This window comes from Microcoleus sp. N9_B4 (assembly GCF_036701635.1).
In the GTDB taxonomy this organism is placed as follows: Bacteria; Cyanobacteriota; Cyanobacteriia; order Cyanobacteriales; family Microcoleaceae; genus Microcoleus.
Genome location: NZ_JAUBRC010000005.1, coordinates 1 through 115,343, shown reverse-complemented (window position 1 = coordinate 115,343; position 115,343 = coordinate 1). Strand labels below are relative to the sequence as shown.

Sequence of the window (115,343 nt, the reverse complement as noted above, 5' to 3'; positions counted from 1 at the left end):
AACAATGAGTGGGGAGTAGGGGTTGGGCGTCCCGCCCACCTCGAATATGCAATTTAAATGCGCGACAGCTTAAATGAAATTTTAAATAAAATTGAAAAAAGTCAAAAGTAAGAAAGCTTTCAGTAAAAACAAGTTTTTTTACTTTTGGCTTTGGACTTTTGACTTTTAGCACATAGAGTATTCAACTCAAAACTCAAAACTCTTAAGGCGCTGCTGCCGCCCTGCGGTTGGCAACAATCAGATTAGCCTGATACTCTGCTGCTTTTTGCTGAGCCTTTTGATAGTTCGGGCTGGTTGACGGTACGGCTCTCATGAGCTTAACTGCTTGCTGCCACTCGCTTGCTACTGCGATCCACTCATTTTGAGACTGAGCCGTCTGGGCGGAAATAGCTGCTTTCTGAGCTGTGTTAACGGCTTCCCTCCAAGAGTCAGGCTTAGGCGCGGCGGCTTTTGGTGCCGGAGAGGCTGCCTTGGGTGTCGGAGATGCTGGTGCAGCTTTGGGTGGTGGAGATGTCGGAGCTGGGCTTGCGGGCGCAACAGCACTGGGAGCGACTTTTGGTGTAGGAGAGGCTGCCTGTGGTGCGCCTGGAGATGCGGCGGTCGAGGATGCAGCGGCTTTAGACGCGGGAGATGCGGGTTTCGGGGAGGGGGAAGTAGCTACGGGGGCGATGGGTTCTGGGTTCGAGTCGCCGAAGGGGAAAGTTTTAGTAAAGAAAAGCCCTGCGATCGCCGCCAGAGGTACTAAGATACCCACAGGTATTACCCATTTGGGAAATTGTTTTTTCGGAGGCGGGGCTTCATCTTCGTATTCGTCTTCGTCTTCCTCGCCGTCATCTCGATCGAATTCTCCTTCTTGATAATAGTCTTCGCCTCCGGGTTCGACATCATCTAAACCTACAGAGTCGTCAGGCATTCCACTATCTACGGGGTAAGGCATTGAATCCGCAGGCATCAGATCAATTTCATCTTCCCACGTAGGCGATCCGTCACCTGTTCGACGCCCGTAAACCTTTACAGTGTGAATTGATTCAAGTCCCAGCTTCGTCATGCCGGTGCGGATGAAATCGACCAATACCATTTGATCCGGTACTTTGTCTGCCTCCAGAATTATGTGGAGGCAGCCGTTGTCCCGCGTCACATCGGCGTTGATGCCTTTGGGTTTGAGTGTACGGTTGATGCTAGATGCGATCGCTTTTGGATCGCCTTGCTTGAGCAGTTCCCGCGGGTTCTGTTGTGTCATGGGTAGCGCTCTTTTTTTTGGGGGGGTGGAGAGCCGGCAAATAATATTAACCGATCGGCATTCGGCGGACAATATTTATTTACCACATTAACTTCTACTTTGGCATTCTAAGAGTATTTCTAGTATCTATTGACCTTTTGCCCCGCGATCGGGCATCAAGCACATAGCCACTATCGAAATTTGTTATAAAAATTTACAGTAAAGTGTCGCTCCTGTGCTCTGTCGCGCATCAGCGAAACAAGCTAGAAAGTTCTATAACTTTGGTTTGCAGGGTTGAGATTTCTTCTCGGCCCCGTTTTAAAGAAGCTTCTAACTCTAGGAGCAAAGGCAAACTTTTTTGCAGTTTTTCTAAGCTGGCATTCTTGACTTCTTGCCGAAAATAGTATACTCGTTTCGGATTGCCGAGATCTAGAGCTTGAGCAATTTTATCATCGCGATCGCCCGCTTGGATCATCGCCTTTACCCACAGCCAAATCCGAAACTTACCAGTCAAGCCAGCCACAATTCTCAAACCAGGCTCGCTGCGGCCAGTTAATCCTGCCAATAAATCCAAGGCGGCGGAGGTATTGCCCTCCCGAATCGCATCGGCTAGCTGGAACGTATTTTGGGCGTGACAGTGTACCAGTGCTGCCACTTCCTCCGGGTTCAGAGGTTGGCTGCGGTTGCCCGCAAACAGTCGCAATTTTTCCAGTTCGCTGTATAGCCCGCGGGTATCGCTGCCAATGGATTCGGCCAAAAGTTCGATCGCTGTGGCTGTCAATTTTACGTTCATTTCGCCCGCGACTTGGCGCACCCGCTGGGCTAATTCTTTGTCATTCCAAGGCGGAATCGGTGAAAATTCCCGCACTTGGGCGGCGGACTGGGAAATTAACTTGGTAGATTTGAGCCGGCTGTCGGGTTTTTTGACGGATGTCAGCAGCAGCACGGTGGTAGGGGGAATCACCGGCAGCGTCCGTTCAAATTGTGCTAACAGTTCTGGAGAGCACTGCTGCGTTACAGTCGTATTTGCCAGCCAGACAAAACGGCTGCCGGTACCGAAGGGTGGGGTTAAGGCTCGATCGAGTCCTTCGACCACAGCGTCGGCTCGATCGGCAATAATCTTGTCATAGTTAAAACTAGCCCAGTTGGGGTCGAGGACTGTTTGGCGCAAACTTGTCACAGCCTGCGCCATCGCAAAGTCGTCTTCCCCCCAAAACAGGTAAATTTGCATGAAAAACGCTCAGTAGCCCAAAAAATCAAAGTTGCAGGTTCCGCAAGTCCAACATATCCTGAATAGGGCTGTTGGAAGCCCGCACCATAATATAAAATTTGGTGTGGGAGTATGTCACCGCGAGGAAATCAAGATTGGATGATACTTATCAAGCTTACGTAAATCGGGTGGCGCGAATGACGCTGCTGGACTCCTACAAGTCCCAGGTGGAACACATTCAGGAATCTCCAAAATTTAAGCCCGACGAAGCAGGCCGGAGAGATCCTGTACCTTTTCCAGGTTATTCAGTGATTACGCCGCCTGCGGGGGAAGATGCAGAAAATGCTGCATTTTATAGTAATTTGCAGTCGAGCCAACAACGGCTATTGCAGGAAATAGGGGAGGGTGCGCTCGTGGCACTGCCTCCTGATAGCTTCCATTTAACCGTAGCCGATTTGATTTGGAACAGCGCTTTTCGAGATGCCTCTGATAAAAATCCAGAATTTGAGGAGCAACTGCGCTCGCGCATGGCCGATCGTTTTGCAGCCTGCAAACCCTTGGCGGGCGGAGCTCCCATTCGCTGGATAGTGCTGGGGTTGATGGTGATGACTAGAGCTGTGGGTGTTTGTTTGGCACCGACGGACGAAAACTCTTACAAGCAAATTCTGGAGTTTCGCCGATCGATCTATCAAAATCCCGATTTAATGGCTTTGGGAATTGAACAGCAATATCATTTTACGGCACACATTACTCTGGCTTATTTTGGGGACACCGGGCCGAACCTTGACCGCGATCGCTTGTGCGCTTTGCTGTCAGAGTTGAACGAGCAATGGCTGGACACGCCGCAAGAACTGTCCGTACACCGAGTGGAACTACGGAAGTTTGAGGACATGGCTACCTACCTCCGACAACCTGACTGGCCTGTTTTTGAGTTTTAACGAAAGAAGAGGGAAGAAGGAACAAGGAAGAAGGAAGAAGGAAGAGGATCGATGTGAAGATTTTTTCCATCTCCCCCTCTCCCCATCTCCCACTCTCCCAGTCTCTCTCCCCCTCTCCCCCTCTCCCCTGTGGCAATAGTCAGGATATTGCCTATTAAATGCTTTAATTATTTTTGTTTGACAGTAAAGTCAAGGGAAAAATTTGTCACTAACCCCACCCTAAAGGGATGGGGCTTGTAAGGAAACCAAGCCATAGGTAGAAAACAAGCGCAAGTAGGACTAGACAACGGTTGAGAAACCAATTTGAACTAACTGAAGGTGGCACTTTCATTGGACGTTACAGGCGCTATTCCTAACCCGTAACCACTCCGTTAGTCAAAGTCGAAGGAAATTAAACAGTTAGGCTTATCGCCAAACAAAAACCATGCAATACGTTCCTGTAGTGGACTTTGAGCAACGTCCTTTAATGCCAACAACACCCGCAAGGGCAGAGCGTTGGATTAAATCTGGAAAAGCAACACCATTTTTCCGTAAAGGGATATTTTGTGTTCGCTTAAACGTTGAACCTTCAAATCGTCATACTCAACCTGTAGCAGTTGGAATCGATCCGGGTTCTAAACGTGAGGGGTACACAGTCAAATCAAAAGCTCATACCTACTTAAATCAGCAGTTTCATGCTGTTGATTGGGTTAAAGAGGCTGAGGAGACAAGTACAAACGCCAGACGTGGAAGGCGCAATCGAAAAACACCTTGTCGCCAACCTCGTAAAAACCGTAAGCGTGGCGGGATTCCTCCAAGCACTAAGGCGCGTTGGCAATTCAAAATCCGAGTAGTCAAAGTTTTTGATACCATCTTTCCTATCTCAGACATTGGAATTGAGGATGTAAAAGCATTGACCAAAAAAGGTTGTCGCAAATGGAATAAGTCATTTTCGCCCTTAGAAGTTGGCAAAAAATGGTGTTATTCCGAGTTGGAAAGAATTGCACCTGTCACCCAATTTGATGGCTATACCGACACCTACTTAACTCGTCAAAAATTATGTCTCAAAAAATCTAAGGTCAAGTTATCCAATGTTTTTGATGCCCATTGTGTCGATTCTTGGGTGCTAGCTTACCTGTTGGTAGGTGGCGATATATCACCAAAAAATATGGTGGTGATGGAATGTAAGCCCATCCGCATTTATCGCAGACAATTGCACGTTTTTAACCCTGGGAAAAACGGATATCGCCGTCCTTACGGTGGCTCCATGTCGCAAGGATTGAAGCGCGGGGGGATTGTCAAGCATCCTAAGTATGGAAAGTGTTACGTAGGTGGCGAAGATTCTAAAAAATCTCGCATTAGCCTCCACAGTCTTGGTACAGGAAAACGCCTGTGTCAAAACGCAAAGCCCACAGATTGTAAGTTTCTGGCTTACAACTCATGGCGAACTGTAAAGCCGTCCTAAAAGGACGGGGTTTCAAACCCATTTTTCTGATGAAAAACCAGGAAAAATCAGTAATTCTGGTTTTTTACTTTTTGCTTAAAAAGTGACAGTACACGTTGTTGGTATAGGTTTAGATGGAGCTGCTGGGCTGAGCGAATCGGCGCGGCAGGTTGTAGAAATGGCCGCTCTGCTAATAGGGAGCGATCGACATTTGAGCTATTTTCCCCAGCACGAGGGAGAGCGCTGGGCGTTGGAAGATTTGACCGAAGCAATTCTGGAAATTCGGCGCTGGTGGGCGACTGAACCCGAATTAGAACCCTCTGCGGGGACGGTGGAACACCGCGATCGACCGATCGTAATTTTAGTGGCCGGCGACCCGCTGTTCTACGGCTGGGGAAAGTTGTTAATTGCCCAATTGCCGCCAGAAAAATTGACTTTTCACCCCCATGTCAGTTCTGTGCAGTTGGCTTTTAATCGCTTGAGAATCCCTTGGCAAGATGCTCATTGTGTAGGATCTCAAGGACGCTATTTTGAGGAGCTGACGGCGAAGCTGAAGCTCGGTGTGGAGAAGATTGCGGTGCTGGCGGACGAAGCTCACACTCCGGCTGCCCTGGCAAGTTTGGTGAAAGCTCTAGATTTGCCGACACGCTACGAGTTTTGGGTTTGCGAAAATTTGGGGGCGGCCGAGGAACGGGTAAGCCACAAGTCTCTGGAAGCTTTGCTGAGAGAGTCTTTTGCACCGCTGAGCGTGGTTGTGATGCTGCGGGAACCCCCGCCGAGGGCAGAACCTTTGGATTTGGAAAAGTTGCCTTTGTTGGGAATACCGGATGCAGCTTTTATCGGTTGTGGCGATAAGCCGGGTTTGACGGTGGAACGGGAAGTGCGGGTGTTGGTGCTGGCACAATTGGCTTTGCAACCGGGACAAGTTGTCTGGGATGTGGGTGCTGGTAATGGTTCTGTGTCGATCGAAATTGCTCGTTTATTCCCGCAATCTGAGGTTTACGCGATCGAACAAACGGTTTCTGGTACTTCTGCGATCGAGTTTAACTATGGCCGTTTTGGGTTGCAAAATGTGTTTTCGATTTACGGAACCGCCCCGGAAATCTTGCACCGCTTGCGTCCTCCGCACCGGATTTTTATTGGCGGTAGTGGCGGAGGGTTGACTAAAATTTTGGGTGTTTGCGCGCTGCGGCTGCTTCCTGGAGGGTCGATCGTGCTGGCTTTGGATGCTTTTGAGGATATTGCTACTGTTTTGAGCTGGATGGGCGATCGGGTGCGCCGGGAACCGCACTGGAGTTACCAAATCGTGCAAGTGCAGTTATCGCGTTCTGTGGCTGGGGGGAATTCAACTCGTTTTGATGCGTTGCGGCCAGTTTCGATTGTGACGATCGATCGACACTTGAATTAATGTCTGAATTTTTACCGCTGATTTAAGCTGATTAGGGCTGATTAACGTTAATTTGAGTTAGGAAGAGTTAGGAAGAGTAAGGTTGCGGTTGCTAGTAGCAATAAAATGCCGGCTGCACCTGCTAGCGGTTTGGTGGCAATTCCTGTAATCCATTCTGGTACGGTAGAAGTAGGTTTAATTGCGCCTTCTGTATCTACGGTAGTTATACCCCAAATCCAAGCTGCGTGAATGCCGATCGCCAATCCTAAACTGCCATTGTCGGCGATGCGGGCTAATGTTAAAACCATCCCCATCAGCCACAATCCGGGTAGTTGCGGTAGAGTTTCTTTGGCGGCCCAAATTAGATGGGCGATCGCAAAAATGAAACTGGCGATCGCTGCTGCGATTAGCATTGAGTAATCTTGCTGGAGTATTGTTTGCAAGCAGCCGCGAAAGATTAACTCTTCTGTGGCGCTAATCCACAGTCCTAATAACAGAGTCAGCAGACTAGCAGGGTTAAAAATTAAAGTCCAAAAGTTAATTTTTTTTTCGCCTGTTTCGGTGGAAATTTCCCCGCTTTTTAGCTCAAGCCAGCCTGCGGTTAATTGCAGACCGAATAAAATTACTAAGCTGATTATTCCTAATCCTAATCCCCACAGTAATGACATAAAAACTGCGGGTTGCCAATCCCAACCCCAGTTAATAAAAGATGTATTTTCGATCCAACTTGTCGCCCATAAAATGAAGGGGACAATCACGTAGAGGGAAGCTAGTAAAGGTAGTTTTTTGTTTCCCAGGGGTTGAGGTGGATGCCATTTGAGGGCGATCGCCAGCACGATCGCTGCGGGAAGCCACACGACAATCCAAGTTGAGAAAAACAAGATTATTTTGACAATTGCTGGTATTGACGGCGACAGCAGTCGCAGGTTGTTTAGGTGATTCCACATTTTAATAGCTATAGTCCTGGACGCCTCAACTCTATTGCAATGACTAATTGAGTCCTAGCTTTTATCTGACGAGATATTACTCCTTTAACGATCGGAAACCCGCGAGCTTTTTATGGTGGAGGACTGTGATGGGACAAGCTTCTAATCTGCTTGCATCCATCCCTCAATAATTGCTACCAAAACATTAACTAGCGGGTTATCTACCGCCTCTTTAAATGCTTCAGTACCTCCTGATTTGAGGGCGCCAATCACTCGTGCTTTCAAGGTGGGATTATTCTTTATTTCATCAGCAGCCTTTGCGGCAATTATCATTTTTTCTGTCTCTGTTTTAGTAGGATTAGTTTCTTCTAGTTGCTTCAAAAGCTGTTGAATTTCTGCTGCTGCTTCATCCAGACTTTGCTTAGATGAGTAGTCATTTAGAATTCCACCTATCTGTGTTCCTCTATCTCCAGCGAAGCCACCACCGAACTGTGAACCACGAAGATCGTATTTAGGAGTTTCTGCCATGAGTTTTTGTACCTCTGTTTGCTTTTGAAGTATGTTATGTAGATTATTAATATTTTCTCTTAAAGTTTGAGTTTCCTGCTGATACTGTAAGATTTGAGTTTCTTTAACAGAAATCTCGGTTCTATATTTTTCTTGTATAGCTTCGCGAATCAATTCATGAACTTTCATAAATTCACCATGAATTTCCTCCCGATCTACATCAGGAGACATACTCACCTTAACTACATGAATATCCTCCCCTTTCTCTTCTGTACTCTGGATATCTATTCTAGCGTCTTCGTATTCAGCTTGTATGGCTTTAAATGAGTAAACAAAAGCTTCTAGATCAATGGCATTGCAAATAACTATATCAATTGTTTCAAAAGTTTTTTGAAAAACTTTGGTAAATTCTCCGGGAGTAAATCTTCTTCCTACGGGATAGGGTTCTCGCCTGTTAGAATCCGAATAAACAAACTCACAAATTACTCCATTGAAATTCGTAGCAATATTATATTGCCAACCTTCTATACAGGCTCCAGTAAACTTGGCAAAAGCGAATTGAGCATTTGCTGCTTGAGTTTTTGAAAGATTAGCCCTGATCAGATTAGCTCCATAGAATTCAGTCCCGCTAAGATTAGCTCCAGTAAGGTTAGCTCCATGTAGATCGGCCCCACTGAGATTACTCTTAATCACATTAGTATTAATTCCCTCAAAATCATACCCATTGTACCCCAGATCTGCCTTACGGAGGTTAGCCCTGCTGAAGTCAGTTCCGCTGAGGTTAGCTCCATTAAGGTAAGCTCCACTAAGATTAGCCCCACTAAGATTAGCCTCGATAACCTCAGCAGATTTGAGGTTAGCCTTACCGAGGTTAGCTTCACCAAGGTCAGTCCCAAGAAGGTAAGCTTCACTGAGGTTAGCCCCACTGAGATCGGCATCACGGAAGTTAGCATTACCTAGATGAGCCTTTGTAAGGTTAGCTCCCACGAGGTTAGCACCACAGAGATTAGCATCGGTAAGGTAAGCTTCGCTAAGGTTAGCCTTGCTGAGATCAGCTTCGCCGAAGTCAGTATCAATGAGTTGAGCTTCGCTAAGGTTAGCTCCGCTGAGGTTAGCACCATTGAAGTTAGCCCTGCTGATATCTAGCTGGCTCAAGTCAGAGCCACTCAGGTTAACCCCACTAAAGTTAATTCCGCTCAAGTCTGTATTGAAGATAAGCTGGGTGATATCTACCTCTACATCAAGATTTTTTTCTCGCCAAAAGTTCCAGCTATCTACACCTTGCTTAAGGAGGTCGATAAATTCCTGTTTTTCCATCTAGAGCTAGACCCATAGTTCCAGTACATATCATAGCTCAGCTTTTTCTTTAGTTGTAGGGAGTTCTACAACTGAGGGACAATTAGCGAGCATTCATCACAGCTTGATCGGCGGCGTAAACGCACGGGGTTTCTCCGAGGTTTCTGAGGACAACTGACTACTGCCACCTGCCAATTGACTACCGATCGAGCTTGCGCTGAATTTGCCTCAAAGATTGGTACATTTCGGGCAAGCGGTTGTAGACGGCTGCGGCTTTAAGAAATAGTTTGTGGGGAATTGCTGGAACGCCCGTCACGATCGCCCCTGCGGGCACGTCGCTGTGAATTCCGGCTTTAGCAGTGGCGATCGCCCCATCTCCGATTTTGGCTTGATTAGCAATTCCCACTTGACCTGCCAAAATTACATTGTTGCCAATTTTTACCCCGCCTGCCATGCCAACGTGAGCGGCAAACGCGCAATTTTTTCCTACTTGACAGCCATGACCTACGTGTACTAAATTGTCGATTTTTGTATTTTGGCCGATGCGGGTTTCTCCGACAGCGGGCCTGTCGATCGTGCTATTGCAGCCAACCTCAACGCCCTCTTCCAATACAGTGCACCCAGACTGCTCCATTTTCACCCATCCTGTGGCTGTCGGCACGAACCCAAAACCTTCGGAACCAATAGCCGCACCGCTGTGAATCACGCAATTTGCCCCGATGCGAGTACGTTCGTGAATGACACAATTAGCGTGTAAAACAGTGCCTTCGCCTATTTCCGCATCTGGGTAAATTACGACATTTGGGTGAATGCAAACGTTGCTGCCAATTTTGACTTTTGCTTGAATAACGACGTGGGGGCCGATATAGACATTTTCACCAATTTCTGCTGAGGGGTGAACGACGGCTGAGGGATGAATTTCGGATGCTGGGCGAAACGGTTGATAGAAAATGGCGATCGTTTCAGCAAACAGCAATCGCGGATCTGCTGCGGCAATCCAAGCAATGTTGCGATCGTCACATTGAGCTTGGAGGCTTTCATCTGAGGGTAAAATTAAAGCCGAAGCATTTGTAGTGGCTGTATAAGCGGCAAATTTAGCACCTTCTATGTAACTGATTGTGCCCGATGCAGCTTCATCAACAGGGGCCACGCCTGTAATTTCCGGATCGGTAGCAACCGACGCTGTGAGGGTGCGACTGGTGGCTAAGTTAAGTTTTTCTACTATTTCGCTAAACTTCATCTATAAAAAAAATTTTTTGTTAACACAGATGGATCATAGTTAAAATTACCAGCTTTGGAGCACGATCTGAGCAGTTGCCATTTAAAAAACAAGAACCCCGATTTCTGGAAGAAGTCGGGGCTGTAGCGATCGATTATTTTTGGCAATTATTGTACAGAAACTGCATCTACGTCAACTGTGCTGCCTTTGGCTTCAGAAGGGCTGCCGGTGGCTTCGGATGCTGAAGCTGTCTCTGTTTGGCGAGATTTAAAGTAGTCGATCGCCATTTGGGACACTTCGGAAATCAGCAACACAGCAATTGCCACATCGTCAATTTGTCCGATGACGGGGAGAAAGTCTGGGGCTATGTCGATCGGGCTTACCAGATATGCCAGGGTTCCCAGAATAATCCACCAGCGGTATTTGGGGTTGCGGAGGGTGTCGCGGTACCAGTTGTAAACAGATTGTATAGAAAAGTTCATGGGGTTGTCCTCTACTTATATTTTCAATCTTGACAAATTATCGCTCGAAATGCTTGTGGAGATATCCCCCCTAGGGTTGGCAAGAGACTTCTACCTGGGAGTATAGGGAATTGGGCCGGAGGGATTTGTCAAGCTGTGTCGGAAGGGCGGGGACTCTTGACAACGCCCCTACAGAAACCTGACTGATGAAAGGCGATGGAATTAATCTGTGTTTATCTGCGTTGATTTGCAGTTTAAAAAAACATTCATATTAGACCTCTTGCAAAAGTCAAATTTACCCCCCTTAGTCCCCCCTTATTAAGGGGAGAAACAAGAATAATCTTGCTCCCTCCCCTTAATAAGGGGAGGGTTGGGGTGGGGTGCTTTGGATTTTTGCAAGAGTTCTATTGTTGACGGTAGATTCGGCATCTATTACTTGTATATCGTGATTAAAGCAAGTTACTTAAATTGGGATTTTTTAACCGCAGATGTCAGCAGATAAACACAGATGAACGCCGATGGGATTCCTCTGTCTTTATCTGCTGTTTAAAAAAATCTTCATTTCTCTCACTCACGAATCTTGAAAGATCCATTTTTGGTCGCCGATCGCAATTTCGCAACCATTTGGCAGCCAAAAAGGCTCGTTAGCAGCCAGCCTCTGCCCCCCTACAAAAGTGCCGTTGGAACTGCCGCTATCGACAAGCTGATACCGCTGTTTGCCAATTTCGTCGGTGGCGCGGCGGATTTGAGCGTGGTAGCGCGAACTTTGCGGGTCTTGTAATACTAAAGTGTTGGTTGGTTCGCGTCCAATTGTAAAAGGATTGGCTGTTAGGGCGATCGCTTCTCCAGAAAGTTTGTAGATTAAATATGCGGTTGTTTTGCGATCGCTGCTTGCGAGTACGGTTGGTGCAAGTTGGGGAGGATTTCTCCCGGGAGGGAGGCTGTTTTGAGCAAGTTGTTGTGTTAGTTGTTGTAAATCGCGATCGAACCCTGCTGTTGTGTCTGAAGCTGGAAGACTCGCAGGAGAATTACCTGAAATTAAGTTTAACTGCTGTACGGGAGATTGAGGAACAATCGGACGGCCTGCTTCGGCAATTCTCATTTGCAGGGCGGCGGCATTTTCTGCTTCCTGTCGGGCACTCATTCCCTCAACTTGGCGAATAACTCCGTTGGTTTCGGGAAAGCTGACATCGCCAATTCGCACGTCTTCTAAGTTAAAACCTAGAGTATAAAAATCTTGGACGCGATCGAGCAAATTTTGGCGCAGCAACAGCCGTCCTTGACTGATAAGCTGTTGTAGGGGTATTTGCCCGATCGCTAATCCCATACAATCCTTAACTGCACTTGCTAAAACAGCGAGAGGATCGGACAATTCCAAAGCTACTCGTTTCGGATCTATAACTTGATAAATAACAGTCAGGGTGGCATCAATTAAAAATCGATCCTTAGATAAAAAATCTCCGTGCGACTGTACCTCCAAATTGCGGAGTTTGGTGTCTACGATGACAATTTGACACTGTTCCAGCAGGGGAAGGGCGAAGCTGAAATGCCGCCCGGATTTCAGGGTACGCACGGCGCGGCCGTTTTTGACCAACAAACCCGTGTAACCCGCCCCTATAAAGTCCATACTAAACCCGGCCCAGCGTTCTGGAGTTATCGTTTGAATCAGGGGAGAAGCGTTGTTCATGGGAGGGAGTTGAGGGAGGGGAGATTCTATTTTTAGGGTAACAAATTGCTGGGGACGAGCGATCGGGCGGTGTGCCGGTTCCGCAACCTCTATTCTATACTTCTGAACTCCCCCCGATTCAGGTCGGACTGGATCTAGTTTTTATCTAGTTGGTAGTGAGGGCGATCGAAATACTGTTCGTAGGGTGCGTCTGATCCGAAAAACTTGTTGAAATCGAAATAATTAATGTCTAACGCACCCTACTATTTCCTGTAACTGTGACTATTTGTGCTAATATTAAAGAGCTTAAAAATTACCAATTAATAGCCTTTAACTATAATGTCTAAGGAATCAGTCATCACAGAACATATCGAAATTACGCCTGGGGTACTTGGTGGTAAGCCACGCATTGCTGGCCATCGAATTGCTGTAGCACACATCGCCGAAATGTATCTCAAAATGGGAATTTCTATTGAAGAAATTGCCGGCAAGTATGATTTGCCACTGGCCTCAGTTCATGCAGCAATGACCTATTATTACGATCGTAGAGAAGAAATCGATCGTCGCACGGCTGAAAGTCGAGCTATTGTGGAAAAATTAAAGCGTAATAGTCCACCATCTCGGTTACAAGAAAAATTGAGGGCAATTAGAGGTGAGTGAGCAAATTCGTTTTCATTGAGACGAACATATTGACTCTAACATTATGGGCGGTTTGCGTCGTTACGGGATAGATGTGACGACAACAGTTGATGCGGGGTTGCGTACTAAAAGCGATGAGTCACACCTGGCATTTATTCGCGAACAGCAGTTTGCTTTTAATTTATGAAGTGTATGCGCCTGAAGAAATGATCGGAAGGATTGAATATATTTGACATGATTATAAGGCGATCGCACTTTCGGAAAATAAGGGCGATCGCACTTTGAAAAAGCAACAATTGCTACACCCAAAACATTAGGAAACTGCTTTGAGGTATTGCGTTACAGGCTTCAAATCGATGTCATCGTTGTCAGTCAGTATTTTAAATAAATGACGCGGGATGCCGGCTGCAATCAAAATTTCCAAATCGCGATCGAGCTTTGAGAAGTCTTCATAGATACCCACAAACTGACTTACGCAAGCTAAAGATGAATCTTTCGGGTCATTGACTCCCGTGTATTTGTACTGAATATCAAAACCTGCTTTTTCGCCAATTTCTTCGATATCCCAGTCTACAAGTGCCATATCCGTCGCTTCAACGGCTAGGGCAATATGACCGGGCGGTATGGGGTCAAGAGGCTCGCAGCACCAACCCTCAGAATGGTTCCAGACACTCTTACCTTGAGATTCTCGAATTTTCATGTATTTTCCCTCACTGAAAGTAGCAGCGCAACCAGGCTTTGCGGCCGGGGCGAAGGCATTTTTTACCGGTCACTGAAGAGTCTGTACATCAGGATAGGCCAGAATTTTTGCATCAGCAGTTAGTAAGGGACACCCGCAAATCCTCGCAGTTGCCACAATGATTTGATCTGCTGGATCGCGGTGAAAACCCGTGAGTTTAGTTGACTCGACAATGATGGGAATGGTGAGTTCGAGTAGCTGCACTCCGGGATAAGCCAAAGCTTGTTTTAACCACTCATCAACTGTAACGGACAAAGTAAGTCTTCCCATTTCTACTAATTTAGCAACCTCCCAACAAGAAATGATGCTGATTCCTAAACCTTGAGATTGATATTGTTGTATCCAGTCCCGATGTTTCTGAGTCAGTCGTGTGTTATCGTCAACCCACCAAACCCATATATCAGTATCTAGTACAATCATTGTAGCACTTCCCAATCTTCCAAGGAAACCGCAGGTTCAAACGGCTCATCATAGCCAATGACAGTGCCTCGCAAAGGATATAGAAAAGTATTTTTCATGGTTTCATTTACCAAATTTAGATAGCTAATGAATTCTCGATATCCATCCAATTCTGTTTGTTCTTCGGAAGTTAGATTTGATGCTTGTTGTTGAGCTGTTAAAGTTTGAATTCGTTCCTGGGTTTGAATAGAAGCGCTAAATATTAAGAGTCCGTTGACTAACTCAATGCGGACAGAACCTTCGCTGGGCAAGCTGTTGGGTAAGTGAGGCAGCTTGATGGGAAAATTAGCAATCATGGCATTAATTGACTGTATTTGATGTTGATTTTTTCATTATACCGATCGCTCTGTTGAATTTGACAGTGGTTGCCATGCTGAAATTATAGGGCGATCGCACTTTGGGAAGGAAAGGGCGATCGTACTTTCTCTAACTTTACTTAACGGGCTGCCAACTATTGAGAGATTCCCGAATCGAACTTAATTGACTGAGGTACTCAATAAGCTTGGCTTTTTGATCCTCAAGACGAGCTAGAATTTCCGGCGCTTCTGCTTCTTTCGTTTCCCGTTCCTTCAACACGCGATCGAAGTCATTCTGAAACCTGTTGATATAATCATTAATTTGCCGTTCAGCACTTTTAAAATCAGTAGAAACTTGTTGCTCAATCACCTGCTCTAGAAGAAGCTGGCTTCCCGATACATTGTCATCAATTTTTTGTTTGATTTGTTCTACAGTTTGGCGCAAATCAACTTGATAAATAGTACGCTGATCTTGAACTTCTATTGTTTTTTCAATAGGAACGTCTACCGTGTAAGTTTTATCGCCCTTACATAAACTATTTGATTTTTTTGTCCTGCTTTTCTTTTTAACCTCAGTTATCTTTTCAGTCCGGGTAAATACCTCTACTTGACGTTGAATCCCTGCATCAATTCCGGGAAAATCAAAATTCGGAAACTGAATCGGGTTAATATTCAGTCTCACCTGTAAAGTATCACCCAAATAATTAGACAACTCATCAGATATTTTTTGAATATCTTCTTGAATCTTCTCGGCTAACTGCTCTCGGATGCTAGTACCCTCTCGAACTAACTGATCTTGAGTATCTATCCACCAACTTTCAATACTTGGCGCACAAACATCATTAATAGTTTTTAGGATTTTTTGAGCTTCAGTCTGAGTCTTACAACGGATAATGTATGGATCGAACTTTTCAGGCTTATCATCTTGTTCAGAGACAGAACCATTGAAAGTGTCAGGAACAGTTTCACTCAGTTTATCCCATAGAGATGTGCTCAATTTGAATGCTTTGCCTAATCCCTGACCAAAAACAGGGATCAACCCTAATAGTGCTTCTCCAAATTCTCCCACTATTTGTCCGACGAAGCCCATTTTTTCAACTTTTTGCAGTTGTTGGGAAAGAAATTCACTTTTTTTTGGGTTTGGAGAGTTAGCGGAACGTGATCCTGCAATCTTATCTATCTCACTGGTTATCTGAGCTTTAGCTTCATCACGAAATGTGTTAATGCCTTGACTAAATCCTGAAATTAGTATTTGTTTTTGTTGCTCGACAGCTTTTTCTACAGATTTAACTTTGTACCTCGCATTCTCTGAGCGTCTCCTGTAGTCTTCTACTTTTTCCTTGAGGGCTTCAATCCCCATTTCCCAACCCCGGATCTCTGTATTGAGAGTATCCTCAATAGCCTTAGCAGCTTTATCAATTTCTGCCACCACCTCACTCAATAAATTCCATCCAGAATTTTGCATAATCCTTTGAATGACGGTTTCTTGAATGGTTAGGATACCGCTATCTGCTAGTGCTTGCAGTGCTATTTTTTTGGGTGCAGGAATAATCTGGTTTCCTTCCTCATCTTCCGTGGCATACCTAGCACTAAAGAATTTTTTAAAATCTTTTATTTCGCTTTCAGTTGCTTTTCCTTGCTGAATCAGTTTCGCTAGAAGTCCTTGTCGAGAACTAGCAGGGTAAATAACTGGATTGCAAAAGCCAAAACCAACTAACTCTCGCTCTAAATCTTTAATGACATCAGCAATTTCTTTGTCTCTCTCTGTTTTTTGGTCAACTTTATTCAAAATAAAGTAAATTTTTCCCGTGTTTTCGGCTATAAAATCCTTACGATTTTCAACAACATCCTTAAACAAATCAGCAACTGCATTATCTTTGTAGGAAGCGTAGTTTAAAATAAACAGAATGGCATTGCAGGTTCGTAGTGCTTCTAGTGCTGTCTGCTTCAGTGCATTTATGTTGAAGTTTGCAGACTCCCACTCATTAGGGCCGGGAGTATCAACTAAGGTAAAGCCTGTGAGAGAAGATAATTGGCTAATTGCTTCAATCGGATGCTCTATCTCAAAGCGTGTAGTGTTATCAGGATTGCCTTGTTCTCTGATTTCACGGGTACGCTGCAGGAATTTTTGCTGAATTTCGCCAGCGTCACCCTCAACAAGAATGACTGGTTTTCTTTGTCCTTCTCGATACTCTAAAAGTTTAGGAATTTCGCCCGGTTTAATGTGTCGGACATCTGTACGGCAGATAGTACAGGCTGCCGTTTCACTCGCCAGCACATCAGCACCGATGATAGAATTTAAGAAGGTGCTTTTGCCAGCTTTCATTGCTGCAATGACAGCTACTTGATACTTCTGATCTTGCAAAGCCTTTAAAGCTTTTTTAATTTCATCTTCAATGCTTTGTAGCCCTTGACTTTCATCTCCCTGAATGCCGAGCCCCTCTCGAAATTCTGTAAGATATTGTAAGAGGCGATAACCTGTGTCCTTGATGCTGTTGTAGGCTGCTTGGAATTCTTGAGAAGACATAAATTAATAATGGTGAAAAAAAATGACACAAAGATAATTGCCCGCTCATTTCAGTCGGTTTCAACCGACTTTAGTTATTAGCCAGGGACTTAAGTCCCTGGCGCGATTCAAGCTTTAATCAGAAAAAGCCTTGCTGATCCCGTAAAATGCCAAACCAGCCAACGCACCTACGGCTACACCAACGGGCCCAGCTGCAGCACCAATACCAGCACCTCCGCCAACGGCACCAACTGCCGTCAAACCTGTAGCAGCTACCACACCAGCACCCACAGCACCACCCGCAGCAGCGGAACCTGCCGCTTTCGCTATTTCATCACCTTTAGCCATTGAAATACCTCAGTGTAAGGAACAAAAACTAACTGTTTGACTAACGAAAGTTAATTAAACAGGCAAAATTTGAAAGATCGCGATCGCACTTTCCCGCTTTTCTAAGTATTTGCACTTAGACAAGGAGTGGGTAATTTAATACTAAACTACCTATTGTTAGCATACAACTAACAAACGCTAGCAATTTCGGTTATGCTATCGTTAGCCACATCTCACCACACCCGAAAATGGCCTCAAAGGAAGATTTATTTGCCGAAGCCGCGAAACACTGGGACTTAGAAAGGCTGTACCAAGCTTTTGCAGAAGCTAAACGGCAAATTTCTCCTCGATCGCGCAGGGGACTAACAGAAACAGAAAAACTTTACCTCCGAGGATTGCTTTCCGGTTGCAGCCCCGCCGAAATCGCCCGCCAACTGTTTCAGACTTCCAAAAGTGCAGAGGTTTATTTATGTAAAACTTTATACCAATATGTTAAAAAAATCGCTGATGTACCTAACGAACCTGTAGGAAATTGGCGCAATATTTGCGATCGGCTACAGGAAGCCGGATATAAAACTCAGTCTTCTCCTGAATTTAAAATAAATAATTCTGTACCTACAGAAGCATTAGTAAAAATAGTTAATATAGGTTTTGATTCTAATACAGGAACAATTGATATTAACATCCGGGTTTCAATCCCCTCAACTTCAGAAACTCCGAAAACAGAAGACTTGGAGCAAAAAGATTAGATGGGCGATGCCTCTATACTAACTAATCTAACTAAAGTGCGATCGGCCCTAACCCAAACCACAAATACCTAATCTTCATCCCCTATGTTACAGTTATTACAGTATTTGATTCTCAACAAACCCGATGACAATCAAACCGATTCGGTGGGTTGGTGCTGCCCGCGAAGAAATCCAATCTCTTCCTGAAGAAGCCCGAAAAGATGCTGGTTTTGCACTTTGGACGATCCAGCAAGGCATACCACCATCAGACTTTAAACCCATGTCGATAGTAGGCAAAGGCGTTGAAGAAATTCGGATTCGGACAGAAGATGCCTATCGGGTATTCTATATTGCTAGATTTGAAGAAGCTATTTACGTTCTCCATGCGTTCCAAAAGAAAACCCAGAAGACAGCCCAGAAAAATCTCGAAGTTGGACAGAAACGCTACCAACAACTTTTACAAAATCGTTTGAATTTAAGAGAGTCTGAACAATGAGCGAAAATACCATTACCCAAGCGGCTGATAATATCTTTCTCGACCTCGGATTTTCAGCCCAAGAAGCTGATAACTTACTAATCCGATCGCAACTAATGCTAGCCCTGCAAAATCAGATTAAACATCACGGTTGGACAATCGACCAAACGGCTCAACATCTCAAACAGTCAAGCGACGAAATCAAAGCTTTGACTCAAGGTAAAATTGGGCAGTTCTCCGTTGATACTCTGATTGTAATGCTCAACCAAGTAGGGATGACTGTCAAAATCGAAATTTGCCCCAAGGTAGCTTAGGGCGATCGCCTACAATAGAATCAACACCCCTCATCTCAAACACCATGCAAATTGTTTTGCCACCTGAAGCCGAAGCCCTCATACAGCGCCAACTCACCAGCGGCAAATACAACAGCGCGATCGACGTTATCCTTGCAGCGATTAAACTACTCGAACAACAGCAAGATATTTATCAAGGACGACTGCCAGAACTCCAACAAGACGCACTGATTGGCCACCAAGCATCCCAACGCGGTGAAGTCGTAGACGGTGCAACCGCAATGGCACAAATTCGAGCTAATTTGCGATCGCGCGATCGACAGTAAAACAGAATTTCCTAAACAGCCTAAGCAACACCATAGCTCGTAAACTGCCTTGCATAGGGAGGCTGAAGCCCCAAAACAATATCCTCCCGCGCCACACCCATCAGCACTAACTCCTCAGCAATCAGTTCATCGGTTTGATTGCGTTGAATCCAGACTTTCCCATCTCTGATGTCTAAGTGAATCGGGCAACTATAAATCCGATTGTGACCGTCCCAACCTAAATCTAATATCTGATAATGGTCATGTTCGGTGTCAAATACTACCTGGATTTCAATGTCGTCATTGATAGGTTTACTTTTGCTATATTCCATCAGGAAATTGCGAACAATCTGCCGATATTTAGTTAATCTATCCATTCCACAATCACCTCATTAGTAGGGTCGTATACTAACAACTTTAGATCGTACTCAGCTATCGCCGCTTGGGGCAAAGCACGAGAGAAAAATGAATTATAGGCAGCGATGGGAACTGCCAAATAGAGCGATCGATCTGGCTCCAAATTTCTGAGTGCTAGTCGATAATTCAAAAATTGACCGAGGGCTAGGTGGAAATCAAACATAGCTGATTCACTCAGAAAGCTTTTAACCTCCACCGCAATCTTCTGCACACCTCGCTCTGCGGCTAAAAGCTGTTCCGCCCCCAAGTCAATCCTGAGCCGATCGTCTTCGCTAAACTTTAGCTTCAGCGGATCGTGGGTAATTACCCAATTATCCTTCAGGAGAGCGGATTTCACAGACTCATGGAAAACATCCCTAGCCGACATAGACTTTACTCAAAGACCTAGTTTCCATTCTATCCAAACCCACGCACTTAAGAACTTAGCACTAATAGTATTATAACACTCAACCAAAATGCCAAGAATCAAATAAGCGCGATCGCCCTTTCATTCCCAAAAACCGATCGCCCTTTCATTCACCTGACCAAAAAAGCCGCACACTCAACATGAGAAGTCTGAGGAAAGAAATCCGCCGGCTGCACTCGCGCTAACTTATAATCCCCATTTTCGCACAAAATCTTCAGGTCGCGAGCCAAAGTAGCAGGCTTGCAGCTAACATAAACAATGCGATTTGGTTTGATTTCTTTGATAGCTTCCAAAACCGCGCGATCGCACCCTTTCCTCGGCGGATCTAGCAGCACAATATCCGGTGTCAATCCCAATGAAGGCAGCAAACTCTCTACAGTTCCCGCCTGAAAATCGACATTTCTCACGTCATTTAACTCAGCATTTAATTTGGCTTGTTCGATCGCCGCCGATTGCACTTCTAAACCTATCGCTATTTTTACTTGTTTTGCCAGGGGTAAAGTAAAAGTTCCAATTCCGCAGTAAGCGTCAACCAAAACCTCGTTTCCCTGCAAATTCAATTCCCCTACAATCACCTCTAACAAACCTTCAGCCGCCTCTGTATTGACCTGGAAAAAAGTATCGGCTCTTAGCTGAAAATTCATCCCAGCAAAGCTTTCTCGCAGATAAGATCGGCCGGCAATGCAGCGAGTTTCTGTACCAAAAATTACATTGGTTTGAGCGGGATTTATATTCAAACAAACCCCTGCCAGTTGAGGGTATTGTTTCAGCCACTCTGATGCTTGCTCTTCGATTCCCGGCAACTCTCCAGTGCGAACTATTAAAGTTAGAAGCATCTCGCCAGTGCGCCGTCCGATTCGCAAGGACAAGTGACGCAATTCTCCTGTATGTTTCTTTTCGTCGTAGACTGGCCAATCCCGCCAGTGGATGTCTTCTTTGACCTCTTTTAACAAAGGATTGAGGCGCGGGTCTTGCACCGGACACTGATTGAGATTGACTAATTTGTGCGTGCTTTTTTGATAGTAACCTGCTTGGACTTGACCTGTTGCAGATATTGCCACGGGATAAGTCGCTTTGTTGCGGTATCCCAAAAATTGAGGAAATCCCTCGATTTTTCCAGTTAAAATTTCATCAACTTGCAGATTGCTAAATCCGCCAATCCTTTCTAAGGCTTGAATGATTTGATTTTGCTTGGCTGCAAGCTGATATTGATAGTCTACGTGCTGCCACTGACAGCCACCGCACTTGTCGGCCACAATGCAGTTAGCTCGAATGCGGTGTTGGGAGGCTTCCAGAAGTGTGTCCAGCTTGCCTGTAGCATAGGTGGATTTGACTTGCACGAGGCGCACAAGGACTCGATCGCCCGTCACGGTATCGGGCACAAACACTACTAACTCACCAAAACGACCAACTCCGTCGCCGGTGTCTGTCAAGTCGGTAATCTCTATCTCAATCAGTTGACCTTGCTGGCAAGGGTTTGCCAATTTCGTCGAGTTTGGGGTGGGGAATTTAGATTTGGTCACAAGTAGTCGTGGTAGGATTTAATATGGTAATGCAATATCGCTCTCTCTTTCCTGAGATAAGTCGTAGCGAAGAAGCGGGGCGTAAGCCATCGCACTCAAGCTCAATTGCAGGCTGTCTTCCTGCTGCTGAACGTCTTGCTGCTAAAGCCAAGCTTCAACCGGGGAGTCGAGCTTGCCGCGAGTTGCCTCGATCCCGTCGGTGCGATCGGCTGTTGGGGCGATGTAGCAAAAACTCGTTAAACAGTCAAAGTGTCTGCCGACATCCAAACTCTCACTCGCAGTTTTTGAGATTTTCCCGCAGTTCCCTGGAACACAAGGAAACTTGCTTGAACATCAAGCATAACGCTTGGGGAGATTTACCCTCTACTTCTAGGATTGATAAATGTTAGGAGCAAGGCGAGTCTGCGAACCAAGAATCCCGTCGCCAACAGATGGGAATGTTTATTAATGTTATCCTCAAATTTGAATAACAGTCAACGACCCAGGTCTAAAGACACTGGGCTTCTAGCCTAAGACTTAAACCACAGTTGACCAGACTAAGTACCTTGTGTACTACGTTAACGGTAAGAGTTTAAGACCTACCAAGGAATACGAAGCTAGTTCCTTGCTCTAGAAATTTAGGATTAAACAGATTTATTGGGTTAAGTCAGTGTCCTAAATATAGTACCGGCCGTTAACTTTGTCGAAGCTAACATCACCCCGAAAGGGAGGCTCGAAAGAGCAAAACCGTTATGCGATCGCGGGTTGCGAAATTTGAGGTAGTATGGTCAAGAGTGAAACTGCATTACATTCATTACACTCCCATCAAGCAATCCCCGTTTAATGGAAAGATTAACGGCGGTTGAAACCGCCCGCGTCGTTTCCATCTCAGCCCTGAAGAAACTGAGTTTCCCACTTACCGAGTTTTTTTTATGAGCGTAGTTAGCCAATTTATTCTCCAAGCCGACGACGAACTTCGTTATCCCAGTACCGGCGAACTCCAAAGTATCAATGATTTCTTTAAAACCGGAGAACAGCGGGTGCGTATTGCTACTGCGCTGTCTGACAGTGAGAGGAAAATTGTTGAAGAAGCTAGTAAAAAACTCTGGAAAAAACGACCTGATTTTATCTCCCCTGGGGGCAATGCTTACGGCCAGCGCGAACGGGCTTTGTGTCTGCGCGACTACGGCTGGTACTTGCGCCTGATTACCTACGGTATCTTGGCGGGTGACAAAGAGCCGATCGAAAGCATCGGTTTGATTGGCGTTCGGGAAATGTATAATTCTCTGGGCGTTCCTGTTCCTGGCATGGTCGAAGCTATCCGCTGTTTGAAAGAAGCTTCTTTGGCTTTGCTCAATCAGGATGATGCTAAGGAAGCAGCTCCTTATTTTGATTATATCGCTCAGGCAATGTCTTAATTGCTTTGGTGATTGCTTTCATGAATGTGGCGGAGCATTGGCGGGTGATTTTTGGGGTGATTTGATCTCGCAATTGCTCGCAAATGTTTCGCTTCTGTTTTTGGCAAGGAAATCTGCCTAATGCCTGCTAGGAAGCAATGCTGTTTAAGCTTTCCCAGATGTTGAGTTCGTCTTGTCTTTCAATGCACAATTGATTTAAAAAGTCAAGTGTTTTTTTGAGAGATTGTTTTTTGAATTTCCGGCTGTCGTAGTGAATGGATGTTTTGAGCTGCGAGAGTTCTGCAAGAGTGGGGCAGGTTTGGATTTGACATCCACCCCGACCTGAAGGTACGGGGATTCCCAATCATTGCTAATTGGGTTTCTGCTTCATAGCACCAGCCTTCCGAGACTTGCTCTCTTCAGGTCTTACGGTCGCTCCACAGACTGAAACGGCTAGCCCAGCCGCCAAAATATTTTTTGCCGCATTGATATCGCGGTCATGATTAGTCCCACACGTAGAACACTCCCATTCGCGAATGTTCAGCGACAACTTCTCAACAATGTGACCGCAGTTTCCACAGCGCTTAGAACTAGGAAACCAGCGGTCTATTTTTATTAAATCCCGCCTGTACCACTCACACTTGTAGCTTAGTTGGCGAATTAATTCACCCCAACTAGCATCGCTGATAGCAAGAGCTAATTTATGGTTTTTCACCATATTCTTGATAGCTAAATCCTCAACTACAATCGTTTGGTTTTCACGAACGAGTCGAGTCGTTAGCTTGTGCAAGAAATCTTTACGCACATCAGTTATCTGCGCGTGGATTTTTGCTACTCGTTTCCGTGCTTTTTCTCGGTTGTTGCTTCCTTTTTGCTTGCGAGCCAAAGCTTTTTGCTTTCTTTTTAACTTCTTCCGTAGTTGTTTGAAAGGTTTGGGATTGGTGATTTTATCGCCGTCGCTGGTAGCAATCAGGCTGGTAATCCCAACATCCAATCCAATAGCTTTATCTGACTTTGGAAGTGGCTTGATTGTGTAGTCGTCCACGAGGATTGACACGAACCAGAGTCCAGCAGGTGTTAACTTCACCGTAATAGTTGACGGAGTACAACCTGCGGGAATTTGTTTGCTCCAACGAATAGGTAACGGATCGTTACATTTAGCCAAGAATACCTGTCCGTTTTTCCAACGGAAGGCAGACTTGGTAAATTCAGCGCTACCACCGTTATGCTTCTTCTTGAAATTAGGATACTTGGCTCGTCCTGCAAAGAAATTGGTGAACGCTGCCTGAAGATGGCGGAGTCCTTGCTGAAGAGGTACGCAGCTAACATCATTCAAGAAATCAAGTTCTTGCTCTTTCTTCCAGTTCGTCAGCATAGAGGAAGTTTCGCCGTAGCCAACTCTTTCCTGGCGTTCGTACCAAGATTTTGTGCGGTAAGCCAAAGCCTTGTTGTACACTAGCCGAGTACAGCCCATTGTCCGTCGCAAGAGGTTTTCTTGCTCGGCGGTGGGGTAGAATCGGTAGCGGTAGGCTTTTTCCATCTTCACACTCTAGCACGTCTTTTGTGATCTAGTTGGTTTTATGTCGTATATTGTTGTTTATCTGCGGTGATTGATTACCGATCGCCCTTTTGTTTAGCAATTAAAGCTTTAGCTTGCTGCCACAGAGATTCTAACTCTTCTGGGGCATAATCTGACAAAGGTCGATCGCACGCAGCCTCTACCTTCGCAAACCGCTGCACGAAGCGATCGTTTGTTCCCTGCAAAGCAGCCGACGGATCTAAATCGTACCAGCGAGCTAATTGAATCAACACAAACATAATATCTCCCAATTCTGACTGCTGCGCTGCCTTATCCTCGTGTTTGAGAGCGTGTTCAAATTCTGCCATTTCTTCGTGAAATTTATCCCAAACGCCGTCTACACTGTCCCAATCAAAACTCACTTCCGCAGCTTTTTGAGAGATTTTCATCCCGGCGGCGATCGGGGGCAAAGTGCTGGCATAACGGCTCATTTTCGAGGCTAAAGTTGGTGGCTTTTCCGAAGTTGTGCCTTTTTCTGCTGCTTTGATTTTTTCCCAGTTTTCGTTGACTTCATCCACGCTGTTGAGTTCGACATCGCCAAAGACGTGGGGATGTCGCCGAATTAGTTTTTCTATAATGCCCGCAGCGATTTCGGCGAAGCTAAACTGATTCGATTCGCTGGCAATTTGAGCTTGCAGAATTACCTGTAACAGTAAGTCGCCCAATTCTTCGACGATCGCATCTTTATCTCCTTTGCGAATCGCGTCGGCGGTTTCATAAGCTTCTTCGATGATGTGGGGAACTAGAGTTTGGGGAGTTTGGGCTAAATCCCAGGGACATCCGCCGTCGGGCGATCGCAATTTAGCCACAACTTCTATAAGCTCTTTGAGTGCTGTGAGCGATCGACTTTCAGAATTAGACATAATAATTTACCTTTTATATCAACCGCCCAGACGGTTATAACGTTGTTAATGGCTCCAACCATTGATTTTATTACATCTTCCTTCTTCCTTCTTCCTTCTTCCTTCTGCTGATTTTATTACTTCTTCCTTCTTCCTTCTTCCTTCTTCCTTCTTCCTTCTGCTATGGATTTGCTGGAAGTGCGACGGGTTGGTTGGCGTTTGCGCCTCTTAATTGTGCCAGGAGGCCGCAACCCGCTCAATCCTTTTTTTTTGAATCTTTTGTAAGCCGAGCCGCCCCAATCGCTCAGATAGTGGCTCATCGCGCCTAATTCTAAACCGATGTAAACGGCTAAAATTTCGATGTGGTGTTCCCAGATCGATCGTCCGTAACTCAAAACCACATCCTGCCAATTCCCGCCTAAGTTCCCGACTTTTTCGGCAATTGCCAATCCCAACACCCCGAAAACCGCGATCCAGATAGCGAGGTACAAGATTCGCAAAGCAGTGCCGATCAGAGGGCCGTGGGACAAAAAAGAGCGGTGGCGCAGGCTTTTTTGGTACGGGAGCCAAATCGGTTTAAACCATCCCCAGCGCTGATACTGGCAGGAGTAGATATCCAAGTCGGGGCCAAACATCAGCCCGCCGAATAAGAAACTGCCGGAAACGAGCAAAGTCAGGTTGCTGCTCTGAGTCTGGCCAAAGGTGAGGGCTGCCACCAAGGGCAAACTCCACATGGTTATTTGATCGTGGGTGCGGCCAGAGGGCATTTAAAGTTTAGGATTTTTTTTACTTGATCTTTCTGAGTTACTGTGATATGATAAATCCCGGTGAGTGCAATTGGGTGATTAGCTCAGTGGTAGAGCGCCTGCTTTACACGCAGGATGCCGTAGGTTCAAATCCTACATTACCCATCCGATAACTCAATATCAACAGTTTCAGCCGTTTTTAGCCGTCAAGCCGAGAACGGCTGTTGCTGTTGAGGGTTGACTGTTGAATTTGGTGACGACTCAATTTAACATTCTGGGGCGGATGTCTCAAAAGTTGGCACCCAATGCTAGAAAATTAATTTATTGATTTTCTTTTTTAGAACCCTGTATATGAAGCCTAAAATCACTAGCCCGATCGCTTGGCAGCAAGCTGAACTGCTCATGCAGCCAGCGATGATCCGAGTGATCGATAACATCCGCAAACAATTAGAGGAGTCAGTTTGGACGGGTACTTATCAAGAAGTGCAGATTCCCATTCCTGGCTATCAACTAATTTTAGAGCTTCAAGGCGAGCAAAGATGTATCGATATTTGGGAACTTTGCTATCGAGTCTGCTTTGTCAACTACCAGCCCGCCCACAGTCAAATCCAAAGCCAAGAAGTTGTAATTGATACTAGCTTGATTGATGATGAGACTGGCGATGTAGATTGGAATCGTCTTGATGCTAAAGCCAGCCAATTAATCCAAGAAATATTCGCCAATTTGGGCAAATAGTCAGTTGACAGTTGTCAGTTGACAGTTGTCAGTGGTGAGCTTTCCAGCCAACAGCCAACAGCGAACAGTCAACAGTCAACAGTCATCAGTTAGTTAACAGTCAACAGCCAACAATTAACAGTCAACAAAATCTTATGATTCAAGAATTGCACGACATTCAAGCAGCGGCTGGTGCTACTTTTGCAGAGTTAACAACCAAAGAAATTGTGCCAGTTAGTTTTGGTAACGACGCAGAAGCGATCGCAGCAACTAAAAAAGGTGCCGCTTTGTACGATCGCACTCACTGGGGACGCATTCAAATCTCAGACAGCGATCGCCTGCGGTTCTTGCACAATCAAAGTACCAATAACTTTAATATACTCAAACCTGGTCAAGGTTGCGATACCGTTTTCGTCACATCCACCGCCCGGACGATCGACCTCGCCACCGCTTATGCTACAGAAGATGCCGTACTGCTGTTAGTTTCGCCCAACCGCCGCCGCCAACTACTGGAATTGCTCGATCGTTATATTTTTCCAATGGATCGCGTCGAGTTAACAGATTTAACCGATACAACTGTTGCTTTCAGTTTCCTCGGCCCGGAAGCCACTCAACTATTAGAAAAAATCGGAGTTACCGAACTAGAAAATCAACCTTACGCTACTCACAAATTGATAAAAACCCCCCCTCTTTCCCCCCCTTACCAAGGGGGGGATGAAGGGGGGGTTCGAGTTGCGGTTGGTAGCGGTTTAGCAACTCCCGGATACACGTTAATTGCGCCAGCAAGCGATGCAGCAAGCTTGTGGAAGGCATTAGTCCAAGCTGGGGCCGTACCGATGGGCGATCGAGTTTGGGAACAACTGCGAATCGAACAAGGACGCCCCGCCCCTGATTTTGAACTCACAGATGATTACAACCCCCTAGAAGCCCGTCTTTTACACACGATTACCTATGACAAAGGCTGCTACATCGGTCAAGAAACAATTGCCCGGTTGAACACCTACAAAGGAGTGAAACAGGAACTTTGGGGCGTGCAGTTGAGCGGTGCGGTTGAACCCGGAACAGCAGTCACAATCGGAGAGGAAAAAGTCGGCAAACTCACCAGTTTTACGGAAACTGAATCCGGCTTTTTTGGTCTTGCTTACATCCGCACAAAAGCGGGCGGCGAAGGATTGAAAGTGCAGGTAGGAGAAATGACCGGGGAAGTAGTAAACCTGCCTTTCTTAAGTTTGTAAGCTTGGGTTTGTAGTGAGGACTTTATTATTCCTCATAATTTTATGAGGATTGAATTCCTCACTACGAACCTATAGGGGGTATTCTACTGGACATCATAAGCTAGATCAGTGTTTAAACTGCAGGTCAACAAATAATCAAACTCTTGTGGACCATTGCTCCGACGCCGCCCCAAGTATGCAGTTTAAATCCACAATAGCTAATTAAATGATGACATAATCTTCGCCCAAAACAGCTTGACTGACCTGTGGTTCCTGCTCTACTGGGTCGCTGTAATGAGTCTCAATGTGTTGGATGAAACTTTCCCGATAAGCTTTGAGATGCGAGTTAAGTGCTTCGATATCCTGCTCTCCTGTCGCGTAACCCCTCTCTCTTCGGAAGTGACCGGATTCCTTCACAAAAGCCATGTCAACTTGCCACAAAGCCTTATCAATCGGGCGATATGACAAATCAACTATATCGTAAGCTGCGAATCCTTGGGACTTCATAAAACTCATTACCTCATACATCTGACCGAATAAAGTAACTTCTACAATTACATATTCAGTCTGCTGTAAAATCTCAGTTGCTCCTGCTAAAACATCTAATTCCTGTCCGTCTACATCAACTTTAATTAAATACGGGCCTGGCAACTTTCTTTCCCTGCATATTCCATCCAGGGTAATTGCTGGTATGTTTCTCAAATAAGGATTGCTGCTGTCAGTAACGCGACTGTCAGAAAGTGAAGAATGCACCATACCGGGACTGACGTTGAGGGTGAAAACTCCCGATTCTTTGGTCGCTGCTGCAATAATGTATTCTGCACTTTTGAGCTTGCGGCAGATTTTGGCGAGATAAGGTTCATTTTCGGCGATCGGTTCAATTAGCAAATGTCGCGCATCGGGGAAAGTTTCGTAAAGGTTAAAAGTTCCCAATGCCGCACCGACATCAATCACAGTTTTGGGTTCAAAACCTAACTGTTTAGCCAGCAGCAAGCTGCCTGACATCGAGTTTCTGAGAATTCCTGTTTGTTGGTTCACAATTTTTTCCAGATTTCAATGTGGATAAAGTTAATATTATGTCTTGCAGCAGAGTTAGTGTATGTCTGAATAAAGAAACGAAGCAATCGCCGAGGTTTGCGATTGCTTCGTTTCCGATCGCAATGACAGAAATAGGTTTAAACTCAGATGTTGCACCATTGTCAATCAGCTTTTTAGGAACAGGCTTTCCGGCCTGTTCCACACAGAGTGAATTTTCTTGTATAACAGGCATCTTGCCTGTTCTTGAAAATGGTGCAAGATGTGAGTTTCAATGCAACCTCCTACTATTTTGCGGATTTCTGCGCCTTGTTTTCCGATTCGACAGATTGCAAAGCTTCGTCGAGAATAACCCGTGCTTCTTCGGCTTTACTTCTAGCTTCTCGATAGCGGACATTAGCTTGAGCAAAGTTTTTGAGAACCTTGAAACCATCTTTCAAACGACCAATTTCCTCGGCAGTCACAGCCTCATCTGTAAACAAAATGTCGATCGCCGCCCGGATTTTGAGTGCTTCTTCGCGGGATTCCATGACTTTCAATTTGAGACTTGCCAAATTGCTCAAAATCTGGACGGCTTCAGTAATCGCATCCTCGCCGTCAGACGCAGCATCTTCGATATCCTTAACTTCAACAAACTGCTTGGGCCCAAATCCCTCCACGAGTTCCGTAGGCAGCTTGCCCTCATCCATGAGATCCATCAGCCGATCCATCGCTTCTTCCCGGGCTTTGGCTGAATCTTTCCCCTTGACAGTTAAAATAATTTCGGGGCTTTGAGGAAGTGTATAGCGAACCATATTTTGACAGCCTGTGCGCGAAAACAATTGAATGATATTTTATCTTTATTCGATCGCCAGTTGCAGCTATCAATCCGCTCAATTACCAACCGCTTGCCAAAACTTGACCGGAAAACGAGACGCAAGCCCCTGGCTTTAGACACGGGGATAAGTCGGCAGCGGTTTCAACCGCTTTCAGTATTTAACAAATCTTAATACAAGACCAGTATAATTATGCAGGTTCGTGTTGTATCACAATACAATACAATGAGCGTTAATTACAAATCAAACAAAAATGTTGTGTACTCGTGTAAATACCATATTGTGTGGTGTCCAAAATATCGTCGCAAGGTTTTAATTGAAGGTGTTGATGCCCGATTAAAAGAAATATTGTTAGAGGTTGCGACTGAGTTCGGCAGTGAATTAATAGAGATGGAAGTAATGCCAGATCATGTTCACATCTTAGTCGAGTGCGATCCTCAGTTTGGGATTGCCAAACTGATTCGGTACATGAAAGGGCGCTCTTCCAGGTATCTGCGCCAAGAATTTCCTTGGTTAAAAAGTCGATTGCCAACGTTATGGACTAATAGCTACTTTATTGCAACTGTTGGCGGTGCGCCTATCTCAGTAATCAAGCAGTACATTGAGAATCAGAAAAATGTCTAGTTATGGATGTCAGCAAAACCTAATCAATCCAGACCGACAGTTAAGGAGTGTTCTAGAGTTTGTATGTGAAGAGTCGAATAGACTAGCCAACTGCGGGACTTACTATTCTCGGCAATTGTATTTCAAGACTGGGAAAATTCCCGGCAAGTACGACTTGCACAAATTATTCAAGGAAAATCTTCACTTTAAAGCACTGTATTCCCATGTCGCTCAACAGACTTTGACCAGCGTTGCGGAGTCTTTTAAGTCGTACATTGGACTGTTAAAAGGGATCGAGGATGGTACGGTAACGCAAAATCCTAGATTGCCCAAATACCGCAAAAACAGCTTGAAGCTTGTGACGTATCCAAAAGCAGACGTAAAACTAAAAAATGGGCAATTGAGGTTCCCATTAGGAAGCAAGGTTAAGCTATGGTTTGGAATTGGTGAATTCTATTGGCCGATGCCGTCTAACCTGGACTACAAGAAAATTAGAGAGATTCGCATTCTGCCAAGAAATGGGCAATTTTATGCCGAGTTTGTCTACCAAATTCAGTCAACAGCAGTTGAACTAGATGCCAATAAAGCTCTAGGTATCGATCCAGGGTTGAATAATTGGTTAACCTGTATTTCCAACGTAGGAACAAGTTTTATCGTAGATGGACTGCATCTAAAATCATTGAACCAATGGTATAACAAGCGGGTGGCGACGATTAAAGAGCATAAACCTCAAGGCTTTTGGTCTAAGCGATTGGCGAAAATTACGGAGAAGCGGAATAGGCAAGTTAGAGATGCCGTCAATAAAGCAGCTAGATTGATATTAAATCACTGTCTTGAAAACCAAATAGGCACAGTCGTTTTTGGCTGGAATAAGGGGATGCGGCAAGAGATAAATCTTGGTAGTAAAACAAATCAAAACTTTGTGCAAATTCCCACCGCTCGGTTAAAAGATAGAATTTGTCAGCTTTGCGAGCAATATGGCATTCGATTTGTCGAAACCGAAGAAAGCTATACGAGTAAGGCGAGTTTTTTAGATTCGGATGAACTGCCTAAGTTCGGTGAAAAAACTGAAGGGTGGAAAGAATCTGGTAAGCGCATTAATCGCGGATTGTATCGTTCAAAAGATGGAAGCAAAATTAATGCAGACTGCAACGGGGCTGCAAACATTTTGCGAAAAGTAGTGGCAACTTTAGGGCTCTGCCTAAAAGGAGTCAGTAGAGGCGCTTTGATTTCGCCTTTGAAAGTTCGCATCTGGACTCTTCAAGAATCCCCGTCCCTTTAGGGCTGGGGAGTATCAAACATATACACTCAAAAGGAACCCTCGACAATGAAAGATAAATTTCTTAACTTTCTCAACTTGATTTTAGTAGCTGATGTGTTTTTCGTCTTTGCCATTTTTGGGTGGTTTGTGATCGCCGTAGCAGGTCGATCGACCGGGGTGAATCTCGGTTTTGATTTGTGGTACAGTCTGTGGCAGCCCGTATTTAATCCCGCCCTGGGAATTCTTATGGGCGGTGCTATTCTCAGCGGTATAATTAACCAAGTTTCTAAACGCCTCAATCCGAAGTAAAATTGATATTTTGTGGGAGACGGTGATTGGCGATCATACTTAGTTGGCGATCGAGCTTGTGGGATGCGTCAGAGATGAGGCACTCAATTAGGTCGATGAAGCTTGAAAATACACAAGTAGTCAAAAACGAGTGAAACGCTCCCCAAAGGAGCGATATCTTATGAAAGCAATCACAAAAGTTATGATAGCTTTACATTCTGTTACAGAGTAAAGTTTATTTTCGGCTACCTATTTACGTCTAAAATCAGGATTGGACGATCGGGATCTAAAAATATCAACTCATGTTCTGAGGAACAAAAGTCGGGCAATTATGGGAGAACAAAAATGTATCGGTATCCTCACCAGCGGAGGTGACTGTGCAGGCTTAAATGCAGTTATTCGAGCCGTTGTCCACCGCGCAACGGGAACTTACAATTGGAAAGTGATGGGGATTCGTCAAGCCACCAACGGATTGATGAGTCGTCCCCCTCAAGCAATTCCCTTAGATATTGAGAAAGTAGACTCGTGGCTCACCATTGGCGGTACGATGCTAGGCACGACAAATAAGGGCGACCCTTTTGCTTTCCCCATGCCGGATGGGACTCTACGCGATCGGGCTGAGGACATTATCGAAGGCTATCATCAACTAGGTCTGGATGCCTTAATTGGAATTGGTGGCGATGGTAGTCTCGCCATTCTCAGGAAGATTGCTCAACAAGGTAATTTGAATTTAGTTGCTATTCCTAAAACTATAGATAATGATGTTGGAATTACCGAGCGTTCCATCGGTTTTGATACTGCTGTCAATATTGCCACTGAAGCACTCGATCGCTTGCATTTTACTGCGGCCAGTCACAGTCGCGTCATGATTGTTGAAGTTATGGGACGCGACGCGGGACATATTGCGATTAGTGCCGGAATTGCTGGGGGAGCTGATATAATTCTGATTCCAGAAATCCCTTACACAATTGCCAAAATCTGCGCCCAAATCCAAGAACGCCAAGACCGGGGAAAAAACTACTGTTTAATTATAGTAGCGGAGGCAGTTCGCACTGAAGAAGGCGAGTTAGTAATGCACACAAATCGCTTGAGTCAAAGTCGATTAGGCGGAATTGGTCAGTATTTAGCTGATACAATTTCTGAGTGCAGCGGTGCAGAAACTCGCGTCACTGTTTTGGGACATATTCAACGCGGAGGAACTCCTTCATCGCTAGAAAGATTAGTTGCTTCTGCTTTTGGCGTCGCAGCAGTTGATTTAATTGCCGAAGAGAAATACGACTGCATGGTATCTTGGCAAAAGCGGGAAGTTGTGAGCGTTCCTCTGGAAGATGCGATCGCCAAATACAGACCTGTAGACTTCGATGGTACTCTGGTTAAAACGGCCCGCGGTTTAGGGATTTGTCTGGGAGATTAAACAATTACCCGTCCGATTTCTCAAAGATTTAGTCCGGGACGCACTCAGAACCAAGAAACCGGTTTTTTCAACCGAGACTGGGGGTTTTAAGCCATTGTATTGTCCTAAAAAACCAAGGTGATGACCGTCTGTGCTTCCAGGACTAAGATTAACCTGGAAGCAGGGACGTTTCAACTATTGAGTGTAACTTGCAATCAGTTCCGAGCGAGTATCGACCCAGAGTGCGATCCGCCCTCGGAACTACAAAATACCGCAACAAGTGGAAAGGTGAGAAATTGACACCATTTACTACAGAAATTAGAGTGCGACATTATGAAATGGATGCTCTCGGTCACGTAAATAATGCTGTTTACCAGCATTATTTAGAACACGCTGCGATCGAACATTTAGAACATTTGGGATTTACTCTCGATCGCTACCGGGAATTAGGCGGCGTCTTTGTAATGCGACGGATAGAGATTGACTATTTGCGATCGGCAGCCTCGGGTGATCGATTGGAGATATCCACTTGGATCGAACAAATGCGCGGCCCGCGCGCTGTCCGCCGCTACGAAATTCGCTTAGCTGGAAGTGACGAAATCTTGTTAAAAGCAGAGGCGCTTTGGGTTTGGGTTGAAGTTACCACAATGCGCCCGCGAGCAATTCCCAAACAAATAATTGATATTTTTGAAGCGCAGTTTCAAGCATTACCCACATAAAGCAAAAATTAACTATTCTGTTGGCAACATCCTGTAAAAATCTCTGGGTTTGTAGTGAGGGCTTCAGCCCTTCATTCCCTCTTTGTAGAAGTACAAAAAGTTGATTGTCGCCGGGGCCGCAAATCCCGATTGCAAAAAGTCGGATCGCCCGCCTCCCAGTTTGGATGTCACAGAGGTACGATGGAATATAGGGAGGAAGACCAAGCCCGCGAAGGTTAAGCTTGGTGACAATACCCACAGGAAGGAAAAAATGACACTTAACTTGCGGCGACCGATTTTGATAGGCGGAATAGGACTTTCAGCAGCGCTGTGGCTGCTGGAAACTCTACAGCATTCGGGTTCAGAAATGGGCGAAACGGCACTCATCGGCTTGGCGGCTGCCGGTGCGGGGTATTGGTGGTGGAAGCAACAATCCCCCAAACTCGAACTCGCACTCCCGGAACCCCTGGCGAACCGGGAAGCAGCCGAAAAAGCGATCGCGGCGGCCGAAGCCACAATTAATTTGCTGGCTTCAGAAGCTCAAAACTCGCCAGATCCGGCTAATCTAACAGCAAAGCTCGATCGGCTCAGAGTCGAATTAGACAGACAAGATTTACGGATTACCGTAACTGGCGGTAAAGCTGTCGGCAAAACAGCCTTAATTCAAGTTTTAAATTCTAATTGGGCATCTCAACACCCGCAAAAGCTTAGTTTACAAGAAACTGCCGCGCTGTTTGCTAATACAAATGCCGATGCCAAAATCGGCGGTGATTTAGTGCTGTTTGTGACAGCGGGCGACATCACAGATTCCGAATTTAAAACATTATCTCAGCTAGCGTCCGCCGGTCAGCGCGTGCTGCTAGTCTGGAACAAACAAGACCAATATTTGCCAGAACAGCAGTCGCAGGTTTTGAACTCTTTGCAGCAGAAAATGCAAGGAATATTGGGGACAGAAGAGATAATTGCGATCGCAGCTTCTCCCAATTCTATTAAAGTGCGCCAGCACCAAGCGGACGGCACATTTAAAGAACGGATCGAAAATCAAGTCTCTCAACTCGACGGGCTGACGGAAAGATTGACTAAAATCTTAACTGAAGAACGGCAACAGTTGGTCTGGGCGAGTGCAGTGCGCGAAGCTGCAAGTATCAAATTAGAGGCAAAAACCTTCTTAAATGCAGTCAGGCGCGATCGGGCAATTCCCATTATCGAACAATATCAGTACATCGCCGCCGCCACCGTGTTTGCTAATCCGGTTCCCGCTTTAGACTTGCTAGCAACAACCGCCATCAGCACCCAACTCGTAATCGACCTCGGCGCTATCTACCAGCAAAAGTTTTCCTTAGACCAAGCTAAGACAGTAGCGGGTACTTTGGCAACTCAAATGTTTAAATTGGGATTAGTAGAACTGTCTACCCAAACTATTACTGGACTGCTGAAAAGCAATGCCGTCACCTATGTAGCAGGAGGCGCGGTGCAGGGAATTAGTGCAGCATATTTTACCAGAATAGCTGGACTGAGTTTAATTGAATATTTCTCAACTCAAGAATTGGAAAATGCTGCCAAAGGCATTTTCAATCTCGACCAGTTGACTAAAACTTTGCAAGCAGTATTTACGCAAAATCAGCAAGTTTCCTTCTTGCAATCTTTCGTCAACCAAGTGGCGAGTCGCCTCTCGCCTCAGATGTCTCAGCCCGAAGCTGTTAATTCAGCGGTCAATTAAGTAAAATAAAGGAACAGGCATCTTGCCTGTTCCACAAAAATTTTTTGTTACTGTGGAACGAACAGGCAAGATGCCTGTTCCACAAAAATTTTTTGTTATTGTGGAACGGGCATCTTGCCCGTTCAAGATTTTTTGGAAAACTCACAACTAAAAAGTTATAATTTTATAAAAAATTGTATTAAAATAAGAAATAGGATTTATAATTCAACGCTAAATTATACCTGCTTAAAAAAGCCGATCGCCAATGGCTGACAATTCCCTTCAAGAAAATCGCTTATCCCTTGCCCGCGCCAGTTTGCGCGAAGCCCTGGCGCGCTATTCCCACCTGCGCCAAGGCAAAAAAAACTCGAATAATACAGAATTAGAAGCAGCGCTGCAATATCAGCTAGATATCTTAACTTCCACCTCAGAAAAACTAGACTACAACATAATCCGCATTGCTACTTTCGGCTTAGTCAGCCGTGGCAAGTCAGCCGTATTAAACGCGCTGTTAGGTCACAAAATTCTGCAAACAGGCCCCCTCAACGGCGTGACTCAGTGGCCGCGTTCCGTGCGCTGGAGTGTGCCTTTATCCTTCCTTGACAGCGAGGAACCCCCCCAACCCCCCCTTGCCAAGGGGGGGAAAGGAGGGGTGCAAGTAGAATTAATCGATACTCCCGGACTTGATGAAGTTGGCGGCGAAGTGCGCGGCGAAATGGCGAAACAAGTAACTCGCCAAGCTGACTTAATTCTGTTTGTCGTTGCAGGCGATATCACCCGAACTGAATATCAAGCACTGTGCGAATTGCAAACAGCTCAAAAACCGGTAATTTTAGTTTTTAATAAAATTGACCTTTATCCAGAATTAGACAGAAAAGCTATTTACCAAAGTTTGCAAGCGCTGGGAAATTCTGAACAGTTAGCAGCCGCTGCGGTAACAGAGGAAACAGATAGCGAAAATTTGTCCGATCGCCCAAACAACCCATCTGATAAATCTACTGCAAAATCACCGCCTAAAACTGCCAAATCTTTAGAAATAGTCATGGTAGCCGCCGAACCCGCGCCGGTGCAAGTGCGGGTGGAATGGTCCGACGGAAGAGTCACTAACGAATGGGAGTCCCCGCCCGCGCAGATAGACGAACTCAAACATAAAATTCTCACAATTCTTAACAGAGAAGGTCGATCGCTCCTCGCTCTAAATGCGTTAGTTGAAGCTAGAGATGCCGAAGCAAATATTGCCCATCACGTTCTCAAATTGCGACAAACAGAAGCCGAAGATTTAATCTGGCAATTTGCAAAATATAAAGCTTTGGCTGTAGGTTTAAATCCAGTGGCATTCTTGGATGTAATGGGAGCAACTGTCGCAGATTTAGCCTTAATTCGCTCCTTATCCAGACTTTACGGTTTACCTATGACTGGTTACGAAGCCGGGAAACTTTGGCAGACTATTTTCTCCAGTGCTGGCGGCGTACTTTTGGGAGAATTGGGTAGCAGTTTTCTGTTGGGATTTGGCAAAAGTGCGGCGGCTGCGGCCCCGCACATCGGCTTTTCTACTTTTGCCGGAGTCGCTGTCACTCAAGCTAGTTTAGCAGCTTACGGAACCTACGCTGTCGGTCGTGCCGCCCAAGTTTACTTAGAAAAAGGCTGCACCTGGGGCCCCCTGGGACAAGATACGGTAATTCAAGAAATTCTCGCCACCATCGAGCGTAATACAATTATCGATCGCTTGCAGCAAGAGTTTAAAATGGGCAATTAAAAATTGCCCTAGTAGTTGAGTAGGGTGCGTCAGGAGAGGGTTATTTGTGATAATCGAATAGCTATGATCTGACGCACGCTACTGCTTTTATTCTTATACAATTGTCAAAAAAGAATGCAACGGTAGGTAAACTCAAAACCACCATACTCATCAGTGATACCCCATTCTTTAATCTAAAATCTAAAATCTAAAATCTAAAATCGTATTACCGTCTCGCGATTCTCACACCTTCCCTAAAATGCGCTATCGTGGCAATTACCGCTATAGAAAAGTAAAATATTCTAATCAGCCAAAAACAAACCCGCATTGACCAAGAAACAATAGTCGGAGCAATACCTGTGAACTGTACAAATCTGGAATTAACTTTTTTTTCAAAGCTGTCGAGGTCTTTCATCTCAGATTGTTTCGTCGGAATAACCGGAAACTGACCAGTATATACGTAATAACCGATAAAACCAGACAATCCTACTTTTCTGTTCAAAAATGAGTTAGTTAATGTTGCAGTTTCCGGAGGCGATAATTTATCGGATTCTTCTACTTTTTCCAGCCAAGAATTATATCTGATGGCTGGGGTAATCATGAAAACTAAGGGAACTATAACTATCAACAAAGCTGCACTAATTTTGCGGCCGTATTTAGGGTGTAGAAGATTTGTCGCCACACCCACTCCCATACCGATAAATGCAAATATCAATATATTTAACAGTTCAATAATTTCGATGCCCCTCAACAAATCACCGATAATCAGAATTGTATATAATAATTTGTCAGCTAGTAGCAGAGCAGCCCACTTGATCAGCATTGAAACGCCTACAATAGTAGCTACAATTGCTACATACCCGATGCCACCTAGAACGTACAGTAAAATAGAACCGACTTGTTTAAATGATTGCATGGAATTATTCACTCTTGTGAAAGTTTAGGAGTCTTATTGACAAAAACTTTTGAAATTTTAGAGCAATCGGGAGTTCCAAATTTGATTTTTAAAATTGATTAGTTTGACATCTTGAAATCAATCTACAATCTACAATCGATCGACAAGTTCCCGCGCCGCCGCTTTGGTGACTTGTGCGATCCTTTCTTTCACAACATCCTCTTCGTTAGCGCAGCCCTCGAAGAGGATCGCCCTCTGGTCTGGTTCTTGTTCGCGATCGATCCCCAACCATAAAAGATACTCGATATTACCCGCCGGGCCAAGTAAAGGCGACCACGTTAAGCCGCGTTGCTGCCATCCTAAAGCTGTGGCTGCCTTCCAGACTTGAAAAATCGCATCAGCTTGAGTTGCTGAGTCTCGCACTACGCCTTTTTTCCCGACTCTCTCGCGCCCTACCTCAAACTGTGGCTTTACCAGCAACACCGCTTCTCGCGGTGGTGCCAACAATTCCCACAGCGCCGGTAAAATCTTATCCAGGGAAATAAACGACACATCTACTACCGCCAAATCTGCATAAACCCCTTTTGGCCAAGCACCTGCCAGGGGCAACTCTTGCTCCCCCCCTTGACAAGGGGGGGCTGGGGGGGGTGACTCCCCATAAAGCTCAGTAGCAGTCATGTACCGCAAATTGGTGCGTTCTTTCAAAATTACCCTCGGATCGTTACGCAAGCCCCAATCTGCTTGACCGTAGCCAACATCTACGCCGTACACTAGGGCGGCCCCGGCTTGCAGCAGACAGTCGGTAAAACCGCCTGTGGAGATGCCGCCGTCGAGACATATTCTGCCTGTAACGGGAATCGCAAAAACTTCTAAAGCTTTGGCTAATTTGTCGCCGCCTCTAGAAACATAGCGCGATCGCTCTTTAATCTGAATTTTTGCTGCAATGTCAACCTCAGTGCCAGGTTTGTCAACTACCTGTTGGTTGATGGAGACTTTCCCAGTCCGAATCAATGCCTGAGCTTGCTGTCTGGAACTGCACAAATCTAGGCTGACCAATAAAGTGTCTAGTCGCTGTTTAGCCAAGGTTTTTAATCTGTACGGATAGGGTTAAGAACAGTACCAGATTAGCACTTACGCACAAGCCCCACTGCTAATTTTTGGCGATTATTTTGGTTTTGAGCTCATCACGGGGCGATCGCCCCACCTCACATTATGTGACTGAGATCGCTCCGATTGTGTACTTTGATCACAGATCAACATTCATATGAATCACACAAAAATTGTGGCCAAGGGCAGATGATTTATATGCAGCTAAAAGCACTACAAATATCAGCAGGGCGATCCACTATGAAAACAATTAACTTTCCTATCAGAAATGCGGGCAATTGTCAAGAAAATCCCCTCGCCTTCCTCAGCGGTGACATCATCCACATTCTTTACCCCAATGGCGAAGTAGAAGCAACAACCGCCGCAAAAGTCGATCTGCGCCAAACCAAAAATTCCCTAGACAAATGCCTCGTCTGGGGATGTGTTAACGATTTTTAGCACCAGTTTCAAACAAGAATGCAATTATAGGGAAGCTCCAAACCCTTAATTCATAAGTCATTCCCAATTATTCAAATTTTTAATCTATAATTTTTAATCTATTATTTTTAATCTGAAATCTTTAATCTAAAATTGTATAACCCATAAAAAAAGATCGCTTGGAGGCGGTGAGGCCAAAAAAAGCGATCGATCTAACTGCTGCTAACTGCCAGCCACAAGTGCAATTTGGTGCTAAAAGAACTAGCAAATTGACTTAAATATCTTGTTCGCTCAATTCGCGAATCATGTAATCAAAAGGCTGCTCCAAAAAAGGCCCCACAGACAAGCCAGCAGCTTCCACCTGAGCCTTAACCATCTCCTTCATAATGCCAATCCCCATCACCGTCGGGCCAATGGGAACGCTTAGAGAATTGTAAGTTTCTCGCAAACCTTGCAGCACGCGCTCGTCGAGCACGTCGGTACTTCCAGCCACCAGGGCGTAAGTAGCATAGCGCAAGTAGTAGTCCATATCCCGCAGACAAGCCGCGTAGCGACGAGTCGTGTAGGCATTTCCCCCGGGACGGATCAGTTCCGGCTGTTCAGCAAATAGCTGGATACCAGCTTGCTTGACAATTGCCGCAGCATTGCTGTTAATCGCAGCCGCCGCCTGTACCCGTGCCGTGCCCGTTGCAAAATAAGATTTCAACCGATCGATACCATCTCGGTCTAAATACCTACCAGCAACATCATAATTTTCAATCAGGCTCGTCACTGCATCGCGCATAAGTTTCTCTCCCAAAAATCTTTATCAATACTTTGCTATCTGAGACAGACCGCCTATTGTAGACTACTACAAATCGGCGTTTGATTAAGATTTGAGATAGGATTTTCACGAAGGGTAGTCTATCCGTGGCAAACTGTCGTAAAATTCAGCCGTTTGCCTTGTATCTTCAGTCGAAAAATCCACAGGGCAAGAATTTCAAACTGCCCGGCCGCACTGGGCCCCTATTTCAAAATTTTGTAGCCCTAGATACAAAATAGTGGATACTGAAGGCCTACGATGCCCAAACAGTCTGAAATCGGCCGATCGCTAAGACACAACCAATATCAGGAGTAAGTCATGTTCCAGACGCCCCAAGAAGCCTTAAACTACATAAAAGAAAATAAAATCCAGATCGTTGACCTAAAGTTCATCGATATGCCGGGGATCTGGCAGCACCTTTCCCTGTTCCACGACCAAATAGACGAAACCGCATTCACAGACGGCGTACCCTTCGACGGTTCCAGCATTCGGGGCTGGAAAGCCATCAACGAATCAGACATGACGATGGTCATCGATCCGACCACCGCTTGGATGGACCCGTTCATGGCAGAACCGACCATCAGCTTCATTTGCAGCATCAAAGAACCTCGCACCGGCGAACCTTACAGTCGCTGTCCCCGCACCATTGCCCAAAAAGCCATAGACTACTTGCTTTCGACCGGTCTCGGCGATACAGCATTCTTTGGCCCGGAAGCAGAATTCTTCATTTTTGACGACGTTCGCTTCGACCAAACCCAAAATTCCGGCTACTATTACGTAGATTCGATCGAAGGTCGCTGGAATTCCGGCAAAGAAGAAGCAGGTGGCAACCTCGGCTACAAACCGCGTTATAAAGAAGGTTATTTCCCAGTAGCACCAACCGATACCTCTCAAGACATGAGAACGGAAATGCTTCTGACAATGGCAAAATGCGGCGTACCCATCGAAAAACACCACCACGAAGTCGCCACCGGCGGTCAATGCGAACTCGGTTTCCGCTTTGCCACTTTAGTACAAGCCGCCGACTACTTGCTGACTTACAAATACGTCATCAAAAACGTCGGCAAAAAATACGGCAAAACCATCACCTTCATGCCCAAACCGCTATTTAACGATAACGGTTCCGGGATGCACGTTCACCAGTCGATTTGGAAAGACGGCCAACCTTTATTTGCAGGCGATCAATATGCAGGTTTCAGTCAAATGGGACTGCATTACATCGGCGGCATTCTCAAGCACGCACCGGCACTTTTGGCACTCACCAATCCCACAACTAATTCCTACAAGCGGTTAGTTCCGGGCTTTGAAGCGCCTGTAAACTTAGCTTACTCTCAAGGAAATCGATCGGCATCAGTACGGATTCCGTTGTCGGGAACCAACCCCAAAGCCAAGCGGTTAGAATTCCGCTGTCCCGATGCCACATCCAACCCCTATTTAGCATTTGCAGCCATGCTGTGCGCGGGCATAGACGGCATCAAGAATCAAATCGATCCGGGCGAACCTTTGGACGTGGATATCTACGACCTTTCCCCTGAAGAATTGAGCAAAATTCCTTCAACTCCCGGTTCTTTGGAAGGCGCTTTAGAAGCTTTAGAAAAAGACCACAGTTTCTTAACTGAAACTGGCGTATTTACCGAAGACTTCATCCAAACTTGGATTTCCTACAAACTCGACAATGAAGTCAACCCCATGCGGCTGCGTCCTCATCCCTACGAGTTTGCTCTCTACTACGACTGTTAGAAAATTAATAATTAAAAATTAAAAGTTAAAACTGGTAATTATACCATTTTTAACCTGTGATTTTTAATTAATAAGAACGCCGCCCTTAAAAGCGGCGTTTTTTTGGAGTTTAGAACTTCTGGATCAGCGCCCAGACTCTCCCGTCACCGGACACTATCTGGGCAACGCTGTTAGTAGTAGGGCCCATTGTAGCCTCAGAGACATCCTCTACAGCCCATTTATTTGCTTTCTCATCAACAATAAACAAATCGTCAGGGGTAGTGCCTTCCTGAACCCGATATATCTTATTCAAAATGAAACGCTGTCGCGCCTCAGCTTTTGGTATGCCCGTAACTTCATCAGGATCGATAGAGAGGGCACTGCCTTCTTTTAATGTACCTTTCGTGTTACTTAAATTGCGCTCTTCCCTTTGAGCAACCCGCACGCCGTGAAGCTGTAAACAAGGCTCTGTCTCAGAGATATTCGAGACAGCAGCTAGCGCCCCACTTTTTCCCAAACCGAGAACCCCTGCAAAAGCCGTCAAAATTAGCAAAAGCTTGACATGATTCACCGTATTTATACTCCGCATATTTGTGAGATTCTGCACTCATTCTAAATTAGCAATTAGCAATTAACAATGACTAAACGATGTCCGATATTTTTGTGATGATCCGCAATCAGAGTAACGTCGCCATGACTTCAGTTGACGGCATTGCGTTTGTCACTTTACTAACTCAAGAAGGACGAGTGCTGGCCGAGGAGACAGTTGACCTGTTTGAGGCCGATGTGAATTTTGATAACCTGAAGCAGGGAAAATATACTGTAGTTGTCAGGCACGAAGGCGTTGAACCTCGATCGGCAACCTGTAGTGTTACAATCACCGATGAATATAAAGTAATCATGCTGACATTTGTTTACTTGGAGCTAGAACGGGTGCTGCTCCGCATTCAAACTTCAACCGAAGAAAGACTATGACCGTGAAAGTTACTCCGCCAAATTCAATTAAAATGTTTCGCTATCGAGTACATTTCTTAGCAAAAGACCTCTGGAGGGAAAAAAACCCGGTTTGTCGGATGAATCTGGCTTTACAGTTAGCTGATGTGGCGACAACTCTGGCTAGGTTAGAAGTAGAAGAGGCGCGAAAATTTCAACAAGAGTCTGCTATTGTTGAGGCCCAAGACTCGACGGAACCTGAACAGTTTTGAGTGTGTGAGGTTGCTTTTTGTGATCCGCGAAACCCTTGCGTGATATTAGTTTACAAAAAAATAACGTAATTGTCAGCCCGTGTTCCAAACCCTGATAGTCATCAGTCAGTTTTAATCTAAAATCTAAAATCTAAAATCTAAAATGGTATGACTCGCCACTCAAAACTATTGTCATTTGTTGAGCTAGTAAAAAAACTGTCTGTATAAAATTGAATCTCCGTACTAAACAACAACTTTCACCCTTGCGAGGTAATTGGTTGTCGAAAAAAGTGCGTTACACTTATACAAGTATCTTTACAAAACAACATAAAAGCATGACTGTTGCCTATCCCCGCAAGCTTCGTAACGCTATGGGAGCGCGCGAAATTTTAGCTAATGTAGTGCGCGATCGCGAAATTCACCTGATCACCCTCAACCGCTACCGATACAGCGAACAGCGCAGTTGCAAAGACCTCACGGAATTAATCGAACAGCTAGACGGCAATCCGCCAGAACTTGTGCGCGATCTTTCCCGGCACATTTCCGACGAAGCGCGGCACGCTATGTGGCTGACAGATTTGCTCGTAGACATCGGTCAAAATGTGGGAACGCCGCCGGGAGTCTCCTACATTGACGAATTTGAAAGGTTGCTCGACAACGACCTAACAGACCCCACCAAAGACCGCGAAGACTTTGTAATTTCTTCCCTCGCCGCGATTAACGTCACCGAAAAGCGGGGCTGCGAATACTTCTCAGCGCACATCCACGCCCTCAAACAGGCTCCCCAAACCGACGAAAACGTCAAAATCCGCGAAACCATCGAAAAGATTTTTCCCGAAGAAGCTGGTCACGTCCGCTGGGGCAACCGCTGGCTCGGCTCCATAGCTGCTAAAAGCCCGGAACACCGCCAGAAGGTGGAACAGGCAAAGCGCAAGTATATGGCGATCGAACAAGCAGCTTTTGAATCGGGAATGGATATCATGTTGGGGGCAGAACTCCGCCGCGTCACCCGCCTAGTGGATATTGCCAACACCATGCCGATGTGGGAACGCCCGCAATACCTGATGGAACGCTTGCCCGCAAGCCTGCTGGCCCCCGACCTGCAAATGACCAGAGTCGATGTAGCTCAGCGCGCCTGGAACCGCGACCCGCAGGCATTTATGGAGAAATTGGTGCCCATGTTCCTCAACGGGCTGAATACCATTGAGAAAAAGCCGGCGGCGGCTAAGCCCAAGGCTTAAATACGATCGCGAATTTGGTTGAAACCGCTCTGCAAGTCAAACTTGCGTCTGCCTCCGCAAACAAGCGAGATATACTGGTTCCCAGGCATAGCCTCGGAACCAGTTATTTAAAGTCATAATTTTAAGCTTGAGCAAGTAAACTGATTATTGGAATAGTTTTCCGTCTAAATATAATCATGACTACCAGCGAGCCGAACATACAAACAGTTTCCGCAGAAAGCCTATCGAGTGAAAGCGCGATCGCCTCCGAGCAGGTCGAAAAAGCCACAGCCGTCACCTATGCAGAAGAAATTGAAACTGTCATCGCCAGCATGGCTGTAGACCAAAAAGTGATGGTCGGTCAAAATGAAGCTGGCGGACATCTTTGGAAGTTTAAGTACGGCAGTGTTGAAGTGTTCGTGCAACTCACGGGCGAAACCGAAGAGGATACTTTGACTGTTTGGGCTTTTGTACTGCAGTTGCCAGCGAAGAATGAAGCTCAATTAATGCGGAAAATCCTAGAAATGAATTGGCTGTCTACTTTGGAATCTCATTTTGCCATTGTTGACAATCAAGTTGCGGTAATATCGACTCGGACGATCGCCGAAATCTCGGCAGGGGAAATTTCTCGGGTTATTACTATTGTCGCCACGATCGCCGATGACAACGATGACCTGCTGCAAGCAGAATTCGGTCAGTAGTTACTTGTTATTTGTTACTTGTTATTTGTTACTTGTTACTTGTTGGTCGTAACGACCAATAACCAATAACCAAGAACTAATAACCAATAACTAATAACCAGTAACTAATATGCAGGCCCTGCGATCCAAGCAATAGTGATTCCCAGCCCCAAACCGACAAGCACTTGAAAAGGAGTGTGTCCCAGCAACTCTTTCAGGCGAGCCTCATTAAGGTTGTGATCTTCCTCAAAAAACTCATCAATAATTTGGTTGAGGATACGAGCTTGCTTGCCTGCAGCTTGGCGGACGCCTGCTGCGTCGTACATCACAATAATTGCAAAGATCGCAGCGATCGCAAAGTCTGGACTTTCCCATCCCATTGTTTGTCCCACTCCAGCAGCCAAAGCGCCCACAAAAGACGAGTGAGCGCTTGGCATTCCCCCCGTTGTTACCAAATACTGAAGATTAAACTTGCGATTTTTGACCAACTCGATCGGCAGCTTCATGATCTGAGCCGCCAGACAAGCGAGCAAAGCAACCACCAGTACATGATTGTTTAAGACGCTGCTGCTAATTTCCTGCATAGTGTTTGGTATTTCTAGTTACTGCGGCTGGTAATAAAATCGGCGATCGCCAGCAGCGGTAGAGCTTTGCTCCCAAACACTGCCAATTGAGCCTTAGCATCAGCAACAAGCTGCAAAGCTTGGCGCCGAGACTCCTCAATTCCCCACAAACTCGGATAAGTGACTTTTCCTGCTTGAACATCTTTGCCAGCAGTTTTGCCCAGTTCTTCTTGGGTAGCAGTAATATCCAGAATGTCGTCAATTATCTGGAAAGCCAACCCAATATTTTGAGCGAAACGAGACAGCCGCTGCAAATCCGCAGCCGAAGCCCCAGCCAAAATTGCCCCACAAACTACGCAGGCCTCTAACAGCGCGCCTGTTTTGTGAGCGTGAATGTAATTCAAAGTTTCCAGAGAAACATCTGTCTTTCCTTCCGATTCCAAATCAACCACTTGACCGCCTACGAGTCCAGCAGCGCCCGATGCCCGCGCTAAATGGGCGATCGTCTGCAACACCTGCTGGGGGGGTACATTCTGAGTTTTAGTGGCAATAAATTCAAAAGCATAGGTCAGCAAACCATCGCCAGCCAAAATGGCGATATCCTCGCCGTAGACTTTGTGGTTCGTCAGTTTGCCGCGCCGGTAGTCGTCATTGTCCATTGCTGGCAAATCATCGTGGATCAGCGACATCGTGTGGATCATTTCCAAAGCGCAAGCTGTCGGAATTGCCATAGATGTCGTGCCGCCGGCCAGTTCGCAGCTAGCCAGACACAGGATCGGACGCAGCCGTTTGCCCCCCGCGAGCAGCGAATAGCGCATGGCTTCGTAAATTTTCTCTGGGTAGATGACCGGGAGTGCACTGTCGAGAGCTATCTCGATCGCCTTTTTTTGCTCGACTAGGTAACTAGATAAGTCGAAAGCGGATTCCGGTTGGGACGAATCCATTTCTGTTGCTGCAAATAACATCCCTTGCTCTCTTGTACTTAATGTGAATTGGGATACTCTGAGTTGTGTTGGTCGATCGCGCCGACTTTTACCGTGGCGATCGCTCGAAATCAGAGACTCAATTTAATCATTCTACGGGTGTTGTTGCACAGAAATTTATGTGAAGTTTTGAGTTTTAAGAAGTTGCTCAAATTTGCTCTAGGGCGTCAATCGCTTTGAGATTTGAGATTTGACATTTGAGATTTGAGATTTGACAAGTCTCTGGCTGTCTGCAAAAACCGCAGCACTGCGGGCGTTGGATTCAGGCCCCAAATTAGAGCGATCGAGACGATCGGGCTGATTTCTTGTATAGGTTTGTAAACAACGCCGAGGCGCTGGAAATTCTGCATCGACTCCGGGACGATCGCCACTCCCATCTCGGCGGCGACTAGACTGACAATGGTTTGCATTTGAATTGCTTCTTGAGCGGCGATCGGGCTAAAACCTGCTTGTTGACAAAAACTGACGATCCGATCGTACAATCCCGGAGCGAGGGAACGCGGAAACAGGATAAACGGTTCCGTGGAAAGTTGGCGCAATTCAACATTCGCGCGATCGGCCATTGGATGCGTCTGCGGCAAAGCCACGATCAGCACTTCCCGAAAAACAATTTCAGAATTTATCCCCTCTTCCACCGGAGGGCGAATAAAGCCGATGTCAATTTGCCCTTCTCGCAGTCGCTGTAACTGCTCATTTGTCGTCATTTCTCGCAATTCGAGCTTTACCGCAGGATGAAGAGTGCGAAAAGCCTGCAAAATGGCTGGAACCACGTTATGAGAAGCAGAGCTCACAAAGCCGATCGTCAGTTGGCCGAGTTCGCCCCGACTTGTCTGTCGGCCGAGTTGAATTGCTCGATCGACTTGCTGCATAATTTTTTGCGACTCCTCAAAAAAAACCTGTCCCGCTTCTGTGAGTACAACCGTCCGCTTGGTGCGGCGAAACAGTTGAAAGCCCAACTCAGCCTCCAAATGCTGGATTTGCTGGCTCAGCGGAGGTTGAGCAATGTGCAGTCGATCGGCTGCGCGAGTGAAATTCAATTCTTCTGCAACCGCAATGAAATAACGCAAATGTCGCAGTTCCATAACTCTCCAATCATTGATATTTTAAAAGTATAAGTTGTTAGTTAAAAATGTATTGGACATTTACGAGCGTATTTTCTAGAGTAATAAGTAAGCCAAATTCAAAAAACAGAATACCCAGCTCCCGACAACTTTTGCGAAGTCGGACAAGTCAAAAAATCAATCATTAGTTATGGTCCTTTGGCAGTTAACTTGAAAATTATGTAGTCGGTACAATGGAGCATTCAAAAATGGATAATTTAGAGGTAAAAATTCGAGAAGCAGAGCTGGCAGACTTGGAATTAATTATGGCTTTTATTTCGCAAAAAGCAGAATTTGACGGAGTTCCAAATCTTTTAAAAGCCACAGCAGACAAATTGCAGCAAACACTATTTGTCGAGTCTCCGCTAGTGCGAGTATTGTTGGCGGAAGTTGCCGGCACAGCGGTAGGATTTGCCATATTTTATGCTTCCTACTCAAGTCTTTTGGCGCAGCCGTGTCTCTGGCTTGATGACTTATTTGTGCAATCTCAGTTTCGCCGTTTCGGAGTCGGTACAGCGTTGTTAAAGTCTTTGGCACAAATTGCTGAGTCAACAAATTGCGGGCGGATTGAATGGACTGTGAATACTGGGAATACACCGGGAATTGCTTTTTATCAAAAGCAGGGAGCGCGAATTTTGGAAAATATTAGGGTTTGCCGGATCGATGGAAGTGCGATGGCCCAACTGGCTAACAAATAATTTGATTGTTTTGTGAAGGAGTTTTTTTTGACAATTAACCGCATAGAACACAGAAAACACAGATTTAGGGGAATTATCGTGGCACAAAATTATTGGAATACAGCCCTGTACGAACAGCAACACGCTTTTGTTTGGCAATACGGTGAATCGCTCTTGGAATTACTGGCTCCCAAAGCTGGAGAACGAATTCTAGATTTAGGCTGCGGTACGGGACAGTTAACTGAAAAGATTGCTGAAAGTGGAGCTTTTGTGCATGGGATTGATTCATCTTTGTCGATGATTGCCAAAGCTAAAGCCAACTATCCTCAGATTAGTTTTGCCGTCGCAGATGCCCGCAATTTTCAAGTAGAGCAACCGCTGGATGCTGTATTTTCTAATGCTGTTTTGCATTGGATTAAACAGCCGGATGCTGTAATTAATTGTGTAGAAAAAGCGCTGAAGCCGGGAGGGCGTTTTGTCGCTGAGTTTGGCGGTAAGGGGAACGTGGGGGCGATCGTCCAGGCACTTTTGAGTGTTTTGTCAGAAATTGGCTGCGAAGAGCCTGAAGCGCTTAATCCTTGGTATTTTCCGAGTATTGGCGAGTATGCTGTGCTTTTGGAAAAGCAGGGTTTTGAGGTTACTTATGCGGTTTTGTTCGATCGCCCGACTCCCCTAGAAGGTGGCAGCGCGGGTATGGTAAATTGGGTCGAGATGTTTGCTGGCGGGTTTTTGTCGGGGTTGTCTGATGATGTGCGATCGCACGTAATTAACGCAGTTGCAGAGCGTTTGCGATCGGCGCTGTACCGCGATGGTAATTGGATTGCAGATTATCGCCGAATTCGCGTTGTTGCTATCAAAAATTCCTATTGACAAATATAAGCTTTCAAATCGGGGATATTTGTGGCCTTAGTGCACTCAGTATCCCCATCGCCGCACGCTAGTGCGCGCAGTTATTTTCTTTTCCTATTGTAAAAACAAAATTTACTCAACAAACACCGCAATAACTCGGTTTCTTGGATAAACCGGGTTGCTAAACACAGAGCTTGGTTTAAATCGGTTCTTCCCCTTGATTAAAACGCTGAATTCCTTGATTTTCCTCTAGGCTCACAATAGCATCTTTGGGAATATTGAGGATGCCTGTAAAGGAATTTTGGCTTACTTTCAAAGCTTGTTCCTTATTTTTGTATTCGGCTAGTTCGCGCTGTAAATTGTTAATACTCTGTTGAAAGCGAGTAGCTTGTCTGAGCATTTCTTGTTCTGAAAAGTCCAGCAATTGAATCAGATTAGCCACTTGATATTCCAGTAATTGGGTTTCGTAAATATTGTTATTTGTAACAAACGTTGTAGGATTTTCTGAATAGTCAAAAACACTTTGTTCGTCGGGCATGGACAATGCGGTTTTGACACTAAGTGCCAAATCTTTAAACAGTTCAGCCGTGCTTTGGGGAATTTTAACTTTCAGGAACATCACTACCGCAAACAAACTTCCTGATGGCAGAAGTCCCCCAAATCCCAAGACAGACTTGACTTGGTAAGGAATAATTAAGGAATTTTGCTCCGGAATAAAGGGGCTGCCTTTTGCCTTTGATACGTGAAAAATATTTAATACAGCGGACTCTAATTGCAGGAACCTTTCTCGCTCAATTCCGAGGAATGTAGGAATGTCTAAACCGAACTGCCGGATTATTTCCGAAATCGCCGGCATTTGAGCCACTAATTTTGTGCTAACTAATGGAATAGCTGTATTTTCTGCTGCTGTGTGCCGAGAATTCCAGTGCGGTTCTGTGCCTGCGGCTGCTAGCAGAGTCCAACATTTCATGTCGGCGGCGGGGGAATTGCCCTTCATCAAGCGGCGGGCGGATTGTTGCAATGAGTCTTCTAATTCCCCGTAGGGATGTGTTTTGAACAAACGCACTAAGACACAGGTATTTTCTCCAGTTTGCGAATCGCAAAAATGTCGGTAAATATAGTTAACAATCTTCTGGCTGCTGGCTTCCATACTAGCAGTATTTCTACCTAACTGGCGCAGGACTAAGCTGCATTTCGCCATGTCTTGCGGGGTAAATAAGGTAATATCGTACATTAAAAAATGCTCTCCAAGAGCTCAAACACTGTTTTCATTTATCGTTAAGACCGCTAAGCTATCCGGAATCCTACTAAGAGTTTTGAACAAAGGGTTAGTTAAAATGTGTATAAAATTTGCCCGCCCAATGCAGCGGTTGTATGGCAGGATACAGAAGTTAAGATTAAAGCAAAAAAAATCTATCCCCTAGGGTAGGCCACAACGACAGAAAAACCGATGTACAATCTAGGAAAGATTTTTTTGCTATAACTCCCCAAAATAATTAAAAAAACAAATTGTTTTACCGGATATGCCTCGCGTTTTACAGGGCATCTTGGTAGATAAAAGTCGGTTTCTGGGTCAGCCATATTCACAGAAATCCTAGAAACTCAAGCTCCAATTTTTGTTGCGGGCGATCGCACGCCGATTTATCAAAAATTGGTACAATTTCCTCAGTCTTGGACGCAAAAACCGGGTTTGCTTACAGAGAAAAAACCCGGTTTCTTTGTTTTGGCTAAGTAGATGCTGTGGTCAAAACTTTTAACCACCCCAAACAACTCTACTCAGCAGGTTGAGACTTTGCTTCCAGGGCATCTTTAGCAGACAATCCCTGATCTTGAACGCCAAAATACCACAAACTAGCAGCAGCTTCGGCGCGAGTCACGGATTTCTTCGGCTGAAACAGAGTAGTAAAACCAAAAACGCGGCGAATATTTGCCAAATCTCCGTTGTTAAAATCTGCTAAAACGGCCCGCGACGCCTGGGAATCTATTTTAGAAGCATCTTGAAAACCCCACTTTTCTTTCAGTCCGTCAATGTTAGCTGTCGGTAAAACTTGACGACTATCTAAAGGCACTTTCCAGAGAATCATTGTTTCGCGAGTTAAAGGTGCATCCGGGCGAAATTTCATATCTTTAGTTTCTCCCGAAAGCGAACTCGGAATTACACCGGCTTCTGCTAAACCTTGAATTGCTGAAAAATCCGGGTCTGTTTTGGGTACGTCAGGAAAGGCTGGTTCGCTAGAGTCTACTGCTAATCTAATTTGTTTGGCTTGACGGCTAGCATAAATCTGATTGTTAGCTGCTACTAACCAGCGGGCGTATTCGCGACGAGTGACAATTTTGTTGGGTTGGGGCAAAGTGCTGGCTGTTTCTAAATTAGCACTTTCTGTCGCTCGCACTTTCAGCACTTCCAACTGACTTAAATCAGCCACATACTGCCGCAACTGTTGAGGAATTTGGGTGTCTAGTTGGCTAACTTTTGCGGATTTTGGCGAGGCGGATGGCGTTGGATTAGTTCCCTCTGAATTAGATGGAGTTGGTGAAGCGGTTGGAGATGCGCTAGACTCGGAATTGTTAGGTTCGGGACTGGCGGCAATTTCTGGGCTTTCTTTGCTGTAGTCGATCGCAAATTCTGTAAAACCCCCTACTTTCTGAGTAGGAGAAAGCGACACTGTTACCCGCAAATTATCTCGCGTTGCTACCAAAGAACCTTGTCCCTCGGCGGTGGGGCGGCTGACTATTTCCCAGTTGCGACGCCCAAACTCTGTAGAGTAAAAGTTCTGAACCGAATTAACCGGATCAGTGCTCTCCCAGCGCAGCCGCACATTTTTTTGCGACGGATCGGTTTGCCCACCAACTTCGATTAACTCAGCATTAGGATAGAGTGGAATCTCTGTCGGGAAATCGGGAGGAAGTTTGGCGGTAGAGTTTGTCTCAATTGCTGTCGCTGGTGGCGGGGAAGAGAAAACTACTGGGTTTTGTTTTAATTTGGGATCGGCGGCTAATGATTCTTCGAGTGCCTTGCTGTTGGGGCTGTTTGCACAAGCTGTGACAGCAGCCAGCAGACACACAGCCAGCCAAGTATTTACAGCAGCGAGTATATTGGTTTTATGGGTTTTAGTGATTTTAGATCGTCCTTGAGAGTTGCCTCGCCGTTGAGTAAATATAATATTCAGCATAAATCGCCCCTTTGCAGATATATTTCTAGGCTAGCGCAGATCGATCGGGCATATATAATTTTTACCCAAATGAAATTTCTGTATTTACTTCTAGTTACTGCTACATTACTTTCATACCCTGTCAAGTTTGCCCGTCCCGCTGCTTCTCAACCAGCCCCACTGCGGTCAGAAATTCAGACGCCAGAGTGGCAGCCATTTTGCTCGGCGATGGGTCAGTTTGCGATCGATATGCCGGCCAATCCCAAAATTAATTCCGAAATTTTTTCAAACCAAATTATTGCTCATACATACCGCTCGAAATTAAAAAACAAAGAAACTTATTTGCTTCAATACTTTGACCTAGATTTTCGGCTGAGGAACAATAATATCAATAATATCAGAATAACTTTAAATAATGCCGTTGATTTTTTCGTCGTGGCAGCGAATGCTAAAGTCTTGCAAGTGCGGGATATTTCCCTAGGAGGCTATCCAGGAAAAGAGTTTGAGTTTCAGCCACTTTCCCCCACTGAACCTGTAGGTGTGGGCCAAGTTTTTTTGGTGGAAACGCGGGTTTACGGGCTGGTGGCCACAACCCCAGAACCAGAAAATGCTCAAAAATTTCTCGACTCTTTTCGTTTGTTTTGAAGCAGCCAGTTTTACAATGAGTAGTGTAGGAGATTTAACAGATTTAACGGAGAAATGTTGAGGGAATAAGTCACAGGTTCCAGGGAAGAGAGAAAAATTAGTTGGGAGTGGCGCTCGAATTCATTAATAAAACTTATGCTTGGCAACTGGGTGTTTAGGAAAATATTGGCTTGGGCAACAAAAAAGGTATCCATCAACCGGGTTTTTGAGTAATAATTTGGTCAAAACTCCCTTGAGCTAAATTTGACTTAAGACCTGATTGTATTTTTTGTACTCTATCTAACGACATAGATTAATTTTACACCCGTGGAGCGATGTAGATACTTGCTCAAATGTATATATTTGATATAAGGATTTTTAAAGCACAGAAAGCACAAACCAGAAAGCAAAAACCAAGATGCTGTCTTGCTCCATCTGGCTCCCATCTGGCTCAACCAAGTCAGCCTCATTAAAAAAAGCTTACCCGGAGGGTATAAACCTATTATGAACAAACTAACACCAATTCTCCTCAGCGGCCTCCTATTATTTGGAGCTGCTGCTTGCAGCGAAGGAGCTAAAACTAGCGCTGATTCTCCTAATTCTGCCACAGGAAATACCACTAGCCCGCCCCCAGCCGAGACAGTTCAAAAAACTCAGGGTGACGCCACTAGCCAGATTCGCCAAAATCAAGCAAATTCTGATATCAGGGCCAGAGAACAGCGCAACAATGTGACGGGTGGCGATGCAATAAGAGCCGATGGCGACCTCCAAAGTGAAGTGCGCTCCAAGTTAGAAGTAAACATCACTAAAGGTCAGCTAACTGTTGACGCAAAAGATGGGCTTGTCACCGTAGGTGGCACAGTTCCAAATCAAACTGATTTAGCTAAAATTGAGCCACTAGCTAAAGAGATTAAGGGTGTTAAACAGGTGAATGTTACGGCTGTTGTCGCCCCCGCTGCACCCGAATCGCCTAGCAGCAATCAATAAATTAGCAGGAAGAAGTCCGAGGGAAAGAAGGGAGAAGAATGTAGTTATCTAGGAGAGAAGTCTGAGGGAAGAGGATAAAGTTTGGCCTTGTAAGATTGCTTGCGGAGCGGATTGCAAGGCTTAGGTGACTCTCTAGGGAGAGCGGGGTTTTAAGTGAAAGAGTTTAAATTTAATTTTAAATTCACGCACTCAAAACTCGCGAAATACCTGCAACTTCCCCTTCCCAATTTCCGATTTCCCATCCAGGAGAATTAGTTGGAAACCAACCTGAAGATAGAGCGGGAAGTTATTCCCAGCGACCGATGAAAATTGTTGGGAAAAAATGACTAAATGTGATTGATGGCAGAGCATAAATTCTGTGGTTGTGTAAAAGTAGTATATTTCTCAGGAGAAAAAAAATGGCTTTAGGTCAACACAAGCGAGCTGTAGGAGCATTTTCTAATTACCGAGATACGGAACTAGCCCTGATGGAACTGCAAAGTACCGGGTTTCCGATGAATAAAGTTTCGGTAGTTGGGGAAAAGCTAGATAACAGTGAAATTGCGGGCGCTAGCGCTGGTAAGAGTACCGATGAGAAAGTCGGTGGTGGCGCCAAAGCAGGGGCGACCGCGGGAGTCGTGACGGGCGGTTTGATTGGTTTACTCGGAAGCATTGGAGCGCTAGCGATTCCGGGAGTTGGCCCGGTGATGGCGGGGGGTGCGATCGCCACTCTGCTAGCAGATACTGTGGTTGGAGGCGCGATTGGGGCGGCAGCCGGCGGTTTGGTAGGCGGTTTGGTCGGTTTGGGAGTTCCCGAAGATAAAGCTAAAGTTTATAGCGATCGCGTCTCGCGCGGTGAATATTTGGTATTCGTAGAAGGAACAGATGCCGAAATTGCCACAGCCGAAGGAATTATGAGCGTGCGGGGCATTCAGGATTGGGGCATTTACGATGTGCCTGCAGACACCGGCCGCAGAGCTGGGGGCCACCAGAAGCGCGCAGTGGGAGTATTTTCAACCCGCCGCGAGACGGAACAGGCGCTGGGAGAACTGAGAACTGCCGGTTTCGACATGAACCGGGTTTCGGTCATCGCTAAGGATGCTGACTCGAAAGGGGACATCGCAGGCATTGACGTACACGACAGCGCCGACAACAAGGCGGATGAAGGAGCGACTAAGGGCGCCCTCACAGGTGGCACTTTGGGCGGTTTGACAGGCTTGTTGGTAGGTCTGGGCCTAGTGGCAATTCCGGGCATCGGGCCGATTATGCTGGCAGGAGCTTCAGCTACGGCGATCGCCACTACACTTGCCGGTACGGCTTTGGGTGCGGCTGCGGGCAGCTTGATCGGAGCTTTAGTCGGCATGGGAATTCCCGAAGAGGAAGCTAAAGCATACAGCGATCGCGTGGCGAGAGGAGATTACTTGGTACTGGTTGACGGCAGCGAAGCAGAAGTCGCTCAAGCCGAAAGCATTCTGAGTCGCGGAGGTATTCAACATTGGAACACCTACGACTATCCCAGCGTCGATAGTGCTCGGGCTGATTACGGCGCTCCTGGCACTCCAGGGGTTGATACTACGCCTGGTATTTACGATCCCAATCAGGGCGTTACCGGCAACCGTCGCGTTTAATAATTCAGCCTTTGTTTGGGTATTGTTTCTACTTCCTGCAGGGTAGTCGCACTCGCGCACTCGGATTGTAGAAAGTGAGCGAACCACGACGGGCGAGCTAGCGGTTTTGCACTTCGTTGGTAAAATCATCTCAAAAGTCGGCTTTTTCTCTGAAAGCCGGCTTTTGTTTTGTTCTGGAAACTTAAAAAAGCCACCTGTCAAAAGTTTAATTTTGATTGGGGGCCCAGGCCGTGAGCTGGGCTTTGCGCCGGAGGATCGATCTGCTCCCTTAATTTTTATACCCTAAATCTGCAGTGTTTTTTTACTCTGTAACACTCACTACAGCTCGATTGCAAACCCCGCAGTATTATCAAATTTGATGACATAAATTACAGCAGATATTGCCCAGTTAGTCAAAGAGCGACTATCTTTAATTATGGGGTGGCTAATTTCACCAACTTATACAGGTGAAGTACCCAGTCCCGCGCGCCCAGAAATGCCTGCGGTGGTCGGCAAATATTAGAATAATAATATTGTCGGAGCCTTCGGGCAAGACTTAGGCTGGTCATTAGTTGGCTGTAGCAGCCGAATTGCCGTTGGCAAGACCTGCTACAGGAATACAGTTTTTCTGGGAATGCCTCAGCGAAACATTTGAGAAGCCCAGGAACAGCTTTTATGTCCGGGAGCGCGTCTGGTGTCCGGTGTTCTGTTAATTAGAACCGCAAGCGCTCATGGATCGAGTAAAGATTGACAGCAAGCACAGCAGCGCGGGAGCACAATGGCTCGCGGCGCCTTTTTTCGCGAAATCTCAGGCTCAGGGCAGCGTATTGTTTGCTTTGCCTGCGACTCGCTCATCACTCCGAGGGAAACAGCCTTCCTGTTGGATTTCACTGGCGCGCAGCACAGTGGGGGGAGGTGAAACTAGCTGAGCTGACCGGGCTCTGCTTTCATGGGCTATCGAAGATAGAAGGCACTTATGTAGAAGGCATTGGGGGTTGAAGCTCCGATATCTTGTTTCTTGATTGCACTCATAAATTCGATCGCCTGTACTGGCAAATTTTCGGGTCAGAATGCGGCGCGGATGCCGCCAGCAATACCCCAAATATTCGATCTATCTTTACAAGAGCGATCGACAACTTCTCGGTATTTTGGTAAATGGTTAGCAGTTAATAGTTAGTGATTAGCAGTTAGTATAAATACAACTAACAATTAACAACTAACATCAACCGCCAACTAAATACTAGCCAAATAATAGTTACAGGGCTTACACGTGGCGAGAAACTCGGTTTCTTCATGAAGGCAGCGCTGAAAACACCCAGATTTTTTGCGAGAAACCGGGTTTTTCGTGAGTTATAACTAGGTGAGCAGGGTGATGCTAGGAATTAACAAGTTTTGACAATTGTTAATGTGGCAGTATAGGTTGAAAGAACTTACTGCCCAACACGATAGTACAAATTTTCAGACAACAGAGAACATCGAGAAATTAAGGAAACTCACTCATTTTTTTTATGAATTTCACTGAGCTTTTAAGTGCCGATGAACTTTTAATTAGACATAGAAACGGGGAACGAGATTTTCGAGGGGCCAACCTCATTGAAGCTCCTTTGAGTGAAGCTAATCTCAGTCGAACAAATTTGAGTAGCGCTAATTTGAAAGGCGCCAACTTAATTAGAAGCAAACTGATTGGAGCTAATTTAAACGGTGCCGACTTGAGCGGGGCTAATTTGTCTAAGGCGAAATTAATTGAAGCTAACCTCGGAAGTTCTAGTTTAACTGGAACTGTGGCGATCGCAGCAGATTTTAGCGGGGCCAATCTCAGCGGAGCAATACTGTCTCAGGCTGACTTGAGCAAAGCAGTTATGACTGGAGCGAGTTTAGTAGGAGCTTGTTTGCTAAGCGGCTCGAAACTAACTGAGGCTAATTTGAGCGGGGCGACGCTGAGCCGAGCAATTATGAGCGGTGTTGATTTAAGCAGAGCAAATCTGACTAGAGCAATTCTCAGCGAGGTAGATCTGAACGGGGCGAACCTGAGCGGAGCAACTCTAATTCGAGCTTATCTCAATCGCGGAAATCTCAGCGGTGTCAATTTGGTTGGGGCTTCTTTGAGCGAAGCAAGTCTGCGGGAGGCTTCTATTTGCGCTGCTAATTTGAGCGGTGCTGACTTGAGCGGTGCTGACTTGCAATCGGCAAATCTAAATGGCTCTAATTTGAGCGGTGCCGACTTGCAGGGAGCTAATTTGAGTAAAGCTAATTTGAATGGTTTGATTCTGCACAATGCTGATTTGAGGGCTGCGAATTTGAACAAAGCTTCTTTGCGAGGAGCTAATTTGAGCGGGGCGAATTTGTCAGGTGCTAGCTTGCTGGAAGCGGATTTGCGGGGGGCGAATTTAAGTCACGCCAATTTGTCGGGAGCAGGTTTGCTGCTGAGTTCTCTGACAGGGGCGAATTTGACAGGAACTAATTTGTCGGAGGCTAATTTGATTGGGGCGAGCTTGAATGTTGCGAATTTGAATGAAGCGGCTTTGAGCGGGGCAATTTTGCCGAATGGAGCTACTCACAGCCGGGATTGATCAGTTGATTAACCATAATTAAGTAGGTCAATCTCAGCAAAACCGAACACCGAGAAACCCGATTTTTGTATGGGCGGTGCCCAGAGTGCCGGCCCTTCCGGGTTTCTAGCCTCTCCATCGCCCGGAGCTGATTAAGGCGGTTGAGCTTTAACCCCATTCTACGGAAAGCCGATTTTGGCAGGAAATGCAGGAAACATCGATCGCCCCGCTCAAACTCCAATCGAACTCAACCTGCACTCGGTCAGGGCCAAAGCGCCCCAAAAAACCCGGTATCCTCGCGCTCATCGCTATTTGGGAAATATTTTGGGAATTTACTTGAAAATTTATGGACACCGTGCTAACATTAAAAGGTTTGAGACTTAAAATCAATAGAGGTAAAACCCCGCAGAATGAAACAATTGGGAACCCATCTGGTCGCTGATGCTTGGCAGTCTCCTGGAGACCTGCTCAACGATCCTGAACGTATCCGCCGCGCTATTCTCGATGCGATCGAAGCCGGAGGAGCTACTCTCATCGATTTGTGCGTACACCAGTTTAGTCCTCACGGAGTGACAGCTACTGCTACTTTGGCAGAGTCTCATATAGCAATCCATACTTGGCCTGAACACGGTTATTTTGCTGCAGACTTATTTTTCTGCGGGGCCGGCGACCCTCACCGAGCCATGAAGGTGCTACAGACAGCTTTGGAAGCTAAACAGGTAAAACTCACTGAGTTCACGCGCGGTTTCGAGCCCGGGGTGGGCATCCTAGAATCTGCTTGTGAAGAGCAGTATGCGCCTCGTACAGTAGAAACGAGTGCCGCCAGAGTATAAGGGCCTATTAGCGTAACTTTCAACCTTTTATGCTAGGTTCTGCTTAAAATCCCACGCTTCGAGTCGTGGGATTCTTGTTGGAATTTACTTTTTCATTAATAAAGGGCGGACAACTAAATAACCTGCGCCGAAAGCTGCAATCACAATCAGAAAAATCGCGATCGCCAACCACAATCCACTTAAATCTGAGGTTTTTTTGATTTGAGATCGCACACGGTAAGGAGTTTCCGGCACCTCTGTAAATAATTTTTCGGGAAGTGGCTGCGGCATCGAGGTGGCTGTTGGCTCCGGTTCCGGTAGTGGGAAGGGGAAAGCCACTGTCTGAGGTGGTTGAGGTATGGCAGAGTTAGTCTGCGAGGTTACAGGTGGTGGGGGCGGAGGTTCAATGCTGAAATTGAATTTGACTGACGGCATTTGAGGCATCCCTGTCTGGGTGATGCTCTGAGCCGAGTTGACTACTTGCTGTAACTGTTGGGATACTTGAACTACTGTTTCTACTTCTCGGCGCAGTTGTTGGTTTTGTTGGACTAATTGCTGATTGTGGGTTTTGAGGGAGTCCACCATCGCTTGGGCTGCTTGCAGCTCTGCCGTGACTTCTCGATAGAGGGAAATTGGTACTGATGGAGAGTAACTATTTGAGTTTTCAGGGGAAGTATTGTCAGATAAGGTAGTATTTTGCATAATTGTAGATGGCGAGGGTGAACTTGTTTTAGTTTAGCCTGAGAGTATTTGCAATTAGATCGATCGCAACACAATTCGTCAAGATATTTGTTACAGATATTGAACGTAAATTTAATTTAATGTTACAAGTTTTTAGTCAATCGCTATGAACAACTACGCACCGGAACAAACTATGTCGCAAAAGTCAAGCACCGAGGAAATGAAATACGGCGAACGCCAGATTTTGGAAGGGGAGTTAATTACTTTCCCGAATCCGCGAGTCGGGCGGCGCTACTCGATTAACATTACGTTGCCGGAGTTTACTTGCAAGTGTCCGTTTTCTGGCTATCCCGATTTTGCGACAATTCACGTTACTTACGTGCCAGACGAGCGGGTGGTAGAGTTAAAGGCGCTGAAACTGTACGTCAACAGTTATCGCGATCGCTACATTTCTCACGAAGAATCGATCAATCAAATTTTAGACGATTTTGTGGCGGCTTGCGCGCCGTTGGAAGCGACGATTAAGGGCGATTTTTCGCCACGGGGGAACGTCCACACCGTGATTGAGGTGTCGCATCAGAAGTAGGTGCAGTCCCTGTGAGTGTCCGCCCGCTTGAACTGCTTTAGCGGGTAGGTATCTCATCGGAGAGAGATTCTAATGACATAAATTGTTTGACATTTAATATTTCAATCAACACCAGTTCTCCGCTGTTAGAATAGTGGAGAATCATGTTCCCTTCATCTTCGGCATAGGCGATCGGGCAATCGGAAATTTCGATCAGCATCGCATCTACATCAGGGCTATATCTAATCTTTTTCATATCTTGACATCTTACCAGGATAAGCAGTAATTACTAAAATTTTATCATCAGATTCTTGGTAAACTACTCTTAGGACAAGTCCATTCAATCTCTGTTGACAAATAAACTTTCCTTCACCGCTTGCTTCTAACCTACATTCCGCACTTCTTAACATAGTCAGAAGTTCTTTTACGGAAAACCGTTATTCCAGGGCTTTAATCTGCAATTATTTCTCAATAACAATTATTTTACGGGAAATAGATAATGATTCTTTATAAAAAGCAATATAGTTTAATAATGCTGTAAGCCTTGCTGAGAAAAGCTTACAGCCATTTTTTAATCTAAATCTTCAGAATAATATTAAGAAGTGCGGAATGTGGGTTCTAACTTAAGCTGTCACGCATTTAAATTGCATATTCAGGGCGGGCGAGACGCCCAACCCCTACTCCCCACAAAACTTTGATTATTTTTTGACATTCAATTTAAATGCACAACAACTTACTAGGGGTTCTGATAGTTTCAGAAATCAAATCTGTTGATATTCTAACCCCGCGACTTTCTAGAATCTCTATTTTTAGTAATGCGTGTTGACTGAACTCAATCCTTTTTATCACATTTATTTCCTGTTTAATTATCCATTTTTAACCGGGTGTAAGGTGCGCCACGCGCACCCTACGGTTAGTTTGGATTCGCTAGAGAAGTCGGCGCTATTTCGCTCTTTTCTTCCTCTTGTTTCGATTCGGCCAACTTGTCCAAAATCTCCACAACTTCTCTCTCAAAACTCACCTGAGCGCGATTCGTGCGCCCGCCGACGTATAGTTTGCCGTCCTTTTCCAAAGCCCAAATCTGCGAGTGAGACAGATAGCTCATCAGCACACTAAGCATCAGCAACCCGAAGCCAGTATAAACGATCGGAATGCCCGGATCGGCTTTGATTTGCAATCCCGTACTGCCTACAACTTCGTCAATTGTCAGCATCACTCCGTTAACTTCTACCGCCGTGCCTGCGCGAACAGTAGTTAACAATTTGCCATCCGTACCGTACACTAACATCGTTCCTTGCAAGTCTTTTGCTAGCAGAGAAACTCCCGCACTCAAATCTGGTTTTGTCGGAATCCAAGCACCCCAAATTCTGCCTTTACCTTGGGTGTCTAGCTGAGCCATTGGCAATTGTAAAACCGGGCTTTTGTTGAGGCGAACTCGCACGGCGGCTATTCCCCAATCTGCTTGATAAAATGTGACTCCCCGGTATCTGAGGGGCTCGTTAACGTGAATGGTTTTACGATCGACCTCTTGGCCTGTTTTGTCCAAAACTGACAGATCAGAGTAAAATTGGTCGATCGCACCGCTCGGACTATAATCAATCCAGAACCGATTAACTCGCATCGACCAATCCTTCGGTATTTGCGGCCCCGCCCAAGGCCCTGCATCCATGATATTCTGCACCTGAAATGTTTCGCCACTGGGAACCATTTCTTGACCTAGAAATCCCGTCATTGCGCCCCACATCGACCCAGCTAAAATAATTAGCATACTGGCGTGAACAATAATCGGGCCGATTTTGCCAATTATTCCCTTGCGGGCATAAACTTTTTCGCCTTCTCGAAATATGCGGTAGTTTTTTTGCTGCAAAAGTGGTTCTAACGAACTTAAAGCAACTGTTTCTAATTCCGCACTGAGAGCTAATTTTTCAAACTGCTTCGGTTCTTCATAAAATTTCCAGCGGCGGGCGGCTTTTAATGCGGGAAATTGTCGGGTAAATGTACAAGCTGTTAAGCTGCTGCCGAACAAAATTAGGATTGACAAAAACCACCAAGTGCGGTATACGTGGTCTAGTCCTGCAATTAGCACAACTTTCCAAGTTAGGAAGCCGAACAAAGCGGGGTGTTCTGGATAGTTGGATTGGTAAAAGGGTACTGATTGGCCTTGTTCGATGACGGTGCCGGAAATGCTGAAAAATGCGATCGTCAGCAGCAAGATAATTGCCAGCCGCAAATCTGCTAGCACCGGCAAGAGTTCTCGCTTGAAAAACCTTTGAGGGGCATTCGCCCAGTTTGAGAGTTTTGATAGAAATACTTCTTTTGATGTCATTGGTTATTGGTTATTGGTTATTTGTTATTTGTGAGTAACACATAATAATATCAAATCCTGCTTACATCTTCCCCTTCTTTATTAGTCTGCGGAGGCAGACTTTGTTTGTGTAGTAGCGGTTTAAACGGCCGATTGATGCCGCCGAATCACGCCGATTTTAGTTACGCGGGAAGGATGCGGGAAAGCAGGGAGAAAACGCCAAATCCTACTAGCAAAACGCCGCTAACAGGCGTAATCCAACTCGACCACCGACGTAATTCTAACAACTTTTTAATGCTAGCAGTGAACGTACCTGCTATAATCAGCGGAGCGACGTAGCCAGCAGCGTAAAACAGCAGCAACACACCACCTAAAACTGTATCCCCCGTTTTGGAAACCCAAGCTAAGAGTGTAGCTAAAACCGGAGTGCTGCAGGGAGACGCTACTAAACCAAAAGTTAAGCCCAATAAGTACGATCGCACGCCCGCCGGCAAATCTTTCGGCACCCACCCCACAGCGTCGAAAGACGGCATTTGTAAGGGTAAAGCTTCGAGTAAATTCAGTCCCATTAGAATAGCAATAATGCTGACAAGAATTGGCAAACCCAGGCCAATTTTGCCGTAAACTTGTCCGGCAAATGATGCTACAATACCTAAACCCGCAAGGGTGGTGGCTAATCCCAGGGAAAACCACGCAGACTGGGCGGCGGCTTGCAGGCGACTTTTTGCTTCGTATCCACCGATGTAGCCGATCGTGATCGGCAACATTGAAAGCATACAGGGCGTTAAGCTCGTTAGCAACCCGGCCAGAAAGATGACTCCGACGCTGACTAAACTGAGGTTTGTCAGTTGAGTATTTACTAAATTATTAGCAAATTGTGCGAGTTCGTAAAGTTGAGTTTGCAGGGTTTCCATCTGTCGATTTTAGATTTTAGATTTTAGATTTTAGATTGACTCCACAGCCTATCGATTTTAGATTTTAGATTTTAGATTTTAGATTTACTTCACAGCCTATCGATTTTAGATTTTAGATTTTAGATTGACTCTACAGATGAATCTGAGAGTTTAAACTAAATATCTAATATTTTTGCTCTTCACGACTCCTGTCGGGGGCTTGTATCCCTAGGCAGGTGACTTCAGGTTCGGGGCTGTTCTGGCTTTGTTGAAAATTGTAACAGATGCCCGCCGGTTCGGTTTGAGATTTAAGATTTTAGCGATATTTACTGGTTGGGAGTTAAAAGGTCGATCGCACCCTGGTTTAAATTAATATCTTGACAGCATCCTCAACAAGCTGTTGACAATGGGCGCAGCTTGGGAGTTAAAAGGTCGATCGCACCCTGGTTTAAATTAATATCTTGACAGCATCCTCAACAAGCTGTTGGCAACGGGCGCAGCTACACCAGATAATTCTTTGACTGCGAAATCAGCCCGAAAGCCTGTTGTTGAAATTATTCAAGCAGACTTTAATTTTACTCTACTGTAAATTAAAGCCACTTTCTTCATTAATAGACCCGTCCGGCATGATTGCCCCTGCCAGCACCGCACCTCTGAGATTTGCTCCCGTTAAAATAGCGCCTTCTAAATTAGCATTGCTCAAATTTGTTACTTGTTTGGAACCTCGGAAAAAGAAGCTGTGCAAGTCAGCACCTGTTAAATTAGTGTCGGCTAAATTAGCATATTGCAAGTCAGCACCGTGCAGCGTCGCATCCGTTAAATTAGCTTGGGTAAGATTGCTTCCCCAAAGTCGAGAATCTAAGACATTAGCATCTTGTAAATTGGCGCGACTCAGATTTGCCAAAGTCAGATTAGCATCCCACAATTTGGTGCAGTTGAAGTTAGCTTCGGTCAAATTGGCTCGACTGAGATTCGTGCCTAAAATATCAGCATTTGCTAAATTAGCGCCGGTGAGATCTGCGTCCGAAAGATCCGCATTTTTTAAGTTAGCACCGGACAAATTAGCGCCGCTCAAATTAGCGCCGCTCAAATTGGCTTCTTGGAGATTAGCCCCCCGCAAATCGACTGCGCTCAAATCGCACTGTTTCCACAAAAAACTGACGCACCAATTATCCTTTAATAGGTGACTCACATCCTCCCCATTCGCGGCCATCACAGGAGGAGTTAGGTAGAGAGTGAACAGGACGATCGCCAACACAGCAGCGAAGAAAGTTTTCAACCTCATAACTCTTTTCATTGACACTAATTTGTGCCATAAATTATTGATGTCTAATCAAAGCATAGCAAATAATCGGCAACTTTCCTCAGCAAGATTACTCAAAAATATTAGTGTAGTGAAAGGTTAATCATGGTTGGCGCAGGTACAAACTTAACTCAGCCAGTCTTAGACACACTTTGAGCGAGAAACCCGGTTGCTTCACAGATGTCTTGCTGCCAAACTAATATTTTTTCTAAAAATCCGGTATAAGATGACCGCAAGTTCGATCGGGATTTGCCAGTGCAATATCGCTACAAAGTAATACTTGCAGCAGGCAGTTGCGATCGCTTCCCCAGGGGCATATCTGCAAACAATCCTGGTATAAACTGCTCAATATGGGAATCAAGAAACCGATCCTATAGCCTACAAACCTTATATTTAAAGGGTTGTAGACGCATTTTTTCTGAAGTGCGATCGGCATCACTAACTAAGCCCAACTTTCATCACACAACTCAAGCCCCAGCATCACCCAATCGCATCAAACTTATCACGTTCCTGAGAGTATGGATATCACTGCCAATAGCTCAAGTATGGAGAAAAATAATAGCATACAGTTGAAAAACACTTCTCCCATGCCTACTATTCCCCTTCTCCCAACCCAATTAGTTGTTACAACTATTTTCAATTCGATCGAATCTTTGGGATTCACTAATATTGCCGGCGTATTTTCGGGGGAGCAAGCTGAATCCCGACAAGAGGCAAATTTAAAAGTTAGTACCAAAAAGTTTTACACTCAGGGTTTAAAAAATCTCGAACAACTAGACTTGCACGGTGCGATTAAAAATTTTACTACCACAATTAAAATTAATCCGCAATTCGCGTCAGCTTACAACGATCGAGGTGTGGCCCGCTACAAATTAGGCGACAAACAGTCGGCCGTTGCAGATTTAACTACCGCCATCGAACTCAATCCTTACCGAGCTAAGTATTACAGCAATCGGGGGTTTATGCTGACTCGTTTAAAAGATTATACTGCTGCGATCGCAGATTACAACTCGGCACTGCTGCTCAACCCCAATTTCACCCAAGCTTATTTTAACCGAGGTGCTATCCACCTGCAAATGCAAAATTCCCTGGCAGCACTAGCTGATTTTGAGTCAGCAATTCGCCTCGATCGCGATTTTGCTAAAGCTTACTTCAACCGAGGAGTGACTAGATATAAATTGAGAGAGGTTCAGGGAGCATTTGAGGATTTTCAGAAAGCAGCAGGGCTTTTTAAGCTGCAGGGGAGAATGGATTATTATCAAGAGGCAGTTTCTCAAATTACAAAGCTATGGTCTTAGTGGAATTTGGCAATTGGGAATTGGGAATTGGGAATTGGGAATTGATAATCAGGTAAGGTGCACCGAAGAGCACCCTACACCTATAATTATTGCGTCAGTCTTGTTGCTAGCCAATTCTCAAGGCGGCGTCTCCGGGCGGCAAGTTATCGACAAGGAAAGCACCAGGAGAGTTAATTGCAAAGGCGGCGTTTTGAACTGCTGCGGGAGCGACATTTTGAACGACAGCCAAAGTAACTCCTCCAAATTGAATGAGTGTGTCGCTGCCAGATTGGGTGAAGGAGGTGTTTGATAAACCGCTGGTTAAGCCAATACGATCGCCATCTCCGGGCCTAAAATCAACAATTATATCGCTCGCCGTATCTAAAGCCAGATTTTCGCCTGTGATCAGAACAAACGTATCAGTACCGCCACCGCCGGTGAGAGTATCGCTGCCAATATCGCCAAGTAAAATATCGTTACCATCGCCGCCGATTAAAACATCGTTTCCTCGGCCACCTCGCAAAAAGTCGTTACCAGCATCGCCATTGACAGTATCGTCGCCGAGATTTCCGTTGATAATATCGTTGCCAACACCGCCACTAATCGAGTCGTTGCCTTTGCCACCTCGCAAAAAGTCGTTACCCACTTCGCCAGTGATGGTATCGTTGCCTTGGCTGCCGTTAATTGCATCATCCGTCGGTGAACCGAGGATGCGATCGTTGGCGCTACCTCCTACTACACCGCTGGGATTTTGCTGAGAGTCTTGGGAAGTGACTTGATAGTTGTTGGGGGTGTTTGACAGTCTGAGCGATCGCAAAGATAGATTTACGAAATTGGTACTATTAATTAAATCGTTGAGGACATTAACATCGCTAATGATGCTAGAAACCCGACTGGGGACGATTCCTTGAACGACTTTTGCGGTAGAAATGCGATCGCCCTGCTGCACCGCATTCACCGTTTCAAAGCCTTGAATAACGTTGCCAAAAACAGCATAATTACCATCCAAAAATGGCAAATCATCCAAAGCAAAATAAAACTGCGAAGAAGCCGAATCCAAAGCATTAGAACGAGCCATTGCCACAGCCCCGCGATTATGCTGCAACTGCGGCGTCTGGGCTACAACTTGGTTGTAAACAGGTTGCGCGGCCCCTTGCGGCTTGATTTCCAAAGGAATAAAACGCGCCTGATTGGTATCCGGGTCAATAAAACTACCCGTTCCCAATTGACTGGCTGGGATTGAAGTATCTCTGCTGCGCGGATCGCCTCCTTGCACCACAAAAGGATCTGGCTGGCGCACAACTCGGTGAAACATCACCCCGTCGTAAATGCCTCGTTCAACTAAGTCAACAAAATTTCCCGCAGTAATCGGGGCATTAGTGCCGTCTACTTCGATCGTAACGGGTTGACCGTTAATTACCTGGACTACTATAGCTTTGCCTGTTAACGGGAGTGCAGCGCTCATGGGTAAATTGCTATTTGAGTGAGTGATCTGTGGGTTTTAGAGGCAATCCGCGAATTGCCCCTACCCATTTAATCAGAAAACTGTAAACTTGTCTTAAGTACAGTTCTACTTCTAAATTTATGATGTCCCGTCGCAAGTTTTTTAGCACTTTATTGGCAATTTGTCTAGTTGTTCTAAGTTTCAATTTTGCCACACCTGCATTTGCCCTCGGTGGCAAGCTTCCGACGGTAAATCAACCAGCGCCAGATTTTAGTTTGCCGACAAACAGCGGCGACGGACAAGTGTCCCTGTCCGATTATCGCGGTAAGTGGCTGGTAGTCTATTTTTATCCGAAAGACTTTACTTCAGGATGTACCATCGAAGCGCGGAGATTTCAGGAAGACTTGCCGAAATACTTGGCAAAGAATACTCAAATTATCGGTATTAGTGCTGATGATGTCGATTCCCATGCGGAATTTTGCGATTCGGAAGGTTTGAAGTTTCCGCTGTTAGCTGATACCGACGGCAAAGTGAGTAAAGCTTACGGTTCTTGGATGAGTTTTATCTCGGCACGACACAGTTTTATTATTGATCCTGAAGGTATTTTGCGCGAAACTTTTGTGAAGATTAATCCGGCGATTCACTCTAAAGAAGTGTTGGCTCGTTTGACCCAATTGCAGGCTAACGGGTAATACCATTTTAGATTTTAGATTTTAGATTTTAGATTTGAATAATTGGGAATGACTGCAAACGTTATCAGGTTGATTTGACCTGACATCTTGCACCATTCTCAATAATCCTTTTTTGGGTGGGATCTCCTGCCCACCCTACGAGAAAATCTACTCTTTGTGGAACGGGCATCTTGCCCGTTCTTGACCGAAAGCATCCAGGACACAAGCCCCCGGATTCATTCCTTCGCAGACTCAGGACCCAGAAATAAAAAACCTGTATCCGATGAAACTTGCCCCCCGAATTTATCCGTGGGGTCAATGCTTCAATTCTTTAATCTAAAATCTAAAATCTAAAATCTAAAATCTAAAATCTAAAATCTAAAATCGATTGACAATGGTGCGACATCTCAGTTTTACGGGAAATGATGGCTGGTAACGTGACAAGCAATATCAGAGTAAATCTAAAATCTAAAATCGCTTGTCATGCCATATTCAATGAGAATTAAACTTGCTATCGACTGCAACAGGATCGGAAAAAGATTCAGGCGCTGAATCTTTTCTATTTCTGCTAGCCATGCGACGTTCCGGGTCAATTCCCTCGAAGGTTGGCGGCAACCAAACTCGGACTACCAACAACACTCCCAAAACCAGCAAAAATGCGCCTGTTGATAATATTTGAACCCAGGGAGTTTCCAGCACTCCCCGCACGATGACTTCTCGCAAAACAGATACTATACACACTTCCACAGCTACGCCGATCGAAACTCTTTGTTCTTGCAAGTAAATAATTAGCAGCCGAAATAATTCCACCAAAACTAATAGAAATAGAATGTCTGCCGTCACTTGCTGAAAATTCAAAGGAGGCAGCAGCGAGAAAAACATTTCTCGCAGTTCTAGTACCATGAAACAAAATAAACCAATACATAGAGAAATGACAATTAAGTCTTGGACTGTTTCCAGAGCGGTGACGATTAATTGTAAATTCAACCATTGAGGAGGGTGATTGGACGAGTTGTTTAAACGCTTTTCCATTGACATATCCTGCAACTTGTTTGACTTTCTTACAGCTTAATTGAACTTAGGTTAATTTCTGACAATTTACAGGTTTAATCTCTTTATCAGTCTCATAAAATTTCGATCGGTTGACAATTTCACACACACTTTTATTTGCCTCCAGGGTGGCTTGACATTTAGTGAGAGTTTATGCTATCTGATGCCTGCAACAAGTAGCTTTGATATCTAAAAAATAGAAGTCTGAATGCTAAAATGCTGCAACTGCTATAAAATATGAAAATTGTAAAGAATTATTTACCACAGCTTGATAAACTCAAGCTAGTGACTCTCGGCTTTAATCATACAAAAGCCACCAAGTCAACCAAAAAACCCAAAGTAATCCAGAGAGGATTGAACACCATGGCATTTGAACTCGCACCATTACCCTTCGCCGCTGACGCCCTAGAACCAGCTCATATGTCGGCCAACACGTTTTCGTTCCACCACGACAAGCACCACGCTGCTTACGTGACCAATCTGAATAAACTGATTGAAGGAACGGAAATGGCGAGCAAATCCCTTGAAGAAATTGTCAAGGAATCTGCTAAAGACCCATCCAAAGCAGGCATTTTTAACAATGCAGGTCAAGTTTGGAACCACAACTTTTTCTGGAATTCGCTCAAACCGGGCGGCGGCGGAACTCCTACAGGAGCTTTAGCTGACAAAATTAACGCCGACTTCGGCAGCTTCGACAAATTCAAAGAAGAATTCAAGACTGCTGCGACAACTCAGTTCGGTAGCGGCTGGGCTTGGCTGGTTGTGGACAACGGCACTTTGAAAGTCACCAAAACTGCTAACGCTGACACCCCGGTTGCACACGGCCAAACTCCGTTGCTGACTTTGGATGTGTGGGAACACGCTTATTATTTGGATTTCCAAAACCGCCGTCCCGACTACATTACTAATTTCTTGGATAATTTGGCTAACTGGGATTTCGCAGCAGCAAATTTGGCTGCGGCTTAGTAGCATCTGAGTTTGAGGACTAAAGTCCTCACTACAAACCGATAAAGTTTGTAGTGAGGACTTTAGTTGTGAGGAATGAGAATTATTTAACCAAACTTGCTATAGCGCGTCGCGTGAGAACCCCGGTCTTTCCCGCAGGGTATGAAACGCAGTTGTAGCCTGATAGCTACCAGTGTTCTATATTTTTTGTCTGTTATTGGATATATTTTCTAAGGATTTTAGTTGAGGTATTGACTCCGTTAAATAGTCGTGTACAATCAACATATTACAAAAAAAGGATGCCAATGTTTGGGTGTCAACAAATCCTACTCAAGCCTAACAAAGAACTCAAAGCGGTTCTAGAATACATTGGCCAAGAATCAAACAAGCTGCATAATTGTGCGGTCTACTACGCTCGCCAAATATATTTTAAAGCTCGCATCTGTGTCCGTCCATTTGATGTAATCAACGCATTAAAGCGCAATCCTCATTACGGGGCTTTATGCGCTCAAGCTGCTCAGCAGACTTGTGGTGCCGTTGGTGAATCGGTAAAATCTTTCAAAGGATTAATAGAATTGTTTTGGGAGGGTAAACTCGAAGTTAAGCCGAAATTCCCGAACTACCGTACTCCTGGTGGATTTCATCTAATCGCTTATCCGAAGCAAGCGCTTGGGAAAAAGTTGGTTGACGGTCAAATTTCAATCCCTCTCGGTCAAAAGGTAACAACTTGGTTTGGACTGAAGAATTTTCAAGTCCCCATGCCTACCAACTTAGACTATGCCGATATCCGAGAAGTTAGAATTCTCCCCAGAAATGGCTGTTTTTACGCCGAGTTTGTTTACAAAATATCCAGCGTTCAAACCGTGACAGACAGTCAAAAAGCTTTAGGTATCGATCACGGTATTGGTAATTGGCTTACTTGCGTCAGCAACTCAGGAACAAGCTTTATCATTGACGGTAAGCATTTGAAGTCGGTCAATCAGTGGTATAACAAGCGGGTAGCAGCTTTGATGGAGGGCAAGCATAATGGTTTTTGGTCACATCAATTGGCGCGATTGACTGAAAAGCGAAACCGTCAAATGCGCGATGCTGTGAATAAAGCAGCTCGTTTAGTTGTCAGTCACTGTATCAAAAACGGAATCGGCGTTATCGTTTTTGGATGGAACAAGGGGCAGAAAGATTCTGCCAATATGGGCAAAAAAACAAATCAACAGTTTGTTCAAATCCCTACGGCACGACTGAAAAACCGTATTGCTCAACTGTGCGAACAATACGGCATTAAGTTTGTTGAAACTGAAGAAAGTTACACATCTAAAGCATCATTTGTAGACCGTGATTTTCTACCTAAAATCGGTGAAAAACCCGATGGTTGGAAGGAGACAGGTAGACGAGTAAAGCGCGGTTTGTACCGGACGAGTGCGAAAAGCTGGTACATCAATGCTGACTGCAATGGGGCGGCTAATATATTGAGAAAAGTAGAGACGATGTTAGGGCTTGACCTTGACGGAGTTTGTAGGGGTGAATTGACAGCGCCTTCAAGAATTACCTTTTGGTAGTTTCTTTAGAATCCCTGCTGCTTTAGCACAGGGAGTGTCAATAGCAGACAAAAACAGCTTTCAACATTCCTTCGCTTCGGTCTGGTTGGAGTTCAAATCCTAGTTTTTTACAGAGGCTCTGCATCTGGTAGTTGCTATTGAGAATGTAGCCGACGATCGCCTGTAATTTCTCTTCCTGACCAATTTGCAGCAGCCGCCTCAATAATTCTGTTCCCAAACCGCGCTGCTGATAGCTATCGCTAACGATGAGGGCAAATTCGGCTTCGTTTGTGCCGTGGAGTTTGCTCAGACGCGCTACTCCCAAAATCCGGTGTTCTGAGGTTTCCGGGTCTTGACGATCGGCTACTAACAGCATTTCCCGATCGTAGTCAATAAAACAAATCCGGGTCAAACGTTCGTGAGCGATGCGGTGCTTTAACTTTACCATGTGAGCGTAGCGCAAATACACGCTCTCTTCCGAAAGTTCTTCGTGGAACAGCACCATCAGCGGCTCATCTTCTGGGCGAATCGGACGGATGGTGATGGGACGATCGCCATTAGTTGACCATGTTTGAACGTATTGCGTAGGATAGGGGCGAATCGCGGGTGAAATGGCGTTTTCTGTTGTTTGCAGAACAACGCGGGCATCAAGAGCGATCGCACCTTCAGGAGAAACCAACAGCGGATTAATATCAATCTCGGCAATTTGAGGTTGCTCTACAATCAGTTGACTGAAACGAACTAATAACTGTTCGAGTTGTACCAGGTCAATTGCCGATCGACCGCGCACTCCTTGCAAAGCTTTATAGATGCGCGTTTGCTCCATCATCCGCCGCGCTAGGGTGGTATTTAAAGGCGGAAGTGCCAGCGATCGATCCTGAAAGACTTCCACTAATTGTCCGCCGGAACCAAACAGCATCACTGGCCCAAATTGTGGGTCGATACTGCTACCCAAAATTAGTTCATAGCCTTCCAAATTCACCATCGGCTGCACGGTTACGCCGAGAAACGCTGCAGGATCAATCGCCCGTACCCGCTGGGCGATCGCCTCAAAGGCACTAATTACAGCGTTAGCATCGCCTAAATTTAGTTTTACGCCCCCCACATCGGTTTTGTGAGTAATCGTCTCAGAATGGAGTTTTAGCACCACTGGATAACCGAGGCGATCGGCAATTTCTACAGCTTCGCGATCGCTGGTGGCGATGGATGTGGCGATGGTGGGAATCCCATAAGCTGCGAGCAACTGCTTTGATTCGTATTCTGTTAACAAAGTGCGATCGCTTTTGCGTGCAGAAGTCAAAATATTTGCGGCCGCCGATCGATCTGGACTCCAGAGATCGGAATCAGCCGAGAGAGAAGGCGTTTCGTAGATAGCGCGCAGGTTGTAGGTGTACCGCCACATATAGTTGAATAACCTGACGGCGGTATCGGGATAGGGGAAAGTCGGAATATTTGCCTGATTGAGAATTTGCGTTCCCGCTGACACTTCCACACCGCCCATCCAGCTTGCTAATAAAGGCTTTCCGAGTTTGCTGTAAGACTTGAGTTTTTCTGCGGTTTGGGTGGGATTTGTCATCGCTTGTGGCGTCAGGATGACCAGCAATCCGTCACTATTGGGATCTGGAGCGACAACTTCTAGAGTTTTGGCGTAACGATCGCTACTAGCATCGCCCAAAATATCGATCGGGTTGTGATGACTCCACTGAGGCGGCAAAAACTCATCAAGCTGCTGCACCGTCTCCGGTGCCAAATCTGCCAGCGCACCGCCGTCGCTAATTAAGGCATCAGTGGCGATCGCCCCTGGGCCTCCTGCATTGGTGACGATCGATAGGCGGTTGCCCTGCGGTCGCGGTTGCTTGGCCAGAATTTCTGCCATGTCGAACAAATCGGAAATCGTATGTACCCGCAACGCGCCACAGCGGCGGAAAGCAGCGTTAAGCACGTCATCGCTGCCGGTCAAAGCTCCCGTATGGGAAGCGGCGGCTTGGGCGGCGGCGGCGGTACGTCCTACCTTGAGAATGATGATCGGTTTGTCGATCGCCACTGGGCGGGCGGCGGACAGGAACGAACGAGCATCACCCATAGATTCCATGTACAAAACGATACTGTGAGTATGGGGATCGTCTCCGAAATACTCGATTAGATCGCCCCAACCGACATCGAGCATAGAGCCGATCGACACAAAAGCGCTAAAACCGACATTTTCCCCCAAACTCCAGTCGAGAATCGAAGTACAGAGGGCGCCGCTTTGACTGATGAAGGCGACATTACCCGGACGGGCGATCGTACCTGCAAAAGTAGCATTGAGCCCAAGCACAGGATTCATCACGCCGAGGCAATTTGGGCCGATAATCCGCATTCCGCCCCGACGCGCCTCGGCCATAACTTGCTGTTCTAAAGCCTCCCCAGCAGCACCAATCTCTTTAAACCCAGCAGAAACAATAATTGCTCCTTTCACCCCAGCAGCAATACATTCGCGGATCACTTGTGGCACCCCAGCAGCAGGGGTAGCAATCACCGCCAGATCCACTACTTCCGGGACGCTAGCAATGTCAGGATAAGACTTGAGCCCCAAGACACTGCGGCGCTGCGGATTCACCGGAAAAACTGTTCCGCCAAACGGATTCCGAATCAAGTTCCACAGCAGAGTACGTCCGACGCTTCCTTCTCTCTCTGTTGCGCCGATTACAGCCACGGAGCGAGGCGCAAAAATCCGATCGAGCGGATGACGCTGTTCTTTCCAAATATCGTGAGCCGGATCGCTCGCAGTGCTTTGATTTCTTGAATTTATCTGCATAATACCCTACTTCAATTAATCAGCAATTAATATTGCTCTGCTTTCGATAACTACCGCATCCAATCCGAACTCTTTTTCTACTTGTTTTCGGCTTTTTATTCAGCTTCTTCGGGTGTTCGCGGTTTCTGAAAAAAAAATCTCATTGCGCGTTTCCGACCCACCCGCCCTTAAACAACATTTCGGTTGTCAAAGTGTTAGTTCGGGAACCAATTTGGTCAGAGCTTCCTTAACAATTCAAGAGGATGTTCTGCCTACTATCTATCTTAATTCTTTCCACGGAATTAACAAGTCAATTTTTGTAACAAATAGCGAACCTGGTAGTTAAAATATTGAAATTAAATATATATTAGATGTAGTGGTCGAAGAAAAAAAGATCGATCGCTAACAAAAAATTGAGGTGAAAGCAAGCTATGTTTGCAGAATGGCACGGCTTTACTGAAGGCAACTGGACAAAGGAAGTCAACGTCAGAGACTTCATTCAAAAAAATTACACCCCCTACGAAGGGAATGCAGAATTTCTCACAGCACCAACCGAAAAAACCCAGCAGCTTTGGCATCAAGTCCTGGAACTAATGAAGCAAGAGCGCGAAAAAGGTGTATTGGATGTTGATACAAAAGTTCCCACATCGATCACGGCTCATGCAGCAGGATACATCGATCGCGACTTAGAACAAATAGTAGGTTTGCAAACCGATCGACCTTTGAAACGCGCGATTATGCCCTTTGGCGGGATTCGCGTGGTCAAGGCTGGTTTAGAAGCTTACGGCTATCAGCTCGATCGGCAAACTGAAGAAATATTTACGAAATATCGCAAAACTCATAACGATGGTGTATTCGATGTTTACACCTCCGAAATGCGTCAGGTAAGACGTTCTGGTATCATCACAGGTTTGCCCGATGCCTACGGACGCGGGCGCATCATCGGTGACTATCGGCGCGTTGCTTTGTACGGTGTCGATCGCCTAATTGATGATAAAAAAACACAGCAAGAATCACTCGAACTAGAGGCGATGGACGAGGGAACAATTCGTTTGCGCGAAGAGTTATCCGAGCAAATTCGAGCATTGTTTGAGTTAAAAGAAATGGCTGCTAGCTACGGCTTTGATATTGGCCGTCCGGCGGCAAATGCACGAGAAGCTGTCCAGTGGCTGTATTTTGGCTACTTGGGAGCAGTGAAAGAACAAAATGGGGCAGCGATGTCTCTCGGCCGCGTATCGACGTTTTTAGACATTTATTTCGAGCGCGATTTGCAAAGTGGCGCGAGTTCGGAACAAGAATTGCAAGAACTGATCGACCATTTTGTCATGAAACTCCGCATGGTGCGGTTTTTGCGAACTCCCGACTACAACCAACTGTTCTCTGGCGATCCAACTTGGGTAACAGAGGCGATCGGCGGTATCAGCGATGACGGTAGAACATTGGTAACTCGTAACAGTTTCCGATTCTTACACACTCTCTCAAACCTCGGTACTGCACCAGAACCAAATCTCACCGTGTTGTGGTCGGAAAACTTGCCGGACAACTTCAAACAATTCTGTGCGAAGGTATCCAGCGATACGAGTTCGATTCAGTACGAAAACGACGATTTAATGCGTCCTCAATACGGCGATGATTATGCGATCGCCTGTTGTGTCTCCGCCATGCGAATTGGCAAGCAAATGCAGTTTTTTGGCGCGCGAGTTAACTTGGCTAAGACTTTGCTCTATGCGATTAACGGCGGTAAAGATGAGAAGTCCGGCGACCAAATCGCGCCGCAGTTCCCACCGATTACTACCGAATATCTCGATTATGACGAGGTAAGAGCGCGGTTTCAGGACATGATGGCGTGGTTGGCAAAAACGTATATCAATACGCTGAATGTCATTCACTATATGCACGACAAATACTGCTACGAACGGCTGGAAATGGCATTGCACGATCGCGATGTTTACCGGACAATGGCCTGCGGAATTGCCGGATTGTCTGTGGTGGCGGACTCCCTGTCGGCGATTAAACACGCTAAAGTTAAAGTGCTTCGCAATGAGCAAGGTTTGGCAGTGGATTACTCGATCGAAGGAGAATATCCCAAATACGGCAATAATGACGATCGCGTAGACAGTGTGGCGATCGAACTTGTGCAAAGCTTCATGAACGAAATTCGCCAGCACAAAACCTACCGTGGCGCTGTAGCGACTCAATCGGTACTCACGATTACCTCTAACGTAGTTTACGGCAAAAAAACTGGTAGCACTCCCGACGGACGTAAAGCCGGCGAACCCTTTGCTCCCGGTGCTAACCCGATGCACGGCCGAGATTCCTGTGGAGCGATCGCATCCTTATCTTCTGTAGCAAAACTGCCTTACAGTGATTGTCAAGATGGCATATCGAATACTTTTTCGATTCTACCGCAGGCCTTGGGCAGAATGGAGAGCGATCGGACTAATAACCTAGTTGGTCTGTTAGACGGTTACTTCCACGATGGCGGCCATCACATCAATGTTAACGCGCTCGATCGGCAAACATTACTAGATGCGATGGAACATCCAGAAAACTATCCCCAGCTAACAATTCGCGTCTCCGGTTATGCGGTTAATTTCATCAAACTTACCCGCGAACAGCAATTAGATGTGATTAAACGGACTTTCCACGAACGGGTGTAAATTCCATTGGAATCGGCGGTTGAAACCGCTCCTTGTCAAACGAAGTCCGAGCTGAGGGGGACTCAAGAAGCGCCTACATAAGTCTTTTTTCGTCTAGTTTCGCTGTTGAACCATGAGGTCAGATCCCCCCTAACCGCCCTTAAGAAGTGGATGGGGAGGGCGGGCACGGGGGCACCGCCCCTACAAAATCATCGTTTTCCGTAGGGGCAATCCCCCCGTGGTTGCCCCGAAACAGCCCTGCTTATCAAGGGGGATTTAGGGGAATCGAGCCTCAGCAACCAAACGAAAAATCCGCAAGTTTCCAGGCTTAAGTTAACACCGAGATTCCCTCATCCCTAATCTCGAAACATCACCAACAAACAGCAAATTAAATGTCTGGAATTGGTCGCATTCATTCAATCGAAACTTTTGGTACCGTAGACGGCCCCGGAATCCGGTTTATCGTCTTCACCCAAGGCTGTCCGTTACGCTGTCTTTACTGTCACAATCCCGACTGCCGCAATTCCCACGATGGTAAAGAAGTAACCGTCGATTATTTAATCGATCAAATTACCAAATGTAAATCCTACCTGCGGAAAGGAGGCGTTACAGTCAGCGGCGGCGAACCGTTGATGCAGCCGGATTTTGTCAGAGAAATCTTTAGTCGCTGTCATCAAATGGGATTGCATACAGCCCTTGACACATCAGGATTCTGTCTTTTAGAAGTTGCTAAACCGGTGCTGGAAATGACCGATCTGGTTTTATTGGACATCAAATCCTACATTCCCGAACTGTATTACAAAGTCACCAATGTGTCGATCGAGCCTACTTTAGCAATGGCCAAATATCTCAGCGAAATTGGCAAACCGACTTGGATTCGATTCGTTCTAGTTCCTCACCTCACAGATGCCATCGAAAACATAGAAAAACTAGCGGATTTTATTGCCAATCTGACTAATGTGGAAAAAGTAGAAGTATTACCATTTCATAAAATGGGAGAATACAAATGGGAACAATTAAAACTGGATTACGCCCTCAAGGATATACCTTCAGCTTCACCGGAACTCGTGCAACAAACTGTTGATGTTTTTCGCAGTCGCGGAGTCAATGCGATCGGAGCTAGCGGTATATAATTCAAATAAATCCTGCACAAGTCACCAAGTATTTTGAAATTATCTGCATCGATCTACGGTTTCCCTAGCCATCAAAGATTTATGCAATAATTATCCACAAAAAAACATCAAGAAAAACAACATGAAAGTTACCAATTTAGATGAATTAGAAGTCCTAATTCAAAAAGTAAAAGCAGCCCAAGCTGAATTTGCCACCTACACTCAAGAACAAGTCGATCGCATATTCAAGCAAGCAGCTTTAGCCGCTAATGCCGCCCGCATTCCCTTAGCCAAGGCAGCAGTCAAAGAATCGGGAATGGGAGTCATCGAAGATAAGGCAATCAAAAATCATTTTGCCTCGGAAATGATTTACAACAAATACAAAAACGACAAGACTTGCGGTATCATCGAGTCCGATCGGCATTTTGGCTACGAACGCATTGCCGAACCCGTGGGATTGCTGGCGGGAATCGTTCCTGTAACTAACCCGACTTCCACCACCATCTTTAAGTCTTTAATCGTGCTCAAGACTAGAAATGGCATTATATTTTCGCCCCATCCCCGCGCAAAATCCTGCACGGCTGCGGCGGCAAAAATCATCCTCGATGCTGCTGTAGCGGCAGGAGCACCACCGGATATTATTGGGTGGATTGATGAGCCAACTGTGCCACTTTCCCAAGCTTTGATGCAGCACCACGATATCAAACTAATTTTGGCAACTGGCGGGCCGGGAATGGTAAAAGCTGCCTACTCTTCAGGGCATCCCTCCCTCGGTGTCGGCGCGGGAAATACTCCCGCCATCATCGATGAAACCGCCCACATCCAAATGGCTGTCAGCTCAATTTTGCTCAGCAAAACTTTCGACAACGGCACGATTTGTGCTTCAGAACAATCGGTAGTTGTTGTGGATGAAGTGTACGATGCGGTGCAACTAGAATTTATCAAGCGCGGTGCTTATTTCCTCAATGCTGAAGAACGGGAAAAAGTGCGTCAGGTAATCTTAATTGATGGTCGATTGAATGCTGAAATTGTCGGACAATCGGTGCAAAAGGTGGCGGAGATTGCGGGTTTTGTAGTGCCGTCAAACATCAGGGTTTTGATTGGAGAAGTGGATGTGATAGGTAAAGAAGAACCCTTTGCTTGTGAAAAACTTTCGCCGATTCTCGCCATGTACCGCGCCAAGGACTTTACTGAAGCAGTAGACAAAGCTGAAGCGCTGATAATTTTTGGCGGACACGGACATACTTCTGTACTCTACACCGCCCCCCACAATCAGAAGCACATTCGTTATTTTGAAAGCAAACTAGAGACTTCGCGGGTGCTGATTAATACGCCTTCTTCTCAAGGTGCGATCGGCGATTTGTACAATTTCCGCCTCGATCCCTCCCTTACCCTCGGTTGCGGTAGCTGGGGCGATAATTCCATTTCTGTCAACGTGACACCCCATCACCTGCTGAATATCAAAACCGTAGCAGAACGTCGCGAGAATATGCTCTGGTTCCGCATTCCTCCCAAGATTTACTTTAAGTCTGGTTGTCTTCCTGTAGCTTTGAGGGATCTTGCAGGTAAGAAACGTGCTTTGATCGTGACGGATAAACCTTTGTTTGAATTGGGACTGATTAAGGAAGTCACAGATAGTTTGGAAGAAATCGGCATCGATCACTACACATTTTACGATGTGGAACCCGATCCTTCCCTTGCTACTGTTCGCAAAGGTTTAGAAATCTGCAATAGTTTCCATCCAGATGCGATTATTGCTTTTGGTGGTGGCTCACCGATGGATGCTGCTAAAGTAATGTGGCTGATGTACGAGCATCCAGAAATTGAGTTTGAAGGATTGGCGATGCGGTTTATGGATATTCGCAAGCGGGTATACGAACTGCCTCCTTTGGGTTCAAAGGCAATTATGGTCGCAATTCCAACTACTTCGGGAACGGGTTCGGAAGTCACGCCTTTTGCGGTTGTTACGGATGAACGATCGGGGATTAAGTATCCGCTTGCAGATTATGCTCTGACTCCGAGTATGGCGATCGTCGATCCAGAACTTACGCTGAATATGCCCCGGAAACTGACTGCTTACGGCGGCATTGATGCGCTAACCCACGCTTTAGAAGCTTATGTTTCTGTGTTGGCTTCTGAATATACAAATGGTTTGGCTTTAGAAGCGATTCGTTTGCTGTTTAAATACCTGCCCAGCGCTTACAAAAATGGTGCTAACGATCCGAAAGCGCGGGAGAAAGTACATTATGCTGCTACGATCGCCGGGATGGCATTTGCCAACGCTTTTCTGGGGGTTTGTCACTCAATGGCTCACCAATTAGGTTCAACTTGCCACGTCCCTCACGGTTTAGCGAATGCGCTGATGATTTCCCATGTAATTCGCTACAATGCAACGGATGTTCCTTTCAAACAAGCGATTTTTTCTCAAAACAAGTATCCTAACAGCAAGTGGCGTTATGCTCGAATTGCGGACTATCTGAATTTGGGCGGCGATACCGAAGACGAGAAAGTGGAGAAGTTGATCGCAGCGGTGGAAGATCTGAAGCGTCAGGTAGATATTCCTAGCACGATTCAGGAGACGATCGCCAGTCAGGGAATGAGCGATGATTTCTTTTTTGCTCGGGTTGAGGAAATGGCCGATCGAGCTTTTGACGATCAGTGTACCGGAGCAAACCCCCGCTATCCGCTGATTGAAGATTTAAAGCAACTTCTGCTGCAAGCATACTCTGACACCAACACTTCTGGAGTCGATCGAGAGTTAACTGTAGTTGGATAAGCTGTACTGCATCTAACGATCGATCAGAAACCGGGTTTTTCAACCAAAATCGTGGGTAGAAACCCTCAATTTCCTGAAAACCCGGTTTCTTTGTCCTCAAATCTAAAAATCTAAAAATCGCCCTCGAAAATCGCCCAAGTCGATTTATTTGCAAGGGGCGGTTTAAAAGTTCAGAAATTGTGATATAGTTGAAAAGGTAACTATTTTAAGAATTTTGTAGTTTTAGTGGCTGTTCGCGCGATGACCTCTTCACCAACCATAGCACCCGTTCGATCGAGTCAAGTTACCCGCAAGCCTTATCCCAACTATCGGGTAATAGTCCTCAACGACGATTTCAATACATTTCAGCACGTAGTGGAATGTTTGACAAAATACATTCCAGGGATGACGAGCGATCGAGCTTGGAAACTCGCCAACCAAATCCACCACGAAGGCCAGGCCACCGTCTGGGTTGGCCCGCAAGAGCAAGCAGAACTTTATCATATGCAATTGAGCCGTGCGGGACTGACAATGGCTCCGCTAGAGTCTGCTTAACATTTTTTAATTAACATTTACAATACTTACTTTCAAATTTGCCAAAATGGCAACATCACTTCATCCTCTTGATTTAGATTATGGGTAAACAAGCCTAATCTTTTACTCAAGTAGGACAATTTTATGAATCATCCTTTTGATCTAGATATTGCTGATCTGGAAGCAATTGATTTGGATTTTCAAGAGACGCTAACTGATGAAGAGTCCACCCGCATTGGAGGTGGATTAATGGCTACCACTCTAGCTATAGGTGAAGAAGGTGGTGGTGAGATACAGTGTATCTCAGCTCCCTGTCCGGGAAGTGAAGGAGGAGGAGGATTTCCTCCCAAGCCTATTCCCATTGACCCTCCGATGACCACTATGGCTCTAGGTGAAGAGGGTGGAGGATATTACACGAAAGCTTGGTTTGAAGGCGGTGGAGGCCGTCTTGATTGGTAATATCATTCGTGCCGACAATGGTAGAGATTCTGCCTAATTCCTGAACTATTCCGATTGTTTCTGTAATAAGACTTTAAAAGATTCAGCCTCATTCAAGTGTTTTTTTTCAATATATTAAAAGTTGCAACACTCTCAAAAAAAGTGATGCGACTTTTAATATTTGTACTTGATTTTAGCACATTTTAAATTTTTAAATTTCCCATGAACATTTTAATTCTGGGTAATGATTCAGATGCTCATGCTGCTCATATAAAAGATGCTCTTACCCAAGCCGGTGCAGAAGTAGATTACTTAGATACCTATCTGTTTCCAAGACAATTACGTCTGTCTTGGCAAGCTGATACCCTGGTAGGGTGCTTGACGCTACCCGGAGGTCGCCAGTTGAATTTTCAAGATATTCACAGTGTATTTTGGCGCAATTTTTCCGGTGTTGGAGTTGCACATTTAAAAGATGCAAATCAACAGCAAGTTGCATTGAACGATTCCATGAGTACAGTGCGATCGCTAATGCAAGCTTGTCCGGGTCGCTGGATTAATTCCTGGCAGGCATACCAATTTCATAAAGAAAAACCCCTACAACTGAGCAAAGCTAAGCAAATAGGAGTGACAATTCCTGCAACTTTAATCAGTAACAATCCAGAGCAAGTTAGGGAATTTGTGGAAGCTCACGAAAAAGCAATTTTTAAGCCTGTTTATGGTGGCGCTCATACCAAGTTGGTGACAGAGGCGCATTTAGAACCTAATCGGCTGAACTTGGCTTTGAGTATTTCACCAATCACAATACAAGAGTATATTCCTGGGACAAACATTCGCAGTTATGTGATTGGTGAATCAGTTTATTCTGCGGAAATTCGCAGTCAAGCTTTGGACTTTCGGGAAGATTTAGAGTCCGAGCTAATTCCGATAGATTTGCCAGAATCAGTTCACCAACAATGTTTAGCAATATTAAAGGCATTTATGCTTGATTGGACTGCTATTGATTGGCGTCTCAAGCCAACGGGCGAGTATGTATTTTTAGAGGCAAATCCTAGTCCGATGTTCAGACATTTTGAGCGTCAGACTGGTTTTCCGATTACACAAAAATTAGTCAATCTGTTAATGTATTAACGGATTTAAGAGGCGATCGTAATTTTGCCAATCATTCCCGCCTCTGTATGTCCGGCTACCGTACAGCGCAGGTTGTAACTTCCCGATTTCATCGGTACAAACACCCATTCTGCCATAGCGCCCGGTTTAAGTTCTAGTTCGTGAATCGCTCCTTTAATTTCCACTTTCCCAGCTTCAACTTTTTGAGTCCAACTCGCATCAGCAAAGTTTTTAGCAGTGAAATAATGTTTCTGCGAACTGGGATTTTTTAGCACTAATTTATAGCGCTTACCCGATTCAAATTCTAGCAGATTGGGAAAAAATTTAAGTTCCCCAGCTTCGTTACCTAAACTAACAGTAATTTCCGTGATAGGTTGCCGAGACAAATCACCGGCAGCACTAGCAATTGCCGTCGGCATCAAGATTGTACTCAAACATAAAATTACTCCCAAAATCACCTTGAAAGTTTTTTCTAACCGCTGGCTATGGTAAAATTTGCCTAATTGCAAACCGAGTAAATTGCTCATGGCTGTTATGACTACTGTTAACTGTTAACTATTAACTGACTGCTGACTACTGACTGCTGACTAATGACTAATGACTACTAACTACTGACTACTGACTACTGACTTAATTCGATCGCCAAACTTCATCCCAAGGCCCGCCCCCAACTTCCAAACCCGATAAAGAACTTTGAGCCTCTAAGATAATTCTAGAACGCTGCTTGCGATTTTTGTCAACATTTCCCCCCAACAACTCTCGCAGTTGCAAGCGCAATTCACCGTGCGTCGTATCCCGGCAGCAAAAAGCCATGCCTTTTTCGGTAGGAGTTCGCACATAAGTACCAGGACTGTTTGTAGTGCCAATCAACTCAACTTCAAATTGGCTGTTTCTAGCCTGCATTTTCCAGCTTCCCCAAGGCTCAATATTCCAACTAACTTGCGAATTCCAAGGCACAAATTCGTAAAATTTGCCTCGGTAATGCAGACAAATCATTGCTACCGATTCCATCCACCACAGCACGCCCCGCTTGCCACCACCAGCAGTTAAAGCTAAATCATTTTCGCCTGGAAAACAATTGCAATTAATCCAAAACCACTTTTGCGGAAAAGCACCGCCCCAGTTTTTTTCGCTGTAAGCGGGAGCATCTTTAAATTCGTAGCGTTCGCCATTCCAGTCAATCCAGCCCGTGGCTAAACCGTGAGCCATTAAAATTTGCCATCCAGGCTCAAATACGGGCAGAAAAGATAGCATTCCCGCTGTTGATTTCTGGATTTCCTCAGAGTTTCCCCAGCCATAAATAGGTTGAATTTCATACTGCCAAAAACAGTGGCTGCCGCTTCCCGGATCGTGCAGATAACCTTGATTTAAAGTAGCAGTAGCTTGATAGCCTTCTTCGACGCGGCTGTCGAATACTTGCGGCTCTAAATATTGGGATTTAATTTGTAAATCTGTTTTGCCCCAATGTCCGAAACCTAAGCTTTCTCGGCGCGCCCAAAACTTATTTACATCGGGAAAGGTGCGGCACAAATAGCTATCTTTCGGGCCGAGAATTTGAGCTGCACCGCCACTGTAAGGTTGACCGCCTCTGGGGTCTTCGATGGAATACATGAATGCAAAGGATTGTCTGTGAATCGGTAATGTTATTCGGTAGTACCAGCCTTCAAAAAAGCGCCGGTAACTGCCGTCCCAGTGGTAGCCACTGTGGGGAGTTTCAATAGTTTTGAGTTTTGAGAGTGAATTTGACATAAAATTACCAATAGCAGAAAGAAGAGTCAGTAGTCAGTAGTCAGTAGTCATTAGTCATTAGTTAACGGTTAACAGTCAACAGTCAACAGTCAACAGTCAACAGTCAACGGTTAACAATGCCCAATGCCCAATGCCCAATGCCTAATGACTAATGACTAATGACTAATGACTAATATGATAGGTTATTAATTATGTCTTTAGCACTTTGGCGATCGCCCTTAGCTCGCGCGCTCCACCGCAACCGCAGTCTTGCTTTTGCCCGTTACTTGCAATTAGCAACTGTTCGCGCCACCGGGCGTCCGGCCAACCGCACTGTGGTGTTTCGAGGCTTTTTAGGAGATACTAATCAGTTGAAATTTATTACAGATATTCGCAGCCAAAAAGCCGAGGAAATTAACCTCTATCCTTGGGGGGAAATTTGCTGGTATTTCCCGAAAACTCGCGAACAATTTCGGATTGCTGGAAAGCTAGTTTTGGTAGGGGCAGATTATCCAGAGGCCCAGTTGTTCTCATCGCGCCGCACAACTTGGCAGGAGCTTTCTGAGGCGGCTCGATCGCAGTTTGCTTGGCCGCATCCGGGGGATGACAAAGCCGAGGCTACTGCTTTTGATTCTGCTTCCCCAAATGCGATCGAGCCGCTGCCTAATTTTTGCTTGCTGTTGTTGGAACCGGAAACGGTGGATTTGTTGGAGTTGCGGGGGGAACGGCAAAATCGATCGCTTTATCGGCGCGACGGGGAGGGAAATTGGTCGGTGCGATCGGTTAATCCTTGAAAAAGAAGTCAGTAGTCAGTAGTTATTGGTTATTAGTTATTAGTTATTGGTTATTGGTTATTTGTTGTCAGTTCCACTGCCCAATGCCCAATGCCCAATGCCCAATGCCCAATGCCCTATGCCCTATGCCCGATGCCCAATTCAAATTTTAGATGCCGGTGCCGTCGAAAAATTCTTGAATTGCTTTATCTTTTAACTTGCAGCTAGGGGTTGTAACTAGCTGTGTTTTTTCGGCTACGGCTACATTGCTGGCTTGGTTTAAAGCTTCTGATACTGAGTGGAAATTGTGGGAATTGGGAACAGAAGTTAAGGAGACAGATGCTTGAGGAAGCAAACTTTTTACTTGCTGTTCGAGGGATTCGATACGATCGAGCAAAGAGCGAATTACCACAGCTTCCGAATCCGGCAAACTGCCGTGTTCTAGGGGATTGACCCGCACTCCCGATCGATAGACGATGCGGCCGGGAATCCCTACCACTGTACAGTCAGATGGTACGTCGCGGAGCACGACGGAACCGGCGCCGATGCGGACGTTGTTGCCAATTTGCAGATTGCCGAGTACCTTGGCGCCGGCACCGACAACTACGTTTTCGCCGACGGTAGGGTGACGTTTGCCGCTTTCCTTGCCTGTGCCGCCGAGGGTGACACCTTGGTAAATTAGGGCAAAATCGCCGATAATCGCTGTTTCGCCGATCACAACCCCCATACCGTGGTCGATGAATACGCTTTTGCCGATCGTTGCCCCTGGGTGGATTTCAATTCCGGTCAAAAAGCGAGCAATGTGGGAAATCAAGCGGGGGATGAAGGGAAGTCCCAGCACGTAAAGCCAGTGTGCGAGGCGGTGCAGCACTAGGGCCTGAAGACCGGGGTAGCAAAACAAAACTTCCAGCCAGTTGCGAGCGGCAGGGTCGCGATCAAAAATTATACTGAAGTCAGCTCTAAGGGTCTTTAGCACTTTCGGATTTACCAATTTTGGTTAAACACGGCACTTTCGATCTTACATTTTACTCGACGGGGGAAGTTATCGGCCGATCGGGAGATTGGGTAGTGGGAGATTAAGAGAGTGGGAGATTGGGGAAATTGGGGCATGGGGCATGGGGCATGGGGCATGGGGCATGGGGCATGGGGCATGGGGCATTGGAACTGACAACAAATAACCAATAACTAATAACCAATAACTACTGACTACTGACTACTGACTACTGACTATTCCTGTACTGAGATTGTATAGTTAGACTTGACTCCGGGTTCGAGAGTACCTACCCAAATCCTGTAAGAGCCTGCTTGCCAGTCTGAATCAACTATGCCAGCATCTTTATTCTGACCTATATCGTCTCCGCAGCGCACCGCATTACCGGGGCCTTGTACGAGTAAGGTCGTGTCCTTGCCTCCGCTGTTGACTTGGAGTGTGAGTTTTGAAAAGTTTTCCTGCAAGACTATGATGTGGTCGGGAGTTGGGGTGGCAAAACCCAAACATTTGTGTTTGTGGCGATCGGCGTTGGCTATGACAGATAGAGAGTACGATCCGCCTGTAGAACCTCTCAAAACTGCTGTTGGGGCTGCAAAACCTCGCGATAAAGTTAAAGTGCCGAAATTGGCTGTTTCTGCTAAAACTGGTAGGGCGGCGATCGCGGCGATCGCACCCAAGAGCGCACCGTTTTTGAAATTGGCTCGCTGATTAAACAACATGGCAATACTCCTCGGTCACAACTTAAAATCACAACTCAGAATTTACCCATCGCAGCCCCTCGAATACAAACTATGGAGGAAGAATAATTTTTAACTTAGTTCAAAACCTCCTGGCTTCTATTCCTTATGTCTATCAGGACAATCCCTGTGCGATCGCGCTCGCTTGTGCCACTCGGATTTCTGCCACAGGCGATCGACTCATATCCGAAATTGTACGGTGTCAAGATGATAAATTTGATACTCCTAGCCTTGCTGTTGGCGATCGGTTCCCTATTGACACAGGCCTTGGTATTGTTACCTATAGGTCTATCTGGCTGGCTCCACCTCCCTAATTGGCTGAGCCTGACCTTGATTTTTCTGGCTATTTCTTGGTGCTTGGGGGATTAGTGAGCAGTCATGAGTTAATTAGTGATTAGTCAAAAGTTAACGATCAATCATTCCGCTTCCCCCAAGGGTCAAGGCCCGATCGCCCGCGGTCTGATGATGTATACTTCACAATTGACAATTCAAGAATCTAAAATCTAGGATTTGACATCTACCTATAGAATGATGCAACGACAAGTTTATTCGATCTCAGCATTTCACTCTTCTGACAAAACCCTGGCGGAAACTCCTAAGAAACAGGAGCGTCCGATACACCGGGCGATCGTGTTAATGCTGGTGGCAACAGGTTTGCTAGGCCTGCACGCTAGTCGGCTGGTGGAATTGCAACTGATACAAGGGAAGCAAAACCGGGAAAGAGCCGAAAACAATCGCGTTCGCCTAGTTCCCATGCCGGCGAATCGCGGACATATTGTCGATCGCCAAGGCAAGTTGCTAGCGGCAAACAATTTAGCTCGATCGGTATATTTGTGGCCGAAAGAACAAACGCCGGAAGAGTGGAAAGCGACAGCAGAAAAGTTGAGTCCGCTGGTTAAAATCCCGGTACAAGAAATTTTAAAAAAATTAAAAGAGGTCGATCCTCAATCCTACAGACCCGTGCGGCTCAAGCAAGCAATGCCACCAGAGGTGTTTGTGCCGCTAGCAGAACAGGTGGGACAAATGCGGGGAGTGGAAGTGCGGCCAGAAGCGAACCGCTACTATCCCGAAGGCAGTTTGGCGGCTCACGTGATCGGATATATTGGCGAAGCTACCGCAGCCGACTTGGAAGCTCATCCTGAATATCCGATGGGGATGATTGTCGGTCAAATGGGCATAGAAGCGAGCTCTAACCAGAAGATTGCGGGAGTGTGGGGCGATCGGCTGATCGAGGTAAATGCCCAAAATCAAGAATTGCGGCTGATGGGAGAGACACCGCCCAAACCCGGTGAGGCGGTACAGCTAACCATAGACTTGTCCATGCAAAAAGCAGCCGAAAAAGCCTTGGGGCAGCGCCGGGGAGCAGTAGTGGCACTGGATGTCAAAACCGGGGCGGTATTAGTTATGGCCAGCCACCCGACTTTTGATCCCAATCTGTTTACGCGAAAAATCACTAAGGATGAGTGGAAAACTCTTCAAGACCCGGAAAATCCATTTTTGAATCGGGCCATGCAAGGCTATCCCCCTGGCAGCACCTTTAAAATTGTGACTTCCGTCGCAGGCCTGGAGTCGGGCAAATTTTCGCCGGACTCAATTCTGGGTACTTCGTCTTACATTACTGTGGGGGGAATTGATTTTAACGAACACAGCGGCGGTTACGGCGACATCGGCTTTCGGGATGCTTTGGCTTTCAGCAGCAATACATTTTTTTATCAAGTGGGGATTAGTACGGGGCCGGAGCAAATTTCTAAGTGGGGACACCGCCTGGGAATTGGCAAGGATACCGATTTGAATCTTTTGGGGCTAGGCGGCGGCGATTACGGTCAAATCCCGACGCCAGAGGAGAAGGAGAAACTTTATAAAGAACCTTGGTATGCGGGTGATACGGTAACGATGTCGATCGGTCAGGGGTTGGTGTTGGTGACTCCTTTGGAGGCGGCGGTGATGGTGAGTTCGATCGCTAACGGCGGCTATCGGGTGAAGCCTCATCTTTTGACTTCTATGACCGGCACAACGGAGACTCAACGGGTACATACGGGGATGAAGCCTTCGACGATTAAGGTGGTGAAGGAAGGACTGATCGCGGTAGTTGCCGAGGGTACGGGACAGGGGATGAATGACGGTACGATTCCACTGACGGCGGGCAAAACAGGGACTTCGGAGGTCATCGGACAGGAGGATCACTCTTTGTATGTCGCCTTCGGGCCCGCTGACAAGCCGGAAATTGCGATCGCCGTGATTGTGGAAAATGGCGGTTATGGTTCTGTTGCCGCGGCCCCGATCGCCAAAGAGGTATTTCAAGCTTATTTTGGGCAACAGAAAAAGGTGAATGAGTCAGTAGTTATTAGTCCTTAGTCCTTAGTCAGTAGTCAGTAGTCCTTAGTCCTTAGTTATGGGGAATTGGGAATTGGGAATTGGGAATTGGGCGTAGTTTCTTGTTCTTCCTTCCTTCTTCCTTCTTCCTTCTTCCCGACATCCGTTACATCCGTTACAGAATCCGTTGCCGAACTTCCTTCTTCCTTCTTCCTTCTTCCTTCTTCCTTCTTCCTTCTGACTAATTGAGCCGCATAAATATAGTAGCTTTGCGAATTCCTGTTATTTCTCCTGTACTGGTGACAGTGAGCGATCGCAAGTGGTCGAACAATGGTCTTGCCGAAAGTTCAATTAACCTCAACAGCGGGATTTGTTTTTCCCAAATTGCCCTGCTGGAGGGCCAGTCTAAATAAAAATAGCCGTCGTTAGATGGCGGTAGCGGTTCAATGCTGGTTTGAAAATCTTGATTGGCAACTAAAGAACCTGTTGCGGCTGCTTCTAGTGCTGCGTCCATTGCTTCTACTGAAGTGGTGAAAATTTCGTATTTGCCGACGGTGGCTCGGACTCCTTTTGCCTCGGTTTCGATCGCACTTTTTCTATTATTTTCTTTACCATAATTTGGGTTGGTTGTCAACTGCGTCCAAGCGGTAATTTTCTGGTTTCTAAGAGTAAAGCTGCCGATGCTGTATTCTTTGCTGCGGGCAATTTCATCGAGTTTGTCGATCGCCTTTTGGGAATCGGCAGAGTTTTCGGCGGCAAAAATCCAGTCGGCACCATTTGACGAATTCGGAAGCACTGCTAAAGCGTATTCTCCTTGTACCCAGTCAAATATATCCTGTGGCAGGTTGACGCCCCAAACTTGCTGAATATCTCCCAGGGTGCGATCGACTAATTTTGAGATTTCAGCGTTAGCTGACACCGCAGATGACAAATCAGCCCAAAAATTCCTTAAATCGGTGCTGGCGACCGCGAAAGGACTGGCTGAGGGAATGTACTGCAAGGCTTGCACTGGTTCGGAGAGTGTTGGAGAAGCTGTGTTTTCTCGCGATGTCACTAAAGCAGTTTGAGCCAGCAATCCTCGTCGGTTGACTCCGACAGCAACTGCGAGAGAATTAAGAGAAACTGGGGGATTTTGCTCGGTTGCTGATTGCGGGAGATTGACAAATGCTAAAGCAATTCTGCCTTGAGTTAGCTGCTGTAAAGCTTTTTGATATTCCGGGGTATTGTTGAGATTTAGGTTGGCTGATTCAACGTTATTAATTGCATCTCGAATCACAATCGGGCTATTGGCAAACAAAACAAAATTTTGGTTATTACCCGCATTTATATTACCGCCGATGGCTGCTGTTGCGAAGCTGGGTGGCAAACTTGAATTCGGCAGAGAAAGCGGGTTAAAAGGCGAAAGCGAAGCAGCTTTTTTCTTGGCTATTGGTGGTTGTTTATAATTAATTTTCACGCCTTTATATAGTTCCGAATGAACTGTTTTATCGGCACGAGATTGTTTGCGCCAGTAGGAGTCGAGAAATTGTTGGCTGCGATCGACCTTTTGGGAGGAAACGGCTAGCAAAAACCCGGCTTGTTGGCCGTTGTTGCTGTCGCCATCGAAATCTGGGTTTGTGACGGCGAGGGTAATTTCGTCACCTATCCAAGGTTGGATATCTCGACTGTAATCGAGGCCTGTACTGGCGAGGAAACTTTTTTTGATTTGCTCAAATTCTGCGTGCGATCGACTTCTTTCTTCGGGAGTGGCAAAAACTTGTCGCAATGCTTCGAGGCGATCGGGATTTACCAGCATTGAAGCTAACAAAGGTGCTTGTTTCGAGACAAACACAGCCGCAGCAGGAGTAGTTGTCGGCCCGCCAGCGAGCAAATTCAGGGGAGTGTGAGTTGTCAGCCAGTAAAAACCACCGGCACTCAAGCCTAAGAGTGCCAAGACACCAGCAATGAGGAAAGAAAAGAACGATCGCAACTTCATACAACAAGGACTAATGACCACAGTCTATTATTAACTAGAGTAGCGCATGACCGTAGCTGTCGGCAGATACTTTTTGTTCAGTTCGCAAAACAAAAAGATCAACTAAAATATACTCAAGCTTTAAAACCCAAGTAAAATGCTAACAATATCAACGCCCCCCGAACAGCGAGTTTTACTGCCCAATATCAGTTGGCAGTTATATGAAAGCCTGCTAGGGGAACTGGGCAACAAACGTTCTACCAGAATTGCTTATCATCAAGGTCAATTAGAAATTATGGTGCCGCTACCGGAACATGAAAATCGCAACAGGCTAATCGACCGCTTAATTGTAACTCTCATCGAAGAACTCAATCTTGAGTACAACCCCTTTGGCTCGATGACTATTAAAAAACGCCCAAAAGCAGCGGGGAAAGAACCAGATTCCTGTTATTATATCCAGAATGAAGCACTGGTCAGAGGGAGAACAGAATTAGACTTTGCTCAAGATCCGCCGCCAGATTTAGCACTGGAAATTGATATTACCAGCAGTTCCTTAAATCAATTCGATTTATATGCAGATTTAGGCGTACCAGAAATTTGGCGGTACGACGGACGAAGCATCAAGTTTTATCAATTGCAAAATGGCGAATATGCCGAGTGCAATTTTTCGCGGGCTTTTCCGATGCTACCCACTGCAAAAGTTGACGAATTTATCGATCGGTGTCAAACTACAGGCGCAACCACAGCAGTGCGAGAATTCCGGGAATGGGTAAAAAATCAGTAATTGTGCAGTCTACCACGGCACTCCTCGCGCATCGGAAAAATCTGCATCTAGAAGCGCCCCCGGATCGAATACAGCATCAGTTAAATCAGCCTTTCTAAACGACGTTATCGACAATTTTTCTATTTGTTCAACAGCGATAAAAAAGCCGATCGCCGTTAACCCCAGAATTACCCCAGAAACCAAAAATAAGACAATTCCCCTGATAGTATCTCCGCCCAAAAATGTCACAATACCGCTAGCCCCGATCGCAGCAGCAGCCCCAGCCACAGCCCCCGCCACAATCCCAGCCTCGCCCCGAGTCGCAGCAATCGCCGTCGCAGCGGTTCCAGCCACCGCCACCGCCCCCGCATCCGCCCCACCAATCAGTCCAGTCAAAGCCCCAGCCGTCGTCACTGTCACCGCCGTTACACCAGCCCTAGCAATCAAATTTCTCACCCGCCTGCGGCTTTGTCCGGTTCTGACACCCTGAAAATTTGCCCCTCTCAAAATCGCCCCGGTGAAATTGCAGCCTCGAATGTCGCAACCGCTGAAATTCGCCCCTGACAAGTCAAGCCCTTTAAAAGAACGGTTCCGCAAGTTTTGGTTAGCAAAATTGAGATTTCGAGGTTGAGTCATTCGATTTTAGATTTTAGATTTTAGATTAACCAACCAAAGGTCTGGGTTTTTAGATTTTAGATTATAGATTTTAGATTAACCAAGCACAGGGCATTTAGAATATAGCCTGTGGTTTATAACGAGTTTCCATGTCTCCCATCTCCGAATCCCCATTTTCCCCCCAACAAATTGCCGCTGAAAGACTCACACCTGAAGAATATGAAGAAATCGTTCAGCGTCTTGGTCGCCATCCTAATAAAGCTGAATTGGGAATGTTCGGCGTTATGTGGAGCGAACACTGCTGTTACAAAAATTCGCGGCCACTATTAAAACAGTTTCCCACAGAGGGCGATCGAATTCTCGTCGGGCCCGGAGAAAATGCCGGCGTCGTAGACTTGGGATACGGCTTGCAACTCGCCTTCAAAATTGAATCCCACAACCACCCGTCAGCAGTCGAACCTTTCCAAGGTGCAGCAACCGGTGTCGGCGGGATTCTCCGCGATATCTTCACAATGGGTGCACGCCCGATCGCACTTTTAAATTCCCTGCGTTTCGGCAACTTAGACGATGCTAAAACTCAGAGGTTATTCAAAGGCGTAGTATCGGGAATTTCCCATTATGGAAATTGCATCGGCGTGCCCACAGTTGGCGGCGAAGTTTACTTCGATCCTGCTTATTCCGGCAACCCATTAGTTAACGTCATGGCCTTGGGTTTAATGGAAACTCAAGAAATCGTCAAATCCGGGGCATCTGGCATCGGAAATCCCGTGCTTTATGTCGGTTCAACTACCGGGCGAGATGGCATGGGAGGAGCAAGTTTTGCCAGTGCAGAATTGACCGACAAATCAATGGACGATCGCCCCGCCGTCCAAGTAGGAGATCCATTTTTAGAAAAATCCTTAATTGAAGCTTGTTTAGAAGCGTTCAAAACCGGTGCAGTCGTCGCCGCCCAAGACATGGGTGCGGCCGGAATCACCTGTTCCACCTCAGAAATGGCAGCCAAAGGCGGCGTCGGCATTGAATTCGATTTAGACAAAGTTCCCGTTCGAGAAAGCGGCATGATTCCCTACGAATACCTGCTTTCGGAATCCCAAGAACGGATGTTGTTTGTTGCCCAAAAAGGACGCGAACAGGAATTAATCGATATTTTCCACAGATGGGGATTGCACGCGGTAGTAGCGGGGACAGTCATCGAAAAGCCGATCGTCCGAATTCTCTTTAAAGGCGAAATCGCTGCCGAAATTACCGCGACTGCTTTGGCAGATAATACGCCAATTTATCACCGAGAATTGTTGACAGAACCACCAGAATATGCTAAAAAAGCATGGGAATGGACGGCAGATTCGCTGCCACAATCCACAGTTGCAGGTATCGAAATTAACGGCAATTTCCAAACTTGGAATCAGATTTTGCTGACGCTTTTAGATACTCCCACCATCGCTTCTAAACGCTGGGTTTATCGCCAATACGACCATCAAGTGCAAAACAATACTGTTGTTTTACCGGGAGGCGCTGATGCTGCGGTTGTCAGATTGCGTCCGCTAGAACCCTGCCAATCTTCCCTTGCTGAAGGGCTAGAAGTACACCCCCTTGCTAAGGGGGATCTACTGAGAGAAAATGCTGTTTCTCTAGCTTCCGAAAGCAAACAGGAAGAAGAAGTAATTCCTCTATTTAAAAAGGCACAAGGTAGGGAAACTCCACCAGTTTCTCCCCCCCTTAGCAAGAAGGAAGCGCCCCTGGGGATGATTCCTGGAGTTGCTGCAACGGTTGATTGCAATTCTCGTTATGTTTATCTCGATCCTTATGAAGGTGCAAAAGCAGTCGTAGCGGAAGCAGCGAGAAATTTAAGTTGTGTGGGGGCTGAACCTCTGGCAGTTACTGATAATTTGAATTTTGGCAGTCCCGAAAAGCCGATCGGATATTGGCAGTTAGCCTCAGCTTGTCGCGGAATTGCTGATGCTTGTCGGGAGTTGGGAACGCCTGTGACTGGGGGGAATGTTTCTCTTTACAATGAAACTGTTGATTCTGAGGGAAATCCTCAACCAATTTATCCGACTCCGGTAATCGGAATGGTGGGGTTAATTCCCGATTTGAAGAAGATTTCTGGTCAAGCTTGGCTAAAGAAAGGTGATTTAATTTATGTGCTGGGAATGGGGCGGCACGACACGGATGATGACACTGATACACGGATGGATTTGGGTGAATCTTCGCTATCTAAAAATTCCCAAGCGCACGACACGGATGATGACACTGATACACGGATAAATTTGGGGGAATCTTTGTTATCTGAAAGCTCAAAAATCGAAACTTCTCCTACTTTAGGAGGTTCGGAATATTTAGCGGCAATTCACGGGATTGTAGCAGGGAAACCGCCAAGGATAGATTTTGAGTTAGAAAGAAAAGTGCAATCGGTTTGTCGCGATGGAATTCGGCAAGGTTGGGTAGGTTCTGCCCATGATTGTGCGGAAGGTGGAATTGCGATCGCCCTCGCGGAATGCTGTATTTCTGCTAAAATGGGTGCAGAAATTCATCTCAGTTGCAATTCGGAAAATGTCAGCCGCTGGGATGAAATTTTGTTTGGTGAAATGGGCAACTGCATTGTAGTTTCCGTCGCCCCAAAAAATCAAGAAATTTGGGAGGCTTACCTGCAAGAACATTTGACAAAAATGTGGCAGAAAATTGGTTTAGTTTGCTGTGCTGAATCACCTTTGCGGGTTGTGAGTGCTGACAATCAAGTGTTAATTGAGGTTGCGATGAGCGAGATGGGCGATCGGTTCTATAATGCGATCGAGCGTCGGATTACATCTGTTTGACAACATGAAATTTCGAGTCCCCTAAATCCCCCTTAAAAAGGGGACTAGGGGTTGACTTTGAATACTCTTGTCCCCCCCTTCGTAGGGGCGGTGCCCCCGTGCCCGCCCTTGGCTAGGGGGTATCTCCGGGTTTAAAGACACACCTGAGATCCGCGACTTCTTACAAAATTCACGATTCTGGTAAAAACCTATTACAGAAGTCGGGGTTCTTGCACACTATACAATATAAACAATATCATTCCTAAAATAAATGATTTGCTGTATCAATCCCAACTGCCCCAACCCTCAAAACCCTGACGGGCAAACATATTGCATCAGTTGTGGTCTTGAACTCGTACCCATCCTGCGAAATCGCTTCCGCATGATCAAACTCCTCGGTCAAGGTGGCTTCGGCAGAACTTATTTAGCAGAAGATATTGATAGACTAAATCAACCCTGTGTCGTTAAACAATTAGCACCAAACGTCCAGGGAACGTGGGCGATTAACAAAGCGGTAGAATTATTTCAGCTAGAAGCTAGACAACTGCAACAGCTAGGACAACATCCCCAAATTCCATCCCTTGATGCCTATTTTGAAGACAACAAATATTTGTATCTCGTACAACAGTTTGTGGATGGGGATAATTTGTTGACGCTTTTCCAAAATCAGGGAATTTGGCAAGAAAGCCAAATTCAGCAACTATTACTCGAACTTCTACCTGTTCTCAAGTTTATTCACGAACAAAAAATTATTCACCGAGATATCAAGCCTGAGAATATTATGCGCCGTCGCAGCGACGGTGTGTTAATGCTGATTGATTTCGGAGTTTCCAAACAGTTGTCGGGAACAGTGATATCGCGACAGGGAACGCAAATTGGTTCGCATGGTTATGCACCGCTTGAACAAATGCAAGGGGGTGAAGCTTATGCAGCAAGCGATTTGTTTAGCTTGGGGGCGACGGCTTTTCATCTACTGACGGGGGTACATCCTTATGGTTTGTGGACGGAACACGGTTATAGCTGGACTGCAAATTGGCAGCAACATTTGAAAAGTCCCATAGACAAGGGATTGGAATTTATTTTATCTAAGTTGTTGGCAAAAGATATCCAGCAGCGCTATCAATCAGCAGATGAAGTTTTAAAAGATTTTCAACGTCAGTCAATACCAACTCCCGCACCGATATCAAATCCCACAATTCCTGTGATTCCACAACACTCTTTGCCGTTACCAACTAACACAACAAGGCGAGGTTTCTTGCAATTAGCGGGTTTTGCTGGGGGAGGATTTGCATTAGCTGTGCTGGGTCAAAGTTTGTTGAACAACAAATCTTCTTCGTCTTCACCAAATCTTCCACCTTCATCCAACAAGGCGGCCCCATCTCCTAAATCATCAGCTCAAAAATCATCTCCAAAAACTACAGCCAAAGGTTCATCGCCAAAACCATCTCCACAATCTGTAGCAGAAAGTCCATCGCCAAAACCCTCTCCAAAACCCTCTCCAAAACTCGCACCAGAAACTCCAAAACCTCAGCCATCTTCCAATGCTTTAAAAAGCTTGACTTTTGAAACAGTGACAGTCAACTCAACGGGGCAAATTGCCAACCGCCGTCAAGGAAAAGCACAGGCTTTTATAGAAAATATGGGGAATGGTATTACTCTCGACATGGTAGCAATTCCTGGCGGCAGTTTCGTGATGGGCTCGCCCGATACGGAAGCCGGACGAAGTAGTTATGAAGGGCCGCAGCGTACCGTGAATATCCCGGCTTTTTTTATGGGTAAATATGAGATCACTCAAGAACAATACCAAGCGGTGATGGGAAATAACCCTTCTGAGTTCAAAGGTGCGAAACTTCCTGTCGAAAAAATAAGCTGGAATGACGCTGTGGAATTCTGCAAGCGGCTTTCTAAAAAAACAGGCAAGACTTATCGTTTACCTTCACAAGCGGAATGGGAATATGCTTGTCGCGCCGGAACTAAAACACCTTTCTATTTTGGTGAAACAATTACCCCGGATTTAGTTAATTATAATGGCAATAATCCCTACGCTGGGGCATCGAAGGGACTTTACCGCAAACAAACAACTGAGGTCGGGAGTTTTGCGCCCAATGTTTTTGGGCTTTATGATATGCACGGAAATGTTTGGGAATGGTGCAGTCATCCAGACAACGATCGCAACGATCGCCGGGTGCGGTGTGGCGGTTCCTGGAAGGACACTGCGGTGAATTGTCGCAGTGCGTATCGTCTTAGCAATTCGGCGGGCGATCGTTACTCGGACATTGGTTTTCGCGTGGCTTTGGTTTCCGCGTAGTCTGGGGTTTTCGCTTCTTTGCTGTAGTCTCCCGCGAGGACTTTTCTTTTAAGACTCGGCGGTTGAAACCGCGCCTAAACGAGACTTTACCCAGATGGTGCGCGGGTTGAAGCCGTAGGGTTCGTCGCCCGAAACAATCTGCAAGTTCGATCGAGAATCTCGCAGCGACGCACCCTACAAATTAAACTGAAAAACTTATCTGATCCGTGGTATTGCCATAACTTACCGCGCCCCAATTGACTTTACATGGCCGCACAGATTTCCATGATGATATAGTAGGTCAATTTTATGAATAAGTCGATCTCGATCTGCCTTAAATTCTAATATTTCAAAAAGCCCATCAAGCAAGTTTCTAATTTATTTGCCATTGCATGATCGCCTATCTCTTAATCCCCCTCTGCTGGGACGAGAGTTTGACTCTTAAGCGATTTCAATAGACTGCTGGCGCCTTTAAAAATGGTTTCACCCCTCACCCCTAAAAATAGTGGCTCTGGAGTAAATATTTAATTAACCATATAGCTATTAACTACCAAGAGCGAACCCAAATGCTGCATTCCAGATGTGAGGGGTAACACCCTCGGCGAATTCGCCAACAGTATTTTTCAATCGCCGCATCCCTCGTCGGCCGTTAATCAACGTTAATATAGGATTTGGCGGCGATCGATACTACAATGCGATTGAACGTCGCATCGCTTCGGTCTGAAATGCTACACAATTTGGAAATTACGACAGATCCGTGGCAAGATTAAGGGAATGTTAAGTTATGCGACGCTTTCGCAAACAAGATTTCCCGCTGAAACTGTCCCCCTAACCCACCTTCCCCATTAGGAACCCACCCATCTATGATTCCCAACCATTCCTTCGCGGCTGACGAGCATTCTAGCAAACCCGACAAGCCCGAGGAAGCTTGTGGCGTTTTCGGTATCTACGCACCGGGTGAAGATGTCGCCAAGTTGACCTACTTCGGTTTGTATGCCTTGCAGCACCGGGGTCAGGAATCAGCAGGAATTGCCACCTTTGACGGTGAAAAAGTCCACCTGCACAAAGATATGGGACTGGTTTCCCAAGTCTTCAACGAATCGAGTTTAGGTCACTTGCCCGGTAACTTAGCCGTAGGGCACACTCGCTACTCTACTACCGGCTCGTCGCGCGTGGTCAACGCTCAGCCTGTGGTTGTCGAAACTCGTTTGGGAAGTCTGGCTCTAGCACATAACGGGAATCTTGTCAATACCAAAGAATTGCGCGAAGAATTGCTGTCTCGGAAGTGCGAGTTTGTCAGCACGACGGATTCAGAGGCGATCGCAGTGGCGATCGGTTCGGAGGTAGACAAGGGCAAAGACTGGCTGGAAGCAGCGATCAGTGCCTTTGCTATGTGCCAAGGAGCCTTTAGTTTGACGATCGCCACCCCCAAAGGCGTGATGGGAGTCCGCGACCCCCAGGGCGTCCGCCCGTTGGTAATTGGCATCCTCCCCACAACTCCGGTACGATACGTTTTAGCATCGGAAACTTGTGGCTTGGATATTATCGGTGCTGAATTTTTGCGGGACGTAGAACCGGGAGAATTAGTTTGGATTACAGAGGAAGGTATGGCTTCCTTCCACTGGAGTCAGCAACAAAAGCGCAAACTTTGCATCTTTGAAATGATCTATTTTGCTCGACCCGACAGCCAGATGGAAGGTGAAAGTTTGTACAGCTACCGACTGCGGATCGGGCGTTTGTTAGCAGCAGAATCTCCGGCTGAGGCTGATATAGTCATCGGCGTTCCTGATTCTGGAATCCCGGCAGCGATCGGCTTTTCTCAAGCTTCCGGCATTCCTTACGCCGAAGGATTGATTAAAAATCGCTACGTCGGGCGCACTTTTATTCAACCGACTCAGACAATGCGGGAGTCAGGAATCCGCATGAAACTCAACCCTCTCAAAGATGTGTTGGAAGGAAAGCGGGTAATTATTATCGATGATTCGATCGTGCGCGGTACTACCAGTCGCAAAATCGTCAAAGCCTTGCGGGATGCGGGTGCAACAGCAGTTCACATGAGAATTTCCTCGCCACCGGTGACACATCCGTGTTTCTACGGGATCGACACCGACAATCAAGATCAGTTGATTGCTGCTACTAAGTCAGTCGCAGAAATCGGCGCCCAAATTGGGGTTGATTCTTTGGCTTTCTTGAGTTGGGATGGAATGCTGAAGGCGACTAACGAAGACCCGATGAGTTTTTGTTCGGCCTGTTTCACTGGTGATTATCCGATCGACGTTCCAGAAATGGTAAAACGGTCTAAGCTTATATTAGAAAAAGCTGGAACCTAGAAAATCAAAAATCGAGAAAGCGATCGCCCGTCACTTTCCGCAATGTAGGGATTTTCAAGTTTTTCTGGTAAGTCATTGCCAGAATGTGTGTAGAAATGTTACATTAACTTAGCTGTAGCAATTGCAGAATTTGTGAACAGTAGTGAACAGTCGGTTGGGTAGAACTTTTGTGAAACCCAACACTCGGATTGGAGATTGGAGATTGGAGATTGGAGATTGGAGATTTGTGCTTGAATCTAAAATCGTCAATCTAAAATCGATGGTTTTTCCCTACACTCTCGTTCACAATTCCTGCTCGAAACGCTGTATGCTACCTGCAGACTGGAGGTGGTTCCTCCAGATGTTCACTCTCAGATTGAAGTCGCATTTCGCACCAATAACGGGCACATGAGATTTTTTCAGATAACAGGGTCGATCGCACTAATTTTTCCCACACAAGTATTCCACAAGCCAACTTGCTTGAGAATCGCGGACGGGCTATTCATGCGAACTAAAGAACTTTAGAAACCCTTGGAGAGTAAAAATATGGCTCCTTGCGGGTTGAATGTTACCTCACCTGCATAGGGGATACAACCCCCCGACATGAGTCGGGGAGAGCCAAAAAATTTAGATATTAGTTTAAGCCCCCAGATTCATCTGTGGAGTGAATCTAAAATCTAAAATCTAAAATCTAAAATCGATTGACTGTTAAAAGAAGGCGGAATGCGGTTTCTCAAGTCAGCTTAAATCGGAAACTTCGTGCAATCAAATACTGTTCTCAATCCCGCGAGCAATCAAGGCTCATCCTCTCGTACAACAGAGTTACCTTTTACTCTTCAAGATATCAAGGCAGCCATTCCAGCCCACTGTTTTGAGCCCTCAGCATGGAAATCTCTGGCTTATTTCTTTTTAGATATTGGCATCATCGCAGGTTTGTATGCGATCGCCTACACCGTCGATTCCTGGCTGTTTTACCCAATCTTTTGGTTGATGCAGGGAACCATGTTTTGGGCATTGTTTGTAGTGGGCCACGACTGCGGACACGGTTCATTTTCTAAGAGCAAATGGCTCAACAACCTGATCGGACACCTCTCCCACGCTCCAATTCTCGTGCCCTTCCACGGTTGGCGGATTAGTCACAGAACCCACCACGCAAATACAGGCAGCTTAGATAACGATGAAAGCTGGTATCCGGTATCGGAGACCAAATACAATCAAATGCCTTGGTACGAAAAGCTGGGACGCTTTTATTTGCTGTTATTTGCCTATCCAATTTATTTATTTCGCCGATCGCCCGATCGGGCAGGTTCTCACTTCATGCCCGGTAGCCCGCTTTTCCGTCCGTCCGAAAAATGGGATGTGTTGACGAGTTCCGCATCCTTGGTACTGATGGTAGGCTTTTTAGGCGCGCTAACCTATCAGTTTGGTTGGCTGTTTTTACTCAAGTTCTACTTGGTTCCCTATGTAGTGTTCGTGATGTGGCTGGATTTGGTAACATTCCTGCACCACACCGAAGCCGATATTCCTTGGTATCGCGGTAATGATTGGTCTTTCTTGAAAGGTGCATTGTCTACGATCGATCGCGACTACGGAATCATCAATTCCATCCATCACGATATCGGCACCCACGTAGCCCACCACATTTTCTCGACAATGCCGCACTATCACTTGAAGGAAGCAACGGAAGCAATTAAACCAGTGTTGGGCGATTATTATCGCAAGTCAACCGAGCCAATTTGGAAGAGCTTTATTCGCTCTTACTGGAATTGTCATTTTGTCTCCGATACAGGTTCTGGAGTTTACTACGAATCACCTAACAGTCGGCTATCGGCTAAAGTTAAGTAGCTTAAATAAACAATAGAATACGCAAAAACCCGGTTTCTTTAAGAAGCCGGGTTTTTCATTATTTTTGCGCGTGTTTCATCAGATGTTCCACATCTGGAGGGGTGACAAGCCGCCCCAAACCCAGAGGTCTCTTCTTTGTGGAACAGGCCGGAAAGCCTGTTACGAAAAAATATATCAGTCACTGCTTTTTACCCCAAACATTCGGGATAGCCGACAGTTTTTAAATTTAAGGCTGCGATTTTTCCAAAGCTTGTATTACTACTTCAGTCTTCGCAGTCCAACCAATAATACCGCCTTGGGCGCGAATCATATCGATCGCGCTCTGTTTAAATTCTGGAAAGTAGCTGGCTGTAGCATCCTCAACGAGTAAACCTTCAAACCCCCGATCGTTAGCCTCACGCATAGTTGTTTGAACGCAAACCTCAGTCGTGACTCCAGTAAAAATTAGGTGAGTAATCGCTTTTTCACGAAGTATTAATTCCAAATTAGTGTGATAAAAAGCGCCCTTGCCTGGTTTATTAATTACTATTTCATCCGGCCTAGGTGTCAATTCTGGGATAATTGAATTGCCAGGTTCACCCAAAATTAAAATTCGTCCCATTGGGCCTCGATCGCCAATTTTCAGTTTACTTTGACCCCGCTTTTGCTTAGATGGAGGACAATCAGAAAGGTCAGGTTGATGGCCTTCAATAGTGTGAACAATAGGGAGATGGCGATCGCGAAATGCCTCTAACAACAGCTTTACCGTTGGTACGATCGCCTGTAGTTGGCTAACATCATTGCCTAAAGCTTCACCAAATCCCCCAAGCTCCAAAAAATCTCGCTGCATATCGATGATAACCAAAGCCACACCGCCAGAGACTGGCAGTTCATAATCATAAGGTTGGGCAGATATTAAGACCATAGCGATTTGACGTACTTCCCGGCCAGAATGCGCGGGGATTCTCAAAAGACGTTACGAGGCAGGCTTTCATCCGTGCTTCGCAACCTTTCTTCCTGTCTCGTCGATTCTTAACTAGACTGTTGCCAGTCCCCGTCAGACCATCTCCACAGGCATTTTCTTTAATGTCCAAGAAGCGTCCCTCCTCGGACAATCCGCGATTACGGATCACTTGAGCTGCTGCTACATCTCTATGGGTTGTGTATCCACACTCACGGCAATGATGAACTCGTTCTTCAAGTTCTTTTCTGCCGGTGTGAGTATCGCACTGTGGGCATACTTGCGAAGTGAAATCTTTATTCACCTTTTCAAAATACACGCCACGTTTCCAGCATACCCATTGCAAGATCGATATAAATTGACCAAATCCAGCATCAAGCGTGTGCTTTGAAAACATCCCTTTCGCCCAAACCCTGAAATCGATATCTTCAACAAATATCATTCCAGCTTGGTCGCACAGATGATTAGCCAGTTTGAATTGCCAATCTTTTCTAGTGTCTGTAATGTTTTGATGTAGCGAAGCTATTTTTTTATTTAGTTTGTGGCGGTTGTTCGACCCTTTCTTTTTGTTTTTCAACCTGCGTTGCAGCAATTTAAGCTGGCGGTGCTTGGTTTGGAAAAACTTGGGTCTAGCAACTAATTTACCATCCGATGTTGCTAAGAATTGGTCTAGTCCCAAATCTATCCCTACTGGATGACCAGAAGGCACAGGTAATGGTACATTAACATCACATTCCAGCGCAAGCATCATGAAGTAACCTGTTGCTTTGCTGACTATTCGAGCCTGTTTCACAACAAACCCATCAGGAATCTCCCGTGATTTGACATACTTTATCCATCCCAACTGAGGCAACTTGATTTGATTGCCTTTTACTAATTGACCTTTTCCCAATTGAGGATAAACAAACGACCGCAGTCTATATCTGTTCTTAAATCTAGGGAAACCCATCCCTTTACGCTTCATGTCAACAAATGCTGTTTCAAGCTTTCTCAAAACCTGTTGCAGAACTTGAGCGTTGACAGTCGCAAGTTCGGGATACTGTTTTTTCGCCAGGGTCAAAGACTTGGCCTGCTCAAAGTAGTTGGGGTAGGGAGTATCTGACCGAATAATGTATTCTGATGTGATTGAACAAGCATTAACTGGACACTTTCGAGAATTGAGCCAATCTTTGCGTTCGCGCAAGGCAAAATTCCATACTTTTCGACACACTTTTATTGTGTGTTCCATCTTCTGTACTTGCTCATGCGTGGGCGCTAGCTTGTACTCGTAAGTTAGAGTTAACACGCGATAAATCACCTCCTACAAAATTCTACTGTTTTTTGTAGGAGGTGTCAAAAAAGAGCTAAAAATGTTTGTGGCTTTGACTTGCAGCTTAAAAGCTGCCACTAGCTTTCATCCCCGGTCTGAAAGACCGGGGTTCTTAGCATATTCTCTATAGGTTTTTCCCAAATTACTAGGACTATGCAGCCAGCTTGGCTGACAACACTGTGGTTACTGTTAGGGGGGTTAATGACAAAGGTTCCGGCTTGGTGTTCGCCATTCTGGTCAGTTTGCGATCCAGTTAGGACGTAAATATGTTCAAAACCAGTATGCGTGTGCCTTGGGACACTCGCTCCCGGCTCATACCGCAGTAGAGCAGCAGCCGATCCACTTGTGTTGTCACCATAAAGTCGGTAGATTTCCACTCCATCACGAAATGGTTGCCAAGCCAACTCATTCTGCCACGTCGCGATATTAGGTAAATCCTTAAGGAGCAAAGCTTCGTTCAGTAGTTCAGTCATAGATATTCCAAAATTGATTAATGTCCTGCCATACTCTTACCTATCTGAACAAAATCTGCATCTGCGATCGCACTTTCATAAGTAAAATTCCCGCCACTAATTACCAAAACCCGATCGGACAATTTCAGCAGTTCATCTAAATCTTCGCTCACCAGCAACACAGCTACTCCTCGGTTGCGAGCCTCAATAATCTGACCGTGAATGTACTCCACAGCAGAAAAATCAAGACCAAAGCAAGGATTCGCGGCAATTAGTAACTTAATATGTTCGGCGGAGAGTTCCCGCGCTAGCACTGTGCGCTGTACATTTCCCCCCGACAGATTGCCTATAGGGGTATCTGGCGAAGGCGTTTTAATTTTGAAAGTATTAATTAAGCTCTTAGCCGCCTGCCTAATTTCTTTCAGGATGAGTAAGATACTTGCTTTAGCTTGAGGAGGGCGGTCAAACGTCCGCAGGGCTAAATTTTCTGCCACACTCATGTGTGGCACACAAGCATTATGAAGCGGTTCTTCTGGTAGTGCGAAGACCTGATGTTTAAACATCTCGGCTCGTGTTGCTGTATAAACTTCGCCATTGACCAGCACATCTCCACCTGTAGCAGAACGCTGACCAGCCAACACCTCCACCAGTTCCCGCTGACCATTGCCAGAGATACCTGCAATCCCAACAATTTCGCCACTGTGAACTGTGAGATTTACTCCGGTCAATACCTCCAGACCGTTGTCTTTATTGGCATGAAGATTTTGGACTTGAAGGACAGGAGTAGTTGTTGGGGGGGCTGTCTTTTCAACTTGTTTCGGCTCACGCCTTTCACCCATCATCATTTCAGACATATCCGAGACAGTCAGATCCTTCACCAAACCCTGACCTGCAAACTTTCCTTTACGCAGCACCGTGATGCTATCGCAAAACGCCATCACTTCTCGGAATTTGTGGCTAATAATTAATACGCTTAATCTTCCGGCAGTAACTTCTGCGCGCAGTAAACCTAAAACCTCATCGGCTTCCTGCGGAGTCAGCACCGAAGTAGGTTCGTCCAAAATCAAGATCCGACTCTGAAGATATATCTGTTTAAGAATTTCTAGCTTTTGTTTTTCCCCAGCAGCTAATTGAAAGACCGGGGTATCTAGAGGAACTCGGAAAGGAGCAGTTTTCATAAAAGCCTTCAACCGATCGTACTCGGCTTTCCAGTTAATCAAATTGGGGCTATCAAAGCGGGACAAAACCAGATTTTCCGCTACAGTCATCGCAGGCACAGAGGTGAAGTGCTGGTAAACCATGCCAATGCCGTACTTATGAGCATCGCGAGGACTTGCGATCGTAGTTTCCTGCTTATCAATCAAAACTTGACCTGAAGTAGGAGTATAGAAACCCATCACACATTTAACAAGGGTACTTTTGCCGGCTCCGTTCTCGCCCAGCAAAGCATGAAACGTCCCTGGTTTTAGCGTCATCGAGAAGTTATCAAGTGCAGTCATCGTGCCAAACCGCTTAGTCATGTTAACCACCTCTAGTTCTGGTGGTTGAATAAAGTTTTGAATTTGGAATTTTGAGTTTTGAATTTCCAGTGCGGATTTTCGATCTATAGAATCAGTTACTTCCGTCATGTTTTTGTCTCCCTTGTAAAGTTTCCAACTTATCGGCTACTTATGAGATTTAAATTTTTAGTTAGAGAGCCTGGCTCATTTCAATCTTTAAATTATTAATCTCATGTAGTAATATCTGCCTTCTTATCTGCGTTTATCTGTTTTTATCGTCGGTTAAATTTTAACCCCTGATTCCTACAGATAAATTTTTAAATCACTCTTACACAACCGATGCAACGCAACACAATATAACTTAACTTTTTCCTCAAAACTCATCCTTTAAAGCTTTGATAAATGCTTGTGAATCAGCAACCGTTCCAAACACTCCTCCCTGCATCTGGATCATCTTAAGTGCCGCCAGATGGTTGCCATAATCTGTTGCGCCTGTACAGTCAGATAAAAGCAAACATTCATAACCGCGATCGTTTGCATCTCGCATTGTGGTATGGACGCAGACATCGGTTGTAATGCCCGCCAAAACAATATTTTGAATGCCTTTGCGTTTCAGTAGCAGATCTAAATCCGTGGCATAGAATGAGCCTTTTCCCGGCTTGTCAATCACCGCTTCTCCCGGCAAAGGCGCGAGTTCTGGAATGATTTCCCACCCTGCTTCACCTCGAACTAAAATTCTGCCGCAGGGGCCGGGATCGCCAATTCCGGCGTTAATTTGGCGCGATCGCCACTGCTTGTTTTCTGGTAAATCTGCTAAGTCGGGGCGGTGTCCTTCGCGGGTGTGCATGATATGGAAGTGCTTCGCCCGTGCGACTTCTAAGACTTGCTTGATTGGCTCAATAGGAGCGCGAGTCAGTGACAAGTCGTAGCCCATCTTATCAACATATCCACCAATGCCGCAGAAATCAATTTGCATATCAATTATCAGCAGCACCGTATTTTCTGGGCGCAAATCGCCATTGTAAGGATAAGGATATGGTTCAGCTTCTACAAAACGTCCCATGTTTATCTTCCTTGCGATAAATTCCTGTTTTACGTACTAGTTCCTAAAGATCCAGGCGCGCCTGTCAAAGTTCGTTTCGGCGAACAAGTAATAATCATGATCGCCAGCGTCAGGATGTAGGGCGAAGCATTGAATAAGTAGTAATAGGAATCGACCCCTACTGATTGCAAAGCGGGGCCGATCGCCTGTGCTCCCCCAAATAGCAACGAGGCGTATAAGCACTGAACTGGATTCCAACGGGCGAAAATTACCAGCGCTACCGCCATGAGTCCTTGACCGCTAGAGATGCGTTCTGTCCAACTACCGGGATAGTAAAGGGATAAATAAGCACCACCAATTCCAGCTAAGAAACTACCCGCGATAATGCAGAGCATACGAACTTTATTAATGGAGATTCCCATTGCTTTGGCAGCATCGGGACTATCCCCAACTGCACGAATGAATAACCCCCAGCGAGTTGATTTAAAGAACCACTGCATTAGAGGAGCGATCGCTACACCTAACAAAAATAGGGGACAAATTTGTAGCGCTGATTGCACCGGAGGCAGATGACTCCAAGCACCCAGAGGGAAACTAGGCAACTGGGGGGCACTTGGTTGAATAAAAGGTTTGCCAAAAAAGAAAGCAATGCCGCTACCAAAAATAATCATGGCGATGCCTACGGCAATGTCATTTACTTTTGGTTGTACGCACAGCCAAGCGTGGATAAAACCTAGTACCATGCCAGCTAGACCAGCGGCTAAAACACCTAACCAAGGCGATCCAGTCTGATAAGAAATAGCATAGGCACTCATCGCACCCGTTAACAGTGTCCCTTCTAACCCCAAATTAATTTTGCCGCTTTTTTCAGTTAGGCATTCGCCCAAACTGACGAACAGAAACGGAGCGCTACCGCGCAAAGTTCCTGCCAAGATACCCAACGGTACTCCCCACCAACCTAATACTTCTGCTGCCATTGTGGATTCCTCCGATTTGAGATTTTGGCTTAACGTATTGCTCAGACAGTGGCTACTGATGGCTGCTCGCTAGAAGGTGGCTGCTGAGGGCGATCGATTGACCGTTCTTTGAAAAATGGCAAACGTCCGTAGAGCGATTCGCTATACAGAACTACCAAAAAGACCAACCCTTGGAACACTAAAACCGTTGCATCGGGCAGTCCATGTGCCCGTTGCAAGATGCCACCACTAGCAAGAATGCCACCAAGCAGAATTGCCACAATAGTCGCAGCAAGAGGGTTGTGTCGAGCAATGAATGCAACTAAGATACCGCTGTAGCCATAGTTAGCATTAAGTGATTCGTTAGCTCGACCGTGCACGGCTGCCACTTCCACCATGCCTGCCAAACCCGCACAAGAGCCAGCTAAGAAACAGATTGCCATTGTCAACTTGCCGACAGGAAGTCCGGCAATTCGAGCAGCGCGGATGTTACCTCCAGCCGTTCGAGCTGCAAAGCCAAAGGTAGTGCGCTGGATCAGGAAGTAGGCGATCGCACAAGCCACCAACCCATAAATTAGACCGTAGTGAACGCGGGTTCCTGGAATATTTCCCAACATATTCACATCAGGAATCGGGTAACTAGAAATTTTATTGACACTGCTGGGGTCGCGCATCACACCGCCGACTAAATGATTCAGCAGGGCGATCGCAATATAGTTCAACAACAAGCTGCTAATTGTCTCATTCACTGCCCGGTAATAGCGCAAAGCTCCCACTGCACCAATCCACACACCTCCACAGACAATTCCTGCCAGCGCCATTGCAATTTGGACTAACGTCGGCGGTGCAGAAGATAAAGCCAGTCCAGCGGCTACAGCCCCCAGACCCCCAACTACTAAAGCGCCTTCGTTACCGATAATCATTAACCCCAAACGGGCAGGCAAAGCCGTGCACAAGGAACTCAACATCAACGGTGCAGCCCTGATCAGGGTGTTTTGGAATGAATGCCAACTGCCAAACGCTGCTTTGTAGATTGAGGCATAGACAGCAAAGGGATTAGCTCCCGCTGCCGCACAAAAAATTCCAAACAATACCAATGAGAAGAGGATGGCGGCGATCGGGATACAAACCGCTTCCAAAGTTGTACGCCAGTTTTGACGGTTAATCATCATCAGAATAAAAGATGAATTACTAAGAAATTGATGAGTGTTGAATTAAAAACTTGCTTGTATAGCAGTTGCCGAGGGCGTGAAATACTTTCTTAGGGAAAGGAAGGGGTATGTAGGGGCAAACCTGCTCGCCCCTACTAAGCTAATCAGCGTTTAAGTTGTCCGCTATACAATTTTGAATGCACACCAGCTAATTAACTCGAAACTTTGCCGATGACGCCTGATGCCAGCCAATTCATCTTTTCTAGTTCTGCGTCTTGCTGCTTGTAATCCTTGCCTTCAGCAATCACAACTTTCCCGGTGTTATCTTTTATTTCCCCCTTATAAATGACCATGCTGCCATCTTGAAACTTACTCTTAGCAGCATCAGCATCCTTTTTCGCTTCGGCCGTTACGGCGCTACCGTAGGGCGACAGCTTCAAAAAACCATCCTTCAAACCACCGCGTACTAAATGGGGAATGCCTCCGTTCATTAGCGTCTTGCCAGCATTCAGCATTTCAGCATACTTAGAATAGACATTCGTCCAGTCCCACTCGGCACCTGTTAAATATCCTTTGGGCGCAAGTTGGGCTTGACTCGCATGGTAGCCAGTACAGAAAATGCCTCGTTTTTCAGCCGTTTCCATCACTACTTTGGGGCTATCTACGTGACAGGTAATTACATCAACACCCTGGTCAGCCATACTATTAGCAGCATCAGCTTCTTTAACAGGCAAAGACCAATCTCCTGTAAAAATCACCTGAGTTGTAACTTCTGGCTTAATGCTACGTGCCCCTAATGTAAAGCTATTGATATTGCGTAATACTTGCGGTATGGGTTTAGCAGCAATAAATCCTAATTTTCCGGTTTTGGAAGCGTGGGCGGCAACAATGCCTGCTACGTACTCACCCTCATCAATGTAGCCAAAATAGCTGCCAACGTTATTTGGATGTTTACCTTCCTGATAAAGCCCACCGCAGTGGAAGAATTGTACTTCCGGGTAATCCTTTGCCAGTTTCAGAATATGCGGGTCAAAGTACCCGAAGGACGTAGGGAACAGAACTGTTGCCCCATCCTGTTCGATCATGTTCCTCATGGTTTCTTGTACCGATGTAGTTTCAGGAACATTTGCTTCCTCTACGGTTTTTACCCAGGCTAATTTTGAAACCCCAGCGTTCCCTTCTGCTTGGGCTTGATTGTAGCCGTAGTCATCTTTTGGGCCAACATAAATAAATCCCATCACAATTGGCTTATCTTTTCCAGCCGAGTTTGCTTGAACCTCTTTAGCCGGAGTACATCCAGTCCAAAGGCGCGATGTGACTGCAAACGCTGTAGTAGATAAAATCCCACGAATTACTTGACGCCGAGGTATAAACAATGACTTTTTGGTACTCATTCTCTATGTTCTCACTAAAAGTCTTTAAGAGGAATCCATAGCTAAGCTTTAACGCTTATACTTGCTAGGATTGCTAAATATATTCACGCTAAATTTGCTAGCTTTTAGTCGATCTATTCAACAATGAGATTAAATGCGTTAATAACTATTTACATTCACATCACATCGTGAATTTAATGAAAAAGATACATGGTAAACCAAAACTAATTCTAATATAAAATTAGTTTTTGCTGGAAAGGTTCTTTTAGGAAAGTCTAATCCCCTAAAAATTAATGATGTTTATCTTATCCCAATTACTTTTAGTGGTAAGTTTTTTTATAAAAACTTAATAATATTCGCCAAATTGTCTCCCAAAAAGTTCGCTAGAAACAAAATCCAACAATAATGTTCACCAGAAACAAAAAATAATTTTTGAGTTCGGACACGCAACTAGCTTTTTAGTCTTGGACGCAACTTAAAAATAAGTCGAGGCTGAATCAAAAACAATAGAAATCGATATTATAAAATCAGAAAAATTGTTATTGATTTCTAATGAAAGTCAATAATCCGAGCAAGTTTTATGAGGACTGAAGTCTTCCCTACCAACTCTATAACGGTTATTGTACCGGAGATGTTGCACCATTCTCAATAAGCTTTTTATGAACAGGCAAGATGCCTGTTCCACAAAGACTGAATTTTCTTGTGGAACAGGCATCTTGCCTGTTCTTGAGAATGCTCCAAGATGTGACTTGTACCGGACATAATATTACAGATTGCCTTTGAGCCCGATCGCATTTACAATCGTCCACGCATCCACCAACAGCAGAAGCAGCGTACATCCCAGCAAAATAAGATACATCCAAGGCTGCGACAAAGGGCGGACATCTCTAGTATCAATACCTGTTTTTGCTTCCACCAAACCGACTAATTTACCAAATCCAGCCACCCGCATTGGCAACAAATAACCTTCACCCGAATGACTCAAAAAATAGTAAACTAAACCTCCTTGACCGGTCGATCGAGGTTTGAGAGCTTTTACCTCAGTCCAAGGTAGCGACCAACCCTTGCGAAAAAAACGCGGAAACCAGTTGGGATATGTGACTTCAATCCCTTCCTCGCTCAAAATTACCCTTTCACTGAGCACGCCGTACAGGCCCACAGCCCCGACAACAATTGCCGCCCAGAGTGCCGCGGGGGGAACCGGTGCTTTCGTTACTTCCGACAAAAACGGCAATGGAATTGTCAGGGCTGTGTACAAGCTCAACAGCGTGATTCTAATCAGGGGAGAAAGTTGGAATACCGCCGGCTCAAATACTGGGGCAGAAGATGGGGAAAATGCGATCGGTTGTGCTGACATGGCTGACATTCGAGAAGCTGTTTAAGGATATTTTTGCACAGTTGTCGGGCCCGCCAACCAAACTCAGGGAAATAGGAAAAACCGGACAATATTTCCAGTTGTGAGTTTTGATCTAAAATTCATTTCACAAACTTTGATTCTTAAGTGTTGAGTTTTTACCACTTTGCTGAAGTTGGAATTTTGAGCGCGGAGTTATCAATTAACTGACAATTTATAACTCAAAACTCACAACTTCGATTAATCAACGGCGGTTAGTGCCGGTACAGTGAAAGGTTCTGAGATTTCTCGGGATTTGGGGCGGCCAGCCATTACTGCTCGATCGCCCTCAACTGCCTCTGGGGATCTGCTAGGATTGAGGTTTGAATAGGGGCCTTCGTTAATCTGCAAGCGATCGCAAGGAATTTTATCCGACAAAATTGCACTGGCCATCATCCCGGTGTGAATTTCCAATGCTGCTGCGGGCATCGCTTCAAACACTAAGCGCTGTCCGGGAAAAACCACTCGTTCAAAGTACCAGTTAGGAATGTTGGCGATGCGAGCAATCTGAATCTGACTGGTGGCGTTGACGTAGCAGCACAGAATCTTGCTGTCAATGTCTGAGGGTAGGGGGTCAAGAATTTGAGCCATAACTGCTGAGGGAGCCTTGCCTAAAAGTTTTAGTTATCTTCTCAGGCTAACACTACGCGATCCCAGCCTACTGTAAAGCCGACTACCAACTCCCTAACACATTAGAGACCGATCGTACCTAAATTTAAATTTAACCAGATAAATATCTGGTTTTTAACTCCCCGCTGGGATTTTCTGTCAAAATACCCTGTATTGACTTAAAAATTAGCTTTTTTCTGCTGCTGTCGCCGATCGACACCAACAAGCTCGGCCTTGAACCAAATAGAAAAATTTAAGAATATTTAATGTCAAATTGCGAAAATTAGATAGATTGTAAAGTTATATTAAAAGAATATTAACATAGCTGAAAAAGTTCCACTTTAGGATATGGCAATCATGGAAAACCGAGAAAACCGAGTCCTGTACGTTCGCCTCCCTTGCAATCCTATTTTCCCGATCGGAGTTGTCTATCTTTCGGATCACGTACACAAGCTGTTTCCCGATGTCGAACAGCGCATTTTCGATTTAGGTGCCGTACCCCCCCTGGATTTCGCTAAAGCGTTAGATGCCAGCATAGACGAGTTTAAGCCGACTCTGCTAGTTTTCTCTTGGCGCGACATTCAAATTTACGCGCCCGTGGGCGGCAGGGGCGGCAACCCGTTGCAAAATGCCTTCGAGTTTTACTACGCCAAAAATCCGCTGATCAAATTCCGGGGAGCACTCGGAGGACTGCGTTTAGCCGCGTCTTACTACACCGAACTCTGGCGCAATTTGGGGCTGGTTAAGCGCGGATTGAAGCGGGCCCGGAAATACCGCCCGGAAGCCCGTGCAGTGGTCGGTGGCGGTGCTGTGAGCGTCTTTTACGAGCAGTTGGGCCGCAGTTTGCCCACGGGAACTGTGGTTTCGGTGGGGGAAGGCGAAGCTTTGCTGGAGAAGTTGATTAAGGGCGAAGATTTGGCCGAGGAAAGGTGTTATGTGGTGGGAGAAACTGTGCCACGCGCGAAGCTAATTCACGAAAAGCCAGCCAACATTGAGAAAAGTGCTTGCGATTATAACTACATCGAAACCATTTGGCCGGAATTTTCCTATTATCTACAGGATATGGACTTCTACGTGGGAGTCCAAACCAAGCGCGGCTGTCCTCATAATTGCTGTTACTGCATTTATACGGTGATTGAAGGCAAGCAAGTGCGGATCAATCCGGCGGATGAGGTGGTGGCTGAGATTCGGCAATTGTACGATCGAGGTATCCGCAATTTCTGGTTTACCGACGCTCAATTTATCCCGGCACGCAAATTCATCGACGATGCGATCGAATTATTGCAAAAAATCATCGCCGCCGGCATGACTGACATACACTGGGCCGCTTACATCCGTGCGGACAATCTCACACCCGAATTGTGCGATTTGATGGTAAAAACGGGGATGAATTACTTTGAAATCGGCATCACCAGCGGTTCCCAGGAACTGGTTCGCAAAATGCGGATGGGCTATAACTTGCGAGTAGTTTTAGAGAATTGCCGCGATTTAAAAGCGGCCGGTTACAACGATGTGGTTTCCGTTAATTACTCATTTAACGTCATTGATGAAACCTTTGAAACCATCCGGCAAACTATTGCTTATCACCGAGAATTAGAGCGGATTTTTGGAGCCGACAAAGTAGAACCCGCGATTTTCTTTATCGGGTTGCAGCCGCACACAATTTTGGAAGAATACGCCTTTAAAAAGGATATTCTGCAACCTGGTTACGATCCCATGAGTTTGATGCCTTGGACAGCGCGCAAGTTGCTGTGGAATCCCGAACCTTTGGGTTCGTTTTTCGGGCAAATTTGTTTAGAAGCTTGGCAGCGTAATTCCAATGATTTCGGCCGTGAAGTGATGGCTATTTTGGAGGAAAAACTCGGGTGTGCGGATTTGGAAGAGGCATTAACCGCGCCTGTGGAAATCAAAGACAAACAGTTGGCAGCCGTTAATTAATTACCAGGTTCGCAGTCAGGACGACCGTCCTTGAAAAAAGGGGAAATGGAAGAAAAAATGTGTTTTCTGTTTCCCTTTTTATTATTCAATAAATAGGTAAGTGCAAATAAACATTACCGTGTAATATCAAATCCGCCCTTCATCGTCCTGTATTCATCTCTCTGTTCTCTGACTCTGCGTTCTCTGCGTTCTCTGCGGTTGGTTGAGTCGATGGAAGGTATTATCCTTCGCACCTCTCAGTTAGATCCGGACGTGCTGGTTTCCCCGCATCCGGC

108 protein-coding genes and 1 tRNA gene are annotated in these 115,343 nt (G+C 45.8%); 55 read left to right on the top strand and 54 right to left on the bottom strand.

Annotated elements, in window-relative coordinates; translation table 11 throughout:
- Positions 1-202: 202 nt before the first annotated feature.
- Both QUA43_RS05010 and holA read right to left on the bottom strand, forming a co-directional pair.
- On the bottom strand, positions 203-1,240 hold the full coding sequence (locus tag QUA43_RS05010) for a hypothetical protein (protein ID WP_333371556.1): 1,038 nt from the start codon (positions 1,238-1,240) through the stop codon (positions 203-205).
- 229 nt (positions 1,241-1,469) lie between these two features.
- Entirely contained in the window at positions 1,470-2,450 is a 981-nt protein-coding gene (gene holA, locus QUA43_RS05005; protein ID WP_333371554.1) for a DNA polymerase III subunit delta, read from the bottom strand.
- 176 nt (positions 2,451-2,626) lie between these two features.
- Between holA and QUA43_RS05000 the strand changes: the two genes are divergently transcribed.
- The 3 genes from QUA43_RS05000 to cbiE all read left to right on the top strand — a co-directional run bounded on the left by QUA43_RS05000 (position 2,627) and on the right by cbiE (position 6,198).
- On the top strand, positions 2,627-3,367 hold the full coding sequence (locus QUA43_RS05000; RefSeq protein WP_333226093.1) for a DUF1868 domain-containing protein: 741 nt from the start codon (positions 2,627-2,629) through the stop codon (positions 3,365-3,367).
- A 424-nt stretch (positions 3,368-3,791) separates the two neighbouring features.
- A complete protein-coding gene (locus QUA43_RS04995) occupies positions 3,792-4,811 on the top strand; it encodes an RRXRR domain-containing protein (protein WP_333371552.1) in 1,020 nt (339 codons plus the stop codon).
- An 82-nt stretch (positions 4,812-4,893) separates the two neighbouring features.
- On the top strand, positions 4,894-6,198 hold the full coding sequence (gene cbiE, locus QUA43_RS04990; protein ID WP_333371550.1) for a precorrin-6y C5,15-methyltransferase (decarboxylating) subunit CbiE: 1,305 nt from the start codon (positions 4,894-4,896) through the stop codon (positions 6,196-6,198).
- 47 nt (positions 6,199-6,245) lie between these two features.
- On the opposite strand, the gene QUA43_RS04985 is transcribed toward cbiE, so the two are convergent.
- The 5 genes from QUA43_RS04985 to QUA43_RS04965 all read right to left on the bottom strand — a co-directional run bounded on the left by QUA43_RS04985 (position 6,246) and on the right by QUA43_RS04965 (position 12,273).
- Positions 6,246-7,124 carry a CPBP family glutamic-type intramembrane protease gene (locus QUA43_RS04985; RefSeq protein ID WP_333371548.1) on the bottom strand — a complete coding sequence of 293 codons (879 nt, stop codon included), beginning with the start codon at positions 7,122-7,124 and terminating at the stop codon, positions 6,246-6,248.
- 141 nt (positions 7,125-7,265) lie between these two features.
- Complete coding sequence (locus tag QUA43_RS04980) at positions 7,266-8,927, bottom strand: pentapeptide repeat-containing protein (RefSeq protein ID WP_333371546.1); 1,662 nt, start codon at positions 8,925-8,927, stop codon at positions 7,266-7,268.
- 178 nt (positions 8,928-9,105) lie between these two features.
- On the bottom strand, positions 9,106-10,146 hold the full coding sequence (gene lpxD, locus QUA43_RS04975) for a UDP-3-O-(3-hydroxymyristoyl)glucosamine N-acyltransferase (RefSeq protein ID WP_333371543.1): 1,041 nt from the start codon (positions 10,144-10,146) through the stop codon (positions 9,106-9,108).
- 146 nt (positions 10,147-10,292) lie between these two features.
- A complete protein-coding gene (locus tag QUA43_RS04970; protein WP_333286162.1) occupies positions 10,293-10,607 on the bottom strand; it encodes a YkvA family protein in 315 nt (104 codons plus the stop codon).
- Positions 10,608-11,157: 550 nt separating this feature from the next.
- On the bottom strand, positions 11,158-12,273 hold the full coding sequence (locus QUA43_RS04965) for an SPFH domain-containing protein (protein ID WP_333371541.1): 1,116 nt from the start codon (positions 12,271-12,273) through the stop codon (positions 11,158-11,160).
- A gap of 318 nt (positions 12,274-12,591) precedes the next feature.
- Here QUA43_RS04965 and QUA43_RS04960 point away from each other — a divergent pair, with 318 nt between their 5' ends.
- Entirely contained in the window at positions 12,592-12,912 is a 321-nt protein-coding gene (locus QUA43_RS04960) for a DUF433 domain-containing protein (RefSeq protein WP_333371539.1), read from the top strand.
- Between the two features lie 292 nt (positions 12,913-13,204).
- On the opposite strand, the gene QUA43_RS04955 is transcribed toward QUA43_RS04960, so the two are convergent.
- From QUA43_RS04955 to QUA43_RS04935, 5 genes are all read right to left on the bottom strand, one after another.
- On the bottom strand, positions 13,205-13,591 hold the full coding sequence (locus tag QUA43_RS04955) for a hypothetical protein (protein ID WP_333371537.1): 387 nt from the start codon (positions 13,589-13,591) through the stop codon (positions 13,205-13,207).
- A gap of 69 nt (positions 13,592-13,660) precedes the next feature.
- Positions 13,661-14,050 carry a type II toxin-antitoxin system VapC family toxin gene (locus QUA43_RS04950; RefSeq protein WP_333371536.1) on the bottom strand — a complete coding sequence of 130 codons (390 nt, stop codon included), beginning with the start codon at positions 14,048-14,050 and terminating at the stop codon, positions 13,661-13,663.
- Positions 14,047-14,385: a hypothetical protein gene (locus QUA43_RS04945; protein ID WP_333371534.1), complete on the bottom strand. Its 339-nt coding sequence runs from the start codon at positions 14,383-14,385 to the stop codon at positions 14,047-14,049. Before QUA43_RS04945 ends, QUA43_RS04950 begins: the two co-directional genes overlap by 4 nt.
- 136 nt (positions 14,386-14,521) lie before the next feature.
- Positions 14,522-16,912, bottom strand: coding sequence for a dynamin family protein (locus QUA43_RS04940; protein ID WP_333371532.1), 2,391 nt, complete (start codon positions 16,910-16,912; stop codon positions 14,522-14,524).
- A gap of 114 nt (positions 16,913-17,026) precedes the next feature.
- Positions 17,027-17,239 (bottom strand): hypothetical protein, encoded by a 213-nt coding sequence (locus QUA43_RS04935; protein ID WP_190738034.1) that lies wholly within the window; start codon positions 17,237-17,239, stop codon positions 17,027-17,029.
- 227 nt (positions 17,240-17,466) lie between these two features.
- Between QUA43_RS04935 and QUA43_RS04930 the strand changes: the two genes are divergently transcribed.
- From QUA43_RS04930 to QUA43_RS04915, 4 genes are all read left to right on the top strand, one after another.
- Positions 17,467-17,967 (top strand): DNA-binding response regulator, encoded by a 501-nt coding sequence (locus QUA43_RS04930; RefSeq protein ID WP_333371530.1) that lies wholly within the window; start codon positions 17,467-17,469, stop codon positions 17,965-17,967.
- Positions 17,968-18,091: 124 nt separating this feature from the next.
- A complete protein-coding gene (locus tag QUA43_RS04925; RefSeq protein ID WP_333195501.1) occupies positions 18,092-18,442 on the top strand; it encodes a type II toxin-antitoxin system RelE/ParE family toxin in 351 nt (116 codons plus the stop codon).
- A complete protein-coding gene (locus QUA43_RS04920; protein ID WP_333366032.1) occupies positions 18,439-18,735 on the top strand; it encodes an XRE family transcriptional regulator in 297 nt (98 codons plus the stop codon). Before QUA43_RS04925 ends, QUA43_RS04920 begins: the two co-directional genes overlap by 4 nt.
- Entirely contained in the window at positions 18,717-19,040 is a 324-nt protein-coding gene (locus QUA43_RS04915) for a type II toxin-antitoxin system ParD family antitoxin (protein ID WP_333371528.1), read from the top strand. The genes QUA43_RS04920 and QUA43_RS04915 overlap by 19 nt, the downstream gene beginning before the upstream one ends.
- Before the next feature lie 20 nt (positions 19,041-19,060).
- Here the strand turns inward: QUA43_RS04915 and QUA43_RS04910 are convergent, their stop codons facing one another.
- The 3 genes from QUA43_RS04910 to rlmD form a co-directional block, all read right to left on the bottom strand.
- On the bottom strand, positions 19,061-19,396 hold the full coding sequence (locus QUA43_RS04910) for a XisI protein (protein ID WP_333371526.1): 336 nt from the start codon (positions 19,394-19,396) through the stop codon (positions 19,061-19,063).
- The gene (locus QUA43_RS04905) at positions 19,384-19,803 is read right to left on the bottom strand and encodes an element excision factor XisH family protein (RefSeq protein ID WP_015178784.1); all 420 of its coding nucleotides are present in this window, start codon (positions 19,801-19,803) and stop codon (positions 19,384-19,386) included. The genes QUA43_RS04910 and QUA43_RS04905 overlap by 13 nt, the downstream gene beginning before the upstream one ends.
- 149 nt (positions 19,804-19,952) lie before the next feature.
- Positions 19,953-21,365, bottom strand: coding sequence for a 23S rRNA (uracil(1939)-C(5))-methyltransferase RlmD (rlmD, locus tag QUA43_RS04900; RefSeq protein ID WP_333371525.1), 1,413 nt, complete (start codon positions 21,363-21,365; stop codon positions 19,953-19,955).
- A 105-nt stretch (positions 21,366-21,470) separates the two neighbouring features.
- On the opposite strand from rlmD, the gene QUA43_RS04895 reads away from it, so the two are divergent.
- Positions 21,471-21,605: a hypothetical protein gene (locus QUA43_RS04895; protein ID WP_333119299.1), complete on the top strand. Its 135-nt coding sequence runs from the start codon at positions 21,471-21,473 to the stop codon at positions 21,603-21,605.
- A gap of 671 nt (positions 21,606-22,276) precedes the next feature.
- Positions 22,277-22,762, top strand: a complete 486-nt coding sequence (locus tag QUA43_RS04890) for an allophycocyanin subunit alpha-B (protein WP_333030077.1) — start codon at positions 22,277-22,279, stop codon at positions 22,760-22,762.
- A gap of 349 nt (positions 22,763-23,111) precedes the next feature.
- Here the strand turns inward: QUA43_RS04890 and QUA43_RS04885 are convergent, their stop codons facing one another.
- From QUA43_RS04885 to QUA43_RS04875, 3 genes are all read right to left on the bottom strand, one after another.
- The gene (locus QUA43_RS04885; RefSeq protein WP_333371524.1) at positions 23,112-24,281 is read right to left on the bottom strand and encodes an RNA-guided endonuclease TnpB family protein; all 1,170 of its coding nucleotides are present in this window, start codon (positions 24,279-24,281) and stop codon (positions 23,112-23,114) included.
- A gap of 74 nt (positions 24,282-24,355) precedes the next feature.
- Positions 24,356-25,183 (bottom strand): nucleoside triphosphate pyrophosphohydrolase, encoded by an 828-nt coding sequence (mazG, locus tag QUA43_RS04880; protein ID WP_333371523.1) that lies wholly within the window; start codon positions 25,181-25,183, stop codon positions 24,356-24,358.
- A gap of 116 nt (positions 25,184-25,299) precedes the next feature.
- Positions 25,300-25,929 (bottom strand): metal-binding protein, encoded by a 630-nt coding sequence (locus tag QUA43_RS04875; protein WP_333371522.1) that lies wholly within the window; start codon positions 25,927-25,929, stop codon positions 25,300-25,302.
- Positions 25,930-26,001: 72 nt separating this feature from the next.
- Between QUA43_RS04875 and QUA43_RS04870 the strand changes: the two genes are divergently transcribed.
- From QUA43_RS04870 to ygfZ, 3 genes are all read left to right on the top strand, one after another.
- A tRNA-Val gene (locus QUA43_RS04870) sits at positions 26,002-26,073 on the top strand.
- A 186-nt stretch (positions 26,074-26,259) separates the two neighbouring features.
- Positions 26,260-26,643, top strand: a complete 384-nt coding sequence (locus QUA43_RS04865; RefSeq protein WP_333305988.1) for a hypothetical protein — start codon at positions 26,260-26,262, stop codon at positions 26,641-26,643.
- A 134-nt stretch (positions 26,644-26,777) separates the two neighbouring features.
- Complete coding sequence (ygfZ, locus tag QUA43_RS04860) at positions 26,778-27,857, top strand: CAF17-like 4Fe-4S cluster assembly/insertion protein YgfZ (protein WP_333371521.1); 1,080 nt, start codon at positions 26,778-26,780, stop codon at positions 27,855-27,857.
- 201 nt (positions 27,858-28,058) lie between these two features.
- On the opposite strand, the gene QUA43_RS04855 is transcribed toward ygfZ, so the two are convergent.
- Both QUA43_RS04855 and QUA43_RS04850 read right to left on the bottom strand, forming a co-directional pair.
- On the bottom strand, positions 28,059-28,874 hold the full coding sequence (locus tag QUA43_RS04855; RefSeq protein WP_333371520.1) for an FkbM family methyltransferase: 816 nt from the start codon (positions 28,872-28,874) through the stop codon (positions 28,059-28,061).
- Between the two features lie 284 nt (positions 28,875-29,158).
- Positions 29,159-29,665: a hypothetical protein gene (locus QUA43_RS04850; protein ID WP_333371519.1), complete on the bottom strand. Its 507-nt coding sequence runs from the start codon at positions 29,663-29,665 to the stop codon at positions 29,159-29,161.
- 27 nt (positions 29,666-29,692) lie between these two features.
- Here QUA43_RS04850 and QUA43_RS04845 point away from each other — a divergent pair, with 27 nt between their 5' ends.
- From QUA43_RS04845 to QUA43_RS04810, 8 genes are all read left to right on the top strand, one after another.
- Positions 29,693-29,860 (top strand): hypothetical protein, encoded by a 168-nt coding sequence (locus QUA43_RS04845; protein ID WP_333371518.1) that lies wholly within the window; start codon positions 29,693-29,695, stop codon positions 29,858-29,860.
- A gap of 51 nt (positions 29,861-29,911) precedes the next feature.
- Entirely contained in the window at positions 29,912-30,310 is a 399-nt protein-coding gene (gene tnpA / locus QUA43_RS04840) for an IS200/IS605 family transposase (RefSeq protein WP_333371718.1), read from the top strand.
- Positions 30,303-31,571: a transposase gene (locus QUA43_RS04835; RefSeq protein ID WP_333371517.1), complete on the top strand. Its 1,269-nt coding sequence runs from the start codon at positions 30,303-30,305 to the stop codon at positions 31,569-31,571. The genes tnpA and QUA43_RS04835 overlap by 8 nt, the downstream gene beginning before the upstream one ends.
- Before the next feature lie 45 nt (positions 31,572-31,616).
- Positions 31,617-31,859: a hypothetical protein gene (locus QUA43_RS04830; protein ID WP_333052315.1), complete on the top strand. Its 243-nt coding sequence runs from the start codon at positions 31,617-31,619 to the stop codon at positions 31,857-31,859.
- Between the two features lie 310 nt (positions 31,860-32,169).
- Entirely contained in the window at positions 32,170-33,252 is a 1,083-nt protein-coding gene (locus QUA43_RS04825) for an ATP-dependent 6-phosphofructokinase (protein ID WP_333371516.1), read from the top strand.
- Between the two features lie 188 nt (positions 33,253-33,440).
- Entirely contained in the window at positions 33,441-33,950 is a 510-nt protein-coding gene (locus QUA43_RS04820; protein WP_333371514.1) for a thioesterase family protein, read from the top strand.
- 250 nt (positions 33,951-34,200) lie between these two features.
- Positions 34,201-35,649 carry a slr1306 family protein gene (locus QUA43_RS04815; protein ID WP_333371512.1) on the top strand — a complete coding sequence of 483 codons (1,449 nt, stop codon included), beginning with the start codon at positions 34,201-34,203 and terminating at the stop codon, positions 35,647-35,649.
- Positions 35,650-35,893: 244 nt separating this feature from the next.
- Entirely contained in the window at positions 35,894-37,384 is a 1,491-nt protein-coding gene (locus QUA43_RS04810; protein WP_333371510.1) for a DUF697 domain-containing protein, read from the top strand.
- A 205-nt stretch (positions 37,385-37,589) separates the two neighbouring features.
- Here QUA43_RS04810 and QUA43_RS04805 read toward each other — a convergent pair whose 3' ends face one another.
- Both QUA43_RS04805 and QUA43_RS04800 read right to left on the bottom strand, forming a co-directional pair.
- Positions 37,590-38,279, bottom strand: coding sequence for a hypothetical protein (locus QUA43_RS04805; RefSeq protein ID WP_333371508.1), 690 nt, complete (start codon positions 38,277-38,279; stop codon positions 37,590-37,592).
- A gap of 129 nt (positions 38,280-38,408) precedes the next feature.
- Complete coding sequence (locus QUA43_RS04800; RefSeq protein ID WP_333371506.1) at positions 38,409-39,341, bottom strand: TlyA family RNA methyltransferase; 933 nt, start codon at positions 39,339-39,341, stop codon at positions 38,409-38,411.
- 264 nt (positions 39,342-39,605) lie between these two features.
- Between QUA43_RS04800 and QUA43_RS04795 the strand changes: the two genes are divergently transcribed.
- Positions 39,606-39,803 (top strand): hypothetical protein, encoded by a 198-nt coding sequence (locus tag QUA43_RS04795; protein WP_333371504.1) that lies wholly within the window; start codon positions 39,606-39,608, stop codon positions 39,801-39,803.
- A gap of 253 nt (positions 39,804-40,056) precedes the next feature.
- Here the strand turns inward: QUA43_RS04795 and apcB are convergent, their stop codons facing one another.
- The gene (gene apcB / locus QUA43_RS04790) at positions 40,057-40,566 is read right to left on the bottom strand and encodes an allophycocyanin subunit beta (RefSeq protein ID WP_333265824.1); all 510 of its coding nucleotides are present in this window, start codon (positions 40,564-40,566) and stop codon (positions 40,057-40,059) included.
- A gap of 336 nt (positions 40,567-40,902) precedes the next feature.
- Between apcB and glnA the strand changes: the two genes are divergently transcribed.
- Positions 40,903-42,324, top strand: coding sequence for a type I glutamate--ammonia ligase (gene glnA / locus QUA43_RS04785; protein WP_333371502.1), 1,422 nt, complete (start codon positions 40,903-40,905; stop codon positions 42,322-42,324).
- Between the two features lie 109 nt (positions 42,325-42,433).
- On the opposite strand, the gene QUA43_RS04780 is transcribed toward glnA, so the two are convergent.
- Positions 42,434-42,910 (bottom strand): hypothetical protein, encoded by a 477-nt coding sequence (locus tag QUA43_RS04780; protein WP_333371500.1) that lies wholly within the window; start codon positions 42,908-42,910, stop codon positions 42,434-42,436.
- A gap of 41 nt (positions 42,911-42,951) precedes the next feature.
- On the opposite strand from QUA43_RS04780, the gene QUA43_RS04775 reads away from it, so the two are divergent.
- The 4 genes from QUA43_RS04775 (at position 42,952) to QUA43_RS04760 (ending at position 45,408) form a co-directional block, all read left to right on the top strand.
- On the top strand, positions 42,952-43,278 hold the full coding sequence (locus QUA43_RS04775) for a hypothetical protein (protein ID WP_333371499.1): 327 nt from the start codon (positions 42,952-42,954) through the stop codon (positions 43,276-43,278).
- Positions 43,275-43,508, top strand: a complete 234-nt coding sequence (locus tag QUA43_RS04770) for a hypothetical protein (protein WP_333371497.1) — start codon at positions 43,275-43,277, stop codon at positions 43,506-43,508. Before QUA43_RS04775 ends, QUA43_RS04770 begins: the two co-directional genes overlap by 4 nt.
- 314 nt (positions 43,509-43,822) lie before the next feature.
- A complete protein-coding gene (locus QUA43_RS04765) occupies positions 43,823-44,728 on the top strand; it encodes a ferritin-like domain-containing protein (protein WP_333371495.1) in 906 nt (301 codons plus the stop codon).
- A gap of 176 nt (positions 44,729-44,904) precedes the next feature.
- Positions 44,905-45,408: a YbjN domain-containing protein gene (locus tag QUA43_RS04760; protein WP_333371493.1), complete on the top strand. Its 504-nt coding sequence runs from the start codon at positions 44,905-44,907 to the stop codon at positions 45,406-45,408.
- A gap of 104 nt (positions 45,409-45,512) precedes the next feature.
- Here the strand turns inward: QUA43_RS04760 and QUA43_RS04755 are convergent, their stop codons facing one another.
- The 3 genes from QUA43_RS04755 to QUA43_RS04745 form a co-directional block, all read right to left on the bottom strand.
- A complete protein-coding gene (locus QUA43_RS04755) occupies positions 45,513-45,971 on the bottom strand; it encodes a divergent PAP2 family protein (RefSeq protein ID WP_333350317.1) in 459 nt (152 codons plus the stop codon).
- Positions 45,972-45,985: 14 nt separating this feature from the next.
- Entirely contained in the window at positions 45,986-46,915 is a 930-nt protein-coding gene (gene crtE / locus QUA43_RS04750) for a geranylgeranyl diphosphate synthase CrtE (RefSeq protein WP_333371491.1), read from the bottom strand.
- A gap of 185 nt (positions 46,916-47,100) precedes the next feature.
- Complete coding sequence (locus QUA43_RS04745) at positions 47,101-48,015, bottom strand: LysR family transcriptional regulator (RefSeq protein ID WP_333371488.1); 915 nt, start codon at positions 48,013-48,015, stop codon at positions 47,101-47,103.
- A 227-nt stretch (positions 48,016-48,242) separates the two neighbouring features.
- On the opposite strand from QUA43_RS04745, the gene QUA43_RS04740 reads away from it, so the two are divergent.
- Together QUA43_RS04740 and QUA43_RS04735 are read left to right on the top strand one after the other, a co-directional pair.
- Entirely contained in the window at positions 48,243-48,731 is a 489-nt protein-coding gene (locus QUA43_RS04740; RefSeq protein WP_333371486.1) for a GNAT family N-acetyltransferase, read from the top strand.
- A 78-nt stretch (positions 48,732-48,809) separates the two neighbouring features.
- Positions 48,810-49,580, top strand: a complete 771-nt coding sequence (locus tag QUA43_RS04735) for a methyltransferase domain-containing protein (RefSeq protein WP_333371484.1) — start codon at positions 48,810-48,812, stop codon at positions 49,578-49,580.
- Positions 49,581-49,758: 178 nt separating this feature from the next.
- Here QUA43_RS04735 and QUA43_RS04730 read toward each other — a convergent pair whose 3' ends face one another.
- Positions 49,759-50,793, bottom strand: a complete 1,035-nt coding sequence (locus QUA43_RS04730) for a histidine kinase (protein WP_333371482.1) — start codon at positions 50,791-50,793, stop codon at positions 49,759-49,761.
- A gap of 538 nt (positions 50,794-51,331) precedes the next feature.
- The gene (locus QUA43_RS04725) at positions 51,332-52,732 is read right to left on the bottom strand and encodes an S-layer homology domain-containing protein (RefSeq protein ID WP_333371480.1); all 1,401 of its coding nucleotides are present in this window, start codon (positions 52,730-52,732) and stop codon (positions 51,332-51,334) included.
- A 69-nt stretch (positions 52,733-52,801) separates the two neighbouring features.
- On the opposite strand from QUA43_RS04725, the gene QUA43_RS04720 reads away from it, so the two are divergent.
- The 5 genes from QUA43_RS04720 (at position 52,802) to QUA43_RS04700 (ending at position 58,478) form a co-directional block, all read left to right on the top strand.
- Positions 52,802-53,356 (top strand): hypothetical protein, encoded by a 555-nt coding sequence (locus QUA43_RS04720; RefSeq protein ID WP_333371478.1) that lies wholly within the window; start codon positions 52,802-52,804, stop codon positions 53,354-53,356.
- 483 nt (positions 53,357-53,839) lie between these two features.
- Positions 53,840-54,322, top strand: a complete 483-nt coding sequence (locus QUA43_RS04715) for a BON domain-containing protein (RefSeq protein ID WP_333371476.1) — start codon at positions 53,840-53,842, stop codon at positions 54,320-54,322.
- A 398-nt stretch (positions 54,323-54,720) separates the two neighbouring features.
- A complete protein-coding gene (locus QUA43_RS04710) occupies positions 54,721-55,929 on the top strand; it encodes a histidine kinase (RefSeq protein WP_333371474.1) in 1,209 nt (402 codons plus the stop codon).
- A gap of 997 nt (positions 55,930-56,926) precedes the next feature.
- On the top strand, positions 56,927-57,085 hold the full coding sequence (locus tag QUA43_RS04705; RefSeq protein WP_333371472.1) for a hypothetical protein: 159 nt from the start codon (positions 56,927-56,929) through the stop codon (positions 57,083-57,085).
- A gap of 331 nt (positions 57,086-57,416) precedes the next feature.
- Complete coding sequence (locus tag QUA43_RS04700; protein ID WP_333371471.1) at positions 57,417-58,478, top strand: pentapeptide repeat-containing protein; 1,062 nt, start codon at positions 57,417-57,419, stop codon at positions 58,476-58,478.
- A 147-nt stretch (positions 58,479-58,625) separates the two neighbouring features.
- Here the strand turns inward: QUA43_RS04700 and QUA43_RS04695 are convergent, their stop codons facing one another.
- Positions 58,626-58,763: a hypothetical protein gene (locus tag QUA43_RS04695; protein ID WP_333371469.1), complete on the bottom strand. Its 138-nt coding sequence runs from the start codon at positions 58,761-58,763 to the stop codon at positions 58,626-58,628.
- Positions 58,764-58,867: 104 nt separating this feature from the next.
- Here QUA43_RS04695 and speD point away from each other — a divergent pair, with 104 nt between their 5' ends.
- Positions 58,868-59,290, top strand: coding sequence for an adenosylmethionine decarboxylase (gene speD, locus QUA43_RS04690; protein WP_333154953.1), 423 nt, complete (start codon positions 58,868-58,870; stop codon positions 59,288-59,290).
- 84 nt (positions 59,291-59,374) lie between these two features.
- Here the strand turns inward: speD and QUA43_RS04685 are convergent, their stop codons facing one another.
- Positions 59,375-59,971, bottom strand: coding sequence for a hypothetical protein (locus QUA43_RS04685; protein ID WP_333371467.1), 597 nt, complete (start codon positions 59,969-59,971; stop codon positions 59,375-59,377).
- Positions 59,972-60,116: 145 nt separating this feature from the next.
- Between QUA43_RS04685 and queF the strand changes: the two genes are divergently transcribed.
- The gene (gene queF / locus QUA43_RS04680; RefSeq protein WP_006633986.1) at positions 60,117-60,536 is read left to right on the top strand and encodes a preQ(1) synthase; all 420 of its coding nucleotides are present in this window, start codon (positions 60,117-60,119) and stop codon (positions 60,534-60,536) included.
- A 37-nt stretch (positions 60,537-60,573) separates the two neighbouring features.
- On the opposite strand, the gene QUA43_RS04675 is transcribed toward queF, so the two are convergent.
- From QUA43_RS04675 to QUA43_RS04660, 4 genes are all read right to left on the bottom strand, one after another.
- Positions 60,574-60,771 carry a DUF2283 domain-containing protein gene (locus QUA43_RS04675; RefSeq protein ID WP_333371466.1) on the bottom strand — a complete coding sequence of 66 codons (198 nt, stop codon included), beginning with the start codon at positions 60,769-60,771 and terminating at the stop codon, positions 60,574-60,576.
- A gap of 657 nt (positions 60,772-61,428) precedes the next feature.
- Positions 61,429-62,841, bottom strand: coding sequence for a cytochrome c biogenesis protein (locus tag QUA43_RS04670; RefSeq protein ID WP_333371464.1), 1,413 nt, complete (start codon positions 62,839-62,841; stop codon positions 61,429-61,431).
- Positions 62,842-63,002: 161 nt separating this feature from the next.
- Entirely contained in the window at positions 63,003-63,734 is a 732-nt protein-coding gene (locus QUA43_RS04665; protein WP_333233091.1) for a cytochrome c biogenesis protein CcdA, read from the bottom strand.
- A gap of 559 nt (positions 63,735-64,293) precedes the next feature.
- A complete protein-coding gene (locus QUA43_RS04660; protein WP_333371462.1) occupies positions 64,294-65,010 on the bottom strand; it encodes a pentapeptide repeat-containing protein in 717 nt (238 codons plus the stop codon).
- A 593-nt stretch (positions 65,011-65,603) separates the two neighbouring features.
- Between QUA43_RS04660 and QUA43_RS04655 the strand changes: the two genes are divergently transcribed.
- Positions 65,604-66,314, top strand: a complete 711-nt coding sequence (locus QUA43_RS04655; protein WP_333371460.1) for a tetratricopeptide repeat protein — start codon at positions 65,604-65,606, stop codon at positions 66,312-66,314.
- Positions 66,315-66,420: 106 nt separating this feature from the next.
- Here QUA43_RS04655 and QUA43_RS04650 read toward each other — a convergent pair whose 3' ends face one another.
- A complete protein-coding gene (locus QUA43_RS04650) occupies positions 66,421-67,758 on the bottom strand; it encodes a peptidylprolyl isomerase (RefSeq protein ID WP_333371458.1) in 1,338 nt (445 codons plus the stop codon).
- Positions 67,759-67,877: 119 nt separating this feature from the next.
- Between QUA43_RS04650 and QUA43_RS04645 the strand changes: the two genes are divergently transcribed.
- Entirely contained in the window at positions 67,878-68,429 is a 552-nt protein-coding gene (locus QUA43_RS04645; RefSeq protein WP_333371456.1) for a peroxiredoxin, read from the top strand.
- 471 nt (positions 68,430-68,900) lie between these two features.
- Here the strand turns inward: QUA43_RS04645 and QUA43_RS04640 are convergent, their stop codons facing one another.
- Positions 68,901-69,440: a phosphate-starvation-inducible PsiE family protein gene (locus QUA43_RS04640; RefSeq protein WP_333371454.1), complete on the bottom strand. Its 540-nt coding sequence runs from the start codon at positions 69,438-69,440 to the stop codon at positions 68,901-68,903.
- A gap of 381 nt (positions 69,441-69,821) precedes the next feature.
- On the opposite strand from QUA43_RS04640, the gene QUA43_RS04635 reads away from it, so the two are divergent.
- On the top strand, positions 69,822-70,424 hold the full coding sequence (locus QUA43_RS04635) for a superoxide dismutase (protein WP_333063623.1): 603 nt from the start codon (positions 69,822-69,824) through the stop codon (positions 70,422-70,424).
- Between the two features lie 284 nt (positions 70,425-70,708).
- Positions 70,709-71,959, top strand: coding sequence for a transposase (locus tag QUA43_RS04630; RefSeq protein ID WP_333371452.1), 1,251 nt, complete (start codon positions 70,709-70,711; stop codon positions 71,957-71,959).
- A gap of 37 nt (positions 71,960-71,996) precedes the next feature.
- Here QUA43_RS04630 and QUA43_RS04625 read toward each other — a convergent pair whose 3' ends face one another.
- Positions 71,997-74,735 (bottom strand): bifunctional acetate--CoA ligase family protein/GNAT family N-acetyltransferase, encoded by a 2,739-nt coding sequence (locus QUA43_RS04625; RefSeq protein WP_333371450.1) that lies wholly within the window; start codon positions 74,733-74,735, stop codon positions 71,997-71,999.
- Positions 74,736-75,145: 410 nt separating this feature from the next.
- Here QUA43_RS04625 and pflB point away from each other — a divergent pair, with 410 nt between their 5' ends.
- From pflB to QUA43_RS04595, 6 genes are all read left to right on the top strand, one after another.
- The gene (gene pflB / locus QUA43_RS04620; RefSeq protein WP_333371448.1) at positions 75,146-77,374 is read left to right on the top strand and encodes a formate C-acetyltransferase; all 2,229 of its coding nucleotides are present in this window, start codon (positions 75,146-75,148) and stop codon (positions 77,372-77,374) included.
- A gap of 371 nt (positions 77,375-77,745) precedes the next feature.
- Entirely contained in the window at positions 77,746-78,486 is a 741-nt protein-coding gene (pflA, locus tag QUA43_RS04615) for a pyruvate formate-lyase-activating protein (RefSeq protein ID WP_333371446.1), read from the top strand.
- Between the two features lie 121 nt (positions 78,487-78,607).
- Positions 78,608-81,241, top strand: a complete 2,634-nt coding sequence (gene adhE / locus QUA43_RS04610; protein ID WP_445301948.1) for a bifunctional acetaldehyde-CoA/alcohol dehydrogenase — start codon at positions 78,608-78,610, stop codon at positions 81,239-81,241.
- A gap of 240 nt (positions 81,242-81,481) precedes the next feature.
- The gene (clpS, locus tag QUA43_RS04605; protein ID WP_015178834.1) at positions 81,482-81,775 is read left to right on the top strand and encodes an ATP-dependent Clp protease adapter ClpS; all 294 of its coding nucleotides are present in this window, start codon (positions 81,482-81,484) and stop codon (positions 81,773-81,775) included.
- 228 nt (positions 81,776-82,003) lie between these two features.
- Complete coding sequence (locus tag QUA43_RS04600; protein WP_333371444.1) at positions 82,004-82,213, top strand: hypothetical protein; 210 nt, start codon at positions 82,004-82,006, stop codon at positions 82,211-82,213.
- A 201-nt stretch (positions 82,214-82,414) separates the two neighbouring features.
- Complete coding sequence (locus QUA43_RS04595; protein WP_333371442.1) at positions 82,415-83,320, top strand: MvdC/MvdD family ATP grasp protein; 906 nt, start codon at positions 82,415-82,417, stop codon at positions 83,318-83,320.
- A gap of 5 nt (positions 83,321-83,325) precedes the next feature.
- On the opposite strand, the gene QUA43_RS04590 is transcribed toward QUA43_RS04595, so the two are convergent.
- Both QUA43_RS04590 and QUA43_RS04585 read right to left on the bottom strand, forming a co-directional pair.
- A complete protein-coding gene (locus tag QUA43_RS04590) occupies positions 83,326-83,826 on the bottom strand; it encodes a plastocyanin/azurin family copper-binding protein (RefSeq protein ID WP_333371441.1) in 501 nt (166 codons plus the stop codon).
- 103 nt (positions 83,827-83,929) lie between these two features.
- Positions 83,930-85,048: a tocopherol cyclase family protein gene (locus tag QUA43_RS04585; RefSeq protein ID WP_333371439.1), complete on the bottom strand. Its 1,119-nt coding sequence runs from the start codon at positions 85,046-85,048 to the stop codon at positions 83,930-83,932.
- A 191-nt stretch (positions 85,049-85,239) separates the two neighbouring features.
- Between QUA43_RS04585 and QUA43_RS04580 the strand changes: the two genes are divergently transcribed.
- Entirely contained in the window at positions 85,240-85,821 is a 582-nt protein-coding gene (locus QUA43_RS04580) for an Npun_F5749 family FMN-dependent PPOX-type flavoprotein (RefSeq protein WP_333371437.1), read from the top strand.
- 148 nt (positions 85,822-85,969) lie between these two features.
- On the opposite strand, the gene cysE is transcribed toward QUA43_RS04580, so the two are convergent.
- Both cysE and QUA43_RS04570 read right to left on the bottom strand, forming a co-directional pair.
- Entirely contained in the window at positions 85,970-86,776 is an 807-nt protein-coding gene (gene cysE / locus QUA43_RS04575) for a serine O-acetyltransferase (protein ID WP_333371435.1), read from the bottom strand.
- Positions 86,777-87,027: 251 nt separating this feature from the next.
- Positions 87,028-87,510, bottom strand: a complete 483-nt coding sequence (locus QUA43_RS04570; RefSeq protein ID WP_333371433.1) for a hypothetical protein — start codon at positions 87,508-87,510, stop codon at positions 87,028-87,030.
- Between the two features lie 126 nt (positions 87,511-87,636).
- Here QUA43_RS04570 and QUA43_RS04565 point away from each other — a divergent pair, with 126 nt between their 5' ends.
- Both QUA43_RS04565 and mrdA read left to right on the top strand, forming a co-directional pair.
- Positions 87,637-87,897 carry a hypothetical protein gene (locus tag QUA43_RS04565; RefSeq protein ID WP_333371431.1) on the top strand — a complete coding sequence of 87 codons (261 nt, stop codon included), beginning with the start codon at positions 87,637-87,639 and terminating at the stop codon, positions 87,895-87,897.
- Positions 87,898-88,056: 159 nt separating this feature from the next.
- Entirely contained in the window at positions 88,057-89,883 is a 1,827-nt protein-coding gene (gene mrdA / locus QUA43_RS04560; RefSeq protein ID WP_333371429.1) for a penicillin-binding protein 2, read from the top strand.
- 199 nt (positions 89,884-90,082) lie between these two features.
- On the opposite strand, the gene QUA43_RS04555 is transcribed toward mrdA, so the two are convergent.
- Positions 90,083-91,816, bottom strand: a complete 1,734-nt coding sequence (locus QUA43_RS04555; protein WP_333371427.1) for a DUF3352 domain-containing protein — start codon at positions 91,814-91,816, stop codon at positions 90,083-90,085.
- A gap of 136 nt (positions 91,817-91,952) precedes the next feature.
- On the opposite strand from QUA43_RS04555, the gene QUA43_RS04550 reads away from it, so the two are divergent.
- On the top strand, positions 91,953-92,579 hold the full coding sequence (locus QUA43_RS04550; protein WP_333371424.1) for a Uma2 family endonuclease: 627 nt from the start codon (positions 91,953-91,955) through the stop codon (positions 92,577-92,579).
- Positions 92,580-92,588: 9 nt separating this feature from the next.
- On the opposite strand, the gene QUA43_RS04545 is transcribed toward QUA43_RS04550, so the two are convergent.
- Positions 92,589-93,194 (bottom strand): pentapeptide repeat-containing protein, encoded by a 606-nt coding sequence (locus tag QUA43_RS04545; protein ID WP_333371422.1) that lies wholly within the window; start codon positions 93,192-93,194, stop codon positions 92,589-92,591.
- A gap of 128 nt (positions 93,195-93,322) precedes the next feature.
- Between QUA43_RS04545 and purL the strand changes: the two genes are divergently transcribed.
- The 4 genes from purL (at position 93,323) to QUA43_RS04525 (ending at position 102,406) form a co-directional block, all read left to right on the top strand.
- On the top strand, positions 93,323-95,986 hold the full coding sequence (gene purL, locus QUA43_RS04540) for a phosphoribosylformylglycinamidine synthase subunit PurL (protein WP_333371421.1): 2,664 nt from the start codon (positions 93,323-93,325) through the stop codon (positions 95,984-95,986).
- 250 nt (positions 95,987-96,236) lie between these two features.
- Complete coding sequence (locus tag QUA43_RS04535; protein ID WP_333371419.1) at positions 96,237-98,273, top strand: SUMF1/EgtB/PvdO family nonheme iron enzyme; 2,037 nt, start codon at positions 96,237-96,239, stop codon at positions 98,271-98,273.
- A gap of 842 nt (positions 98,274-99,115) precedes the next feature.
- The gene (purF, locus tag QUA43_RS04530; protein ID WP_333371416.1) at positions 99,116-100,582 is read left to right on the top strand and encodes an amidophosphoribosyltransferase; all 1,467 of its coding nucleotides are present in this window, start codon (positions 99,116-99,118) and stop codon (positions 100,580-100,582) included.
- A 738-nt stretch (positions 100,583-101,320) separates the two neighbouring features.
- A complete protein-coding gene (locus QUA43_RS04525; RefSeq protein ID WP_333371414.1) occupies positions 101,321-102,406 on the top strand; it encodes a DUF3474 domain-containing protein in 1,086 nt (361 codons plus the stop codon).
- 226 nt (positions 102,407-102,632) lie between these two features.
- Here the strand turns inward: QUA43_RS04525 and QUA43_RS04520 are convergent, their stop codons facing one another.
- From QUA43_RS04520 to QUA43_RS04475, 10 genes are all read right to left on the bottom strand, one after another.
- Positions 102,633-103,310 (bottom strand): cysteine hydrolase, encoded by a 678-nt coding sequence (locus QUA43_RS04520; protein ID WP_333371412.1) that lies wholly within the window; start codon positions 103,308-103,310, stop codon positions 102,633-102,635.
- A complete protein-coding gene (locus QUA43_RS04515; RefSeq protein WP_333371410.1) occupies positions 103,282-104,631 on the bottom strand; it encodes a transposase in 1,350 nt (449 codons plus the stop codon). Before QUA43_RS04515 ends, QUA43_RS04520 begins: the two co-directional genes overlap by 29 nt.
- 101 nt (positions 104,632-104,732) lie before the next feature.
- Entirely contained in the window at positions 104,733-105,128 is a 396-nt protein-coding gene (locus tag QUA43_RS04510) for a cupin domain-containing protein (protein WP_333371408.1), read from the bottom strand.
- A 17-nt stretch (positions 105,129-105,145) separates the two neighbouring features.
- Positions 105,146-106,735, bottom strand: coding sequence for an ABC transporter ATP-binding protein (locus tag QUA43_RS04505; RefSeq protein WP_333371406.1), 1,590 nt, complete (start codon positions 106,733-106,735; stop codon positions 105,146-105,148).
- Between the two features lie 244 nt (positions 106,736-106,979).
- Positions 106,980-107,669: a biuret amidohydrolase gene (biuH, locus tag QUA43_RS04500; protein ID WP_333371404.1), complete on the bottom strand. Its 690-nt coding sequence runs from the start codon at positions 107,667-107,669 to the stop codon at positions 106,980-106,982.
- Positions 107,670-107,698: 29 nt separating this feature from the next.
- Positions 107,699-108,625, bottom strand: a complete 927-nt coding sequence (locus tag QUA43_RS04495) for an ABC transporter permease (protein ID WP_333371402.1) — start codon at positions 108,623-108,625, stop codon at positions 107,699-107,701.
- Between the two features lie 41 nt (positions 108,626-108,666).
- A complete protein-coding gene (locus QUA43_RS04490) occupies positions 108,667-109,776 on the bottom strand; it encodes an ABC transporter permease (RefSeq protein WP_333371400.1) in 1,110 nt (369 codons plus the stop codon).
- A gap of 191 nt (positions 109,777-109,967) precedes the next feature.
- Positions 109,968-111,149, bottom strand: coding sequence for a BMP family ABC transporter substrate-binding protein (locus QUA43_RS04485; RefSeq protein ID WP_333371398.1), 1,182 nt, complete (start codon positions 111,147-111,149; stop codon positions 109,968-109,970).
- A gap of 745 nt (positions 111,150-111,894) precedes the next feature.
- Positions 111,895-112,485, bottom strand: coding sequence for a hypothetical protein (locus tag QUA43_RS04480; protein WP_333371396.1), 591 nt, complete (start codon positions 112,483-112,485; stop codon positions 111,895-111,897).
- Positions 112,486-112,722: 237 nt separating this feature from the next.
- Positions 112,723-113,112, bottom strand: coding sequence for a DUF1830 domain-containing protein (locus QUA43_RS04475; RefSeq protein ID WP_333371394.1), 390 nt, complete (start codon positions 113,110-113,112; stop codon positions 112,723-112,725).
- A gap of 375 nt (positions 113,113-113,487) precedes the next feature.
- On the opposite strand from QUA43_RS04475, the gene QUA43_RS04470 reads away from it, so the two are divergent.
- Positions 113,488-115,068: a photosystem II high light acclimation radical SAM protein gene (locus QUA43_RS04470; protein ID WP_333371392.1), complete on the top strand. Its 1,581-nt coding sequence runs from the start codon at positions 113,488-113,490 to the stop codon at positions 115,066-115,068.
- Positions 115,069-115,343: the final 275 nt, after the last annotated feature.

Bases quoted from the DNA above. Each gene is read 5' to 3' on its own strand.
- QUA43_RS05010 (WP_333371556.1), bottom strand. From the start codon at position 1,240: ATGACACAACAGAACCCGCGGGAACTGCTCAAGCAAGGCGATCCAAAA.
- holA (WP_333371554.1), bottom strand. From the start codon at position 2,450: ATGCAAATTTACCTGTTTTGGGGGGAAGACGACTTTGCGATGGCGCAG.
- QUA43_RS05000 (WP_333226093.1), top strand. From the start codon at position 2,627: ATGACGCTGCTGGACTCCTACAAGTCCCAGGTGGAACACATTCAGGAA.
- QUA43_RS04995 (WP_333371552.1), top strand. From the start codon at position 3,792: ATGCAATACGTTCCTGTAGTGGACTTTGAGCAACGTCCTTTAATGCCA.
- QUA43_RS04985 (WP_333371548.1), bottom strand. From the start codon at position 7,124: ATGTGGAATCACCTAAACAACCTGCGACTGCTGTCGCCGTCAATACCA.
- QUA43_RS04980 (WP_333371546.1), bottom strand. From the start codon at position 8,927: ATGGAAAAACAGGAATTTATCGACCTCCTTAAGCAAGGTGTAGATAGC.
- lpxD (WP_333371543.1), bottom strand. From the start codon at position 10,146: ATGAAGTTTAGCGAAATAGTAGAAAAACTTAACTTAGCCACCAGTCGC.
- QUA43_RS04970 (WP_333286162.1), bottom strand. From the start codon at position 10,607: ATGAACTTTTCTATACAATCTGTTTACAACTGGTACCGCGACACCCTC.
- QUA43_RS04965 (WP_333371541.1), bottom strand. From the start codon at position 12,273: ATGAACAACGCTTCTCCCCTGATTCAAACGATAACTCCAGAACGCTGG.
- QUA43_RS04960 (WP_333371539.1), top strand. From the start codon at position 12,592: ATGTCTAAGGAATCAGTCATCACAGAACATATCGAAATTACGCCTGGG.
- QUA43_RS04955 (WP_333371537.1), bottom strand. From the start codon at position 13,591: ATGAAAATTCGAGAATCTCAAGGTAAGAGTGTCTGGAACCATTCTGAG.
- QUA43_RS04950 (WP_333371536.1), bottom strand. From the start codon at position 14,050: ATGATTGTACTAGATACTGATATATGGGTTTGGTGGGTTGACGATAAC.
- QUA43_RS04945 (WP_333371534.1), bottom strand. From the start codon at position 14,385: ATGATTGCTAATTTTCCCATCAAGCTGCCTCACTTACCCAACAGCTTG.
- QUA43_RS04940 (WP_333371532.1), bottom strand. From the start codon at position 16,912: ATGTCTTCTCAAGAATTCCAAGCAGCCTACAACAGCATCAAGGACACA.
- QUA43_RS04935 (WP_190738034.1), bottom strand. From the start codon at position 17,239: ATGGCTAAAGGTGATGAAATAGCGAAAGCGGCAGGTTCCGCTGCTGCG.
- QUA43_RS04930 (WP_333371530.1), top strand. From the start codon at position 17,467: ATGGCCTCAAAGGAAGATTTATTTGCCGAAGCCGCGAAACACTGGGAC.
- QUA43_RS04925 (WP_333195501.1), top strand. From the start codon at position 18,092: ATGACAATCAAACCGATTCGGTGGGTTGGTGCTGCCCGCGAAGAAATC.
- QUA43_RS04920 (WP_333366032.1), top strand. From the start codon at position 18,439: ATGAGCGAAAATACCATTACCCAAGCGGCTGATAATATCTTTCTCGAC.
- QUA43_RS04910 (WP_333371526.1), bottom strand. From the start codon at position 19,396: ATGGATAGATTAACTAAATATCGGCAGATTGTTCGCAATTTCCTGATG.
- QUA43_RS04905 (WP_015178784.1), bottom strand. From the start codon at position 19,803: ATGTCGGCTAGGGATGTTTTCCATGAGTCTGTGAAATCCGCTCTCCTG.
- QUA43_RS04890 (WP_333030077.1), top strand. From the start codon at position 22,277: ATGAGCGTAGTTAGCCAATTTATTCTCCAAGCCGACGACGAACTTCGT.
- QUA43_RS04885 (WP_333371524.1), bottom strand. From the start codon at position 24,281: ATGGAAAAAGCCTACCGCTACCGATTCTACCCCACCGCCGAGCAAGAA.
- mazG (WP_333371523.1), bottom strand. From the start codon at position 25,183: ATGTCTAATTCTGAAAGTCGATCGCTCACAGCACTCAAAGAGCTTATA.
- QUA43_RS04875 (WP_333371522.1), bottom strand. From the start codon at position 25,929: ATGCCCTCTGGCCGCACCCACGATCAAATAACCATGTGGAGTTTGCCC.
- QUA43_RS04865 (WP_333305988.1), top strand. From the start codon at position 26,260: ATGAAGCCTAAAATCACTAGCCCGATCGCTTGGCAGCAAGCTGAACTG.
- ygfZ (WP_333371521.1), top strand. From the start codon at position 26,778: ATGATTCAAGAATTGCACGACATTCAAGCAGCGGCTGGTGCTACTTTT.
- QUA43_RS04850 (WP_333371519.1), bottom strand. From the start codon at position 29,665: ATGGTTCGCTATACACTTCCTCAAAGCCCCGAAATTATTTTAACTGTC.
- tnpA (WP_333371718.1), top strand. From the start codon at position 29,912: ATGAGCGTTAATTACAAATCAAACAAAAATGTTGTGTACTCGTGTAAA.
- QUA43_RS04835 (WP_333371517.1), top strand. From the start codon at position 30,303: ATGTCTAGTTATGGATGTCAGCAAAACCTAATCAATCCAGACCGACAG.
- QUA43_RS04830 (WP_333052315.1), top strand. From the start codon at position 31,617: ATGAAAGATAAATTTCTTAACTTTCTCAACTTGATTTTAGTAGCTGAT.
- QUA43_RS04825 (WP_333371516.1), top strand. From the start codon at position 32,170: ATGGGAGAACAAAAATGTATCGGTATCCTCACCAGCGGAGGTGACTGT.
- QUA43_RS04815 (WP_333371512.1), top strand. From the start codon at position 34,201: ATGACACTTAACTTGCGGCGACCGATTTTGATAGGCGGAATAGGACTT.
- QUA43_RS04810 (WP_333371510.1), top strand. From the start codon at position 35,894: ATGGCTGACAATTCCCTTCAAGAAAATCGCTTATCCCTTGCCCGCGCC.
- QUA43_RS04805 (WP_333371508.1), bottom strand. From the start codon at position 38,279: ATGCAATCATTTAAACAAGTCGGTTCTATTTTACTGTACGTTCTAGGT.
- QUA43_RS04795 (WP_333371504.1), top strand. From the start codon at position 39,606: ATGAAAACAATTAACTTTCCTATCAGAAATGCGGGCAATTGTCAAGAA.
- apcB (WP_333265824.1), bottom strand. From the start codon at position 40,566: ATGCGCGATGCAGTGACGAGCCTGATTGAAAATTATGATGTTGCTGGT.
- glnA (WP_333371502.1), top strand. From the start codon at position 40,903: ATGTTCCAGACGCCCCAAGAAGCCTTAAACTACATAAAAGAAAATAAA.
- QUA43_RS04775 (WP_333371499.1), top strand. From the start codon at position 42,952: ATGTCCGATATTTTTGTGATGATCCGCAATCAGAGTAACGTCGCCATG.
- QUA43_RS04770 (WP_333371497.1), top strand. From the start codon at position 43,275: ATGACCGTGAAAGTTACTCCGCCAAATTCAATTAAAATGTTTCGCTAT.
- QUA43_RS04765 (WP_333371495.1), top strand. From the start codon at position 43,823: ATGACTGTTGCCTATCCCCGCAAGCTTCGTAACGCTATGGGAGCGCGC.
- QUA43_RS04760 (WP_333371493.1), top strand. From the start codon at position 44,905: ATGACTACCAGCGAGCCGAACATACAAACAGTTTCCGCAGAAAGCCTA.
- QUA43_RS04755 (WP_333350317.1), bottom strand. From the start codon at position 45,971: ATGCAGGAAATTAGCAGCAGCGTCTTAAACAATCATGTACTGGTGGTT.
- crtE (WP_333371491.1), bottom strand. From the start codon at position 46,915: ATGTTATTTGCAGCAACAGAAATGGATTCGTCCCAACCGGAATCCGCT.
- QUA43_RS04745 (WP_333371488.1), bottom strand. From the start codon at position 48,015: ATGGAACTGCGACATTTGCGTTATTTCATTGCGGTTGCAGAAGAATTG.
- QUA43_RS04740 (WP_333371486.1), top strand. From the start codon at position 48,243: ATGGATAATTTAGAGGTAAAAATTCGAGAAGCAGAGCTGGCAGACTTG.
- QUA43_RS04730 (WP_333371482.1), bottom strand. From the start codon at position 50,793: ATGTACGATATTACCTTATTTACCCCGCAAGACATGGCGAAATGCAGC.
- QUA43_RS04725 (WP_333371480.1), bottom strand. From the start codon at position 52,732: ATGCTGAATATTATATTTACTCAACGGCGAGGCAACTCTCAAGGACGA.
- QUA43_RS04720 (WP_333371478.1), top strand. From the start codon at position 52,802: ATGAAATTTCTGTATTTACTTCTAGTTACTGCTACATTACTTTCATAC.
- QUA43_RS04715 (WP_333371476.1), top strand. From the start codon at position 53,840: ATGAACAAACTAACACCAATTCTCCTCAGCGGCCTCCTATTATTTGGA.
- QUA43_RS04710 (WP_333371474.1), top strand. From the start codon at position 54,721: ATGGCTTTAGGTCAACACAAGCGAGCTGTAGGAGCATTTTCTAATTAC.
- QUA43_RS04700 (WP_333371471.1), top strand. From the start codon at position 57,417: ATGAATTTCACTGAGCTTTTAAGTGCCGATGAACTTTTAATTAGACAT.
- QUA43_RS04695 (WP_333371469.1), bottom strand. From the start codon at position 58,763: ATGAGCGCGAGGATACCGGGTTTTTTGGGGCGCTTTGGCCCTGACCGA.
- speD (WP_333154953.1), top strand. From the start codon at position 58,868: ATGAAACAATTGGGAACCCATCTGGTCGCTGATGCTTGGCAGTCTCCT.
- QUA43_RS04685 (WP_333371467.1), bottom strand. From the start codon at position 59,971: ATGCAAAATACTACCTTATCTGACAATACTTCCCCTGAAAACTCAAAT.
- queF (WP_006633986.1), top strand. From the start codon at position 60,117: ATGAACAACTACGCACCGGAACAAACTATGTCGCAAAAGTCAAGCACC.
- QUA43_RS04675 (WP_333371466.1), bottom strand. From the start codon at position 60,771: ATGAAAAAGATTAGATATAGCCCTGATGTAGATGCGATGCTGATCGAA.
- QUA43_RS04670 (WP_333371464.1), bottom strand. From the start codon at position 62,841: ATGACATCAAAAGAAGTATTTCTATCAAAACTCTCAAACTGGGCGAAT.
- QUA43_RS04665 (WP_333233091.1), bottom strand. From the start codon at position 63,734: ATGGAAACCCTGCAAACTCAACTTTACGAACTCGCACAATTTGCTAAT.
- QUA43_RS04660 (WP_333371462.1), bottom strand. From the start codon at position 65,010: ATGAAAAGAGTTATGAGGTTGAAAACTTTCTTCGCTGCTGTGTTGGCG.
- QUA43_RS04655 (WP_333371460.1), top strand. From the start codon at position 65,604: ATGCCTACTATTCCCCTTCTCCCAACCCAATTAGTTGTTACAACTATT.
- QUA43_RS04650 (WP_333371458.1), bottom strand. From the start codon at position 67,758: ATGAGCGCTGCACTCCCGTTAACAGGCAAAGCTATAGTAGTCCAGGTA.
- QUA43_RS04645 (WP_333371456.1), top strand. From the start codon at position 67,878: ATGATGTCCCGTCGCAAGTTTTTTAGCACTTTATTGGCAATTTGTCTA.
- QUA43_RS04640 (WP_333371454.1), bottom strand. From the start codon at position 69,440: ATGGAAAAGCGTTTAAACAACTCGTCCAATCACCCTCCTCAATGGTTG.
- QUA43_RS04635 (WP_333063623.1), top strand. From the start codon at position 69,822: ATGGCATTTGAACTCGCACCATTACCCTTCGCCGCTGACGCCCTAGAA.
- QUA43_RS04630 (WP_333371452.1), top strand. From the start codon at position 70,709: ATGTTTGGGTGTCAACAAATCCTACTCAAGCCTAACAAAGAACTCAAA.
- QUA43_RS04625 (WP_333371450.1), bottom strand. From the start codon at position 74,735: ATGCAGATAAATTCAAGAAATCAAAGCACTGCGAGCGATCCGGCTCAC.
- pflB (WP_333371448.1), top strand. From the start codon at position 75,146: ATGTTTGCAGAATGGCACGGCTTTACTGAAGGCAACTGGACAAAGGAA.
- pflA (WP_333371446.1), top strand. From the start codon at position 77,746: ATGTCTGGAATTGGTCGCATTCATTCAATCGAAACTTTTGGTACCGTA.
- adhE (WP_445301948.1), top strand. From the start codon at position 78,608: ATGAAAGTTACCAATTTAGATGAATTAGAAGTCCTAATTCAAAAAGTA.
- clpS (WP_015178834.1), top strand. From the start codon at position 81,482: ATGACCTCTTCACCAACCATAGCACCCGTTCGATCGAGTCAAGTTACC.
- QUA43_RS04600 (WP_333371444.1), top strand. From the start codon at position 82,004: ATGGCTACCACTCTAGCTATAGGTGAAGAAGGTGGTGGTGAGATACAG.
- QUA43_RS04595 (WP_333371442.1), top strand. From the start codon at position 82,415: ATGAACATTTTAATTCTGGGTAATGATTCAGATGCTCATGCTGCTCAT.
- QUA43_RS04590 (WP_333371441.1), bottom strand. From the start codon at position 83,826: ATGAGCAATTTACTCGGTTTGCAATTAGGCAAATTTTACCATAGCCAG.
- QUA43_RS04585 (WP_333371439.1), bottom strand. From the start codon at position 85,048: ATGTCAAATTCACTCTCAAAACTCAAAACTATTGAAACTCCCCACAGT.
- QUA43_RS04580 (WP_333371437.1), top strand. From the start codon at position 85,240: ATGTCTTTAGCACTTTGGCGATCGCCCTTAGCTCGCGCGCTCCACCGC.
- QUA43_RS04570 (WP_333371433.1), bottom strand. From the start codon at position 87,510: ATGTTGTTTAATCAGCGAGCCAATTTCAAAAACGGTGCGCTCTTGGGT.
- QUA43_RS04565 (WP_333371431.1), top strand. From the start codon at position 87,637: ATGTCTATCAGGACAATCCCTGTGCGATCGCGCTCGCTTGTGCCACTC.
- mrdA (WP_333371429.1), top strand. From the start codon at position 88,057: ATGATGCAACGACAAGTTTATTCGATCTCAGCATTTCACTCTTCTGAC.
- QUA43_RS04555 (WP_333371427.1), bottom strand. From the start codon at position 91,816: ATGAAGTTGCGATCGTTCTTTTCTTTCCTCATTGCTGGTGTCTTGGCA.
- QUA43_RS04550 (WP_333371424.1), top strand. From the start codon at position 91,953: ATGCTAACAATATCAACGCCCCCCGAACAGCGAGTTTTACTGCCCAAT.
- QUA43_RS04545 (WP_333371422.1), bottom strand. From the start codon at position 93,194: ATGACTCAACCTCGAAATCTCAATTTTGCTAACCAAAACTTGCGGAAC.
- purL (WP_333371421.1), top strand. From the start codon at position 93,323: ATGTCTCCCATCTCCGAATCCCCATTTTCCCCCCAACAAATTGCCGCT.
- QUA43_RS04535 (WP_333371419.1), top strand. From the start codon at position 96,237: ATGATTTGCTGTATCAATCCCAACTGCCCCAACCCTCAAAACCCTGAC.
- purF (WP_333371416.1), top strand. From the start codon at position 99,116: ATGATTCCCAACCATTCCTTCGCGGCTGACGAGCATTCTAGCAAACCC.
- QUA43_RS04520 (WP_333371412.1), bottom strand. From the start codon at position 103,310: ATGGTCTTAATATCTGCCCAACCTTATGATTATGAACTGCCAGTCTCT.
- QUA43_RS04510 (WP_333371408.1), bottom strand. From the start codon at position 105,128: ATGACTGAACTACTGAACGAAGCTTTGCTCCTTAAGGATTTACCTAAT.
- QUA43_RS04505 (WP_333371406.1), bottom strand. From the start codon at position 106,735: ATGACGGAAGTAACTGATTCTATAGATCGAAAATCCGCACTGGAAATT.
- biuH (WP_333371404.1), bottom strand. From the start codon at position 107,669: ATGGGACGTTTTGTAGAAGCTGAACCATATCCTTATCCTTACAATGGC.
- QUA43_RS04495 (WP_333371402.1), bottom strand. From the start codon at position 108,625: ATGGCAGCAGAAGTATTAGGTTGGTGGGGAGTACCGTTGGGTATCTTG.
- QUA43_RS04490 (WP_333371400.1), bottom strand. From the start codon at position 109,776: ATGATGATTAACCGTCAAAACTGGCGTACAACTTTGGAAGCGGTTTGT.
- QUA43_RS04485 (WP_333371398.1), bottom strand. From the start codon at position 111,149: ATGAGTACCAAAAAGTCATTGTTTATACCTCGGCGTCAAGTAATTCGT.
- QUA43_RS04480 (WP_333371396.1), bottom strand. From the start codon at position 112,485: ATGTCAGCACAACCGATCGCATTTTCCCCATCTTCTGCCCCAGTATTT.
- QUA43_RS04475 (WP_333371394.1), bottom strand. From the start codon at position 113,112: ATGGCTCAAATTCTTGACCCCCTACCCTCAGACATTGACAGCAAGATT.
- QUA43_RS04470 (WP_333371392.1), top strand. From the start codon at position 113,488: ATGGAAAACCGAGAAAACCGAGTCCTGTACGTTCGCCTCCCTTGCAAT.